Genomic DNA, 81,844 nt, shown 5'->3' with positions numbered 1-81,844 from the left:
GCATCGCGCACAGCCAAAAGCCTGATCGCCAGCTCCTGGATGACCACATCGGCGTCCTCGGTCAGGTGGCAAACGCGCCCAGCAAAGTTGCCGCGGCTGATGGGTCCGACTTTCAAACCGAAGCCGCGCAGCATGCCGCGGATCTCGTTCTCAGTGTCCACAAGCTTGCGGACGATGAGCTTTCGGACACCAAGGATGGAGCGCATGTGCTGCGCTTCGGCGCTCTTGACGTGCACGACCTTGAACCAGCCAAGGCGCATGAGTTGTGCAATCCCACGTGCATCGTTGCGATCGGTCTTGTTGCGCATAGTCGAAAGCGAGACGTGCGTGTGATGCGTCTCGATGACAACAATTTCAAAGCCCAGCTTCGTCAGCTCGGCCTGTAGCCAACCGCCGATCGCGCAAGCCTCAACCCCGAGCAGCCGAAGCTGCGGACGGAACGGCAAGAGCGCTGCAGCAATCGCGTCGGGCTCGCTGGCGGCCTTCTGTTCGCGTATCACCTGACCATCCTGATCAACAACGCAGATGGCGGTCTCGTTAAGCGACGCATCCAAACCTACATAGAGAGTCATGGCCGTGCTCCAAAAAGCATCAGTGGATACCCAGTAGACGCCTCGGGACAGGCAGACGCCACTGGATGCCTGGCAGGCCCGAAACAGTCCGAGCCTTTCGCCTTTGCTTCTGCCGCTGCCCTGCACCTCTGTCGATCCGGCGTTGCCAGGCGGCTGCCGGCGCGCAGCGATGCGATCCCCGGGATCGCTTCTGATGCGGGTTTGTGGCCGCAGCCACTCTGCACATGAGCCGGTGCCGCAATGCGTTGCCGCGTGCATCGGGCGAACACGTCACGTGCGACCGGGGCGTGCGCATGGGTGGTGTTCATTGGTCGCGGCCTGTCGTGCATGCGCGCGATGCGATCACTGCGCCTGTAGCCACAGCGGATGCGCCACGCCGATGACGGCCGAGACATCGACCGGCCCGAAATAGCGGCTGTCGAATGAAGCCGGATTGGCTGCACCGAGCAGGAACAACTCACCTGGTCGCAGGCGGCGACATTGTCGCCAGGCCTGCAGTGGCCGCCCCGCCCGGTCGGCGTCCAGCACCGTCGCCACCACCGCGCCATCGATGCGCACGGCCGGACCATCCATGCACACCTGCTGTGGCCAGCGTGCCGCCACCGGCTTGAGCAGCGGGACACGCGTGGGCAGATAGCCGCGTTGCCCGGCAAGCACTGCCGCAGCTGCCGGCATCCTGACCAGCACGATGCTGCCAACCGGCAACGCCGTTTGCAGGAGCTGAGCTGGATGTTCGAGCCTGTCCACGCGATACCAGCCGACCGCCACGCTGTTGGTCCGGTTGTAAGTCAGGCGCGGAAGCGGAGTCACAAACGATGCCCATGCCATTGCAGCAAGACCGAGCACCGTCGCGCAGGCAAGCCGGATGCGACCTCGCAATACCAACGTTGCAATGCGGGCAAGGTCATCGCGCATCCAACGCGCTCCTGGCCAACCAGGCTACATGTCGTTCGGGTGTGTACTCGGGCAAGGCCAGATTGCACTGGAGCCTGTTGCCCAGCACGCGCCAGTACGTCGGACTGACTGCTGGTGCGGCGATGGCACTGCCCTCGATCGCATCGATCTGGCCCAGGACCGATTTCACCGCCCTGGCACCCTCGGCACGCAGCAACAGGCGCGCACCAGGGCGCACGCCTTCGATGCGCTGGGCTGCATCCAGCGGCGTGCAGGCCTGCAGCACCAGCAGCTGCCAGCGCTCGGTGCCGTAGTCGTTGGCCTGCCAGTGGATCCGGCAGAAGACCTCACCGGGAACGAACACCGCAACGCGCCGCCAGCGATCCAGCCGGATCACCTTCAGTGCATTGCCAAAGCGCAGATAGCGATCCAATCGCGCAGGCACATGCCGCAGCCATGCGCGCGTTAGCTGCGAAGGCGCACTGCAGCCGGGCACGCTCGCCAGCGGCCGCGGCTGGAGCTCGGCAGTGGCGATGGGCCGGCGCGTGGCCGGCGCACTCATGGTGCACGTTCCGGGAACTGGTGCTCCAGCAGGTCGCGCAGGAGTTCGGCCACGGTCACGCCGGCAGTAAAGGCGATGACCTTGATCCGTGCGCGCATGGCCGGGCTGACATCCAGGGTCAGTCGCGCGGTGTAGAGCTCGCCTTTCCGGAGCGCTTGTGCATCGCCCTGGCAGACCCAGGCCTGGGCATGCGGATCAGCCGGTGGACGCACGCCAATGCCTGGGCGCCTGGTGCGCATGCCGGTCATGGCGACCACGCCAGCAGTTCATCGGCCAGTGCACGTATCTCGGCAGCGGCGACGCTGCCCGGGGCGCTCTCGCACGCAAGCCGTCCGGCGGCGACGCTGTCGGCGAACACCACCCGCTGGTGCAGCTCACAACGCAACGCTGGCAACGATTGCCCTGCAAGTGCCTCGCGCGCTTCGCGCCCGATGATGGTGCCGGTGATGCGCCGGTTGATCACAAAGGCCGCGCGCAGCGCAGGCCTGAAGGTGCGCGCTTCTTGGATCAGCGACACCATTTCCGCGCTGGCCCACAGGTCGTACGGACTTGGCTGGACCGGGACCAGCACCAGGTCTGCCGCCAGCAGCGCAGAGCGCGCCAGGGCAGCGATGCGCGGCGGCCCGTCGATGATCACGTGGTCCGCGCGGCGAGCCAGTTCCGGCGCCTCTTGGTGCAACGTCTCGCGTGCGAGTCCAACCGCACCGAACAGTCGTGGCAGCCCGAGCTGGCTCCGGCGCTGGGTCCAGTCCAGTGAGGAGCCCTGCGGATCGGCATCGAGCAGGAGGACGGTCTGGTCGCGACGGGAGAGCTCTCCGGCAATGTGGGTGGCCAGGGTGGTCTTGCCCACCCCACCCTTCTGGTTGAGCACGGCCACGATCATGCTGCGGCCCTTCCTGCCTGCCTGGCGCTGTAGTCGGACAACGCATCAGTTCCGGCGCAGTCATGCACCTGCCGGTGATCTGCCGTTGTCCACCGCAACAAAGCTCCAACAATGGTTAGGGCTTCTGGGTTAGGAGCGTTAGGCGATGGCCAAACCCGCGCCGTTACTGGCGCTGCGGCACACGCGTACTCCTGATGGCACGAGTGGGATGCGCCTGATGGCACGAGCCTGGTTGCGCCTGATAGCACGAGGCCGCTCACAGTCATCCACCGGCTTATCCCCGTGCCGTAGGCGGCACAGGCCAGAACGCCAGCCGTTCGGCGCCAGGGCCGATCCGCACCACAGCAAGCCGGTAACCCGGCAGCGATTGCCGTGCGACCAGGCCACGCAGGTCGAAAGCGAAGTCGGAGAACCTGGCGGTGCTTCCCGATTTGCGGTGCAGGTGGCGGAAATCGAACTGCCAGCCGCCGCGCTGCCTGCCGCCATGCTTGCGCACCAGCCTGTAGAGCCAGCGTTCGATCCCGCCGCTCAGCCGGAAATACGCCGGGTCGATGGTCAGCACCAGCGCCGCATCGAGCACCCCGGCAAAGAACCAGTCCGGCAGGATCAGCTCGATCCCCAGCGGCGTCCCGCGCGCATCGGCCAGCTCCTTCCATTCGTTGATCCACGAGAAGCGGTGCAGGCGCCTCCCGGTGGTTTCGCGGATCGAGGTGGCCACGGTGGTGGACTGCAACCGGTCCAGCGCAGCCTTGAGGCGCTGGTAATCGCGCAGCGATACCCCGCGCCCGATGAACCGCAGGATCTCGTAGGGCGTCGCATGCATCAGTCGCGAAGGATGTAGACCTTCGTCGCGGGCCTGGACGATCTGGCTGGCGGCCCAGATCAGCACGTCGGCATCCCAGATGGTGGCCATGCCGTGTTCGCGTGTGCCCTCCACCCGGATGGTGACGCTGGCGGTCCGAAAATCGATCGGCAGCGTCCTGCGTGACTTGGCCAGCGAGAAGAACGGAAAGGCCATCAGGTCCTGGCTGTCGCGTGGCGCCATGTTCCCAGGCAGCGCCTGGAACGGCTGCAACTGCTCGCGATCCGGCTGCGGATCGGGCATGGCATGCCTCAGCGCGCACGGCTGTCTGCCGCGTGCTGCTCGGCATACTCAGGATCGGAGGTTGCCTCGAAGCTGTGCAGGTCGGCCCACGCGTCCAGGTCGGCCACCGCGTACATGACGCGTCGTCCGAACTTGCGGAAGCGCGGGCCGCCTCCGATCACGCGCTGTTTCTCCAGCGTGCGCGGAGAAAGACGAAGATGCTGGGCTGCCTCATCGTTGTTGAGGTAGCGCTGCGGCTGCGGCGTTTTCGCGCTAGGCGCAGTGGCAGCGGGACGTAAGGGTGCAGGTCGCATAGGATCAACCTCCGTCGTGGATCGGCGCCTGCAGCACGGTTGCTGCCGGTCAGGTCCAGCCTCAGGACGGCAATTCGGACGAGAAAGGGATGTCTTGCACTTTCCTCCCAAGCGTCCCTGGCCTGCTTATTCTGTTCGCGCCAGTCGCCTGTAACCGCCGTCCATCAGTTCCCGACCGCGGCGCACCAGGCGGCGCACTCGTGCACGCAGATCGCTGTCGGCATGCCAACCGTCTGCAACGACCTGGCGACCAAAAAGCCCGATGGCGATCTCGCGCTGGGATGCGCCGGCAAGTACTGCATCGAGCGTTTGCAGAGTGAGCATCTCCAACAGCGCTGGCGCCGTCGGCCGGGGGCTGGCCAGCACCTGACGCACGTGCACGTTCACCGCATCGGGATCGGCCAGAGCCCGCGCGTGGCGAAGCAACAGAGAAACTGGCGCGTCCGCGTGCACGGCCAGAAGGTAAGCCGATCCATCGTTCAACTGCATGTCCAATTCCAATCGCCGGTGGCCGCCAGGCCAACGCGTGGTCAACTGCAGGCGCCTACCGTCGTGGAACAACTGCCTACGTCCAGGGATATCCCAAAACGAAAAGACCGCAGACTTTGATGCCGGGTCGTCATCGGCGAGGAGCCGCACGATGCCGACCTGACCGGGCAACCAGCTTGGCTGCGCCTCGCGCGCGTCCAGTGATGGGTCTTCCATCAATCTCAGGCCCCAGTCACCACCTGCTTCATGTAGGAAGCTGCGCTGTGCCCATGCACGGCGATACCCGGGATGCCGGCGAAGGTACTCCCAAGCAAGCGCTGGGCCATCCAGGTGCAGCATATACAGGTAGGCAGCAACCGGGTACCAGGCCTTGGGCTTGGGATCGGACATGAGATGAACCCGCTCGGACGGGAAGACTCGAAGGCGTTAGAGAGAGCAAGCAAGGCAAACGCGCTGCCCACAGGCTGGCGCTGTTCCGATAGGCAATCATGTGCATAACGATCAGACACGCGCTGACTTGCGTGACACCGCCGACCAAGACCGAACCGGTCTTCAGTTATCCCCAACAGTGTCCGTGCTGCGACAAGGCGCAATCAGCCAAGTCTTCTGATGTTGGGAGGCTCTACGGGAAGTGCTTTCTCCCAGATCCGTCGATCTGTAGAACCTCATTTGAACCTAAGCGTATTTGCACAAATCAGCAAATCTTCAGAACCGGATCCAAGAAAATTCGCAATCGTGCCTTTCAGGTTCAGTGCAATTGAACGTTTGCGAATCTGTGCATTTGCATATTTTTGCGCGTGTGCATTTGTGCAGATGCGCAAATCCGGCCAGCAGGACCCGGGGAAGGAACGCTACGATTACCTTGCCGATGCGCTATGTCCCAGACCTACAAGGGGCGTTGAAATGCTCTGGGCACCTGGCTCCAGCCGGAGAGCTCGGCTGCGGCTCTTGAATTTAGTATCCGGACGGCGCGCGGATCGCTTTCATCCTGCAGCTCGATGAAGCTTTGCGGGCCCAGGTTCTCCGGAAAAAAAGCCGCCAGAAAGTAACCAAGCGGATTCTTGGTGGACTTGTACTTGATAGCCTAGATACCAGCTTTGCCTAGGGCGCTGTTTGAAGCTGCACTTTGGAAGCCATCGCGCTGCGAATGGATTTGCGCAGTTTCTCATGTCGTCCCAGTCGCACCATGTCCCTGGGCGAGACGTCCCCCAACATCGGATTGGACGCACGGAACCACAAGGCCGTCTTTCCGACATCTCCATTAAAGACCTGGGCAACCAGATTGGCGATGCTGCCAATCTCTTCCAACCGGTCGCGAACAGCCCTAGGGATATGGTCGTCGTAACGCACCGACGCCGGGGCCACAGCCGAGATCCGAGAGACCTCCTTCTTGTCCAACTCCATCCATTCGGCAACTTTTCGCGCGTTAAAGGACGGGCCATAGCCGAATTCCAAGGCATCCATTTCGGGCACCGTGCTGAAAGGAGAAGGTTTCATAGACCACCAATGGGCGGGGATTCGGAATCTAGACCAAACATGCTAGATGCAAGTTAAAACCACAATGAAACCACGCTTTAACCAACGACGACTTGCCCCCCAGCAAACACATGATCTTTGTTTCAGCCGCTTCCTCGCGAAGCTACCGCAGGGGTGAACACCCCATATAAATCAATTACTTGTTTACTTTCACTTATTAACTGATCGTTTCAAACATCGTTTCAGCCATGGCTCGTCAACCCGACATTCTGGTCCTGATCAATGCCCTCCGCTTGAGCGGACCTATGGCTGCCAGGGCCCTCCTGACCAAGCTGCGAGTCAGCCGACCCGCCCTCTCGCGCTTAGTCTCGGCTGCCGGCGAGGCCGTGCTGCGCGCCGGCAAGGCCAGGTACACCCGTTACGCAGCCACTGGCGATGTGCGAGGCGAGCGATCCTGGCCCCTTTACCGGATCGACGGCGATGCCCGGGTCATCCCCATGGGCGAGATCCTCGCCCTGCACGGCGACCATTTCTTCGTGGCATTGGGCAAGCCCAATGAGGTCCTGCAGCATCGGCCGTTCGAGGACGGCATCTTCCCGGCATTGCCCTGGTATCTGGACGACCAGCGCCCGCAGGGCTTCCAGGGACGCAACCTGGCCCATCGCATTGCCGGTCCTTCAAAGCTTCCTTCGGACATCAAGTTCTGGTCGCCCAAGGACGCCATGGTGGCCCTGCTTTCCGAAGGTCACGACCAGCTCGGTGACCTGGTCATCGGTGAGGTCGCCCTACGTCGTGCCCTCGACTCCATTGGCGCGCCCCAGGCAGTCGAACCTGCCGGTCGCGGCCATGCGTACTTGGAGCGCGCCGAAGCGGCCCTGCGCGGTGAGCCGGTGGGCTCTTCGGCGGCAGGCGAGCAACCCAAGTTCACCGCGATCCTTCGCGAAGGAAAGTGCTTCCGCTCTGTGATCGTCAAGTTCAGCGACTCCATCTCGCAGGCTGCCGGCGCACGCTGGGCACAGATGCTGCGCATGGAGCAGCACGCGGCCGCTGTGCTCGCCCAGGCCGGCATCCCGGCTGCGCGCGCGGAAATCATCGAGGCAGGTGGAAGGGTCTTCCTTGAGTCCACACGCTTTGACCGGACCTCGTGCCTGGGACGCCGGGGCTTTGTCTCCCTGGCACCCCTGGCCCATGCGATGTACGGCCACGCCGACATCACCTGGCGCGACTTTGCCGTCGAGCTGGAGCGTGACGGATGGATCGACCAGGAAACTGCCAGCCGGATGCAGATCATCAGCTGGTTCGGCAACCAGATCGGCAATACGGACATGCACCTGGGCAACCTCGCCCTCAGCCTCGGCGACACCCTGCCGCTCAGCCTGGCACCGGTCTACGACATGCTCCCGATGGTCATGCGCCCTGGCTCCAATGGCGCGGTCATCCACCGCGATGTCGAATTCGCCATGCCCCGCCCCGGACAGTTCGAGCAATGGCGTCTGGCTGCGCCACTGGCGCTCAGTTTCTGGGAGCACGTGCTTGGCGATGAAGCGATTGACGACCAGGTAAGAGTGATCGCAACCAATGCGCACGACACGCTCACCACGCTCGTTGCCAGGATCGGCTGAGCAATTGCGCAAGGCTGGACGTGAAGCTTTTGCTGGGTTTACGGCTGCGTTGATCTGAAAGCATCAAAAATGCGCGCATCTGCGTGGTGAGCGCAATTTAATTCTCGGCGCCTTCATCGTCGTGCCCCTAGCCTGATTGCTGCAACGCAACATCCATCAGCTATCCCACCCTCGCAACTTACGTCAGCTCGCAAACAGCGGGCCAGCGTGACTGCGCGCGCTCAGCAGAGATCCAGGATCGATGTCAGTTACTGCAATCCCTTCAAAATCCCTCACCTCCACGCCAGAGAGCCGGTTCGTTCGACTGATCGCGAGCATTGCCACGCTCGGCGCGCTTGCGTTCGGCTATGACACCGGCGTGATCTCAGGCGCGCTTCCCTTCATGAGCATGGCGCCTGATCAAGGCGGTCTTGGTCTGACGCCATTGACCGAGGGACTGGTTGCAGCCTCCCTGATCTTCGGTGCTGCAGTGGGCTCGTTTTTCAGTGGTCACTTGGCTGAAGTCCGTGGCCGGCGAAGCGCGCTGAGGATTGTTGCCACGATTTTCATCATCGGCGCGTTGGGAACGGCTTACTCGCCCAATGTGCCGGCCATGGTGGCCATGCGCTTCGTGCTTGGCATGGCAGTGGGTGGCGCATCTGCAGTCGTTCCGATGTTCATTGCCGAAATGGCAGGGCCTGGCCGCCGCGCGCGGCTGGTCAGCCAGAACGAGCTCATGATCGTGTCGGGTCAGTGCATTGCCTACATCTCCAACGCTGTATTGGCGCACTACTCAGACGACAGCGGCATCTGGCGAACGATGCTCGCCATCGCCGCCGCGCCTGCAGCATTGCTGTGGCTGGGCCTGCTTTTCGTACCAGCCTCGCCGCGCTGGCTGGCCAGGAAGAACCGCCTGGAAGAAGCGCGCGAAGTCCTGCTCAAGATTCGCCACTCGGAAAGCCAGGTGGACAAGGAGCTTGAAGAAATGAGCACCGAGGCAGAGGCCAGCAGTCACCAGGCCCGCTGGAGCGACATCGCGAAAGAGCGATGGGTGCGCGTGGTCCTGATGATCGGCGTCGGACTGGGCTTTGTGGCCCAGTTCACAGGCGTCAATGCCTTCATGTACTTCACCCCGGCCATCCTTCGCTCGACCGGCCTGGGTACCAACGCTGCGCTGACCGCGACGATCGGCAACGGCGTGGTTGCGGTCATTGCCACCTTGATCGGCATCTGGCTGATCGGCCGGCACGGCCGGCGCAGGATGCTCACTACCGGCTTGATCGCCGTGGTCGCCTCGCAGCTGGCACTTGGCGCGGTCATGACATGGATGCCCCATTCAGCCCTGCAGAGCTATCTGGCCCTGGCATGCATCCTGTCGTTCCTTCTGTTCATGCAGATGCTGATTGCACCGGTCTACTGGCTGATGATGTCCGAGATGTTCCCGACCCGGGTCCGCGGACTGGTGACCGGCCTGGCCGTCGCCTGCCAGTGGGTCTTCAATGGCGTGGTCTCTTTCCTGTTTCCGATGCTGCTGGATCACTTTGGCGGCGCGACCTTCTTTGTCGCCGCAGCCATCAATGTCGGCTCGCTGCTCTTTGTCATGCGCATCGTCCCCGAGACGCGTGGCAAGTCGCTGGAAGAAATTGAAGCGCACTTGCGCGAGCGGTACAGCGACAGGGCGATGGCGTAACCGTCAGGCACTTGAACCTGACGCTGGTGGTCGCTTGAGCTAGTGCAGCTTTGAGAAGAGCGCCCCGCCTTGCGGCGGGGCGCCAGGGCGATCAGCCCACCTGCGGCCTGTTGCGCGTCCAGATCAGGTCATGCCAGCCGTCCTCGCCTTCGAGCAGACGGGCGTAGATCGTCGTCGGGAAGGAAGGATCGTCCAGCGAGACCGAGAGGTAATCCCGCCCTGCCTCGCTGGTCTTCTTCCACGCCGCGCCGATATCGTTCCCGGCCGCCTCCAGGCGGTAGTCGGGTGCGTTGTCGTTGCCGCCCTTGTCATTGGGAACCAGCTTGACCTTGGTGTTGAGGGTCAGGGTGCGGATGGTGCCGGTGAAGCCGTCTTTTTCTGCGGTGAAGGTGCCGATGTTGGCCATGGTCATTTTCCTTTCGGGTTGAACAAGGTCGCGCCATTGCGTCCTTGTTGTGGGCGGACCAGCCAAGGATGGGCCGGCCGCATCGCGCGGCGATCGCAGCAACGCGGAGAACCTGGAAGCGCAAAGAATTTGTCGGGCGAGGAAGCCGCAGCGCGGCGGGGAAATTGTTTTCGCTGCAGGGTTGCGGCCATCAGGCCCAAGGCAATGCCGAGCCCTGGCAAGCCATCACAACAAGGCAAGGACGCACTGGCCACCTGTCCCGGAAGCGCCACCTGGTCGATTAGGCATTCGCAGCGGATCGCGTCACCCGCATGTCCCCTGCCCCGTCCAAGGCCACAGCCACAATGCAGGGCAACGATCAGTGCCAGAGCCTGCGGCGTAGCGTCGGGAATATCGGCGGGAAGTCTCATGCGCGGGGCCCTGCGGAATGTGTTCGAGCCGACGCGCGGCAGCAGATGCAGACAGCGCCTAGCCTCGAAGGCCTGACGCCGCGGCACAACCTGCTGCAGCAGGCCCAGGCGTAGACCTGGCGCCCCGCCACAGGCGGGGTGCTTCAGCAGCGGGACACAGTGCCAGGACGCGCTCCGAACATGTGCTGTTCGCTGATCAGACCTGCAGCGCGCCGCAGGTGATCGCGCAGCTCCATCGGGAAGAAAAACATCCGCACTCATACCGGTACGAGGAGAAGCAAAAGGGGGCCGAAGCCCCCTTGCTCAGATCAGTCCCCGCTCGGCAAACGAAGTCGTGGAATGTCCACCGACCACGATGTGGTCAAGGGTGCGCACGTCCACCAGCTCCAGTGCATCCTTCAGTCGTCGCGTGATGGCCTTGTCCGCCGCGCTCGGCTCGGGATTTCCGCTTGGCTGGTTGTGCGCAAGGATCACCGCAGCCGCATTGACCCGCAGCGCTTCCTTGACCACCTCGCGCGGATAGACCGAGGCGCTGTCGATGGTGCCGCGGAACATCTCGGCGTAGGCGATCAACCGGTGCATGGTATCCAGGAAGATCACCGCGAATACCTCATGCTCGAAGCCTGAGAGTTTGACCTGCAGGAAGTCCCTGACCACCTGCGGCGAACGAAAGGCGGTGCCACGCTGCATCCTGTGGTCGATGGCATCACGCGCAGCGGCCAGGATCCGGTCGATAGAGGCCAGACGATAGGTGCCGGTGGTATCGCGCACATGCAGTAGCGCGTCAAAGGAAGTGAACGAAAGTTGCGACATGATCCAGGCTCCGGTTGCTCGGGCGGCATTGCCCGGAAACCGGCTCCTCACGGCGCAAGCGCAGGCTGTCACAGGGTCCTTTGACGGCCAGCGGCCGCAAGCGTGCAGGCACGCGCAGCCCTTGACGGCGAGAACGCCGTGATACGGTGACCGGACACAGCAAGCCGCCCTCTCCCCAGCTCCAAAAGGCTTCAGGGCAAGCGGAGCGCGCAGGCACGGTTCAATGCCGGGCCGCAAGGTCAGCAGGGATCAAAGCCGACTGGCCATGACTGGCAAGGCGTGGGGCGCAGCCCAAGAGCCCGACCGCATCAATGCGGTGCAGGAACGACGCCGAGTCGTTTTCCTCGGCCCCAAAAAAAAGGCCGGGGGTGAGCCGGCCGAAGGATATGGAACGCCCCCATGATCCACACATCCGGTCGCAGCAGCTGAGACAGCGAGCCGATTTTTCGTCTGGCACGGCGGCAAGTCCATGCAACCGTTTCCCGTAAGAACTAGTGGCTATCGCACTGCTCAAGCCCAAGAGGGCCGAGTTGCAATACAAAGGCGCTCCCCAGACTCGCGCGTTTAATGCTTACGAAAGCGAAACAATTTTGCCGCGGGAAAACAGCGGCATCGTTGACCCCGCAGGGGAACTCCGTGTGGAAAGCTGCCATGGCTTATTTCATGTTCCGCACGAAGGGGATTTCGCATGGGCGCTCGCTCATCGAGCGCGTCCTGACCGTCATGGCCGGGTTGGAGATCGAAGGCGCCGGCGTGCAGCTGCAGACCTCGGGCATGCGGAGCACATACGACGGCGATGGTGATCTGATCATTGCCAGCGTCACTGGCCCAACAGGCTGGCATTTCCACGCTCATCGCCAGTTGGATCAGAACGATCTACGTTGCTCGATCTACCCAGCTTCGGCATCCCCGAAACAAACATTGCAGGTCGAGGAGTTCCGCGAGCCCTCCTGCGGCAGCCAAGGGCAGCCGCCCCGCAGGCTCGCGACATGCACGATCAAGTTCAGATCAACGAATCGATCATCCCGTGTAGGGCAAGCGGTTCTTTCCCTGATGTTCGAGGAACGCCAAGGTCCCGTTGCCTGGGCTAACCATCAACACCGGTGACGCAGCGCGGTGCTGCCATTGCGTCGAGGGTATGGCCAAGCAGAAGGTGGCGCCTGCTTGGCCCTCCCGATGTACAGAATTTCAAACCTAGTTCTTCGAGCCCGAAGCGCTTGCCATCGCCTGGCGGGCTCCCGGCTCATTCTGTGTACCATCAAGAGAGCTCCGGACCGCCCCAGCCAAGTCCCGGCGGGTAAAGGGCTTTGAGAGGATGGTCACGTCCCTCATCTGCGCACCGCTGGTCTCGATGTCGCGTGGATAGCCGGAGGTGAACAGTATCGGAAGCGCGGGACGTAAGCGGCGTGCCTCCTGGGCAAGTTCCCACCCCGTCATCCGTGGCATGACAATGTCCGAGAACAACAGGTCCACATGCACATCGGGACGTTCGAGCAGGCGCATGGCCGAAAGCCCGTCATGGGCCTCAAGCACGCGATAACCCAGATGGCGGAGAACCTCCACGCTGTAGGCGCGCACATCCTCGTTGTCTTCGGCCACCAGGATGGTCGCCGATTTCTCCGGCAGCTCGGCCTGGCCAAGTTCCTCGCTCGCCTGGGCAAGCGGAGTGGAAGAAATGGGCAGCACGATGGAAAAGACCGTGCCCACGCCGACCTTCGAGTCAATCAGGATGTGGCCGCCCGATTGCTGCACAAAGCCGTAGACCATCGACAATCCCAGTCCCGTGCCCTTGCCTACTTCCTTGGTGGTGAAGAAGGGTTCGAACACGCGCGCGATGGTCTCCTGGGACATGCCGACCCCGTTGTCCTGCACCCGGAGCATGGCATACCGGCCCGGAGCGATCGTGGAGTTCTGCGCCGCCAGCTCGACGTCCATCTGCATGTCGCTGAGCTCGATCAGCAGCTTGCCTCCGCCGGGCATGGCATCCCTGGCGTTGACAGCCAGGTTGATCAGGGCCGCCTCAAGCTGGCCGGCATCGATTTCAACGGGCAACTGGCCTGATGAACCGACCACTTCCAGTTCGACCAGTTCGCCCAACGCGCGCGCCAGCATTTCCTGCAGGCCAACTACGTGGCTATCCAGGTCCATTACCACGGCCTGCACCGGCTTCTTGCGCGCGAGCGTGAGCAGGCGGTTGGTCAGCGCCGAGGCGCTCATGACGCCCTTCATGGCGCTTTCCAGGGCCCGCTTGGTCTTGTCGGTCGAACCAGGCATCTCGACCAGCATGCTGGCGTAGTCGACGTTGCCGGAAATCACGGTCAGGATGTTATTGAAGTCGTGTGCGATGCCACCGGTGAGCTGGCCCACCGCCTCGATCTTCTGCGCCTGCTGCAGGGCATTCTCCGCGCGGCGTCGCTCGGTGGTCTCGATCGCCTCGCATAGGACCGAGACCACATGGTGGTCGTGGTCGATGATCGGGCGAAATGAATAGTCGAAACTCCGCAGGCCCGTCGGCAGGTTGAGCTCGAGCTCATGGCGTGACTCATCGCCAGAGGCAGCCTTAGCAAGCGCTGCTGCGACCAGACCAGGCGCCCCTTCAGTTTCGCTAAACCAGGCAGCGGTGCTGAACGCGATGCCGACGACCTGGTCTTTCTCGCACAGGATGGCGGCCAGCGACGTCTTGTTCGCGTCCAGGATCAAGCCATCCAGCGACACAAGAATCTGCTGCTGCACACTCGACTCGAAGATCGACTGCATCCGGCTGCGACTACTCCGCAATTCGCGCTCGCCGACTTCGACACGAAGCTCGAGACTTTCCTTCTGTGCCAGCAAGGCTTGCTCAGCGCGCTTGTGCCCACTGACGTCACGTGCCATCAGGTAGTAGCCGGCATACGCGCCGGATTCCCCCACGCGCGGAACGCAGTCGACCTGCGCGGGCCGGTGGATGCCCTGCTGGTCAACCAGATCCAATTCCAGCGCCAATGGCTGACCGGCCATCAACGGTTCGAGCTGCGGGGCGAGCACCTGGAAGGCTGGCTGGCCTATCACGGCGCCCAGATCCTCCCCCACCAGTGCCGATGGGGACAGCCCGTACCAGTGGTTGAACGCCTCATTGGCAAGCAACAGGCGGTGCTGGGCATCTACTCGCGCAATGAGCGGCGGCAAAGAATTGGTATAGGTTTCAAGCTGTTCCTGACTAGCCTTGAGCTCTGCCCGCGCCTGCCGCAGGCTCGCCTTCTCATCGTTCTCACGCAGCGCACGCACGATCGCTTCGGGAAGGCGCTGCAGGCGTTGCTTGACCACATAATCCCGGGCGCCGTGCCGTAGCGCGCGAACCGCCAACTCCTCGGTCAGGGTTCCGGACACGAAGATGAAGGGCACTTCTGGCGCCAGCTCACGTGCCAGCCGCAGCGCCGTATCACCATCGAAATTCGGCAACACATGGTCGGCCAGGATCACATCGTGGTTGTGGCTCGACAACGCCCCCACAAAACTCTCTCTGGTCCACACCCGATCCATCGTGACCTCGAGCTTGGCAAAGCCGAGCTGGGCCATGATCAGCTCCCCATCCAGCGCGCTGTCCTCCAGCATCAAGACACGGATGGGTGCCGTTGGAGCGTCAGCCTTCACTTGCCGCCGCCCTCCCCCGGTTGGATCGCGAACGGCGGTGGCGGCAGGTTGGTAATGCCCCAGAACATGCCCAGCCCCTGGATGGCTTCAAAGAATTCCTTGAAGTCCACAGGCTTGACCACGAAGGCATTGACCCCGAGCTTGTAGCTCTTGACCAGGTCCTGCTCCTCGCGTGACGAGGTCAGCATGACGATTGGGGTGCTACTGAGATTCGGATCGGAACGGACCTGCTCGAGCACCTCGAGCCCATCGACCTTCGGCAATTTCAGGTCAAGCAGTACTACCACGGGACCACCATGGTTCTGGCCGGCGTACTTGCCCTGGCTGCGCAGGTAGTGCAAAGCCTCTTCGCCATCACGCACATGGGTGACCTCGTTAAGCAGCTGGCAGCGTGCCAGGGCAGCTTTAGTCAACTCCGCATCCTTGGGGTTGTCTTCAACAAGCAAGATAGGACGCAAATCCCTCACGAATCGGCTCCAGATTTAAGGGGGATGGAGAATGAGATAACGGCACCTTCGCCGAGCTTGCCTTTGGCCCAGGCACGACCACCGTGCCGACCCACAATACGACCGACGTTGGCTAGGCCAATGCCGGTGCCTTCGTACTCTTCGACGTGATGAAGCCGCTGGAAAACACCAAAGAGCTTGCCCACGTAGTTCATGTCGAAACCGCAGCCATTGTCCTGGACGAAGAACACCTTCTCAGCGCCTTCCAGATAGGTCCCGACATGGATCCGCGCAGGCTTGCTATCGCGGGTGAACTTCACCGCGTTTGAGAGCAGGTTCTGCCAGACCAGCCTCAGCATCATCGGGTCGGCCTCCACCTCGCCCAGACTGTCGATTTCCCATTCAACCTCACGCTCGCGATATTCCATCTCAAGCTTGAGCCGCACATCCTCGACCAGTGCGTTCATCTTGATGGTCATCAGGCTCAGGGTTGAGCGGCCCATCTGGGAAAAGCTCAGCAGGTCGTCTACCAGTTCGCCGGCTGACTTTGCCGAGTCCACGATCGTGTCCAGGAAACGGCGCTCGTTGTCGTCAAGTCGTTCGCCTGCGGACATTGAAAGCAGTTCGCTATAGCCAACGATATGGCGGAAAGGCGCACGCAAATCATGGCTGACCGAGTAAGAGAATGCTTCGAGCTCCTTATTGCTCTTGAGCAACTGCTCGTTCAAGGCTGCCATTTCCTCTGCCTTGCGAAGGACGATATCCACGATCGCGCTGCGCAGCTCCAGGGCCGCATCCCGATCCACATCGTCCCAGGGCAGCGATCGCTGCCTGACGATTTCCTTCCATGACTCAAAGGATTTACGCGGCGAGAGGACTTCGGGCTTGCCCAGCTTGTGGCTTGGATCACCGCCCCAGCGCACCGTTCTTTCAACCTCTGGCCTAAACCAGATCAGCACGCTTTCGTGCAGCTGTGAAATGGAGATGGACAGGATGCCGCTTGCGATGCTACTCAGCTGCTGCGCCGGCGCCCACACCTCGGGCAAGTTGTCGGTGGCGAAGAAGTCATCGCTTCCCTGCCGCTGGGAGAGCCAGTGGACCAGCGCCATGACATGCTTTTTGTCAGGGCACTCCCCCACAAGCCGGCACTGCCCGGCATGGACGATCGCAGCGCCGCTGGATTGGGTCAGCTCAAGCAGCCCGGCGTGGTGATCTTCCAAGGCCTGGATAAAGTCTTCCTCGCCGGCCATGCGGCCGAGCAACCTGACCTGCGTGGCCCTGCGCGCCATGCGCTCCTCGACATCACGCGCGCTTTCGCGAAGCGAGATCTGGAGGGACAGGATCTGGCCGATGAATTCGCAGGCAGTACGGACGTGGTAAGGCACCCGACGCGGCTCTGCGTTGTGGCATGAAACCAGGCCCCATAGCTTGTCCCCCTGCAGCAGCGACACCGACATCGAGGCGCCAGTTCCCATATTGCGCATGTACTGCAGGTGCACCGGCGAGACACTGCGCAACGTCGACAGGCTCAGATCGGTCGGCGCCTCTGCGCGCGCATCGGCACTGCGCAACAAGGGCGTGGCGGTATAGGTTGAATTCGGGATCAGCCTCACCGTATTGCGTCGGTACAGCTCGCGCGCCTGAGCTGGAATATCCGATTCCGGGAATCGCAGGTCCATGTACGAAGGCAGCACCTGGTTGCGCTCTTCCGCGACGACGGCGCCATTCCATTGCGGATCAAACCGATAGACCAATGTGCGATCGAACCCGGTCAATTGCCTGACATGCTCGGACGCCAGTGCGCAGACCTCATCCACCGAAGCGGCGGTTCCAACCTTGCCCATGAACGCGCGAATCGTTGGGTAAAGCTCCTCGAAGGTGCCCGGCTCGCCCTCCAGCGGCTCCTCCAGTTCCAACACGATCGCGTCGCCGGAGCGATGCGCCAATGCGTGGTGCATGCCTGCCGGACCGATGGCGAACCGGCCCAGGTAGCTGACAGAGGCCTCCTCGAGTTGCGCCAACGCCTGCACGCAAGCAGCGATGGCGCCATCGAATACATCGACCAATGGCTGACCCAAGGGATCGGCGTAAGTGTTGGTCACCTCGCCGCTGGAGATGGCCCGCTCGATGACGATCAATGAACGCGAATCAACAACCAGCAGTACGCCGTAGGGCTGGATCGCGCCAGGTGTATGGATTGGCTCTTTCGCGCAATCCGTGAGGTCCAATTGCGCGGGATCTGCTATCAAAGTCATCTGGTTCCAGTGAGACCTGCCTTGCCCAGAATGCCTCGCGAAGGCAATTGAGGCAGTGAAATCAAGCGGTATAGCGCTATGTTGCACGATATCTGCAAAGCCGGACAGGCCGATTCATCGCGAGAACATCACGCAGAATTAACCACGCGCGAAGGTATGCCGACTCGCTTGCAATCCGAAACCGATCTTCACAGATTGATCAATTCCCGGATCCGTGTTGCCAGGTCATCCAGCGAGAATGGCTTGGTCAGCACATGCATGCCTTGGTCGAGATGCCCATGGCTGAGCACGGCGTTCTCGGCATAGCCGGTAATGAATAGCACCTTCAAGTCCGGACGCGTCATTCGCCCGGCATCTGCCATCTGCCGTCCGTTCATGCCACCTGGCAAGCCGACATCACTGACAAGCAGGTCGATTCTGGCATCTGAGTTCAATATCTTGAGGCCGCTCGCACCGTCTTCAGCCTCAAGAATCGAGTAGCCCAGGTCCCCCAGCACATCGCTGATCAGCGCCCGGATCGCAGGCTCATCGTCGACCACCAGAACCGTCTCCCCTTGCAGGCTACGCGGCGCCTCTTCCAGCTGCAGGCTATCCTCGAACTGTTCGACATCGCCGACGTGGCGAGGCAGATAGATGCAGACCATCGTGCCCTTGTCGAGTTCGGAGTAAATACTGACCGCACCGCCAGACTGGCGTGCAAATCCGTAGATCATCGACAGCCCGAGACCGGTGCCCATTCCGATCGGCTTGGTGGTGAAGAAGGGATCGAAGGCCTTGGCGATGACGTCGGCCGTCATGCCGGTTCCGCTGTCGGAGACGCACAAGGAAATGTACTGCCCTGGCGCAATCCCACGCTGGGATGCAGTGCGTTGGTCGATCCAGCGATTGCCGGTCTCGATGGTAATCTTGCCCCCATTGGGCATCGCGTCTCGCGCATTGATGCACAGGTTGAGGATCGCGTTTTCGAGCTGGCTCGGATCGATCATCGAAGGCCACAGCCCTGCGGCATTGACCGTCTCCAAGGCGATCTCGGGACCCACCGTGCGCTGGATGAGCTCGGCAATGCCACTGACAAGCTGCTTGACGTCGGTCGGCTTGGGCGAAAGCGTCTGCCGACGCGAAAAAGCCAGCAACCGGTGGGTCAGGCTCGCTGCCCGGCTGGCCGCATTGGTGGCGACATTGATGTAACGGTCCAGGTCCTGGGTACGTCCCTGTGCAAGGCGCATCTTCAGCAGTTCCAGCCCACCGGTAATGGCGGTGAGCAGGTTGTTGAAGTCATGTGCGATTCCGCCCGTCAGCTGCCCGACTGCCTCCATCTTCTGCGCCTGGCGCAGCGCCTCCTCGGCCTGGAGCAGCTCGTGCGTGCGCTGCTCGACGCGCTGCTCCAGGGTCTCGTTGGCTTCTCGCAGCGCCGCCTCACCATGCAGTCTTTGTTCGGCCGTGCGGATGCGCGCAACGAACTCCTGGGCCATGGCCACCTCCTGGTCTTCCCAGGCGCGCGGCTGCGAGGTGTTGACGTATAGCACGGCGACCAGCCTGCCGTGCTCGAGGATCGGAACATTGATTAGCGCGCCGACGTCCCAGCCCTCGAGCAGCTCCACCACCTCTGCCGTGAGCTCGTCATGGCGGATATCTCCTACCACGACAACCTGCCCCTGCTCCAGGGCGGCGCGGATCGCGCGGTAGGGGCGAAGGTCCAGAACGCGCCCCAGGCGCTGTGCGCCTGTATCGCCCCACTCGCTGGTGATCACCAGCGCGCTGTCATCGTGCACGGTATGGGCGTACCCGACTCTTGAAGCTTCCAGCGACTTGCCCAGGATGATGGAAGCGAGCTGGCCGAGCTGACCAGGATCGCTCGCGTCGCGAATCGCATCGGTGAGCGCCACCAGCGCCTCCCGGGTGACTTCCGATCGAGCCCGCTGGGTGACGTCCACCCCCTCGATGAAGATGCCGCTGACCCGCCCGAGCTCGTCCTTGATCGGCTGGAACACGAAGTCCACCACGCGCCGGACGCTTGGACCGCCGGAATGGGTCTGCATCACATAGGGAGCCCCTCGCGCCGAGTAGGCCTCGCCGTCGGCGAACACCTTGTCCAGCAGGGCCAGATACTGGTCCGCCACGTCAGGCAGTACCTCACCCACGGTGTGGCCGATGACATCGCGATTGCCAACCACACGCCGGTAGGCGGGATTGGCCAGTTCAAAACGGTGCTCAGGGCCGCGCACCACCGCCATGAAGGAAGGCGCCTGCTCGAACAGCTGGGCCAGGCGCTCGCGTTCGGCGGCATTGGCCCGCTGGGCCAGGACCCGCTCGGTGGTCTCCACCACGATGGCGAAGACGCCAATCGGCGTCCCGGACTCATCCAGGACCGGGGAGTAGTCCAGGTCCATCCACAGGGTCTTGAACTGCCCGTCGCGATTGAGGGCCAGCTCCATGTCCTTATAGGACAGCGGCTGGTTGCCCAGCAGCACGTGGCTGACCACGTTGTCGTTGAAGCTGGCAATCTCGCCCCAGCCTTCGCGGACGTTGGATCCCAGTAGGGAAGGATGCCGCTCGCCAGCAAACTCGGAATAGGCGTCGTTGTAGATCATCACCCCGTCTCGCCCCCACAGGGTCACGATCGGCACGGGGGACTGCAGCATCAGGGCAATGGTGGTGCGTAGCGCAGGTGGCCAAGCGTCGATAGGCCCAAGACTTGTCGCGGCCCAGTCGTAGCGCTCGATCAGTTCTGCCAGTCGCCCGCCGCCAATCAAAAACGAATGCTTCAACTTCACGTCCCCGGCAGTCCTGCAATCGGCTTTGACGCCGGTCCGACGGAAGGTCGGGAGCCTATTCTGGGGAAGTTGTCCGTGAAGCAACAATCACCCGGTGCCGTGGGCGCGCCCGCTCTCCTTCACCCCAAACGACCGGCACACCGCGGAGATCGACCTGCCCGGAGCCCGGTGGAGAGGGTTCGCTCCATACCTGGAGGCATCGAGGACAAAGAAGGTGTACAAATGTACACCTCTCGTACACCCCGCCTATCCGCCCGGGATTGGTCCCGAAGGACATGGGCCGGGCGCGGCGTCATCAGGAAAGCTCCCATGGGACCGGAAAGCGGAAATCATCAGCGCGGAGAGGGCTTCAAGGGCCCGCAGATCGAGCCCCGCTACAACTGGCAGGCGTCCAGGGGAGGTTGGGCGCTGTTCTGGAAGGGATCGATGGTTGCCGGCGTCGAGCCCGATGGCGTCCATTGGGTGACCTGGCGCGGCATCCGCCACAGTGGCCACATTCGCTCGGTCAAGCTGGCACGCCGATGCATTGATCGCTGGCTGGCAGCAAGACCACCGCTGCCACCGGTGCTGAAGAAGGATCTACCACCGTCTGCCCTGTCCAGCCTGGAGTCATTCCTGCGCGAATACGACGAGTCCAACTTCTGAGCGCGCGCAGGCGCGCATGGCGTCCGCACCCAGAGCAAAACTCAAGGCCATACCTGGACTCCGCTCAGTTCAGCGCCGTGGGCTGCTCGTAGGGCAAGGCACGCACACCAGAACCGATCACCGCCGCGTCGGCTTGTTCGAGCAGTACAGGCTCGGCATCGACAACGACCAGTACCCGGCCCGCCTCGATTTCTTCTTCGAACGTTCGCCGTACCGGATCGGACACCGAAGACCCCACAAGCGCGGCCGACCAGGTGCCAACCGCGGCACCGGCCAGTGCCAGCGCGCCAGCACCCGCCAGGGTCAGTCCCAGCGGTGGCACGGCCACACCGATCAGCCCCGCCACCAAGCCAGCAGCGCCGCCGCCTACGGCCCCACGCAGGGCGCCCTGCTTGAAGTCGGTTTCCGCCTCCTTCAACGAATCGGGCACGGCCTCCATTTCGATCTCGCCCTTGGCGATCAACGAAACATCGTCATGGGCCACCCCGGCATCAAGCGCGGCCTGGATGGCGGTATGCGCCGCCGCGAGGTTCTCGGCTGCATACACGTGTCGGGTCTTCATGGCGCGCTCCGGTCCAGGGGATGTGCCAGCCTTAGGCGGTGGTGGTTATGCAGGGGTGACCAGGCAGCTCGGGGATGGGGACCAATCCCCAACATGTCCTGCACCAGTGAGACGCCCGCTACCAGTTCGTATTGGGTTCGATCTCGATGGCCGCCCAAAGGAAGGCCATGACAGCCGCACCGCGCCCCTGACGGACCAGGTCAGCGGCCGTCTCATCGCCAAGGGGTCGGATCGGTACGCCGTAGTACCAGTCCATCACCGCCTGAGGGCTGGATTCAAGCAACCCTGCAACGGTCAAGATGTCCTGGTCGATCACCGTGTCCACCCAAGCGAGGCTAGCGCTCATGCCGTGTCCTCGCCTGTTCTCATTGCCACGAAGAAGCAAGCGCCCTCACCGGCGGACACATCGGCCAGGCCGACACGCCAGCCGTGCGCGGCGCAAATTTCCTGGCAGATCGCCAGGCCCAGGCCGGCGCCACTGCCATCGCGCTGCGACCGCCAGAACCGCTGGAACAGGTGGGCACGATCGGCCGGCGCAACGCCTGGACCTTCGTCCTGCACGCAGAACCCGTCGGCGCCCAGCCTGACCCGGACGACGCTGCCGGCCGGGGCGTGGTTGAGCGCGTTGTCCAGCAGGTTCTTGGCCAGCACGAACAGCGCCGCGGCATCCCCCTCGACATGGCCAAGCGCCCCAGGCTCACGCACAAATTCCAGATGCACGCTGCGCTGGTGTGCGAAGCGCTCGAAGTAGTCCACCGCCTCTTCCAGCACGCTGCCGGGATCGATCGGGGCGAATGCATAGTTGTGCCCCTCACTGACCTCGGCCAGGTGCAGCAGCTGGTGCACCTGACGCGCCATCAGCGCGGTGTCGCGAAGCAGCAGCTCGGTATTGGCAGCGCCACCCAGCTCGATCTCGGCCTGGAGCAGCGCCAGCGGCGTCTTGAGCTCGTGCGCGGCGGCGGCCAGGAACTCCTGCTGTACCCGGTAGCCGCGTTCCAGGCGCTCCAGCGCGGTATTGAAGCCCTGCACCAGGGGCGCGATTTCCAGCGGTACGCGCGCCACGTCCAGGCGCGTGGTCAGGTTGCGCGGCCCGATGCCTGCGGCCACCTGCGAGACCCGGTGAAGCGGCAGGATCATCCGGCGCACGGTCACAAAGACCACCGCGCCGAAGGTCACCAGCGCGAGCAGTGCCGTTGCCAGCCCGGCACGCACGTACAGCTTGTCGGCGTAGTCGCGCAGGGTCAGCACCAGCCGGTCGCTGCGCGCCACCCGCACGGTGAATGCCTGGTCGCCGTGCCGGATCGAACGCTGGATCAATCGCAGTTGCCCATCACCATTGCCGACGGAAACGGCCAGCGCGTCAGGCCCGGGCGACATGCCAGCCAACGCCTGCAACGCCGCCCCTTGTGGACTGTGGGCCACGGCCCGGCCGGAGGCGTCGTAGACCAGGTAGGCCGCGTCCCTGGGCATGGCGTCGTACACCCGCGCATTGCTTTGCTTGAGCTCTACATGCGCCTTGCCAGCGGCATCGATCCGCAGCCCCGACTGGATATCGGCGACCTCTTCCTCCAGTTCCGCGTGCAGCAACCGGTCCGGTGAGCGAAGGTCGGCCCCTATCCAGATCAGCACGCAGGCCACGACCGTCGCCGCGGCCAGGCCGGCCACCGCCGCCAGCATCAGGCGGGCGGTCAGGCTACGCGGAAGCATCGGCCGCCCTGAGTGCAAAGCCCTGCTGGCGTACGTTGACCAGGCCCACCGCCGCCTCGATCGCGACCAGCTTCTTGCGCAAACGGTGGATGGCCACGTCCAGCGCATTGGGGGTCACTGCCCCGCCCACGCCCCATGCCGCGTTCTCCAGCGCGCTCCGCCTGACGGTCTGGCCCTGCGCTCGCAGCAGGGCCAGCATCAGCTGCAACTCTGCAGGCGCCAGGCTGATGCGTTCCTGCCCGGCCAGCATCGAGCCGCTTTCCGGCTCCACGCTCAACCCCAGGAAGCTCGGCGCCACGCTGCGCAGCGCCGTCGGGCGCCGCATCAGGGCACGCACGCGGGCTGCCAGCTCGTCCAGGGCGAACGGCTTGGGCAGGTAGTCATCGGCGCCTGCGTCCAGCCCATCGACGCGGTCGCGCAACGCATCGCGCGAGGTGAGCATCAGGCAGGGCGTGCGCACATCGGCGCGCCGCAACCGGCGCACCAGGTCCAGGCCGTCGCCATCGGGCATGCCGCGGTCGACGATGGCCACCGCATAGCCCTGCCCACTCAAGCCATGCCAGGCAGATTCCAGCGTCTGGAAGACATCGACCGCGATCCCGGCGCTGGCCAGCCCACGCTCGATCAACCCTGCCAGCCTGGGGTGGTCCTCGATCAGGGCCACGCGGGTGGCGATGGCTGGCGCTGTGTCGGTCATCAGGTTTCCCGCCAGAGACAGGGCGGCTACCTTCTCAGAACGACCAGCCAATGCCAACGCGCACACCCATCGCGCCGCTGACGTCCGGATCCATCAGCGGGCTGTCGGTGATCTCGCTGGGGAGGAACTTGTAATTGACCGAGCCGGTGACCTTCCAGTGCTCGCCCAGGGGACGCGAGAACCCAACCCCCACCTGCGGTACCACCGCCGAACCCGGCTGGTAGCGCACCACGCCTCGGGCAACTTCCTCGTCCAGGGTCCCGTAGTAGTAGTCAACAAGATCACTTGACATCCAGCGCACGCCCACACTGGGCACCAGCGTGGTACGCCCCCAATGGAGTGCATAGCCATAGTCAGCGGCGAACTCGTAGCCGCCACTGGAATCGGTAACGTCGGCCAGCGCCGAGAGCTTCAGTTCGCCCGCGGCGCCTCGCCAGGACGCTGACAGGCCCGCATCCAGGCCATCGTCGCGGTCTTCAAGCAGATCGGCGTTCAAGCCATTGGCAGCCAGTTCCTTTCTTCCCAGGTCGTCAATGTCGAAGCCATCGAACCGCCCGGCAAGCACGGCATCCAGCGTGAAAGCCTCACCTTTGATCACATGAACACCGCCAGTGAGGCCACGCCAGAACACACGCTCACCTTCGTAACCGATCAGCGGGAAAGGACGGACGCGGGTGCCCTCGCCTGCATAGCCATCGTCCTTGACCGAAGCGCCGACCCCGATGGTCCAGCGATCATCTTCCTGCTTGGCCAGCAAGTCACTTGTGCTGGACGGGGACTGTGCCAGCGCGATGGAAGGGAACAGGCAGAACAGGCTTGCAGCGGCTTTCAGGGTCATGACGTCGGGGGAGTAGCGAACGGGACGTCAGTCTTTCTCCGCCAGACTTACAGGCAACTTACGGCCCTGGCACATTCGCCATGCCCGTCCGCGCCACCAGGCATTCAGTGCGCCTCTCATGACCAGCAACGAATATCGGCTGCTGCCGGCTAGGGCGAGCCATCGCATCTCAAAACCTACGAATGGGACGACGCCTCAATTCGGGGTAAAACCGAGCGCCTTTACCAGATCAGCCGCCTCTGCCTGCATGCCGGCTTCGGTGGCCGAGGGCTCTCCATCGACGATGGCGCGGATCGCCAGTTCTTTGCGCACCGCCTCGCGCGCTCCTTCGTCCAGGTGTCTCAACAGGCCGCGCAGCGCGGCGCGGTGGGCTTCCAGCCGCCCCTGGAGCTCTTCAAATTCCTCGCGGATCACCCAGCTCGGTTCCATCTCATTCCTCAGCCATGCGCGTTGCGCTGCCTGAAAAGGACAGTCCTCCAGGGCAGGTGAACACCGCGTCGCCGGCGTGCCGTGTCACCGGCCGGTCAAGCGCCGGATTCGGCCACGCCCCCGACCCGGGCTAAGCGCGAGCGCGCCGCATTGTCCATGACCAGCTGATGGATGTAGGCCAGCTTGGCCTTGAGCGGGGTGTTGATCACGAAGGGATAGAGGTCGTTCTGGCCCATTGCGCGGTTGAGGCTGTTGACCGCGTAGGTCAGAGGCAGCCAGGCATCAATGATCTTCTGGAAATCGCGCACGCGGTGCGGATCAAAATCGATTCGAGATCCCATGAACTGGGTATCTGGCACGTCAGGCTCCACCCGGATGCCGAAGGCACCTGCCATCTCCAGCGTATCGACGATATGAAAATAGTGCGCCCAGGTCTCGGCCCAGTCCTCCCACGGGTGGACCGTGGCATAGGGGCTGACAAAGCGCTCCTGCCAATCGTCCGGCGCTCCGAAGCTGTAGTAATCGGCCAGCGACTTGGCGTAGTCGCGCCGCTCGTCCCCGAACAACTCCCTGAACCTTGAGCGCTCGTCTGGGCCTGTGTCGCGAACGAGCCTGTCCCAGTAGTAGTGGCCCACCTCATGCCGGAAGTGTCCGAGCAGGGTGCGGTAGAGCTCGCCCAGGCGGACCCGCGATCGTTCACGCTCGGCATCATCTGCCTCGCTCAGTGAGATCGTGACCAGTCCATTCTCATGCCCGGTCATGACCTGCGGCATGGCCGGCTGATCGGCCAGGAAATTGAACACCAGCGGCTCGTGGTCGTCCTCCCCCGGTGCAGGGGCAGGCAAATGCAGCCGCAGGATCGTGTAGTACAGGCGGCGCTTGGCGACCTCGATGCGCCGCCAGGCCTCGATCCGATTGTCGCAGCTCAGGTCCGGGATCGTCCGGTTGTGCCGGCAAGCCCGGCAGTACGCAGACACATCGGTACTCTCGATCAGCCAGTTGCACGCCCCATAGGCCGCGTTGGAGCACAGCCTCCAGCGCCTGGCCTGGTCAGCCACGTGTACCCACAACGTACCTTCAGCGACCACTGCCACCATGGCCGTCTGCCCAGGGTCGAAGGCCAGGCGCGCACCGCACCGCAGGCATTGGGAATTTTCGAAGTAGACGACGTGGCTGCACACGTCACAGGTGAAGAGCTTCATGGCCTAGGCGAACTGCGCCTGCTCGGCCTGGGTCCAGACGTTGACCGACACGGTCCTGAGCGACCCATAGCTCATGAGGAAGGCTACGTCAGCTGCATCGCGTCCGTAGCCGATCACCGCACGCCCAGCCCTGCGCTCGGCCTGGGTCGCGTCGAAGGTGTACCAGGCATCGCCCACGTAGGCCTCGAACCACGCGTGCATGTCCATCGGCTCAAGGCCATGCAACCAACCGACCACCATGCGTGCAGGGATATCCAATGCCCGGCACAGCGCAATGCCAACGTGTGCAAAATCACGGCACACCCCTTCCCGCTGCTCGATGGTGTCGCGCGCGCAACTGTGCGCGTTGCTTACGCCGTAGCGATACTCGATGTTCTGCCTGATCCAGGCACGGATCGCTTCCACCTGCGCGTACCCAGGCGCAAAGCCTTTGACGATCTTCGTCGCCAGTGCGTTGAGCTCAGGACGGTCCGATGCGCAGTACCGGCTCGGCAGGGTGAACTGAAGCGTTTGCGCGGGCAGCGCAAATGGCGTGACCAGCCCCGCCGATTCATCGAATGCAAGTTCGTCATCGGCTTCCAGCGTGGCCTCAATGCGCACCCGCATCTGACCTTCAGGCACCCAGAAGCGCTGGCAGAAGTTGCCGAAGGTATCCAGATACTCCTCGAAAGCATGCCGCGGCTGGAAGCCAGGGCGCCCGTCGACCCGCCAGATGCATTGCGCATCACGGGGCCGCAGCATGGAGACCACCGGGCTTGGCGCTTCTGCCTCCAAGAGCAGTTCGCAGCCGGCAAGCATCTTCATGGGGGCACTCCTGTGGTGGGCGCGCAGTCTGAGTGCAGGTTTGTGCAGCAGATGTATAGGCCTGCCGCTATCGCCGGGACGCGTGTGGAAGCCGGAGGCTTGGCCCAGCGTGGGCGCCGGAAAGTGCGTCATCGTCGCGGCTGGCTTTCACACCGCGTGTGAAGCCCTTTTGTTGACAATCGCGCCCTGGCGGGGATGCCGCGGCTCGACTTTGGGGACACCTGGAAGATGTTTTGGATCATTGCAGGCGCTGTGGTGGCGACCCTGGTCGCGGTGTTGTTCGCACTGAATTTCACCACGCCCGAAAAGAAGCTTGAACATGTCCCGGCGCACGAATACGAGGTCAACGACCCGATGTTCAAGCGCCAGATGTCTGCGCTGCTGGGGCCGACCATCCTGCCGGGCAACCGGATCGAAGTACTCAACAATGGCGCGGAGATCTTCCCGGCCATGCTCGAGGCCATGCGCTCGGCCCAGCAGAACATCACCTTCGAGACTTACATCTACTGGTCTGGCGACATCGGCCGCGAGTTCAGCGACGTGCTATGCGAGCGCTCCCGTGCTGGCGTTTCAGTCCGTACGACGATCGACTGGGGCGGCAGCCTCAAGATGGACAACGCTCTGATCCAGAAGATGGAACAGGCCGGCGTGGAAGTGCACCGCTACCGGCCGCTGGCCTGGTACAACCTCCATCGCGTCAACAATCGCACCCACCGCAAGTTGCTGGTGGTCGATGGGAAGATCGGCTTCACCGGCGGCGTCGGCGTTGCCGACCAGTGGATGGGCAACGCGCAGGACCCGGACCACTGGCGGGATACGCACTACCGGATCGAGGGCCCTGTCGTGGCCCAGGTGCAGGCTGCGTTCAACGACAACTGGATCAAAAGCACCGGCCGCGTCCTGCATTACCGCGAGTTCTATCCGGAACTTCCGCCCGCCGGCGATACCGACGCACAGCTGTTCCTCGCCTCCCCTGCAGGCGGCAGCGAGAGCATGCACCTCATGTACCTGCTTTCCATCGCAGCCTCGGCGACAAGCATCGATCTGGCAGCAGCCTACTTCGTCCCTGACGACCTGATTACCAAGGCCCTGCTTGCTGCCGCCGAACGCGGCGTCAATATCCGGGTCATGCTGCCTGGCCCGCATATCGACTCGAGCTCCGTGCGCCTGGCCTCCAAGGCAAGCTGGGGACCGCTGCTGCAGGCAGGGATCGAATTCCATGAGTTCCAGCCCACGATGCTGCACACCAAGCTGCTGATCATCGACAAGCTGCTGGTCTCGGTCGGCTCGACCAATTTCGACATCCGCTCCTTCAGGCTCAACGACGAAGCCAGCCTCAACATGTATGACCCGGTCATGGCCGAGCGCCTGAGTGCGGTCTTCGAGCGCGACCTGGAACGGTCCAAGCGTTACACCCTCCAGCAGTGGCAGCAAAGGCCGCTTTCGGAGCGGTTGTTCGAGACCCTGGTGCTGCCCTTCAAGTCGCAGCTTTGAGCGTGCACCTGAACAGATCTGCGACGCACTAAAGCAATTAAATTGAAATGCCCGCGAAGGACGCAATTGAAGGTGTGCGCCCGCGGTTGGGCGCTCTACGGAGAAATGCATGCCGCACCATGAAAAGATCACCTTGAATGGCGTGATCGAAAATGTCTTCGTCCATCGCTTCACTGTGCTATCCAATGGGCAGATCCACCTTGCCGACCTGGGGCCGAAAGGCGCTGAAGTTTTCCCGCTTGCGGAAGGCTTGAAAGTCACCCTGGAAGGCGAGCAAAGGCCTTCAGAGATCAAGGTTCTTTGGATCAGCAAGAAAGGCGGGCGTCCGGTAGACGTCGAACACAAAAAACCCCGCCACAGCCCCAAGCACCACCATGCCGACGTTGCGGCCGATCCGAAGCTGGTCCTGAAGGCCGTCGGCAAAGCCGGCTGGACGGTCGAAGGGACACCCGAGCGCAAACCCAAGCACTTCGAGGTCCTGGCCTATCAGGGCGGAGGAGATTGGACCGAACTCCATGTCGATTTCGCCGGCGTGATCTACAAGGAAAAGCCAGCCGACGCTCACAAGTGGGGCATCGAGGCTTAAACGCTCACCAGGAGCCTCGGTCGATCCGGGGCTCCTTTACGTTCACTCAGCCAGAAGCGGCCAAGACCCAACCCTCAGGAGTCGGCGTGCGAGGCGAACATCTGGATGAGATCGGGAATGGCGGCAGCCGAATGAAACGCCTTGGTCTGGTCCATCGTGACCGTGGTGGCCTCTGCCGTTCGCAAGCGCATCGATTCTTCGAAGCTGCTGATGGCCCAACGGATGTCCTGGAATCGGTCATCGGCCAGGCATTGGGCAAGCTCGAGCGCATCGAGCATGGCCATGTTCACGCCCTCACCAGCATACGGCGGCATGACATGGGCAGCGTCGCCAATCATGGTGAGGTCGGCCGCCGCCTCCCAGCGCTGGTCAGTCGGAAAGTAGTTCTGGGGACGAGGCACAAACGGAGGCTGGGCGTGCTCGAACAGGCCATGCCACATCGGGCTCCATTGAACGAACTCAGCCTTGAACCACGCCAGGACCGCCGACTTATCGCTGAAGTCGATCCCCGAGGTATATCCCCAGTCATTGGGGGCCTTGTGCCCTGTGTAGAACGATGCACTACCGTCACCTTTGGAGATCACGAACAGCGATTTTTCATCACCCAGCGCACAGATCTTTCCGTCGTCCATCATTCGATGAATCTGCGGAACCGACGCTGCCGAATCACGGATGTTTCCCTCGAGCACCATGATTCCCGAATAGATCGGACGAATGGGCGTCAGGTAAGGACGCAAGATCGAGTTGGCGCCATCTGCTGCCACCACCAGGTCAGCGATCGATCGAGTGCCGTCGGCAAACCACAGCTCCACTGATCTGCCCGATCGACGCAATGAGACGAACCTGGCGCCCCATTTCACAGTGCCTTGCTTCAAGGAATTCAGCAACAGATCCCTGAGCGGGCCACGATCGATTTCGGGCCTGGCCACGCCATGCTCACTGCTGACGAACGCGTCAAGGAACGAGGTTCCGTCGCGATCAACCACGGTGATCTTGTCCGCACCGGGCCGGTAGCTTGCTTCGAAGGAATCCATCAGATTGGCTGCACGAAGCGCCTTGAGCCCAGCGTCGTCGTGTAGATCCAGGGTTGCGCCTTGTGGCCGTGCCGACGCGCTTAGATCGCGCTCATACACCGTCACATCCGCGCCCTGCATTTGCAAAAGCCTTGCGAGGGTCAGGCCTGCAGGCCCTGCCCCCACGACGGCAACGCGCTTGTTCCTGATATCAACCATGGTGGTGCCCTTCAGTGAGTGGCATAAGGCCGCAGCGCGGCCAGCGCGGCTAGCGAGCGCTTTTCTTCGAGACAGGCGGCGCCGCGATCAATCCGGCGATGAGCAGATCCAGGTTCCAATCAAGGCGCCCTTCCCCGCCAGAGAGCAGTTCTTCGCTTAGGCGGGAAATATTGGGATGGGTCTTTGGATCGGCCGATCGGATCTTGGACTTCATGCCTTGGACATCTTCGGCAGCCCGCGGGGAAGCTTTCCAGGCGCTGTGCTCGGCGGCATTGGCCGTTGCGAACAGCAACAGCAGGTCCACGCCCCATGCTGCACTTCGATCTTCCACGCCACCGGCCTTGAGCAAGGCCAGGATCATTTCCACGATGCGAAAGTAGTTTGTGCCGTTGGCGGGAGTCGAAATTGCCATGCGGGCAAGTTCGGGGTTTGCAAAAAGCACGTCCATGTAATTGCCGAGCAGTGCCTTCAGCCGTTTCTGCCAGCTGCCTCTTGTAGTGATCTCGGTGACAGGGGCCAGCAACGCGTCGAGCACCTGGGCGTGCAGGTCCTCGGTATCGCGAACATAGACGTACAACGATGCCGCACCGGTATCGAGCTGCGCAGCGATCCGGCGCATCGTCACCTTGCCCAAGCCCTCGGTACGCATGATCGCGAGCGCCGCCTCAGTGATGACCTGCCTGGAGAGCGGCGCCTTGGCGGGTCGATCTCGCCGGCTGCGCGGCTCGGGTTTTTCAATCGTCATGCGCTTGATACCAACAGTTGTCCCTGTGTGTGCCTTTTGTAGCATAGTACGAACATGTTCGTCCAGTACATGTTCGTAATTCACGCAAGCACGCCCGAGGAAAAGCGCAATGACACCCGACACGTCCAAGCTGGATCTCCAAGTGATGGTCCCGCTGTTCTGCATTGTTTCGATCGACGCCATCGGCATGGGCGTCATCCTCCCATTGCTGCCTTTTTACGCTGCCCATTACGGCGCCACTGCGTTGGTCATCGGCCTGCTGACCGCCTCTTTTTCGCTGGCGCAGGCTGTCGCTGCCCCGTGGCTTGGCAGGCTCTCAGATCGCATCGGTCGCAAGAAGGTGCTGCTGGCCAGCCAGGCTGGTACTGCATTGAGCCTGGTAATGCTGGCACTGTCCGGAGGAATGGTGCTGGTTTTCATCGCCCGCATCCTTGACGGGCTGACCTCAGGCAACATGTCGGTGGCCACGGCCTATGCGGTCGATCGCAGCCAGGCAGGAACGCGAAAGCAGGCGATTGGGGTCATCAGCGCCGCGGCGGGAATCGGGCTGATCGTCGGCCCGTCGCTCTCGGGCATGCTCGCTTCGATATCACTTGCCGCCCCTGTATGGCTTGCGGCCCTGCTTTCCGGCGCCAGCCTGATCACCACGATGGTCCTGTTACCTGCCGACCAGCTCGTCCAAGACAGAAAGAAGCCCATCCCTGCTTCGCCTCACCGGCGCTTGAGCATCCTGGCAACGAGCAGTCCAGCAACCTTGGCCACACTCTCCATCCTCACGGCCTTCTTCCTGGCATTTTCGATGTACATCTCCCAGCTCGCCCTGTTCGTCAATGCACGCTTCGAATGGGCCGGAGCGGCTATGGAGGCACGCGAGGTTGGCTATCTCTTCACCGTTGCAGGCGCAATCAACATCTTCGTACAACTCTTCTTGATGAAACGCATTGGACGGGCGATCTCCGATAGCGGGTTAGCCATTGCATGTCTGGCAAGCATGGCCGCAGGGTTTGTTCTTCTGGCGGTGTCCCCTGGCTTGATCGGCCTGTTTGGATCGGTCGCCATCGTCAGCTTTGCCTCCTCGCTCGCGCGTCCGACATTGACTGCTGCACTCACCTTTACAGCTGCGCCAAACCAGCAAGGCAGTCTGATGGGCATTAGCACTTCGGCCATGGCCGTCTCCAGCATCGTTGGACCGATCATCGCCGGGGCACTGATAAGCGCCGGTTACTACGTCGGGTGGTCATTGGTCATAGCAGCCGTCTTCGCTATGTCGGCCATCGCCATCGGGATTTTCACCGCCAAGCATGTATGGCCGTTACCCGATCATCCCGAAAATTAATCAAATGCGCAGAAGCGCCACTGGCAAAAGAAAAAGGGGGCCGTAGCCCCCTGATCACCGAAGCACAAGTCAGTGCTCAATCTGACCACGGTATTTCTTCTCGGCCGCTTCCACCGCGAGCCGCGCAACCTGGCCAGCCCTACTCGCTGGCATGATCAAGCGAGGTGTGCATCTCTTGCTTTCGAAAGAAGCTGCGGAAGTGCACCTATTGATCAGCAGGCACAACGTTTTGGCGAAACGTTGATCTAGATGGTGACCTTCACCCAGGTCGGCGCGTGGTCGCTGGCGTGGGGTTCAAGCCGGACCCAACGATCAACACCAGCTTCCTTCAGCCCACCCGCTAGCTTGCGGTTGAGCAGCAGGTGGTCGATACGCAGTCCGCGATCGCGCTCGGCGTGATGCCGGAAGTAATCCCAGAAGGTGTAAACACGCTCCTGCCCGAACACATCACGCAGTGCATCGGTCCATCCCTGTTGCAGCAGTTCCGAGAAGGCCTTTCGTGTCTCGGGCTGGATTAGCGCGTCTTTCTTCCAGGACTTCGGATCATAGACATCGTCATCGGTGGGGATCACATTGAAGTCGCCCATGAGCACGACCGGATGGGGCAACTCCACAAGCGAGCGCGAGTGCCTGTTCAACCGCTGCATCCAGCCGAGCTTGTAGTCGAACTTCGGGCCGGGTTGGGGATTGCCATTGGGCAGATACAGGCTTGCGACCACCACTCCATGAATGGCGGCCTCCAGGTAGCGACTTTGGGTATCGGCCGGATCCCAAGGCAACCCTCGCCTGCTTTCGACAGGCTCGGTATCCCGGCCAAGCAATGCAACACCGTTCCATGACTGCTGCCCCTGCCAAATCGCACCGTATCCGGCCGCTTCTATTTCGGCACGAGGAAACGCGGTGTCGGTGGCCTTGAGCTCCTGGAGCGCAACCACGTCAGGCTGCTCAACTTCCAGCCATCGCAGCAGATTCTGCAAACGGGTGTTGATGCCGTTGACGTTGAAAGTCGCGAGCTTGAGTGTCTTCTTAGGCACAAAAAGAAATCCCGCCTGGGTCGGTCAAGATGGCGTTTTTCAAGTCGTTCTCTCTAAAGCTCGGGTTCGGCTAGTCATGCTCCACATCAGCTCAGGTTTGACTGGGCTTAGCAGGATGATCACGCTGCTGTGCAGCACTGTTTCAGGCCAACGTGCGCCCCGCGGTCTTGATCGCACCCTTGACCTTCGCGGCGCCGACGCTCGCGACCCCGGCGGCTGAACCCTTCCACTGCTCGTATTGCTCATCGAACTCTGAAAGCTCCGCGGCACTGAACAGCTCTCGTGCCAGTTTGAAAACCGTGCTCTCCTCTTCACTCGCATGATGGCCGATCTGTTCGCCGAACACCTTCGCCGCACCGGCAAATTCTGGAGTACCGGGCTCTGAAGCCTTGACTTCGGGCATTACGATAGATTCGACCGCATGGTGCTCCAGATATGCCTCTGCAATGGCCTTCTTGCCATCGCGATCAGCCCGGTCCCGTATGGCCGGGTAGAAAACATCCTCTTCCCATTTTGCATGAGGAAGCAGCCCGGACTCCACCTTGGCCAGCAATTCTTCGCGGGTCTTTATCGCGCGATCGGTGGTGCTGTTGATCTGCTTAAACAGCGTGCGGAGTTCGTCGTGCTCTCCGCGCAGGGTCTTGAGGATGTCGCGCTTCTTGTCCGTTGCCATGTCGATCTCCGACGGGTAGTTGGAGATCTCAGCCTGTTCGCAAGTCTGTTACGACCCTGCACGCTGAGGCTAGTTTGAAGCGAAGACGGAATTAACGTTTGACACAGATGCGCCGTGGATTCTTCATTGCGTGCATGGTTGCCGCTACGTTGTCGTATAGCACCGGCCCGTCTGTCATGTTTCGTATTCGTGTCAGTGCCCAGCCTTGAATGGCGCTCCTTTAAGCGAGCACCGCCGATGTCGCATGCGGATTTGCAGTCCGATCAACCGGAGCGAACGGAGCCATCAGCCCAAGCCTGTAGCCGAAGCCAACGATCGTGTGAAGGAGGGGCTGATCGAAAGGCTTATCGATGATCTTGCGCAGGGTGTAGAGGTGGCTACGCAGCGTGTCGGTGTCGGGCATCTCCCCGCCCCAGACGATTTTTTCGATCTCGCTGCGGCTGACGATCCCAGGCGACGCCTTCATCAGCACAGTCAGCAGCTGGAACTGGATCGGCGACAGCGAAAGCAGTCTTCCAGCGCGGCGAACTACGTGCTGTTGGGTATCAAGCGTTAGGTCGGCCACAGTCATGGTCGACGAAACGACCCGACGCGCCTGGCGGTTCACCAGCGCCTTCAGTCGCGCCTGCAATTCCAGCGGCGAAAACGGCTTGACCAGGTAGTCATCCGCACCAGCCTGCAATCCGGCAACACGATCGTTGACCTGGTCGCGGCCTGACAAGAAAAGGATGGGCGTGGTCTTGCGAAGACTCTCCCGAATCGCTCGGCAAAGATCCAGTCCATCCATGCGTGGCAGCTGCCCGTCGACCACGATCACCTCGTAATGCAGGCACCCAGCAAGCTTGAGACCTTCGTGACCGTCAGCCGCAAGGTCGACCATATATCCATGGGACACTAGATAGTCCGTCAACATGGCGGCCGTGGTCGCATCGTCTTCCACCAACAAAAGATGCTTCTCTTCGAAGGTTTGCTCCACAGCGGCTGCTCCTGATTTCATCCTCCGAAGCATGAAGGGAGGTGTTGAGATGAACAGGTGAAGAAAGCACAGACTGCGCGCAGCGTATCGGAATGACCAAGCGCTCTTGGGGGCTCTGTACCGCCACGGCGATGACCGGCAGGGCCAGCTCTGCCTGCATGCAGATCAGTCCTTTCCGCTGCGGTACTGACGCCTCCTGCACGTGCCGGGATCGATGCTCGGACCGCTCGCGTTGCAATGGTGCAACCGACTCCAGAGCCCCTCTCATGCGCGCCCCTTCCAAGACCCGATACGTCACCCCCTCCCGCGTGCGCGAGGGACGCCCATTCCCACGTGGTGCGACGTTCGATGGGCAAGGCACGAACTTCGCGCTGTTCAGCGCAAATGCCACCAAGGTGGAACTCTGCCTGTTCGACGAACACGACCAGGAACACCGCATCGAGCTGCCCGAGTACACCAACGAGATCTGGCATGGCTATCTGCCCGACGTGAAACCCGGACAGCGCTACGGCTACCGCGTCCACGGTCCTTACGCGCCAGCCGAGGGGCATCGGTTCAACCACAACAAGCTGCTGCTGGATCCCTATGCGCGCGAGATCGACGGCGACCTGGTATGGGCCGACGAGCTGTATGGCTACACCATCGGCCATCCCGACGGTGACCTGAGCTTCGATGAACGCGACAGCGCGCCCTTCATGCCCAAGGCCGTCGTGGTCCAGGATGACTACGACTGGGAGGGCGATGAGCGCCTGCTTCGCCCGTGGAGCGAAACGGTCATCTACGAAACCCATGTCCGCGGCTACACCAAGCGCCATCCCGACGTGCCCGAACAGCTCGGGGGCACCTTCGCCGGGCTCTCGCAGGCACCGGTCCTGTCCTACATCAAGTCCCTCGGCGTCACGGCTGTGGAGCTGCTGCCGGTCCACGCCTACCTGGACGACCAGTACCTGCAGGATAAGGATCTGCGCAATTACTGGGGCTACAACACCCTGGGCTTCTTTGCCCTCAAATCGCGCTACCTGGCCTCGGGCCACCGCGACGAGTTCCGGGACATGGTCAAGGCCATGCACCGGGAGGGGCTGGAGGTCATCCTCGACGTGGTCTATAACCACACTGCCGAGGGCAACGAGCTTGGGCCGACCCTGTCATTCAAGGGAATCGACAATGCCAGCTATTACCGCCTGGCCGATGACAAGCGTTACTACATCAACGACACCGGGACCGGGAACACCTTCAACCTGAGCAACTTCAGGGCAGTGCAGTTCGTCAACGACTCGCTGCGCTACTGGGCGCAGGAGATGCACGTCGACGGCTTCCGGTTCGACCTGGCCACCATCCTGGGGCGCGAGCCCAGCGGCTTCGACCAGCGCGGCGGATTCCTCGATGCCGCGGGCCAGGACCCTGTGCTGTCCCAGGTCAAACTCATCGCCGAGCCCTGGGACTGCGGCCCAGGCGGCTACCAGGTCGGGCACTTCCCGCCCGGCTGGGCCGAGTGGAACGACAAGTACCGCGACAACGCACGCAGCTTCTGGAAGGGCGACGAGGGCAAGCTCGCTGAGTTCGCCACCCGCTTCACCGGCTCGGCCGACCTGTTTGATCGACGAGGCCGGCGCCCCTGGTCGTCGGTGAATTTCATCACCGCCCACGACGGCTTCACCCTGCGCGACCTGGTCAGCTACAACGACAAGCACAACGACGCCAACGGCGAAGGCAACCGCGACGGATCCGACAACGACGCCTCGTGCAACTACGGCGCCGAGGGTGAGACCGAAGACGCCGGGATCAATGCGCTGCGCGAGCGCCAGTCACGCAACCTGCTGGCGACCCTGCTGCTTGCGCAAGGCACGCCGATGATGCTGGCCGGTGACGAGCGTGGCCAGACTCAGGGCGGCAACAACAACACCTACTGCCAGGACAACGAGATCACCTGGATCAACTGGGAACACGACCCCAGCGAAGGCAGGCTCGCAGAGTTCGTCCGCCAGCTCACCTCGCTACGCAAGCGCTATCCGATCCTGACTCGGGGACGCTTTCTCAACGGCCAGTACAACGAAGACGCCGGGATGAAGGATCTGACCTGGCTCAATCCGGGCGGTGATGAGATGCAGCCTGATCACTGGGGTGACCCCGGTGCACGCTCGATCGGGCTCGTACTGGAGGGCAAGGCGCAGGTCTCAGGCGTGCGTGAGTACGCCAATGACGCCACCCTGCTCATCCTGATCAATGCCTACCACGAAGGGGTGAGCTTCAAGTTGCCCGATGACGCTGACCAGGCGCTCCATTGGCAGCTCAAGCTTTCCACCGACCTTGAACTGGATATCGATGCGCTTCCCGGAGGATCCACCGACTTCCTGGCGCCACCGAGGAGCGTCACCGTCTTCGAGTGCAAGCCGAACGCCCAGTAGCTTGCGTTGCCCGACCGGGTGCATGCCCTGCATCCGGTCTCGGCCCGAAGATCCAAGTTGATCGCCCCTTCATTTTTAGGAAGCGCGACGCCCGTCCAGCGCTTCCAAGCGCTGCATGACGGCCGGCCCGACTGGCCCGCCCTACAGGGCCATCACTGTTCGATTTGATTGCGCGTGCTGCCACGCCGGGGAATACCTTTCCACCGGTCTGGCAGCATCGCGAACCGTGTTGGCTCAGTAACGGGCCGACGCCAGGGCCTGTGCCTTTTCCAGCTGCGCAGCAATCTCGCTGCGAGACTGCGTCAGGTAGGCCTTCAGATCTCCCTGCGCCGCAGGCACGAGTTCGGCGTCCAGCTGCTTCAGGGCGTCTTCTTCATCGCGCACAACCTCTGCGATGTAGGAATTCATCAGCTCCTTCTGATCCTCGATTTTCCGCAGCGACTCAATCGATGCCTTGCCCTTGCCCGCCTGCACCTGCACATGCTCGCCTGCCTTGCTGGCGCCCAGCGCAGAAAGCTTCTCGGTCATGGCGCGATGCACTCGCTGCTGCTCAACTGCAAAATCCGCCAAAGGCCCTTCGATCTTGCGATCGATGATCAGCTGGGCCAGGTCGATCTGAGACTGGCTGATGGTCGTGGCCACGCCGGCGATCTGGCTCTGATCGGTCGTCGGTTCCAGTAGCTGGCCCGGCACCGTGGCCGTGGTGGGGGTGGGTGCAGTGGCAGGCGCGGTCCGCGAGGCCTTGTCGCCGGGATCACTGCAGGCAGCAAGCGCCAGGGTCGCCAGAAGTAGTGTGGCAAAAGCTCGCAAACGCATCGGTTTTTCTCTTGATTTGTGGGGAAGACCGATCTTGCGAGACGCCGGGCGAAGTCAACGTGATCGGTCACCGCAGCCCGTCGTGAAATGTGCACGCGCAGCTCATCAACACCGCGCGCGAGGCAAGTCAGCCATGCGAGTGGTGAAACGTCCGGACAGCGACTCCTGCCGCGAATGCCAGCATGCAGATCGCTGCCAGCCGCTGGCCCCCAGGCCAGCCACGTTCCTGCCGAACCTGCGATTGATGGCGTCCAAGGTCTCCATGAGCACATCGTTGCCAGCGCGGGCAGGCGCGAACAAGTCGTCCTGGAGCTGATCAGGCCTTGCCAGGTCAGCCAGGAACACGCCCGCCTTCTTGTAGCGATATCCGGCGCGCATGAGCGAGGTTCCCAGACGGCGTACTGCGCCAAGCACTAACCGGCTGTCGGACGTGGCCGAGGTCAGCTGCGCGGTCCGACTGGGGTTGTGCTGGGGCATTCCCAGCCTGAACGGATCAGTCTCGGCGAAGATGCCCACCACCCCGGCCGTCAGGCCTTGCGCCCGGAGTTTCTCGGTCGCGCGCATGGCGAAAGTCGCCAACGCCTCGCTCATCTGCTGAGGATCGCCGATCCACTCGCCGAACGAGCGACTGACCAGGATCTGCTTGCGGTCAGGCTCCACCTCGGCCAGTTCAAGGCATGAGTGCCCCTGGAGCTCGCGCTGCGTCCTGGCCATCACCACGCCGAACTCGGACAGGAGATCTTCGCTGGGCGCATCCCGCAAATCAGCAGCCGTTGCGATGCCACGACTCTGGAGCCGCGCAGCCCAGCGACGGCCAATCCCCCATACATCACCGACTTCCGTGGCGCGCAGGACCGCATCGAGCTGCCTGGGCGACAGCTCCGCCAAATCGCAGACTCGCGCAAGATCGGCCGGATAGCTGCCCGGCTTGCGCGCGGCATCCTTGGCGACATGGTTGGCCAGCTTGGCCAGGGTCTTGGTCGGGGCGATGCCCACGCAGTTGGGGATTCCCGTCCAACGCTGCACCCGCTCGTGAAGTTCAGTGGCCAACGCTTTGCGTTGGGCAATTCCGGCGAGGTCCAGGAAAGATTCGTCGATGGAGTACACCTCCACCCGCGGCACCGCCTGACGCAGGATCGCGCCGATGCGCGAACTGATGTCGCCATAAAGGCCGAAATTGGCCGAACGGATCGCAAGCTGTCGCCGCACGCGTGGCTCGACCTTGTGGATCGGGTGGCCCATGGTGATGCCAAGTGCCTTGGCCTCTTCCGAGCGCGCGATCGCGCAACCGTCGTTGTTGCTCAGTACCACCAGCGGCCGGCCACGCAACTCGGGCTGGAAGATCCGCTCGCAGCTGGCGTAGAAGTTGTTGCCATCGATCAGGGCAAACATCAGAACAGGCCGCGTCCCCCGCCCCGCCGCATCTGGCGGGCCACGCCAACGACCGCGAACACCTCGACCTCGGTACCGGGCGACAGGACGATCGGCTGGAAATGGGGATTGCGGCTATGCAGCTCGATATGGTCCACGGCCACCCTGAGCACCTTGCAGGCAGGCTGGTTGCCATCCCAGCTGGCCACGACGATATCGCCGTCGTGCGCGGTCACTGACCGGTCCACCAACAGAATGTCGCCGTCGCAGATCCCTTCGTGCAGCATGCTCCAGCCCTCTGCCTTGTACATGTAGGTTGCCGCCGGATTGCGGACCAGCACGCGATTCAGGTCTATCTCGTCGTCCTGGAAATCCTCGGCCGGCGAAGGAAAGCCCAGCTGGATGCGCACGGCGCTGATGGGACGCGACAAGGGAGCCGGATCCTGAGCGGCCGGTCCCAGGTAGCGGGCACGGGTTTCGATGAGAAGGTTTTGCAGCATGGAGCGAACTCTCGCTTGAGCCTGTCTCACCGCTGGAGACGGGTTGAGCTGGAGGGGCTTATTGCCCGATCCCTCGCGCAACGATCCCATCAGGCTTGCGCGAACCAGCACCACCCACATGGCCGTCAACCGAACGCCCACTTCGACGGGACGAAGCTGGTGCTCACGAGCTTTGCGGTCCCATCATCTACAAGGGCCACACTAGCCCTCGCCCATGGGCGGCACTGCACTCGAGGATCCAACATGACACCCCTGGATAAGCCGGTTCGCCGAGAAGTGACCATCAACGAGCTTGCCTACACGCTCACCATTGATGCCAATGGCATGAAACTCGTGCCCAAGGGCAAGCGCAAGGGATTGGAGCTGTCATGGACCGATTTGGTCAGCGGTGATGCTGCGCTGGCAGCGGCGCTGCAGGCCTCAGTTGCCTGAGAGCCACGACCAGTGACGATCGCTGCCCCCTGGTGCAGAAGCCAGGATTAGATCAATCCGACCGACGCCTCGGTCGTCCGCGCTAGCCGCAGCCAGCGCATGGCTTGGGAACGCCTAGCCAAGCGTTGCGGGATTGAGCTGCCAGACCGCGTAATTCAGCGCAGTGGCGAAGGTCACCCAGAGCAGGTAAGGCAGCAGCAGCATCCCGGCCAGCGGCCTGGCCCGCCAAAACAGGGCGATGGTCGCCACGATCAGCAGCCAGAGCGTGATGATGTCGAAGAACGCATAGCCGCCCAGGTGCCAGGCGAAGAACAGCCAGCTCCATAACGCGTTGAGCGCGAGCTGGGCAAGGAACACGCATAGAGCCCGGCGCTGTATTTTCCAGCCGCCTACCCGCCAGACCAGCCAGGCTGCGAGCGCCATCATCAGGTAGAGGATGCTCCAGACCGGGCCAAACACCGAGGCCGGCGGCGCCCACGTCGGCTGGGCCAGCTGTCCATAGAATGCGGCAGCCTGAACTGAGGCCATGGCGCCAAGCCCACCGGCCACCGACGTCACGGCGAGCCAGCCGACCAGTCCAATCCACTGGGAATTTCTCGATGCAGTGCTCATCGCGCGCCATGTCTATACAGGTGGACGGAGGCTACCGGGGCACGGGCGAACGGCATGTCATGGAAGGACGGGACCTCGGCTCATCGCGTTGAAGCGCAGTGCGCTGCCCTGCCAACCACCACCGTCGGATTGCGACCTGTTTCCTGCGGGATTGGTGCCATCGAAGAGGTTTTGAAAGGCCGCATTTGGCGATGAGAATCGTTGCCGCCTGTGGCCTATCCATCCGATGCGATCCCGCCAACCGCGGGGGGGCTGCGGGCGATAAGGGGATCATCCTTGGACATGTTTTTGATCTAGGAACGCGTGACATGTGCTGCCTTGGAACTGATTTGCACCGAACAGTCCGGCCATGACCTGGCCGCCCGAGCGGACTTGTTACTGAGCAAGGCCGCACGCGGCCCGCCAAATGAGGAACGCGCAATCGTCGCGCAGGGCATCCAGGCGCTGCTTGATCGTCTTTGATCCGGCGTCCCTGCTCTGCCTCTCAGAGCAATGACCTGCGTCGAGGGCGTGCGCGCAGAGTGCGGCTGCGCGCCCCTCGACGTAGGTCAAATCCCACGCACTAGAACTTGTGTCACAAGACCTGGGCTATAGTCGGCCCAGGTCCCGGCTTGTCCGGACCCAGGGAGGGGAAAGATGGATCTGACGCCGGTGCGGCCGGCGGAGATCATGGACCCAGGCCCTTCGACTCAGGGCGCCAAGCCAGATGGCTGTGCCATCCCAACCAGCTTGGGACCAATGCGCTTTCCCGTTGCATCGCGCTCTCCATCCTGCCGATGGCACTGGCCCGCATCGGCATCGCCACCGGCTATATCCAACCGCACGGTGCCCCTCGAACCAAGCTCAGACGGTCGGTGCTGGATCCAGCGCGCCCTCACGCTCGACCTCAAAGCCTGCCTGGCGCCACGCACTGAGCCCGCCTCCCAAAGGAAAGACCTGGTTGAATCCCATGCTGCGCAGCTTGCGGAACGCGATGACGGCAGAGACCTCGGACGGGCAGTCGCAATACACCACGACCGGGGAGTTGCGATAAGCACTCATCGAGGGTGCGTCCCAGTCGATGCTCTCAAAGGCCGACGCGCCGAGGATGCGCTCCTGCTCCCAAAGCTTTTTCTGGCGAACATCCAGCAGGAGCACGCCCTGCCCGCTCTCCATCATGGCGCTGAGCTCCTGCACGGACAGACGCACCACCGCGCGGTCGTTTCGACTGGCGAATCGATCCCACGCCTTTCTGGCAAGGTAGAGGGCAAGCACCCCTGCTAGCAGCAGCATGCCCCAGTGCCCGAGGCTGGCCAGGGTGTCGAGGACCAGGTCGACCGCCCCCGAGAAGATCCAACCGGTTGCGAGCCCCGCCGCCACCCATAGCAGTGCCCCCAAGGCGTCGTAGGCGACAAAAGCGCGTCGAGGGATCTTCGTCGCACCGGCCATGGCGGTGGCGACCGTCGAAAAGCCAGGAATGAACTTGGCCACGATCAGGGAGCGAGCACCCCAGCGATCAAACGCCGACTCGGTCTGGGCGACACAGCCATCCGGTGTCAATGAAAGGCCGCACATCACCCTGAGCACGCGCGCACCGTAGCGCGCGCCGGCGTAGTACCAAGCCATGTCCGAGATCACACAGGCCAGGACCGCGGCCGCGCCGAGCATGGCAAGGGACTGCTCGCCGGAAGCAGCGAGGGAGCCTGCGACCACCAGCACCGGGAAAGCGGGAATCGGCAAGCCAGCCTGCTCGATCAAGACCCAGGCGAACACCAGCAGCACGCCGTACTGGTTGATGAGCTCGATGAGGTAGTGCATCTGTGTTCCAGCTTCAGGAGTTGGCCTCGAAAGCACGCCGCGACTCGAAGCTGCCTGCGTTGGGCGGCAGCAGAAAGCCTACACCCGCTTGGCAAGCCCGGCGATGCAGTTTCGTCCATGCTCCGTCTCAGCAACTGCCCTTGGGTGCGCGCGGCCAAGGTATGGCGCGAGTGAATTGAACCGGAAAGACCGCGGCGCCGCCTCTTCCGCACGCACAGCAAAGCTGTGCTAAGCAGCCGCCCCCGCCTTTGAGCGGACCATTCTGCCTAGAACCTCATCTAAGGGTTCGGCGAGCCAGCAGCGAAGTACGCAGCTGCTCCTGATCGTTGCAATGGTTGGGGCTCAGCTGCTCAACCCCGAGTCGGCAAAGGCGCCAGACAACGCCCGCAAACGTTTCAGGGTTAACAAGCTTGGGCCTGATGCCGGAGCTAACCGATGTCGCTCGATCGCTGCTGTCGCCGGCCCGCCTTGACTGCCGGTCAAGCCCTCACCCATTCCGCGCGCCGATCAGGACCTTTTCGGCAATCGCGCCCAGCGCCACACCCGCCGCATAGGCCACCAGATCCTGCAGGTGGAATCCGGAGCCGAGCACCAGGTGACCGAGCGTCGTGCTGCGCACGTCCATGAGCCATGCCGGCTGGTACAGCTGACCGAACTCAACTACGAACGAGACTCCAAGAGCGAGCAACGCCAGCCAGGTCGTGGATCCGCGCCGAAACAGAGCACCCAGGATCAGGAAAACGATCAGCGCCCAGAGGGCATCGCCGGGATACTTTCCGAGCCAGTTAGGCATCAAGGCTGCATATCGCCTGGACGCCAGGCCCAGTGCGATCACCAGGGCCACAAGCGCGAAATAAAGCCAACGATCGCGGCACTTGGTTAAGGCCGTCATGGCTGCTGCAGCGCCCAAGCGCGTCCCAAGGCGCGCTCCAGGCGCGAACGAACCCCGACCGAAAATCCGAACGCAATCGGATACCCGATCCAGCGCATGGGATGGAGGTACTGGACCCAGGCTGGATGCTTCCTCCACGCCTGCATCCGCCTGCGAAGGTACGGCTCTGCATAGCCCCAATCCGGCATGATCATCCAGAGCATGCACGGGAAGATCAGGACCGAGTCCAGCGCAAAGGCGCCGCAGACGTCCCGACGCGCAACGCTCCGTAGATCCTTCAGGGTCACGCCTTGCTCAACCAGCTTGAGCGCGATCGGGTCGTACTCAGCCGGATCCAGCCCGATCTCGGTCCAGGCCATCGAGACCGCATCCCAGATGAGGAAGGCGCCTTCTTCAGTCATGGCCCAACGGTAGCAGGCCTGGGTTGGTAGCGCGCCCTGGCGAAAAGGAGGCTTTGCCGCTCGCACTCTTCCCTGCAGCCAGGATCATTTTCGTGCAAAGAAACAAACAAGGAGGTGCGATGCGCCTCCTTGTTTGCAGATCCGATCTGGGCTTAGTGGTCGAACTTCTTTTCGACGCCGAAACGAACTGATTGGTTGTTCCCCGTGCTGGACTCCAGCTGCACTTGATACTCGGCAATGAAATTCCAACCTCCCAGGGTCTGCAGCCCAACGCCACCGCCGAGCAGCGCGTGATCGCGGGACTGCTGGAGCAGGTTGGCCCGGTACACGTTGCCACCGACCAGGTCGGCATACGACATCAAGGCAGCACTGGAGCCCTCGAGTTCGCGCCCATACTCGGCGCGCAACTGGGGCGCCCACACGCCGTAATCACGCTTGACCGAGAACTGCGCCAATACACCGGCACTGGCGGTACTGGTCTTTATCGTCTGCGCCTGGTAATTCAACGCATAGATACTGTCGCCGCGCTCAGTGAAGCCATCCAGCGATGCCTGCGCAGCCTCGAACCGGCCGTACGGTGTCACCTGGATGTCTTTGGACCGCAGGATGTAGCCCATCGACAGCGAGCCGAACCATTGCTTGCCATCCCGGCTGCCCACCACACGCCCGTCGGTGTCAGACACAGTGCGAACGGTGTCCATCGTCAGCCACTGGTAACCGATCAAGGAATCAATGAAGAACGCGTCTGTGGGGCGGTAGCTGGCGTAGACCGCAGCAGAGTAGCTCTCCACTTTGGAGTTGCTCTCCTCTGTTCCCACGTCCGTGTCGTCATGGCCATAGCCGACGCCGGCGCCGATGATCAGACCGTTGGCCACCACCTTGTCTGCACCCATGCTCAGGCCGGAGGTCGTGAAGTCGGTGCTGCTGTCACCCCTGGTCGAGCCAGCCTTGCCAAAATTGACTGCGCCGCCGGTCCATACCGAAGCGCCGCCTGGCAGCAGGCCTGCGGTCCCACCGGCAGGCGCCATTGCGCTCTGGTCGGCCGAGACGTTGCTGCTTGTGACGTTGAGATCATCAGCTGCGCTCGGACCAAACGTGCGCTCGCCGCGGCGATCGGCCATGGTCGTTGCGGCGATCGCGCTCGCCGAGGTCAGGGTGATTCCGTTGGAAAAGCCCGCTGCAGGCTGTCCGTTATGCAGCTGTTCCAGGCGTCGCTGAAAGTTGCTGATCTGGCCAGTGGCCATGCGCCGCGTTGCATCGGCCTGGGCGCTGAGCACGCCCACCACCTGCGCGTCCTTGGACGGGTCGCTGCGCCCTTGCACGGCAAAGCTCACCACACCGACGGCCGAAGTCGCGAACGCGTTGGACAGGGTGTAGGAGACGCTTGCAGTGCCGCTAAAAAGCTCGTTTGCCACGAAGGTCAGCGCGTAGCCGCCCGCGGTTTGCGTCATCGTGGCGGTTCCTGCGCTGGCCGGCTGCAGCGACACGACGGCCGCCGCGGTGAACGGGCCTCCGCTTGCGCCGGCCGTGACATCGATGGTGCTGGCTCTGCCCGCCACGGCTGACTGCACGATGGAGGGAGCCACCGGCGTCGGGTTGACCTGCAGCGCGATGCGCCCCGGTGCCGAAACACCGAAGGCATTGGACAGGGTGTAGCCGAAAGTCACATTGCCTGATGCAGTGTCGGGCGCGGTGTAGGTCAGGCTGGTGCCCTGAACCGCCACGGTGCCAGTGCTGGGCTGGTCAACGATGGCAAGGTTGGTGAACGGTCCGTTGCTTGCACCCTCGGCCGCATCGATGGTGATTGATTTTCCGGCTTGCAGCGTGACCGTCTTGTCCGCCACAGCCGGCAGCGCGCCTGCAGTGACGGTGATGTTGACCGAGGCCGCCTGGGAAGTACCGCCAGGACCGGTGGCGGTATAGGCCAGGGTGTCGGATCCGAAGTAGTCCTTCGCCGGCGTGTAGACGATCTCCAGGCCGTCGACCGCAGCCGACCCATGCGTTGGCGATTGGGCGATGGTAATGCTCGACACCGAGCCGGCGTCGTTGGCAGTCACCGGGATGGAAACCGTCGCGTTTGCGCCGGTGGTCGCCGTGTCAGCGGTCAGGACCGGGGCGTTTTCAGTCAGGACCAGGGCAAAGGCTTGCGTCGCGGAGTAGCCCTGGCGGTCTGTCGCGGAGATCTGCACATTGAATCTGCCACTGACCGATGGCGTGCCGTTCAACACGCCCGCGTCAGAGAGGGACAGACCCGCCGGCAACGCACCGAAGGTAACGGCGAACTGATACGGCGCCGTGCCGCCAGCAGCGGTGAGGCTCTGGTTGTACACCTCACCCTGCTTGCCAGACGGCAGGCTGCTAGGCGTAATGGAGATGGCCGGCTTGTCGATGATCAGCTGAACGCGCGCTTCATCCGTTTGACCGGCCGCGTCGGTCACGCGTACCTGGATGCTGAAAGTGCCATCGGTGTTCGCCGAACCGCTCAGCACACCGGACTCGCTCAGAACGATGCCTGCTGGCATGCCGTCAATCAGCGACCAGGTGTATGGCGCGACCCCACCCGTCGCGGTCAGCGCGGCCTGGTAGTCCTTGCCCGCTGTGGCATTGGGGATCGTGCTGGTCGTCACCGCTACGGCGCCACCGGGGACCACGATCGCGAACGACTGTGTGACCGGCGCGGCGGCCAGATACGCCTGGTTGCCGGCCTGGCTCGCGGTGACCGAGCAGGTGCCCGGCGCCTTGGCGAAGACCTGATTGTTGCCGTAGATCGTGCAGACGCTCGGCGTGGTCGAGGTAAACAGTATCTCAAGCCCCGAGGTCACCGAAGCCGACAGCACCGTGGTCGTTCCGAAGTCCCGACTCCCGGGATTGGGGAAGCTCAAAGTCTGCTCCCCTCTGGGAACCACGCTTGCGCTGGGAGCTGAGCTGGCGCCAGGCCCCGCACTGTTGCTCGCCGCGACAGTGAAGGTGTAGGCCGTCCCGTTGGTCAGGCCTGTCACCGTGATGGGGGATGCGCTGCCGGTAGCGCTCAACCCGCCCGGGCTCGCGGTGACCTTGTAGCTGGAGACAGCCTCGCCACCGGTATAGCTGGGCGCTGTGAAGTTCACCACGACCGACTGATCACCCGCAGTGGCCGAACCAATGGTTGGCGCACCTGGCGCAAGCGCATTGATCGGGAAGGACTGGGTGACAGGCGTAGCTGGCAGATAGGCCGCATTGCCCTCCTGCCCTGCAGTGATGATGCAGGTTCCAGGCTTGACGCCAAAAACCTGGTTGTTGCCGTAGATCGTGCAGACCTCGGCGGTCTGGGAGGTGAACTGGATCTCCAGGCCCGATGTCACCGAAGCGGAAAGGACCGATGTGGTGCCGTAGTTGCGTGCGCCCGGGTTAGGAAAACTGATGGTCTGCTCAGACCTGGGCGTGACTGCATTGCTGGCCGAAGAAGCGCCACTGGCTCCAGCGGCGTTGCTGGCAGTCACAGTGAAGGTGTAGGCGGTCCCGTTGGTCAGCCCCGTCACCAGGATCGGCGAGGCGCTGCCGGTCGCCGTGATCGCACCTGGCGATGACGTCACGATGTAGGCGTTGACGGTGGCGCCGCCATCGGAGGCAGGTGCGGTGAACGTCACGGTTGCCTGCTTGTCCTGCGCGGTCGCCGAGACGCCCTGCGGCGCTGACGGCACGGCACTGCCGACCGTCAGGCTGTAGCTGGAGCTGCTCGAGTTCGGGGTACTGGCCGAATCAGTGGCCTTGATCGAGAAGCTGTACTGCCCAGCCCGGGTCGGCGCGCCGCTCAGCTGACCGTTCGAAGACAGCGACAGTCCCTGCGGCAATACGCCAGTCAGGGCGAAGGTGTATGGAGCTGTGCCACCGGTGGCGCTGAAGGTTTGCGAGTAGCTCGTCCCGTAGGAGGCGGCCGGCAATGACCCGGACGCTGGCGACACGATAATCGACACCTGGGCCGTGTTGCCGCAGGTGATCGTGAAGTTGCTGAAGGAAGCACCGGTGCGAAGAAGGAGTACCAATCCGCCGCCAGTCAAAAAAGCCGAGTCGAAGTTCTTGGCGTAATGAGCAGCAGGACCGTCCGAACCATAGTGATTCCAGAAGTTCCTGTAGATGGTGTCATAAGTCACGACCTTGTCAGCGTCCGGAGCTGCCGTCCCGACTTGGGAACCGTCGTCATCAAAGCTCAGGCTGACAGTGTCACCTGCGACAAACTGATTGGGCTCGAAGGTGTAGCGAACATCCGCCCTGGTCCCGGGCCCGATGCTGTTGATCGCGGTGCAAGCCGCCGAAGCTGCTGCTGCGCTGTCGATTGCCACGCTGAACTGCATCAGCAGCAGGCACGCAAGGCCAACCAGGCCTCGCCCCATATTCCCCATTCCGATATGCCGCACAAACTTCCCCGATCCGTTGGATGCCTTGGCGCGTTGCACGCCAAGCGAATGGATCGTTAAACACGTTTCATGCCAACGTAAAACATTGGCGCCCACCAAAGCCTGGCGTCGAGATGGGGCAAAAAGTGACGCCACGGAGCACCGCACTCGCGATCAGGCTGGCACCGTTGCCCTGCATGTTTGAGCATTCATTGAAGGCCTGTGAGCTTCGCACTTACAGCGAACAAAGTGCCCCGATGTACAAGCGACCCACTCAGCGCTTATCGCACGCTTCAGCCGCCGCCCTCAGGATCTCATCACCCAGTTGGGGCGCTTGTTTGTCTGCTGGAAAGCGCAGCGCGATGTGCTTTGGCCCTCTATCCGCAGCAGGCTGGACGTACCAGGCAGAGGCTGGATCCAGCTCCTGGCCCCTCACCACTTTTTCGAAGAGGTACTGCCCCCAATAGATGGCCAGCGGCTCTTCCACAGCATTCAGCGGATTTCGCAGGCCACCGGCCTGCGGACACCAGGCCAGAAACCGCCTCGCCAAATCCTGTTTTTTCTCCTGGCTCTGTCTGGAAGAAAAATAATGGGCGAGCTCATGCATGACGATCGGCGTCCAGTCCATCGCCGCTGCGCCCGATGCGCCGTCTCCTGGCGAAAAAAGAAGGATGTGGCTACCGCGCACTTTGGCCTGGGTACTCTCCGGATCCGGCCACCATACAAAGTTCGCCCTAAAGGCCGGTGGTGGCGTGACGCCAAAGAAGCCGCGCATCCCCTGCACAAGCTCACCCGTCTTTGGATCAGCAAGCTCGCTCTTCACTGCAGAAGTCTGCGACACGAAGCGGGCCCTGACTTTTACCAGTGCCTGGGCGCGAGGGAGGAATCGCGCGTAGTAGTCGCGCAGGAGAGCCTGGTCACCCGGCGACTGATTCTGGAGTGCGCGCTCCAATGCGCCATCGAAGGTCGATGAGGTCGCAAAGTACCCGCTGAGTGGATCGGCGGAGGGATCAAAAGACACGGCGAAGATCCGATCGTCCAGCTTGGCAGGATCGCTATCCGCCAGGCGCGTGGTGCGGACCCGGAATGCGGCATATCCAGCCAGCGCCTTCAGGTCATCCTGGCCCAGCCCGAACTGTTGCTCCCAGAACGTCTTGTAGACGGGTGAGGTGTAGCCAGGCAACCAGTCAGCCAGGTTGTCCAGGAAATTGAAGAGATCGACCGCTTCGCTGTACTCAACCACGACCGCCGCTGAGGTCTCCACTGACTTTGGCGACGCAGCAGCTGACTGCGACAGGCACAAGGCAAGCGCGCAACGCATCAATGTGCCCGGCCAACGTCGCGATCGCCGCCCTTCCCTGCTCATGGATGCACCGCCGCTGCCTCTTTCGCCGGATTCAACCATGGCCTCAGAGACACCAGCAATGTGCCGTATGGCACGGACCAGTTACTGGCCACCGTCCAAGCCCCACTAGAATCCCCGGCCACGCTCCCTGCCAACGGCACGGCCATAAATCCATGACCACACAGCTCAGCTTGTCGGATCTACGGTGCTGCCAAGGCCTGCTCCTTCAATGGCATGAGGAGGCCAGTGTCGATATCGCGGAGCTGTTGGCTGGCGGAACCGGCCTGAGCCTCAAGGGCCAGTGGCGGGCGCTGGCGCCACACTTGGAAACGCCGATTGTGCTGACACCTGCGCAATGGGCATTGCTGACGGCGCTGACCACAGGAAGCGAGCCTCCGCTAATTCAGATGCAGGCATTGGAGCAGGCCCTGCAAGAACTTCTTGCCAGCGCCCTGGTGACCTATTCCAAGCCCATGACGCAGGACCACGCGGACCTTGGGCCAGAGCAGTGGTGGTGGCCGCTTGCGGCGGTGATGCATCGCATGAGCCGCTGGCACGGCGTAGACAGCGCCCACGCTGCCGCGCAGTCCCAGACTCTGGACATGGTTGCCATGGCGGGCCGGTACGGGCCTGCGCCCTCTCCAGCCCCGCATGTTGATGCAGCGCTGGTGTTCCTGCCCAAGCCCCCGCCGGACAGTTTCGACCTGCTGCTCGCGCAACGCACCACATGCCGCAATTTCGATACAGACAAAGCTCTACCCGCGCTTCTCTTCGGACAGATGTTGCAGAGAACCTTCGCAGCGCATGGCCATGTCCAGGTCACCAACGGGCCGACCCTGCTCAAGCGCAACGCACCTTCCGGGGGCGGGCTACACCCGATCGACGCCTATTTGCTGGTACGCAACGTGGACGGGATCGAGCCGGGGCTATACCGCTACGCACCGCTTGGACACGCGCTGCAGCCCCTGCCCGCACCACCTGAGGGCTTAGATGAATTCGCGATGCGCGCCGTATCGCAACAACACTGGTTCGCGCAGGCACATGTCCTGGTCATGCTGGTGGCGAACTTCCCTAGGAGCTTCTGGAAGTACCGGCGCCATGCCAAGGCCTATCGGGTCGCAGTGCTCGATGCAGGGCATCTCTCGCAGTTGCTATACCTGGCAGCCACCCAGGCAGGACTGGGCGCGTTCGTGACGGCGGCGATCAACGAGGTCGACATCGAGCAGAGTTTGGATCTGCAGCCGCTCTCGGACAGCCCGCTCGCGGTCTGCGGGTTCGGCTGGCGCTCTGGCCTGATGACCACGACGGAGTTCGATCCGACCGGCTCGCTTTGGCGGGCTCCGGCATCGCCCCCTCCAGCTCAAGACCGTATTGACTGACACACGCCCCGTGCCAGCATTGGCATGGGGCGAGACCGCCCTATCCCGCCACCAATCGACCGCGAACCCATGACTGCTGATACGCCCAAACTGACGCAAGAACAAGCAATCGAACTGTTGGACCTGCTCTCCAGCGATGACGGGTTCCGTGAGCAGTTTGCAACCGATCCCGCTGCTGCCCTGCTCGCCCTGGGCGTCGACTGTGGTGGAACGCCGCCGCCGTGCGGGTGCGTGGATGTGCTGGCATCAAAGGAAGAGCTTGCAGCGGCACGCGAGCAGTTCCTGCGCTACTTCGCAGCACCGATCCACATGCAGGGAACGGTGGTCTTCGAATCCGGCACCGTCCAGGCAGCACTGGCCCAGTACTGAGCGAGCCTCAGCGCTCCGGGTGCTCCCGGCGCATCTCCATGACATCGGCCACGTTGAGCGGCTGTAGCGCAAAGGAGCCTGCCACCTCGGCATAGGCCAGGGGCAGGTCTGCAGCAAGTTTGCGCTCGACTGCCAGTGCATCGTCAGAACGCCCTGCCGCCAGATAAGCGGCGCGGCGCACCACCTCGGCCTGGAGCAAGCTCGGCTGGTTGCCCCACCGATCAAGCAGCGCCAGGGCTTCATCGGGTCGCTGCTCGATCAACTTCTGCTTTGCCTTGACAAGGTTGGCCAGCGCCGACACGGTCATACTGCGCGAGTGCGTGGACAGGCCAACAATTTGAGCCTGCAGTGCATCAGTAGCCTGCTGCGGGTGCGATCGTTGCAGCAGGTAATAGGCAGCAAGGAGCAAGTAGACGTTGTCCTCGCGATCGCCGGACAAGCCATCGGTCACTTCACGACGGGTCTGGTCGATGTACTTCAGCAGGTCCGCGGCATTGGGCTGACCGCCGATCGACTCACGCACCGATAGCGCCATGAAGCGGTAGAGCCGTGGCATGAAGCTGTCCGGATCCTGCGTGTAATCAACCAGCCGCTCCTGGATGATGTCCTGCGCACACTGCGCGCAACCGCGCTGTACCGCCAGGTCGATCATGGCAACTGCCTCGGAGCTGGTCATCTTGCGACCGGCTGCAGCCTTGGTCAGCTCCTCCACGGCGCGCAAATCGTCGCCACGGGCGGCAGTTGCGAGCACGCTCTGGCTACCCGCACCACTGCCCCGCAGGCGTTCGGACTCCTGAAAGGACTTGAGTGCAGCTTCGGGCTTACCGAGTGCCAACTGCGCACGGCCAAGGTAGTAGAGGATGTCGCCCCGCTCCGGGTTGCGCTCGGTCAAGGAGCGCTGCGCGACCTGTTCGGCGGCCGCATAGTCCGCTTGCGCCAGACTGAGCCATACGTACTGGCTCACCGCCTCAAAGTCGTCCGGATACAGGTTGACCATGACACCCAGGCGCTCGGTGGCCGCATGTGAGTCGCCATCGAGCCGGCTCTTCCAGACCTGCACGTACAACTGCTCACGCTTGGGCAGGTGGTCCAGGTACTGCATGGCCGCATCCAATTCGGCCTGCGCATGGGGCGTGTCGACCATGATCTCGTAGCAGAACGCCATGCCAACGTGCGCCAGGGCGAAGGTCGGATCGAACTCCACAGCCTGCTGGTAGTACGCCAAGGCGGGTCCGCACTGGCGTAGCGCCCTGGCTTTTTGCCCCAGCGCATAGGCCTTGAGCGCCTCCAGGCTGGCGGTGGTGACCTGTGGCAGCGGCTTGGAGTCGCGATTGATCGACTCCAGCGTTTCGCCCAGGCCATCGCGCAGCTCCGCGACGACCTGGCCGACTGTTCCCAGAACCGATCCGATCCCAACGCCATCTTTGGAAACCGTCAGCAAGGTCTCGCCACTGGCCGGATCGACTACATCGACTGCAATCTGTACACGGTCGCCGATCTCCGACACGCTCGGCGCCAACACCACCTGCGCTCCCTGGCGCACGGCGATCTCGCCGGCCAGCTTGCGGTCGATCTGGCTGGCCGCATCGAGCTTCATCCGCTGCACGACCTCGTGGACCCGCAAGGAGGACACCACGTTGACGTAGCGGGACTGCTGCAGACCGATCAGGAAGGCCTGCGCCAACGAGTCATCCAACAGTGCATCGCCGGTCCGGTTCTGCAGGTCGGCCACCACCACCCAATCGCGCTCGGCAAAGGCAAGGGCCGGCCGCGTCATCAGCCTGGCGGTCAGCACGACCAGCAGTACCAATACCCCGGCTGCCGCCAACCACGCCGGCCGACGCCAGAACGGCAAAAGCCTGCGGGCCTTGGCATTGCCCTGCGGCCTGCGCGAGGGCATCAGATCGGGCTCGCCGACCTCAAAGACCTCCTGGGCCTCGGCCACGCCCTTGAAGTACCAAAGACCGTGGGACCTCCAGCGCAACTGCTTTCCCAGCCCGCGCGAGGCGCGTCGGGTCAACGATTCGGCCACCGCCGACAGCAGGATCTGACCAGGAAGCGCCAACGCCATCAGACGCGCTGCGACCGGCTTGGCCAACCCTTCAACTTCCAGAGGCTTGGCCCCGACGCTGACCGCGTCCTGTTCATTGCGCCAGGTCAGCACCTCGCCCACGTGCAAGCCAACGCGGGCCTTGAGGTCGATGCCACGCGCCTGGGACAGCTCCTGCAGACCACGGGTGAAATCCAGGGCGAACCCCAACCCGTCCAAGGGCCGCTCGAATAGCAGCAACAGGCCGTCGGACCGATCAATCAGCTGCCCGTTCCAGCGCCGCTGCAGACCCAGCACCAGACGATCATGCTCACGCAGCACCTCTGCGGCAGCCTCATCGCCAAGCCGCTCCACCAAGGCGGTGTAGCCGGACAGGTCGGTCAGGAGCAACGCACGCAGTCGTGGAGGTTCGAGCTGCCGCGGGTTCGCATCACTCATGACTGAAGGTATCCGCCAGCCATTCAGGCCGAAGCGGACGGGAACACGGCACCGCCGTACAGACGATCGCCGCCCAGACGCTTGGCTTCATAGAGCGCATGGTCAGCGCGCACGTACCAGTCGCTCCAGCCCGAATCGGCCTCAATCAGGCTGATTCCGATGCTGACCGGGCAGATGTGCGGGACCTCGCCAGCCTGGGCCAAATCAACCCTCACCGCCTCCAAAAGCGCCTGGGCAAACCCGAACAGCTTCTCGGCGCTGTCGGCCTGAACCAGGACACAGAACTCGTCACCACCAAGCCTGCAGGCAAAGTCGGCCTCGCGCGTCTGCGTGCGTATCGCCTTGGCCACGTTCTGCAGCACGTGATCGCCCACGACATGGCCGAAGCGGTCGTTGACCCGCTTGAACTTGTCGCAGTCGATCAGGAGCAGCCCCAGTCCTGGGCGCTCGCCATTGTTCTGGCACGCCCGCAGATACGAGGTCAGACCGCGACGGTTGTGCAGGCCGGTCAATTCGTCCGTACCGGCCAGCGCTTCGGACTGGTCGAGCAGGCGCGAGGTCGCGTCCAGGCTCTCCAGCGCCAGTTCCATTTCATGGTTGCGACGACGCAGTTGGTGGATCAGCGATCGCTCGCTGTGGACCACGCGCACGATGGCACCGCGCAGGAAGTGCGCGGTGACCACCGGATCATGGCTGACCAGGCGCTCAAAGTCTTCGTGGGCCAACTCAATCAGCTTGCAGGCCTTCGCCGCCCTGGCGTCGGCGCTGCGGGCATGACCGCCAATCAGCAGTCCCAGTTCACCGAAGAACTCACCTGGCCCGATGCGCTTGACGATCAGGTCGCCGCCGAAATCCAGGTCGACCTCGCCTTCCAGGCACACGTACATCTGGGTCTGCACCTGGCCTCGTTCGAACACGAGCTCGCCCGGCCCGAACGTCCGCTCGCGGCCGAACGCCGAAAACAAAGCCAGTTCTCCAGCCGACAGCACAGCGTGCTCCAGCCTGCGCGAGCCGCCGGCGGTGGCGTCAGAGGACTCCGGCATCGTCAGATCGTAGGACATACCCCAAACCTCATAACCCCTTGCTCCCCAACCCGGCTTGGAGCCAGTGTGTGAAAGCATAGCAACAACCGCAGCCGCCCCAGCGGGGAACAGCAACGCCGTACTGGGTTTAGGGGTTGTGCCTCGGCCTATGGGACAGGATCCGGCTCGCACTGACTATCGAAGGAGCGATCGAGGCGATCCAGACAACAAGGAAACCAAGCAACGCAGGTCGCGTAAGGGCACTCGGCCCGGCGAGGATCAGGGCAACTGGGGGCAACAACGCCATCAACATGACGCTGACAACCACCAAGGCTTCGTCCTGGAGATCAAATCCTCTGACCGAGCGGCGCGCACGAGCCAACGTCGATCCAAGCCAAGTCCATAGCAATAAGGCAAGACCAGCGTAAGCGACAGATCCGAGTCCCCATGCATACAGGACAGTGAGACGCGAAGACTTGGGCCTCGCGCTGCGCGCGGCTTCGGCCTGTTTCCAGTTGATCCGGATATGTCCGTCAGCCTGGTCCAAGTCTGCGTGTGCCTTTTCCATCTGCGCGGCTAGTTGTTTCTCTAGCCTCTGAACGCCCCGCTCCACCTGTTTGCAAGTTTTTGCCTTGACCCGCTCTGTGGCGTCGGCCACGCTTTTGGCATAGCGTCGGTAGATCGTGACGTGTTGTTCTTCGTGCGTCTGAACACGCCGATGCAAATCCGCCCAGAACTTGCGGGTATCAAGCGATGCATCAGGAGGAGCTTCCCACGCGGGTGTGTAGACACTGATTCCCACGCGAACGGTCGCACTGGTGACGGCGCAGGATTCGCTTGTTCTATGAGCCTGGTAAGACATCTGCATCTGCGCACGGGTAAGGCCGGCGAGTGTTTCTTCGCTGGCACTCTTGTCGCCGATTTGCTCGCGTGCCTGTCGACTCCAGCGTTCCATGGACGCGAGAATCTCGCGACCATTCCGTCCGGTCACGGTATAGGTCGAGTCCTTGCGATTCTCACTCACCGTCCCTGCGCGTGCCATCGGCAACACAAGCAACGCAATCAGCAACGACAGCCCCATGCACATGACGCCAGGTGCAATCCATTTGACCCACATCGCAGCCATCCCCTGGCGAAGCGCATCCAGCGCCCAAGCTGCGACATTGCATCAAGCAAAACTTTCCGGCAAGCAGGCGCAGTGGGTGCCATGGCCGAAAATCTCGCGGACAAGTGCGCGGGGCTGTCATCAAACTTCAAGAAGCCCGGACCACAATGCACTCGCCTGGCCGCCGGTGCAGATAAAGCGACCAGGACGGATCAGCCGGGAGCGCCGCGTGCAGAAAAACCCCGGCAGCCGGTGAGTGGTGTCGTCCGCGTTGCGGAGGCCGAGAGGTCCCCTATCACTGCTTGAACCGGCCCCCAAGGCCAGACAAGCCTGGGGTTTTCCCTGCAGGCCGATACGAGCCGCTTGGATCCCACTCCGGAATGTCCGCCTTGGCGCTCCGCTTCCAGTTGAAACCGCGCTCCTATTGAATGCCGGGCGCAGTCAGCATGCTTTAGTCAGGCAGCGTCGTGGTCCATGCCGGCGCTTCCGTCGAATCTCTTAGGGACTGACCGTTTGCCGCTCCGCAGAACTGACCCGTCCAGATGTGCGACGCACCCAAGCATGGTGCGTGCAGAACGCTCGGGCGATCCTGTTGCGCGCCCATCGCAAGGTCGGCAACTCATAGAGCAAATGATAGGCAACGCCCACGACAATCGAGAGCCCTACGCCGACGAGCATGCTTACGTAATAGGTGGCAAAGGGTCCGCTCTCTCCAACGATGCGGGAGGTCACCGACAGGAGTGGGAAGTGCACCAGATAGATCGCATAAGACGCGTTCCCCAGCAGCATCAAGATCGCCCCCACCTTCAGGTGGCCGCGCCACTCGGCACGGATCATCGGCACTAGCGCAAAGGCCAATGCCAGACCGAATACCGGTGAGTAGACCCGTTCAAACCCCAGGGCGGCCGAACCAGCCAGGCATATGGCAGCAGCCGTCAGCAGCAGGGCGTTGTGGCCCCGACCGCTCAGCGCCAGCTGGGCGGCGAACATCCCGAACACGAACTCCAGGTTGATCGGATTGAGCAGGATCGACTCGGGAGACAGATCAAACGGCATCTCAAAGGCCGGCTCTGTCAGCTGCCTGACCACGATCAGCAATGCCCAGAGCGCTGCGCACAGCAATGGCCTGCCAGAGCGCAGGAACAAAAGCGCCAAAGCGTAGAAGCACAGTTCGAAGGACAGGCTCCAGGCTACGCCGAGCGTGGAGTGCGGGCCATTTGGAACCAGGGTCAGCGTAGCCCACCAAGACCAGGGCACACCGGCGTTGCCCATGCCAGGTGCCAGGACGTAGAAAAGTCCCAGGGCAACGGCGATGGGCAGGTAAGGCAGGTAGATCCGAGTGACCCGGCTTTCCACGTATGTTCCGAGCCAGCCTTGTTTCCCGATGAAGTGCCGGTTGATGTAGAAGATGATGAAGCCGGACAGCACAAAGAAAAAATCCACGCCCAGATAACCCTTCGAGACGATCGCCTGAATAGGCTCAGGCACCTGCTCGACGAAGGTCTGTGTGGCCGGAAGCGTGTGGCTGAATACGACAGCAAGCGCCGCAATGGCGCGCCCGGCCTGGAGCACGCCGATCGTGGAACGAGACGGAGCCACGGCAGAAGCTGCGCGTGGACGCGAGGACAGATTCATGGCTTGGGTTCCTTACAGACACGGCAACTCCCGGCTTTGCCGGGGCTCTGCACGATCGCAATTGCTATCAGGGTGGCGTGGCCAGGCCCATGTGCTCGTCCTGTAAGTGATCGCCCAGACCAATACATCTATCTGGAGACTTGTCCTGCTACCAACGGCGCGACGATGCAGAACCGGCCGTTCGGACAACCCTCTTGGACTTGCTGGACTTAGCTCGTGCAGGTTGATGCAACGCCTGGCAATAGCCAGCATCTAGCCACGATCCACACTCATGGAAGCACGATGGCGACCACCATTCAGCACAAGTGCACAGCGCAGGTCCCCGGGACCTTGCCGCTGCCCGGTTCAAGCCAGTATCACGAGATGCCACAGTTCCCGCAGAACGCTTCGCTGCCGTTCCGGCGCACGATCCGGCGTCACGAGTTGCACCAGATCGTTCCCTTGGCACAAAGCACGGTCTACCACCTGGAGCGCCGCGGCGAGTTTCCGCAACGCTTCAACCTCACCTCGCGCTGCGTGGTGTGGGACCTGGAAGAAGTCCAGGCCTGGGTCGAAGCACGCAAGCAGCTACCGCGCGCCAAACCCCATATGCCCGACGTCAATCTGCGTAAAGCACGTCCCGTGCATGCAACTCGACTAAAAGACTGATGCCCAAGGCCCATGGCAAGAGACCTGGCCGGGGATGACGCCCCAGACCAGGTCTCCAAACAACGCCGATCAGGCCTGCACGTCCAGCATCTGCAACTGACTTCTCTGTAGCTGCGATGCCGGCAGCGCGCCTCATCCAACCAAGGCGTGGAAGCTCTTGGAAGCAGAGCGAGGCAAACGCTTACCTTCTTTCGCCACGTTCACCTGCAGCGCTACCCGCGCCACATCCAGCACCTCTTCTGCCAGCAAATAGCCGCTCCTGGCCCGCAACCACGTCAACACGTCGGCCAGATGCCAAATCGAGGCACTGCCCTCATGCACCGGCGCGGGAAAGCTACCCGGATGTGCAAGCATGAGCTTGCGCATGTTCTGCCGGGACACACCCACGATGTCGGCCACGTCGGTCAGCCCGACCAGATCAGGTGCCACTTCGATCAGCTTGGCCGACGGTATGGCACTGCGTACGGCCGTCAACGCACTACGCACGGCGGCCTCTGCGTCGGCCGCCTCGCGGGTGAACTCCAGCGCCAGCCGCCCAGGCTGACCGATGCCGACCAGGGCATCGTCGCAGCCGGCTTCGCCCAATCGCTCAACCAGCATGTCCGGGTCGCGGTCGTCGTCGCCAAGTTGGTACTTCAAGGTGAAGGTGTATTCCATCGCGCTACTCCTTGGCATCGCCGCCAGCCTTTCGCTACTTTGGACGCGTGGTGCAGCTATCCGGGCCACGCCGCAATGCGCGAGCGTGCCGGGGAACTGGCCAGGTTGTCAAGTGACAACCCATCAACGCTTTCAGGCTGTCGCGCTCAACTTCGGCACGACGACGTTCTCCGGCATCAGCTTCGGCACGTGCAGTTTCCCACTGACCCAGGCATCGATCATGTCAGCCCACTCTTGCAGCATGTGTCGCCGTTGCTCGGCGTACTCGGCCTTGTTGTAGACCGACCTGGAAGAGCGCCCATCCTCGTGCGCCAGGCATTTCTCGATCCAGTCCCGATTGAACCCAGCCTCATTCAACAGGGTCGAGCCTGTCCTGCGCAGGTCATGCACGGTGAATGACTCCAGGGGCAGCTTTTCGGCCTTGGCACGCTCCGTGACCAGCAAGGTGATCCGGTTCAAGGTTGCAGAGGAAATGCAGCTGTCGGCGTTGTAGCGGGAAGGAAGCAAGTATTTTGAGCCTGCCGCGTAGGTGTGCAGGGTCACCAGGATGTCCATCGCCTGGCGCGAGAGATAGATCACATGCGCATTGCGTCCCTTCATACGCTCCTTGGGGACCGTCCAGGTCGCGGCCTGGAAATCGACCTCTGCCCATGTCGCCTGGGTCAGCTCGCTCTTGCGCACCAGCGTCAGCAGGATCAGGCGTAGCGCAAGCCGGATCGTTGCGTAGGTCGGCACCTCATCCAGCTTAATTACCATCAGCCGGATCTCCTCAGGGGACAGCGCGCGGTCCTTGGGCACGAAGGTGGCGATCGATGACGAGGCCACATCGTCTGCGGGGTTGTCCACCTTCTCGCCATGCAGCCTGGCGAAGATGAAGATCTGTTTGACGATGTCCCGGATGTGCACAGCCGTGGCTGGCGCCCCGCGGTCCTTGACCTGCATGCACAGCGCGCGCAGGTCATCCGAGGTGACCTCATGGAGTAGACGGTTCTTGAAGACCGGCAGGATGTCCCGATCGATGACGTGCTTTCGCATGGCCTTGGTGCTGTCGGCCATCCTGGCCTTGGACAGCCAGTTTTCGGTCAGCTGCCCGAAGGTCAATGTGACGCACAGACGGCGTTTTTCGCGCTGCTTTTCCAGCGCCGGTGATCGTCCCTGGGCGACGGTCTTTCGGGCTTCCATCAGTTTTTCGCGCGCCTCCAACAGCGAAATACCGTCGGCCCCATATCTTCCGATGGTGACGGTCTCGCGGCGCCCGTGGAGGCGGTAGTCGTACCGGAAGGTGACGGTGCCCTGCGGCGAGACCGTCACGTACATTCCGTCCCGGTCAAAGGCCTTGTAGCTCTTGGACTTGGGCTTGATCTTGCGTAGAGCGGTGTCAGTCAGCATGCGCGGCTTTCTCCTGGTGATGACGGTATTTCTTACCGTCAGGGCTCAGAAGACCTGCAGATGCCAGAAAAGCCCTAATAAAAAGCTTTTCCTATGAGTGGTTTACCGTCAAAGACCGGCTCGGTCTCAATAGTAAATTCTTGGATCACAGCCAGAACGAAAAAACACACCGCCAAATTTAACGTCAAAAGATTTTGCTTGGCGCGAATAGCTGCCGATAAAAAAGGCAACGAATTTTCTTCAAAATCAATTCGTTGCCTCGCTTTCTCAACAGCCTCGAATCGTCCTGAAAAGAGCCAAATTCACTCCCACTCGATCGTGGCCGGTGGCTTGCCGCTGATGTCGTAGACCACGCGCGAGACGCCGCGGAGTTCATTGATGATGCGGTTGCTCACCGTGCCGAGGAAGTCGTACGGCAGGTGCGCCCAGTGCGCGGTCATGAAGTCGATGGTCTCCACCGCGCGCAGCGCGATCACCCACTCGTACGCACGCGCGTCGCCGACCACGCCGACCGATTTGACCGGCAGGAACACCGCGAAGGCCTGGCTGGTCTTGTCGTACAGATCGGCCTTGCGCAGCTCGTCGATGAAGATCGCATCGGCCTTGGCCAGCAGTTCGGCGTACTCACGCTTCACTTCGCCCAGGATGCGCACGCCCAGGCCCGGGCCTGGGAACGGATGGCGGTAGACCATGCTGCGCGGCAGGCCGAGTTCGACGCCGAGGCGACGCACTTCGTCCTTGAACAGCTCGCGCAGCGGCTCCACCAGGCCGAGCTTCATGTGCTCGGGCAGGCCACCGACATTGTGGTGGCTCTTGATGACGTGCGCCTTGCCGGTCTTGCTGCCGGCCGACTCGATCACGTCGGGATAGATCGTGCCCTGCGCCAGCCACTTGGCATTGGACAGTTTGTTGGACTCCTCATCGAAGATGTCCACGAACAGGTTACCGATGATCTTGCGCTTGGCTTCCGGATCGCTGACGCCTTCCAGCTTGGCGAAGTAGCGATCGGCCGCATTCACACGGATCACCTTGACGCCCATGTGCTCGGCGAACATCGCCATCACCTGGTCGCCTTCCTGCCAGCGCAGCAGGCCGGTATCGACGAAGACGCAGGTCAGCTTGTCGCCGATCGCCTTGTGCAGCAGCGCCGCAACCACCGACGAATCGACGCCGCCGGACAGGCCGAGGATCACTTCGTCATCGCCCACCTGCTCGCGCACGCGCGCGATCTGGTCGTCGATGATGTTGGCGGCGGTCCACAGCGTCTGGCAGCCGCACACATCGACCACGAAGCGGCGCAGCAGGGTCTGACCCTGCAGGGTATGAGTGACTTCCGGATGGAACTGCACGCCGTACCAACGCTTTTCCTCATTGGCCATCGCAGCCACGGGAATGCGGTCGGTCGTCGCGGTGATGGTGAAGCCGGGCGGCGCCTTGGAGACGTGATCGCCGTGGCTCATCCACACATTCAACTTCGGTGCGCCGCCGTGGTCGGACAGACCGGCGAACAGCGCATCGGGGGCGATCACGTCGACTTCGGCATGGCCGAACTCGCGCTGGTCGGCCGCTTCGGTTGCGCCACCGAGCTGCGCGGCCAGAGTCTGCATGCCGTAGCAGATGCCGAACACCGGCAGGCCGCTGTCGAACACTTCCTGCGGCGCGGCAGGCGCGCCCGGCAGCGTGGTCGATTCCGGGCCACCGGACAGAATGATGCCCTTGGCGCCGAAGGCCGCGATCTCGCTCGGGTCGTGGTCCCACGCCCAGATTTCGCAATAGACGCCAATCTCGCGGATGCGTCGGGCGATCAGCTGCGTGTACTGCGCGCCGAAGTCGAGGATCAGGATCTTGTCGTTATGGATGTTGGTCATCGGACTTCAGGCGCCTGTGAGCTTTCGGATAAGACAACGCGCGCCACCTTGAAGATGCACGCGCGCCATTTCGATTCCATCTTGGCCGCCATCCTGGCGAGACATTCCGTGCTTTGGAACGTCCGGCCCGGCCGTCCTTGGCCGGGTGTTCGCAACGCGCGAGGCAGGCCTCGCAAGCGTGCCGGCTTACCCCGCCCGATAGTTCGGCGGTTCCTTGGTGATCTGCACGTCGTGGACGTGGCTCTCGCGCTGGCCGGCGCCGGTGATCTTCACGAACTGCGGCTTGTTGCGCATGTCCTCGACCGTGGCGCAGCCCACGTAGCCCATCGTGGCGCGCAAGCCGCCAACCAGCTGGTGGATGATGCCGCCGACCGAACCGCGATACGGCACGCGGCCTTCGATGCCTTCCGGGACCAGCTTGTCGGCGTCGGAGGCGTCCTGGAAGTAGCGGTCCTTGGAGCCCTTCTCCATCGCCGCCAGCGAACCCATGCCGCGGTAGCTCTTGTAGCTGCGGCCCTGGAACAGCTCGACCTCGCCCGGGGCTTCCTCGGTGCCGGCCAGCAGGCCGCCGATCATCACCGTGGACGCACCGGCGGCCAGTGCCTTGCCGATATCGCCCGAATAGCGGATGCCACCGTCGGCGATCAGCGGGATGCGGTCCTGCAGCGCCTCGGCCACCATGTTGACGGCGGTGATCTGCGGTACGCCCACGCCAGCGACTACGCGCGTGGTGCAGATCGAGCCCGGGCCCACGCCAACCTTGACCGCATCGGCACCGGCATCCATCAGCGCCAGTGCGGCGTCGCCGGTGACGATGTTGCCGCCGATCACCTGGATCTGCGGATAGGTCTTTTTGACCCAATTGACCCGGTCCAGCACGCCCTGCGAATGGCCATGGGCGGTGTCGACGATGATCACGTCCACACCGGCGGCAGCCAGCGCTTCGACGCGCTGCTCGGTGTCGCCACCGACGCCGACCGCGGCACCGGCCAGCAGGCGGCTGGTGGCGTCCTTGGCGGCGTTGGGGCTGTCGGACTTCTTCTGGATGTCCTTGACCGTAATCAGGCCGCGCAGGTGGAAGCTGTCGTTGACCACCAGGATCTTTTCAATGCGGTGCTTGTGCAGCAGCTCCAGCACTTCCTCGTCGCTGGCGCCTTCGCGCACGGTCACCAGGCGATCCTTCTTGGTCATGATGTGGCTGACCGGATCGTCGAGCTTCTTCTCGAAACGCATGTCGCGACTGGTGACGATGCCGACCAGCTGGCCGCCATCCACCACCGGCACGCCGGAGATGTTGCGGGCGCGGGTGAGCTTGAGGACTTCGGCGATCGTGGTGTCCGGGCCCACGGTGAACGGCTCGGTGATTACGCCGGATTCGAACTTCTTGACCCGGGCGACTTCGGCGGCCTGTTCGGCCACGGTCAGGTTCTTGTGGATGATGCCGATGCCGCCGAGCTGGGCCATGGTCACGGCCAGGCGGTGCTCGGTGACGGTATCCATGGCGGCCGAGAGGATCGGCAGTTTCAGGCGCAGGTCGCGGGTCAGCCGGGTTTCCAGGCTGACGTCCTTGGGCAGGACGATCGAGTGGGCGGGGACGAGGGAAACGTCGTCGTACGTCAGTGCTTCAGCCAGGATGCGGAGCATCGGCCACCTAACCGGTTCTGAGGAAGCGCGACATTCTACCGCACTGCGGCGGGCTTTTCCTCAGCACGGAACTGGAATGCAGCGTTGGATGCGGCCGAAGGTGACCGCTTCGGCCCGCCAGGCGGGCCCCTGTTCAGCCGGCGTCGCTGGCGTCGGCCGCTTCCAGCGTGTTCTGCATCAGGGTGGCCACGGTCATCGGGCCCACGCCGCCGGGGACCGGGGTGATCCAACTGGCCCGCTCGGCGGCAGCTTCGAAGCCCACGTCGCCGGTCAGGCGGCCGTCTTCCAGGCGGTTGATGCCCACGTCGATCACCACCGCGCCAGGTTTGACCCATTCGCCGGGAATCAGGTGCGGGCGGCCGACGGCCACCACCAGGATGTCGGCGTCGCGCACGCGCGCTTCCAGCACGTCGGCCGGGGTGAACTTGTGGCAGCTGGTCACCGTACAACCGGCGATCAGCAGTTCCAGCGCCATCGGCCGGCCGACATGGTTGGACACGCCGACAATCGTGGCGTTGCGGCCACGCACCGGCTGGTCGGTATGACCCAGCAGGGTCACGATGCCGCGCGGCGTGCACGGGCGCAGGCCGAATTCGCGCAGGGCCAGGTGGCCGACGTTTTCCGGGTGGAAACCGTCCACGTCCTTGCGCGGATCGATCCGGTGGATCAGCCGGCGCGCGTCCGGGATCCCCGGCAGCGGCAGCTGGACCAGGATGCCGTGGACCTTGGGATCGGCGTTGAGCTGGTCGATCAGGTCCAGCAGCTGGGCCTCGGTGGTGCCGGCCGGCATGTCGTAGTCGAACGCCTCGATGCCCACCTTCTCGGCCGCGCGACGCTTGTTGCGCACGTACACGGTGCTGGCGGGGTCACCGCCGACCAGCACCACCGCCAGTCCCGGGCGCGCCTTGCCGGCGTCCACGCGCGCATCGACCCGCTGCTTGAGCTGGTCCAGGAGATCCTCGGCGATGCGGCGGCCATCAAGGATGCGGGCGGGGGCGGAAGCGGTCATCGAGGCGCGGTGTAGAGTTCGTGGCTCCGTATTGTCCCTGATTGCCACGATGACCGACACCACGCCGTTCGAAGCCGCCGCCTTCCGCCGCCTGCTACAGCACCTCAATGTCGAGCGACGCGACGTGCAGAACATCGACCTGATGATCCTGGCTGGCTTTTGCCGCAACTGCCTGTCGGACTGGTACCGCGAAGCAGCCGAAGCCGCCGGCACACCGATGACCAAGGACCAGGCGCGCGAAACGGTTTACGGCATGCCCTTCGCCGAATGGAAGGCCAAGCACCAGGCCGAGGCCACGCCCGAACAGCTGGCCGCCTTTGCCGCCGCGCAGAAGCTGCACGGCTGAGCCACCCGCCGATGCGGTTGCTGTTGGTGACCTTCGCGCTGATCGTGCTGGGCTATGGCGCGCTGTGCGCGCTGGTGTTTTTCAAACAGCGCAGCCTGATCTTCTACCCGCAGTTCACCACGGTGACACCGCGCAGCGACGACCTGCAGCTGGTGAGCGAGGGCGTGACTTTGCGCGGACGCGTGCTCAATCCGGGCCAATCGCGCGCCCTGCTCTACTTCGGCGGCAATGCCGAGCGGGTGCAGGATTCAGCCGATGCACTGGCGCGCGCGTTCCCGCGGCACACGATCTACCTGCTGGCCTATCGCGGCTATGGCGCCAGTGGCGGCACGCCCTCGCAAGACGCGCTGTTCGGTGATGCCTTGGCTCTCTACGACCACGTGCGCCAGCAACAGCCTGACGCGGTCGTGGATGTAATCGGCCGCAGCCTCGGCAGTGGCGTGGCCGCGTATGTCGCCGGCCAGCGCGCCGTGCCGCACCTGGTGCTGGTGACGCCGTTCGATTCGCTGGTGCACGTCGGCCAGCTACATTACCCGTGGCTGCCGGCACGCTGGCTCATGCGTGAGCGCTTCGATTCGGCCAGAAATCTTGCAAGCCACCGCGGCCTGACGCTGGTACTGCGCGCCGGCCGCGATACGGTGGTGCCGGCGGCGGCCACCGCTGCCTTGGTGGCGAGCCTGCCCGCCGCGCGGCGCGAGGTGGTCGACTTCGCGCAGGACGACCACATCAGTCTCTCGGCCGCGTCGAGTTACTGGCCGACGATGGCGACCTTCATCGACCGACCCACGCCGACGTTTTGAGCGATCAGCCGGCCTCGCGCAGCGCCGCGTCGTCGGTTGCATGCCCACGCCCTGCCCGCGCCTGCTGCGACAGCAGGCGTGCGGCCAGCGTGCGCGCGGCGGTACGCAGTTCGGGCACCGCGGTGATCTCCCAGAGCTGACCGCGCAGCAGCGGCCCCAGGCAGTACAGGCCGGTGACCGGCGTGCCGAAGGGATCGCGCAGCTGCAGGTGGTGATCGGCATCCACGCCCAAGCCCAGCGGGTCTGCGCCGAGCAGGCCCGAATCGCGCAGCGTCGCCACCAGCGGATGGCTGGTGCGCTCGATGTCGGTATCCAGCCCGGTGGCGCGGATCACCACGTCGAAGTGGCCGAGCCAGGTGCTTTCGCCGCCGCGCGGGCGGATCAACGCCTCCACGTCGTGCACGCCCAAACGCGCACGCAGCAGGCGCCCCGAAAGCACGCGCAGCTGGCCCGAGGCCTGCATCGCCTGGACCTGTTTGGACACTGCCGGCGCGACGCGGTGCCGCATCGCCTCCCAGTGCGAACGCAGATGGCGCAGGAAGCGCGCGCGTGCCGCCTGATCCAACCCGCGCCAGAACGGCTGCAGGTGCGGGCGCAGCGCATCGACCACGCGGCGCCAGTCATCGACAACGGTGGAGAGCTGGCGCAGCGTGCGCACCAGGGTGCGCAAGTCGTGATCGCGCAGCGCCTGCAGCACGCCGGGTGGCAGTTCCAGCGGTGCGCCCGGCACCTCCAGATGCGCTTGCGGCAGGAAGCCGTGCCGCGACAGCGCAGTGATCGGACCACGGTGATCGCGCTGGCGCAGCGTGACCGCGACATCGGCCATGGTCAGGCCGGCGCCGACGATCAGCAGTCGCGCGCCGGGCGGAATCCTGTCGATCGCCCCGTCCTGCCACGGCCAGCCGATGTAGCGCGGATCCACCGCCAGGCGCGGACCAACGCCCGCCAGGCGCTGCGGCGGCAGCGCGCCGACGGTCAGCACCACCACGTCGCTGAAGAAATCCTCGCCGTTGGCCAGCAGCACGCGGAAGCCGCCCGGCACGCGATCCACGCCGATGGCCTCCTCCTCGATCCGGGCAAAGCCGCTGGCGCTTTCGGTGGCCTGCTGCAGATGCGACTGCAGGTATTCGCCATACGCCAGGCGCGGCAGGAACGCCATGCGCCCGCGTTCCCCCAGTGCCAGCGTATCGGCGAACCCGGTCGGTGCCTGCGCATCGGCACCCAGGTCTTTGGCACGCACGTTGAGCACATGTTCCGGTCGCGCCGCGCCGTAGGCAACGCCGCGGCCAAAGGTCTCGGGCTGCCCGACCAGGGTGACGCGCGTGTCCGGGCCACCTTGGCGCAGCAGTTCGACGGCCAGCGTGCTGCCGCAGAAGCCGGCGCCGATCAGGGTGATCTGCATAGGAACGTTTCCTCTCTCCAGGGGAGGAGCGAGTTCACCCTGCCCGCGCGCGCCGTGCGTAAAGGACTGGTTAGGCGCCGCAGATCGGATCGCTACGGCGCGCCATGACCTCATGCCGCACGGTCATGACCTGGCGTGACCCGCCGCACGTTGCCGGCCGCAGGCTCAGGCGCCGCGGGTTTCGGCCGGCGCTTCTTCCAGGTTGATCGGGCTGGAAGGATTGAGCACCTGGCTCTCGCGGCGCGGCACGGTGAACGGCGTCGGCGTGGCTGGCGGGGTGTTGCCGATGATTAGTGGGCGGCCCGCCCGTATGTCGCCCGCAGCCACTTCCAAGTCGAAGCGCTCGCCGTCCAGGCGCCGTACTTCATCGGCACTGCGTGCGGCTTCGTCTTCGTCCACGCCCAGCTCGACCAGCGCGGCCTGGCCGAACAGCACCGCCGATTCGAAGGTCTCGCGGATCTGGTAATCCACGCCCGCCTTGACCAAAGACAGCGAATGCTCGCGGTCGAACGAGCGCGCCAGCACCTTGGCCTGCGGGAATTCGCTCTGCACCAGCTCGACGATCTGGCTGGTCACCGCGCGATTGTCCGTGCAGATCGCGATCGCCCGCGCCGTGGCCGCGCCGGAGGCATGCAGCACGTCCAGCCGGGTGCCGTCGCCGAAGAAGATCTTGAAGCCGAATTCGCCGGCGCTCTGGATCATGTCGATGTCGTTGTCGATGATGGTCACATCGATATCGCGCGCCAGCAGCGACTGGCTCATGACCTGGCCGAAGCGGCCGAAGCCGATGATCAACACGCTGCCGCTCTGGTCGTGGACTTCCTCGACGCCTTCCATCGAGGCGCTGGTCTTGGGCATGACGCGCCGCGCGCCGATCACCACCAGCGGCGTCAGCGCCATCGACAGCACCACGATGGCGGTCATGTTGGCGCTGACCGTCGCATCGATCAGGCCCGCAGTCGCCGCAGCGGCATAGAGCACGAAGGCGAACTCGCCGCCCTGCGCCATCAGCACGGCGCGGTCCAGCGCTTCGCCATGTGAGCTGCGGGTCAGGCGTGCGATGGCGTAGATGCACAGCGCCTTGGTGATCATCATCGCGATGACCATGGCGAACACCAGCTTCCAGTTGTTGGCGACCACGGCCAGGTCCAGCGACATACCCACGCTGAGGAAGAACAGGCCCAGCAGGATGCCGCGGAACGGCTCGATGTCCGCTTCGATCTGGTGGCGGAAGGTGGACTCGGACAGCAGCACGCCGGCCAGGAACGCGCCCATCGCCATCGACAGCCCGCCCAGCTGCATCACCAGCGCCGCGCCCAGCACCACCAGCAGCGCGGCGGCGGTCATGACCTCGCGCGCCTTGGCCCGCGCCAGCAGGCGGAACAGCGGATTGAGCAACCAGATGCCGGCAGCGATCAGGCCGGCCAAGCTGGCGATGCCCACGCCGATCGATGCCCAGCGCGAATGTTCACCGCCTTCGGCCGGCAGTGGCGACAGGAACGCGATCAAGGCCAGCAGCGGCACGATCAGCAGGTCTTCGAACAACAGCACCGACACGATTTTCTGCCCGCGCGGCAGGGCGATGTCGCCGCGTTCGCCCAGCAGCTGCATGACGATGGCGGTGGAGGTCAGCACGAAGCCCGCTGCACCGACGAACGCCACCGCACCGTGCAATCCGAAAGCCAGGCCCACGCCGGTCAACGCCGCCGTACAGAGTGCGATCTGCAGCGTGCCCAGGCCGAAGATCTGGCGGCGCAGGCTCCAGAGATGCGAAGGCCGCATCTCCAGCCCAATCAGAAACAGGAACAGCACCACGCCCAGCTCGGCGGTGTGCAGGATCGATTGCGGATCGGTAAACCACTTCAGCCCGAACGGGCCGATCGCCAGACCACCGGCCAAGTAGCCGAGCACCGAGCCCAGGCCCAGCCGGCGAAACAACGGGACGGCGACCACCGCGGCGCCCAGCAGGGCGACGACGCTGATCAATTCACTCGATTGGGAGACGGCACTCATGGCAGGGAGTGTAGCCACGCGCTGTGCATCGTGGACCATCGCGCGACGGAAATGCATCGCGCGTATCGCTGTGTTTCGCCCAGATCAGCATCACGCGAACATCAACCGCTATGCGAACGAGGCTTGACCGCACAGATGTGCAAGACATCGACACGCCAGCGGACGAAGGCGCGCCATCAACGTTGTTGCAAACCTCGGAGATGTCGCGTCAGCGGCGCCCCACGCGTGTCAGCGCCCATGCCGCCGCCACGGGCACCACGTAGAGCAGCAGCTGGATCGGCGCTTCTTCCTGCAACGAATAGCCATGTGCCAGCCCGGTACGCAGATTCCACAGCACCGCCAGCAACCACACCCCGGTGAAGGCCCAAGCACCCTTGCTGCGATGCTTCGGCGGCAGACGGAAAACAGCGCCGGTGGCGATCAGCAGGCCGGCGAGGATCAGGATCAGGGTGCGCATGGAGTTTCCGCCAGCCGGGCAATGGGCAGGTGCATATAAATTAACGCACAGGCCGACGCGCAGGATTGCACGGTTGGTGTTGTGGGCAGCTCAAGCAGTGGTCCCGAAGGCCAATTCACTCAGGCTTACGGCACCAGTAGCCAGAGCGTGCAGAGAAAAATCAGGCCAACCAGGCTCCCCGCAGCGAGCGGAAGTAGCGATGACCTGACCGATCTAGACAAAAACCAAGCGAGAGCCGACATCGCAGCAGCCATGACAATGAGCACGGCAGATACTGATCCCACGGCGTCTCCCTCGACGCTGTCCAGGGAGATAAACACCACGCCAAGCATGGAGCACACCATCGCGAGGAGCCGCGCGCCTTCTATGGCGTCTCTTCGATTGAAGAACTTGTGCATCCGGTCGGGAATCAGTTGTCAGATGGGGGCGGCGGCTCGCCTCACCCCTTTGGATGTGCGTTGCAAATGGGACATTCGGGATCAACCGCTAACCGCAGTTCGTGGAAGCGCATCGACAAGGCATCGAAGTTCAGCAGCCGTCCCGCCAGCGACTCGCCGATGCCCAGCAGCAGCTTGATCGCCTCGGTGGCCTGCAGCAGGCCGATCACGCCGGGCAGCACGCCGAGCACGCCGGCCTCGGCGCAGTTCTGGGCCAGGCCGGCAGGCGGCGGCGAAGGGAACAGGCAGCGATAGCAAGGTGCCTGCCCGCGACGACGACCCGCATCGAACACGCTGACCTGGCCTTCGAACTGTTGGACCGCACCGTAGACCAGCGGCTTGTCCAGGCGCACGCATGCATCGTTGAGCAGATAGCGCGTGGCGAAGTTGTCGGCGCCATCGATGACCACATCCACGCCGTCGAGCAGCGCGTCGACGTTGTCGGCCGTGACGCGCCGGGCGATGGGCTCGACCACGACACCGGGATTGAGCGCGGCCAGCGCCAGCGCGGCTGAGTTCACTTTCGGCGTGCCGATGCGGGCCTCGCTGTGCAGGATCTGGCGCTGCAGGTTGCTGCGTTCGACCACATCGTCATCGGTGATGCGCAGCGTGCCGACGCCGGCGGCGGCCAGGTAATACGCGGCCGGCGACCCCAGCCCGCCGGCGCCGACCAGCAGCACGCGCGCCGCGCGCAGGCGTTGCTGCCCTGCTTCGCCGACCTGCGGCAGGCGCAGCTGGCGCGAATAGCGTTCGACATAGTCGGTGCGCGACGCATCCAGCGTGGGCCTGAGCACCGGCAGGCCGTCGTCAATCCAGCGGGCCGTGCCGCCTTCAACCGAAGCCACATGCCGATAGCCGGCTTCGACCAGCGCCTGGGCCACCGCCAGCGAGCGCCCGCCGACCTGGCAGATCAAAACAACCTCACGCGCAGGATCTGGCAGCTGCGCGGCCGGGTTGGATTCCAGCGCGGCGCGGGCGATGCCCAGCGCGCCTTCGGCCTGGCCGTCGGCGCGCTCGTACTCCTCGCGCACGTCGATCAACAGTGCGCCGGCACGTTGCCGTGCGCGCGCCTGGGCCGGAGTGAGAAGTTCAACGCTCATGCGCTCAAGTATCGCGCCGACGGCGTGCTCAGTACGGCAACACCGTGACCGGCGTACCCGCCGCGTAGGCGCGTTCACCGGCGTCGAGCACGATCAGCGCATCGCTGTCGGCCGCGCCACGCAGTTGATGCGAAGCCTCGGCCGGGTTCGGCTCGACCAGCAGCACGCCGTCTTCGCTGCTGCGCAGGCGGCCGCGCAGGAATTCCAGCCGCTCATGCGGCTTGTTCCAGTCGCTGGCCAGGCGCGCAGTAAAGCGTGGTCGCGGCTCCGCCCTACCCTGCAGCGCGTCCAGCAGCGGCCGGCCCAGCGCCAGGAAGGTCGCCAGCACCGAGACGGGATTGCCCGGCAGGCCCAGCATCAGCGCCTGGTCGAGCGCGCCGAACAGCACCGGCATGCCGGGCTTCATCCGCACCTTCCAGAAATGCACTTCACCGTGGGCCTGCAGCAGGCCGGGCAGCAGGTCCTTTTCGCCCGCCGAGACCCCGCCGGCGGTGATCACCACATCAAACGCACCGGCGGCATCGCGCAGCGCGGTTTCCACGCGCTGCGGATCGTCGGGCAGGCGCGGCCAGGCGACCGGCTCCAGGCCGAGCTGGCGCAGCAGACCCATCAGCAGATCGCGATTGCTGTCGTAGATCTGGCCCGGTTGCAGCGGCATGCCCGGCTCGGCCAGCTCGTCACCGGTGGAGAACACCGCCACGGTCGGCTTCGGAGAAATGGCGAGATCGGCCTGGCCCAAGGCAGCGGCCAGCGAGATCCGCGCCGGCGTCAGCACCTGGCCAGCGTCCAGCACCTGCGTGCCGGCCTGCACGTCCTCGCCCGCGCGGCGGATGTCATGACCGGCGCGAATGCCGGCCGGCACGGTAACCAGGTCACCGTCGCGCGCAGCGTTTTCCTTCATCACCACGGCATCGGCGCCCGCAGGCAACGGCGCGCCGGTGGTGATGCGCGCGCACTGGCCTGGCTGCAGCACCAAGCCGACGTCCAGGCCTGCGAACTGCTCGCCGACCAGCGTCAGTGTGGTCGGCGCATCGGCCGACAAGTCGGCGCTGCGGACGGCAAAGCCATCCATGCGGCTGTTATCGAACGGCGGCAGCGGGAACTCGGCCGTCACCGCCTGCGCCAGCACGCGGCCATCGACGCGCTGGATCGCCAGTCTCTGCGATGACGGGCGGCGCGCCGCACCGACCCGCGTGATGATCTCCAGCGCCTGGGCGTAATCGATCCGGGTCGGGAAGTCGGACACGCGGAATCAGCGTCCCTTGACGTGCTTGATCAGGCGCTTCTTCTTGGCGATCTGGCGCTCGGTCAAGACGTTCTTCTTGCCTTCATATGGGTTGGAGCCTTCGCGGAACAGGAACCGCACCGGCGTGCCGACCAGCTTGAAGCGCTTGCGGAAGAAGTTTTCCAGGTAACGCTTGTACGACTCCGGCAGTACCTTCAGGCGCGTGCCGTGGACGATGAAGGTCGGCGGGTTCTCGCCGCCCGGATGCACGTAGCGCAGCTTGGAGACGTGGCCGCGGATGCTCGGCGGCGGGTTGGTCTCGTAGGCGATCTCCAGCGCGGTATTGACCTCACTGGTGCTGAATACCTTGGTCGCCGAGGCGTGCGCGCGATGCACGGCCTTGAATAGCTCGCGCATGCCCGAACCGTGCTTGGCCGAGATACGCACGTTTTCGGCCCACTCGACGAAGTTGAGCTTGCGCACCAGCAGCGCTTCGGCCTGCTGGCGCTGGTATTCGGTCAGGCCATCCCACTTGTTGACGGCCACGACCAGCGCACGGCCTGCGTCCAGGATCGCGCCCAGCACGTTGGCGTCCTGGTCGGTCACACCTTCAGTCGCGTCCAGCAGCAGCACCGCGACCTGGCATTGCTCGATGGCCTGCAGCGTCTTGATGATGGAGAACTTTTCGACCACGTCGTCGACGCGGCCCTTGCGGCGCACGCCGGCCGTATCGACCAGGCGGTAGAGCTTGCCGTCGCGCTCCATGTCCACGGCGACCGAGTCACGCGTGGTGCCCGGCACTTCGGAGGCGATCATGCGTTCTTCGCCCAGCAGGCGATTGACCAGGGTCGACTTGCCGACGTTGGGGCGGCCGACGAAGGCGATGCGGACGCGATTGGGATCGTTGTCCAGCAGTTCGCCGGCGCCCTGCTCGGGCTTGCGCTCCTGCACCAGCTCCAGCAAGTCATCCAGACCCTGGCGATGCGAGGCCGACAGCGTCAGCACATCGGAAAAGCCGTAGCGCGAGAATTCGGCCCGCGCGTTGTCCTCATCGACGCCATCGATCTTGTTGAGCACCAGCACGGTCGGCCGGGCCGCCTTGCGCAGCCAGCCGAGGATGTCGTCGTCCAGTGCCGAGGCGCCCTCGCGCGCGTCGACGATGAACAGCACCAGGTCCGCTTCGGAAGCGGCTGCACGGGACTGGCGCGCGGTGGCGCCGGACAGGCCTTCCTCGTCGCCGGCGATACCGCCGGTATCGACGAGCATGAAGGGGTTTTCCGGATCCAGGCGGCACACGCCGTAGTTGCGATCACGGGTCACGCCGGGCTCGTCGTGCACCAGCGCATCGCGGGTGCGCGTGAGCGCATTGAACAGCGTGGACTTGCCCACGTTGGGGCGGCCCACCAGGGCGACGAGAGGGAGCATGTGAACCAGGACCGAGAAGACGTGAAACGACAAGGGCGCCAGTGTCTATGCCCTTCGGAAAAACCGGTTCGGGGCGTCAACAGGCGCGTCGGAGCGGCACAGGATACGAAAACGGGGAGCCGGACGCATGTTCCGGCTCCCCGTGGGTTCGCAGACCTGACTTACTTGATGCGGAAAGCGGTCAGCTTGCCGTCGGTGTTCTGCACGACCAGCACGCCATCGGCGACGATCGGCTGGGCGCGGATCGGGTCGCCGCCAGCGCGTTCACGCGCGACGATCTCGCCGTTGTCCATCCGCAGCCAGTGGAGGTAGCCGTCGAAATCGCCGACCACGGCGTAGTCGCCCTGCACCACCGGGGCGGTCAGCGAGCGACGCAGCAGCTTCTGGTTGGACCACAGCGAACCACCGCTGCTCTTGTCCAGCGACCACACCGCACCGTTCTTGTCCGACAGCACCAGGCTGGACGGACCCATGCCCAGGCCAGCGACGCCGCCGTTGTCGCGGTTCCACAGCGGACGACCGCTGGGGCCGTCGATGGCGATGGTGGCGTTCTTGTAGCTGGAGGCGTACAGCGTGGTGCCGTCCAAAACCGGGGCGCCGTCGACGTCGGCCATGCGTTCCAGTTCGGTACGACCTTCCGGCTGGCCGACGGTCTGATCCCACAGGTCGTGGCCGTCGTTGAGCGCCAGGGCGCTCATCGTGCCGTCGTCGTTGCCGACGAAGACCATGCCCGGACCCAGGGTGACCGGACCATTGCCGCGCACGATCAGCGCCGGCTGCTCGCGATTCCAGAACCAGCGGCGGACGCCGTCGGTGACCTGGTAGCACAGCACCTGGCCGTCGTTAGCGTGCACCAGCACGTTGCCCTGGCCGATGACCGGCGGGGCGATGACTTCGTTGCTGGCCTTGGCGGTCCACTTCTCGTCGCCGGTAGCCGGATCGAGCGCAATGACCTTGCCGTTGAGCGTGCCGACCACGACCAGGCCTTCGCCTGCGCCGACGGCCGAGACACGGTCTTCCTTCATCTTCTTGTGCCACAGCTCCTTGCCGGTCTGCAGGTCCAGCGCCTTGACGCCGCCCTCGATCGCCGCCGCGTAGACGTGGCCATCCATCACCGCCGGACCCTGGTGCGTGCCGAGCAGCTGCTCGCCGTCGCCGGCACTGGCCGACCACAGCTTGTCGATCTCGACGCTATTCTTGAGCTTGTCCAGCGGCAGCGGCTCGGTGGCGGCCTTCTCGGCGGCCTTCTTGTCGTCGGTGAACCAGCCCTTGACCGTCGTGCAGCCGGACAGCACGGCGACCAGCGCAACCACCACGGCGGCGCGCTTCATGTTGACAACCACATTCATCAGTTCGACTCCGCGAGCCCGGGCACTGTTCCGCCGGCATTGGTAAGTTTGACTTCCACCAGGCGGCGCTGCGGCGAGGCAACGTCCAGGCTGGTCAGAGCCTTGAGATAGGTGTCGCGTGCTTCATCGCGCTTGCCGGTCAGGGCCAGTGCGTCGCCACGGGCTTCCAGGGCCGAGGAGCTGTCATAGCTGGCCAGCAGCTTGATCGCCTCGTCGGGCTTGCCGGTCGCATTGAGCAGGCGTGCGGCGTGCAGATCGGCATACGGCTTCATCGCCGAACCGGCCGGCAGCGACTTCAACGTCGCCAGGGCTGCATCGTTCTGATTGGCCTTGACCTGCGCCTGGGCCAGCTGCAGCGCGGCCAGCTGGGCATAGACCGAATCCCCATCTTTCTGCAGCGCGGTGACCTTGGACTGGGCGTCCTTCAGGTCGGTGCCGCTGATGGATTTCACGGCCGCCGCGTAGGCGCCGTAGCCGGCCTGGGCCTGCTGGTCCTGATGCTGGCCCCACCACTTCCATCCAAAAATCAGCGCCAGTCCGAGCGCGATACCGCCGATCAGGCCGGCGCCGTTGTTCTTCAGCCAGTTGCGGACGCGCTCACTCTGTTCGTGCTCGTCCAGCAGGTCATCGATTGCCATGCGTACTCTCGCCCCACATGGATGCGGGGTCATCTAATTGCGACAGGTGGACCCTCGCGGGTCAGTCCTGAACCGGCGCGAGTGATCCGTCGGAGGATACCGCAAAGCGTGCCACGTTGGCCCGCTGATACGGCGTCAGGTCCACCGTACTCCCGCCTTGCTGAACCTGAACCGCGGTCGCATTGCCCAGTTTGATGCGGGCCACTTGACCTGCCTGGAAGCTACGTTCCTGGCCGGCCTTGAGCAGCCCGCGCTCGATACTCTGGCCTTGCGGACCTTCGATATCGACCCAGCTTTCGCCGGTGAAGGCGAGCTTGAGCACGGCGGCAGGTTCGGCCGCAGCGACTGGCTCACGGGTCAGGCGCGGCGCCATTGATGCGGTAATGGGCGCGTTGTCGGGTTCGGGCGGCGTCTGCACCGGCATGGTGGTCACGGCCGCAGGCGCGGCGCCATCCGACGAGGCCGGCGCCGGGGCTGCCTTGGGCAGCACATCCAGCGACGCAGTCTTGAGGACGCGCTGACCCTCTCCGTTGGACAGCACCAGCCAGGCCGGGATGCCAAAGAAGCACAAGGTGATCACCACGTACACGGCACGACGCGAGACGCTTTCGAACAGGCGCTGGTAACGCGGCGTGTGGGTGTGGCTGACCAGTTCGACCGGCCGCACGGCCTGCAGCGTGGACTGTTCCAGGTAATCATCCACGCTGACATTGAGCAGCTTGGCGTAGCTGCGCAGGTGGCCGCGCACGAACACCGGTGCGCCCAGCTGTTGCCAGTGCCCGGACTCGATCGCCTCGACCACGCGGGTAGGCACCTTGAGCCGGCTGGCGGCCTGCTGCAGCGTCATTCCCTGCTGCTCGCGGGCCTGGCGCAGAACCGCGCCGGTTTCCGTCTGCTGCCCGCTTTCGGGCGCGGAGTGGGTCATGTTCCGATCCATCATGGCCTTGCACTATCCCCGGGACTTGCCGCAGTGGCATTCGGGAACTCCGCCCGCTGCCGCTGTCGATATTTCTCGGCGGCTGCCATGTCGCCGAGCTTGGTTTCAATGTCAACTGCAAGTTGTAACACGCCTGCATCCACAGGTGCAGCCGTCAACCTGCGCTCGATGAAGGCCCGCGCGTCCATGTAGTGGCCGAGCCGGTACTCGTTGCGCGCCATCGACACCAGCGCATACGCGTTCTTGGGATCCAGGGCCAGCGCCTTGCGCAGGTCCGACTCGACCCGCTCGTACTGTCCGGTCTGCAGCGCGCAACCGCCGGCGTTGGCCAGCGCAGCCGTCGGATTGTTGTACCCCGGTGCAGCAATAGCGCGGTCGAACCAGACCAGTGCCTCGGCCGGAAAGCCGTTCGCGCACAGCCACGCACCATAGTTGTTCAGCATTCCGCCGTCCTGCGGCGACAGCTCGGCGGCCTTGCGATAATCATCGCCTGCAGCCTTGGCCTGGCCACGACGGTCGGCCACGATCGCCAGCAGCGTGTAGGCCGCTGCGGAAGATGGATTGAGCTTGAGCGCCTTGGATGCCTCGCGCTCGGCCGTCTCCAGATCGCCGACGCGCAGGCGCTGCTCGGCCAGCCCCAGACTGTTGCGCTCTTCCAAGCGCTCCTGGGTGGCCTTGCTGTCGCGGACATCATATTCGGTGCGCGGTACATCGATCGCTTTCATGCCGCCCTTCGGACGGATGAAGGTCAGCCGCGAGCACGCCGTTCCCAGCATGATCACCGCCAGCAGGACCAGCGTGACCTTATGCGGCCGCATCACCGAGCCCCTGCTCCCGCAGCTGCCGGTTGAACTCGGCCTGGCGCCGGGTTCGGTCCATGACTTGGCCCTTGAGCTGGCCGCAGGCCGCGTCGATGTCGTCGCCGCGCGTGCGGCGGACCATCGTCAGCACCTGCTGGTCCAGCAGGATCTTCTGGAAGGCGCGGATGTCCGCATCCTCCGAGCGCTCATAGCGCGTGCCTGGGAACGGATTGAAGGGGATCAGGTTGACCTTGCCGGCCTCGCGCGACTGCATCTGGTTGCCGAACTGGCGCATCAAGCGCGCCAGCGAACGTGCGTGTTGCGGCTGGTCGTTGACGCCCTTCATCAACGTGTATTCGAACGTGATCGAATCGCGCTTCGGGCTGGCCTTGAGATAGCGCGCGCAGGCGTCCATCAGCTGCGCGACCGGATACTTCTTGTTGAGCGGCACCAGCTCGGTCCGGAGCGCGTCGTCTGCTGCGTGCAACGAGACCGCCAGCGACACATCGCTCTCGGTGGACAGGCGATCGATCATCGGCACCATGCCGGCGGTCGACAGCGTCACGCGCTTGCTGGCCAGGCCGTAACCCAGGTCGTCGCGCATCACGCTCATGGCACGCACGACGTTGTCGAAATTGGCCAGCGGCTCGCCCATGCCCATCATCACCACGTTGGTGAGACGACGGATCTGTGCCGGTACGTTGCCCAGATGGCGTGCGGCCACCCAGACCTGGCCGATGATTTCGGCCGTCGAAAGATTGCGGTTGAACCCCTGCGTGGCGGTCGAGCAGAACTGGCAGTTCAGCGCGCAACCGACCTGCGAGGACACGCACAGCGTGCCGCGGGTTTTATCCGGGATATAGACCGTTTCGATGGCGTTCTTGCCATCGGCACCCATCGACAGCAGCCACTTGTGGGTGCCGTCGGTGGACGGTTTGTCGAACACGATGTTCGGGACGATGACCTCGGCATGCTGCTGCAGCTTGGCGCGCAGGGCCTTGCCGAGGTCCGTCATATCGTCGAAGTCGGTGACGTAGCGGTGGTGGATCCACTTCATCACCTGATGGGCGCGGTAGCGCTTCTCGCCGAGAGTGTCCTCGAAGAAACGCTCCAGCCCGCCGCGATCGAGATCGAGCAGGTTCTGCTTGCGCACCGGTGCCACGGCGATCGGATCGCCTGGGTTGGTGACGCTTGGAATCGACACGATCTCGTTCACGGCAGTGTGACCTCAGCGCGAAACCACTTCAGTGGCAGCGAACCAGTACGCCACTTCGATCGCCGCATTCTCCAGCGAGTCCGAGCCGTGGGCGGCATTGGCATCGATCGAGTCGGCGAAGTCGGCGCGGATGGTGCCGGGCGCGGCGTCCTTCGGATTGGTGGCGCCCAGCAGGTCGCGGTGGGCCAGCACGGCGTTCTCGCCTTCCAGCGCCTGGATCATCACCGGGCCGGAGATCATGAAATCGACCAGCGCGTTGAAGAACGGACGCTCGGCGTGCACGGCGTAGAAGCCTTCGGCTTCGCGGCGCGAGAGCTGCTTGTACTTGGCCGCAACGACCTTCAGGCCGGCCTTTTCGAAGCGGGCGTAGATCTCACCGATGACGTTCTTGGCGACGGCGTCGGGCTTGATGATGGACAGGGTGCGCTCCAGCGCCATGGGGTCTTCTCCGAAGGGCGGGCCACTGATGGACCCGAGGTTACATGAAAAAACCCGCGTGGGGACGCGGGCTTAGGTTTGATTGCTGCGTAAATTCTAACGTATCACCCGAAGCGATGCAGCCCCCGGCCGCACTCGGTTTTGCGGCGATGCAGCATGACTTGGGTGTTGCGCGAGCGCAGACTCAATCAAGCGTTTGATTTATCCGATTTGAGACCATGGCCAACGGCACCCAGTTCTCCACCAAGGACCGCATCCTCGGCGCTGCCGAAGAGCTGTTTGCCCTGCACGGGTTCGCCGGCACCTCGCTGCGGCGGGTCACCACGCGCGCCGACGTCAACATCGCCGCGGTCAACTACCACTTCGGTTCCAAGGAAAACCTGGTCAACGAGGTGTTCCGCCGGCGCATGGACGTCATGACCACCGCCCGCCTCGGCCAGCTGGAGACCGCGTTGCGCGAGCATCCGGGCCAACTGGAACAGGTCCTCGCGGCATTCGTGGAACCCGCACTGGCGCTGGCGCAGGACGGTCAAGGCGGCGGCGCCTTCGTGCGCGTGATCGCGCGGGCCTACGCGGAGAAGAACGACAACCTGCGCAAGTTCCTTTCCGACCATTACGGGCATGTGCTGCGCGACTTCGGCAAGGCCATTGCCGAGTGCCTGCCCGCATTGAGCAAGGAAGAGCTGTACTGGCGTCTGGACTTCCTGGCCGGCGCGCTGACCTACGCCATGGCCGACTTCGGCCTGATCAAGCGTCCCGCCGGTGTCACCGAGGCGGCGCATCGTGAGCGCGCCGCACGCGAACTCATCCGTTTTGCCGAGGCCGGCCTGCGCGCCGGCTCGGTCGACTCCTGATTTCAACCAAAACAAAGGGTTGCAAGTTATGTCTGAGAAATTACTTGTGCGGCGCGCCGCAGTACTTGGTGCAGGCGTCATGGGCGCGCAGATCGCCGCGCACCTGACCAATGCCGGCGTGGACACGGTGCTGTTCGACCTGCCCGCCAAAGAGGGCACCGCCGACGGCATCGTGCTCAAGGCGATCGCCAACCTGGGCAAGCTCTCGCCCGCCCCGCTCGCCGGCAAGGGCCTGGCCGAGGCCATTACCCCGGCCAACTATGAGTCCGGCCTGGACCAGCTGCGCGATTGCGACCTGATCATCGAGGCCATCGCCGAACGGATGGACTGGAAGCAGGACCTCTACAAGAAGATCGCCCCGTTCGTGGCCGAGCATGCCGTGCTGGCTTCCAACACCTCGGGCCTGGGCATCAACAAGCTGGCCGACGTGCTGCCCGAGCAGCTGCGCCACCGCTTCTGCGGCGTGCACTTCTTCAATCCACCGCGCTACATGCACCTGGCCGAACTGATTCCGGCCAAGACCACCGACAAGGCCGTGCTGGATGGCCTGGAAACCTTCCTGGTCACCACCCTGGGCAAGGGCGTGGTGTACGCCAAGGACACGCCGAACTTCATCGGCAACCGCATCGGCGTGTTTTCGATCCTGTCCACGATCCACCACACGGCCGAATCTGGCCTGGGGTTTGACGAAGTCGATGCACTGACCGGCCCGCTGGTCGGCCGCCCGAAGTCGGCGACCTATCGCACCTCCGACGTGGTTGGCCTGGACACCATGGCCCACGTCATCAAGACCATGGGCGACACCCTGCCCGACGACCCGTGGCACCAGTACTTCAAGTCGCCCAAGTGGCTGGATGCGCTGATCGCCAAGGGCGCGCTGGGCCAGAAGGTCGGCGCCGGCATCTTCCGCAAGGTCGGCAAGGACATCGTGGTCCTGGACCTGGAGAAGCAGGACTACCGTCCCGCAGACCGCGCCGCCGCACCGGAAGTC

Annotated in this window: 74 protein-coding genes and 1 pseudogene (1 of these 75 cut by a window edge); 16 read left to right on the top strand and 59 right to left on the bottom strand. The window is 63.6% G+C overall.

Annotated elements, in window-relative coordinates; all coding sequences use genetic code 11:
• The 9 genes from BMZ17_RS14875 to BMZ17_RS14835 form a co-directional block, all read right to left on the bottom strand.
• Window positions 1-572: IS110 family transposase (locus tag BMZ17_RS14875; protein WP_175485604.1), on the bottom strand; the 572-nt coding region annotated here is incomplete at its 3' end.
• A 342-nt stretch (window positions 573-914) separates the two neighbouring features.
• Window positions 915-1,487, bottom strand: coding sequence for a S26 family signal peptidase (locus tag BMZ17_RS14870; protein ID WP_093139476.1), 573 nt, complete (start codon window positions 1,485-1,487; stop codon window positions 915-917).
• Window positions 1,477-2,028: a DUF2840 domain-containing protein gene (locus BMZ17_RS14865; RefSeq protein ID WP_093139473.1), complete on the bottom strand. Its 552-nt coding sequence runs from the start codon at window positions 2,026-2,028 to the stop codon at window positions 1,477-1,479. The genes BMZ17_RS14870 and BMZ17_RS14865 overlap by 11 nt, the downstream gene beginning before the upstream one ends.
• Window positions 2,025-2,276, bottom strand: a complete 252-nt coding sequence (locus BMZ17_RS14860) for a chromosome partitioning protein ParB (protein ID WP_093139470.1) — start codon at window positions 2,274-2,276, stop codon at window positions 2,025-2,027. Before BMZ17_RS14860 ends, BMZ17_RS14865 begins: the two co-directional genes overlap by 4 nt.
• Entirely contained in the window at window positions 2,273-2,911 is a 639-nt protein-coding gene (parA, locus tag BMZ17_RS14855) for a ParA family partition ATPase (RefSeq protein WP_093139467.1), read from the bottom strand. Before parA ends, BMZ17_RS14860 begins: the two co-directional genes overlap by 4 nt.
• A 274-nt stretch (window positions 2,912-3,185) precedes the next feature.
• Window positions 3,186-4,016 (bottom strand): replication initiator protein A, encoded by an 831-nt coding sequence (locus tag BMZ17_RS14850; RefSeq protein WP_093139464.1) that lies wholly within the window; start codon window positions 4,014-4,016, stop codon window positions 3,186-3,188.
• A gap of 8 nt (window positions 4,017-4,024) precedes the next feature.
• On the bottom strand, window positions 4,025-4,309 hold the full coding sequence (locus BMZ17_RS14845; RefSeq protein ID WP_093139462.1) for a helix-turn-helix transcriptional regulator: 285 nt from the start codon (window positions 4,307-4,309) through the stop codon (window positions 4,025-4,027).
• Window positions 4,310-4,435: 126 nt separating this feature from the next.
• Window positions 4,436-5,188, bottom strand: coding sequence for a DUF7011 domain-containing protein (locus tag BMZ17_RS14840; protein WP_093139459.1), 753 nt, complete (start codon window positions 5,186-5,188; stop codon window positions 4,436-4,438).
• 711 nt (window positions 5,189-5,899) lie between these two features.
• The gene (locus BMZ17_RS14835; protein WP_093139456.1) at window positions 5,900-6,295 is read right to left on the bottom strand and encodes a hypothetical protein; all 396 of its coding nucleotides are present in this window, start codon (window positions 6,293-6,295) and stop codon (window positions 5,900-5,902) included.
• 227 nt (window positions 6,296-6,522) lie between these two features.
• Between BMZ17_RS14835 and yjjJ the strand changes: the two genes are divergently transcribed.
• Both yjjJ and BMZ17_RS14825 read left to right on the top strand, forming a co-directional pair.
• Window positions 6,523-7,896 (top strand): type II toxin-antitoxin system HipA family toxin YjjJ, encoded by a 1,374-nt coding sequence (yjjJ, locus tag BMZ17_RS14830; protein ID WP_175485603.1) that lies wholly within the window; start codon window positions 6,523-6,525, stop codon window positions 7,894-7,896.
• A gap of 241 nt (window positions 7,897-8,137) precedes the next feature.
• Window positions 8,138-9,565, top strand: coding sequence for a sugar porter family MFS transporter (locus BMZ17_RS14825; protein ID WP_093139453.1), 1,428 nt, complete (start codon window positions 8,138-8,140; stop codon window positions 9,563-9,565).
• A 91-nt stretch (window positions 9,566-9,656) separates the two neighbouring features.
• On the opposite strand, the gene BMZ17_RS14820 is transcribed toward BMZ17_RS14825, so the two are convergent.
• Window positions 9,657-9,971, bottom strand: a complete 315-nt coding sequence (locus BMZ17_RS14820; protein WP_093139914.1) for a DUF736 domain-containing protein — start codon at window positions 9,969-9,971, stop codon at window positions 9,657-9,659.
• Window positions 9,972-10,684: 713 nt separating this feature from the next.
• Complete coding sequence (gene radC, locus BMZ17_RS14810; RefSeq protein ID WP_093139448.1) at window positions 10,685-11,194, bottom strand: RadC family protein; 510 nt, start codon at window positions 11,192-11,194, stop codon at window positions 10,685-10,687.
• A 651-nt stretch (window positions 11,195-11,845) separates the two neighbouring features.
• On the opposite strand from radC, the gene BMZ17_RS14805 reads away from it, so the two are divergent.
• Window positions 11,846-12,301 carry a hypothetical protein gene (locus tag BMZ17_RS14805; protein WP_093139445.1) on the top strand — a complete coding sequence of 152 codons (456 nt, stop codon included), beginning with the start codon at window positions 11,846-11,848 and terminating at the stop codon, window positions 12,299-12,301.
• Window positions 12,302-12,388: 87 nt separating this feature from the next.
• Here the strand turns inward: BMZ17_RS14805 and BMZ17_RS14800 are convergent, their stop codons facing one another.
• From BMZ17_RS14800 to BMZ17_RS14785, 4 genes are all read right to left on the bottom strand, one after another.
• On the bottom strand, window positions 12,389-14,785 hold the full coding sequence (locus BMZ17_RS14800; protein WP_093139910.1) for a response regulator: 2,397 nt from the start codon (window positions 14,783-14,785) through the stop codon (window positions 12,389-12,391).
• A gap of 35 nt (window positions 14,786-14,820) precedes the next feature.
• The gene (locus BMZ17_RS14795; protein ID WP_093139442.1) at window positions 14,821-15,291 is read right to left on the bottom strand and encodes a response regulator; all 471 of its coding nucleotides are present in this window, start codon (window positions 15,289-15,291) and stop codon (window positions 14,821-14,823) included.
• Window positions 15,288-17,525 (bottom strand): ATP-binding protein, encoded by a 2,238-nt coding sequence (locus BMZ17_RS14790; RefSeq protein ID WP_093139439.1) that lies wholly within the window; start codon window positions 17,523-17,525, stop codon window positions 15,288-15,290. The genes BMZ17_RS14795 and BMZ17_RS14790 overlap by 4 nt, the downstream gene beginning before the upstream one ends.
• Window positions 17,526-17,713: 188 nt before the next feature.
• Complete coding sequence (locus BMZ17_RS14785; protein WP_254775312.1) at window positions 17,714-20,299, bottom strand: PAS domain-containing hybrid sensor histidine kinase/response regulator; 2,586 nt, start codon at window positions 20,297-20,299, stop codon at window positions 17,714-17,716.
• A 309-nt stretch (window positions 20,300-20,608) separates the two neighbouring features.
• On the opposite strand from BMZ17_RS14785, the gene BMZ17_RS14780 reads away from it, so the two are divergent.
• Entirely contained in the window at window positions 20,609-20,944 is a 336-nt protein-coding gene (locus tag BMZ17_RS14780; protein WP_139202935.1) for a hypothetical protein, read from the top strand.
• A gap of 64 nt (window positions 20,945-21,008) precedes the next feature.
• Here BMZ17_RS14780 and BMZ17_RS14775 read toward each other — a convergent pair whose 3' ends face one another.
• From BMZ17_RS14775 to BMZ17_RS14740, 8 genes are all read right to left on the bottom strand, one after another.
• The gene (locus tag BMZ17_RS14775) at window positions 21,009-21,506 is read right to left on the bottom strand and encodes a hypothetical protein (protein WP_093139430.1); all 498 of its coding nucleotides are present in this window, start codon (window positions 21,504-21,506) and stop codon (window positions 21,009-21,011) included.
• A gap of 118 nt (window positions 21,507-21,624) precedes the next feature.
• Entirely contained in the window at window positions 21,625-21,852 is a 228-nt protein-coding gene (locus BMZ17_RS14770; RefSeq protein ID WP_093139427.1) for a hypothetical protein, read from the bottom strand.
• A complete protein-coding gene (locus tag BMZ17_RS14765) occupies window positions 21,849-23,213 on the bottom strand; it encodes a sensor histidine kinase (protein WP_175485602.1) in 1,365 nt (454 codons plus the stop codon). Before BMZ17_RS14765 ends, BMZ17_RS14770 begins: the two co-directional genes overlap by 4 nt.
• A complete protein-coding gene (locus BMZ17_RS14760) occupies window positions 23,200-23,910 on the bottom strand; it encodes a response regulator transcription factor (RefSeq protein ID WP_093139421.1) in 711 nt (236 codons plus the stop codon). The genes BMZ17_RS14765 and BMZ17_RS14760 overlap by 14 nt, the downstream gene beginning before the upstream one ends.
• 34 nt (window positions 23,911-23,944) lie before the next feature.
• Window positions 23,945-24,748: a MipA/OmpV family protein gene (locus BMZ17_RS14755; RefSeq protein WP_093139418.1), complete on the bottom strand. Its 804-nt coding sequence runs from the start codon at window positions 24,746-24,748 to the stop codon at window positions 23,945-23,947.
• Window positions 24,749-24,943: 195 nt separating this feature from the next.
• Window positions 24,944-25,177 carry a hypothetical protein gene (locus BMZ17_RS14750; protein WP_093139415.1) on the bottom strand — a complete coding sequence of 78 codons (234 nt, stop codon included), beginning with the start codon at window positions 25,175-25,177 and terminating at the stop codon, window positions 24,944-24,946.
• 95 nt (window positions 25,178-25,272) lie between these two features.
• Entirely contained in the window at window positions 25,273-26,379 is a 1,107-nt protein-coding gene (locus tag BMZ17_RS14745) for a zinc-binding metallopeptidase family protein (RefSeq protein ID WP_093139412.1), read from the bottom strand.
• A 3-nt stretch (window positions 26,380-26,382) separates the two neighbouring features.
• A complete protein-coding gene (locus BMZ17_RS14740) occupies window positions 26,383-27,183 on the bottom strand; it encodes a transglutaminase domain-containing protein (RefSeq protein WP_093139410.1) in 801 nt (266 codons plus the stop codon).
• 228 nt (window positions 27,184-27,411) lie between these two features.
• Here BMZ17_RS14740 and BMZ17_RS14735 point away from each other — a divergent pair, with 228 nt between their 5' ends.
• Both BMZ17_RS14735 and BMZ17_RS14730 read left to right on the top strand, forming a co-directional pair.
• Window positions 27,412-28,677: a phospholipase D-like domain-containing protein gene (locus tag BMZ17_RS14735; RefSeq protein WP_175485601.1), complete on the top strand. Its 1,266-nt coding sequence runs from the start codon at window positions 27,412-27,414 to the stop codon at window positions 28,675-28,677.
• A 109-nt stretch (window positions 28,678-28,786) separates the two neighbouring features.
• Entirely contained in the window at window positions 28,787-29,263 is a 477-nt protein-coding gene (locus tag BMZ17_RS14730; RefSeq protein WP_093139407.1) for a hypothetical protein, read from the top strand.
• Between the two features lie 74 nt (window positions 29,264-29,337).
• On the opposite strand, the gene BMZ17_RS14725 is transcribed toward BMZ17_RS14730, so the two are convergent.
• Window positions 29,338-30,495 carry an FAD-dependent oxidoreductase gene (locus tag BMZ17_RS14725; protein WP_093139405.1) on the bottom strand — a complete coding sequence of 386 codons (1,158 nt, stop codon included), beginning with the start codon at window positions 30,493-30,495 and terminating at the stop codon, window positions 29,338-29,340.
• Between the two features lie 49 nt (window positions 30,496-30,544).
• Window positions 30,545-31,324 carry a TetR/AcrR family transcriptional regulator gene (locus BMZ17_RS14720; protein WP_217645802.1) on the bottom strand — a complete coding sequence of 260 codons (780 nt, stop codon included), beginning with the start codon at window positions 31,322-31,324 and terminating at the stop codon, window positions 30,545-30,547.
• A 25-nt stretch (window positions 31,325-31,349) separates the two neighbouring features.
• Between BMZ17_RS14720 and BMZ17_RS14715 the strand changes: the two genes are divergently transcribed.
• Window positions 31,350-32,576, top strand: a complete 1,227-nt coding sequence (locus BMZ17_RS14715) for an MFS transporter (protein ID WP_093139400.1) — start codon at window positions 31,350-31,352, stop codon at window positions 32,574-32,576.
• A 248-nt stretch (window positions 32,577-32,824) separates the two neighbouring features.
• Here BMZ17_RS14715 and BMZ17_RS14710 read toward each other — a convergent pair.
• The 3 genes and pseudogenes from BMZ17_RS14710 to BMZ17_RS14700 form a co-directional block, all read right to left on the bottom strand.
• Window positions 32,825-33,610, bottom strand: a pseudogene (locus BMZ17_RS14710) (exodeoxyribonuclease III); the annotation flags it as partial.
• Between the two features lie 142 nt (window positions 33,611-33,752).
• Entirely contained in the window at window positions 33,753-34,283 is a 531-nt protein-coding gene (locus BMZ17_RS14705; protein WP_093139396.1) for a hemerythrin domain-containing protein, read from the bottom strand.
• 220 nt (window positions 34,284-34,503) lie between these two features.
• Window positions 34,504-35,259: a response regulator transcription factor gene (locus BMZ17_RS14700; protein ID WP_256371057.1), complete on the bottom strand. Its 756-nt coding sequence runs from the start codon at window positions 35,257-35,259 to the stop codon at window positions 34,504-34,506.
• 266 nt (window positions 35,260-35,525) lie between these two features.
• Between BMZ17_RS14700 and glgX the strand changes: the two genes are divergently transcribed.
• Window positions 35,526-37,664, top strand: coding sequence for a glycogen debranching protein GlgX (gene glgX, locus BMZ17_RS14695; protein WP_093139393.1), 2,139 nt, complete (start codon window positions 35,526-35,528; stop codon window positions 37,662-37,664).
• Window positions 37,665-37,898: 234 nt separating this feature from the next.
• Here glgX and BMZ17_RS14690 read toward each other — a convergent pair whose 3' ends face one another.
• The 3 genes from BMZ17_RS14690 to BMZ17_RS14680 form a co-directional block, all read right to left on the bottom strand.
• Window positions 37,899-38,480 carry a DUF4142 domain-containing protein gene (locus BMZ17_RS14690; protein WP_093139390.1) on the bottom strand — a complete coding sequence of 194 codons (582 nt, stop codon included), beginning with the start codon at window positions 38,478-38,480 and terminating at the stop codon, window positions 37,899-37,901.
• 105 nt (window positions 38,481-38,585) lie between these two features.
• Window positions 38,586-39,872: a Y-family DNA polymerase gene (locus tag BMZ17_RS14685; RefSeq protein ID WP_093139388.1), complete on the bottom strand. Its 1,287-nt coding sequence runs from the start codon at window positions 39,870-39,872 to the stop codon at window positions 38,586-38,588.
• Window positions 39,872-40,471: a LexA family protein gene (locus BMZ17_RS14680; RefSeq protein ID WP_254775311.1), complete on the bottom strand. Its 600-nt coding sequence runs from the start codon at window positions 40,469-40,471 to the stop codon at window positions 39,872-39,874. Before BMZ17_RS14680 ends, BMZ17_RS14685 begins: the two co-directional genes overlap by 1 nt.
• Window positions 40,472-40,594: 123 nt before the next feature.
• Between BMZ17_RS14680 and BMZ17_RS14675 the strand changes: the two genes are divergently transcribed.
• Window positions 40,595-40,783 carry a hypothetical protein gene (locus BMZ17_RS14675; protein ID WP_093139383.1) on the top strand — a complete coding sequence of 63 codons (189 nt, stop codon included), beginning with the start codon at window positions 40,595-40,597 and terminating at the stop codon, window positions 40,781-40,783.
• Window positions 40,784-40,897: 114 nt separating this feature from the next.
• On the opposite strand, the gene BMZ17_RS14670 is transcribed toward BMZ17_RS14675, so the two are convergent.
• From BMZ17_RS14670 to BMZ17_RS14645, 6 genes are all read right to left on the bottom strand, one after another.
• On the bottom strand, window positions 40,898-41,395 hold the full coding sequence (locus BMZ17_RS14670) for a TspO/MBR family protein (RefSeq protein ID WP_093139380.1): 498 nt from the start codon (window positions 41,393-41,395) through the stop codon (window positions 40,898-40,900).
• 843 nt (window positions 41,396-42,238) lie between these two features.
• Window positions 42,239-43,192, bottom strand: coding sequence for a rhodanese-like domain-containing protein (locus tag BMZ17_RS14665; RefSeq protein ID WP_093139378.1), 954 nt, complete (start codon window positions 43,190-43,192; stop codon window positions 42,239-42,241).
• A gap of 487 nt (window positions 43,193-43,679) precedes the next feature.
• On the bottom strand, window positions 43,680-44,084 hold the full coding sequence (locus BMZ17_RS14660) for a ribosomal maturation YjgA family protein (protein WP_093139375.1): 405 nt from the start codon (window positions 44,082-44,084) through the stop codon (window positions 43,680-43,682).
• A complete protein-coding gene (locus BMZ17_RS14655; protein ID WP_093139373.1) occupies window positions 44,081-44,485 on the bottom strand; it encodes a hypothetical protein in 405 nt (134 codons plus the stop codon). The genes BMZ17_RS14660 and BMZ17_RS14655 overlap by 4 nt, the downstream gene beginning before the upstream one ends.
• Window positions 44,486-44,637: 152 nt before the next feature.
• Window positions 44,638-48,855, bottom strand: a complete 4,218-nt coding sequence (locus BMZ17_RS14650) for an autotransporter domain-containing protein (protein WP_175485600.1) — start codon at window positions 48,853-48,855, stop codon at window positions 44,638-44,640.
• Window positions 48,856-49,132: 277 nt separating this feature from the next.
• Window positions 49,133-50,263 carry a hypothetical protein gene (locus BMZ17_RS14645; protein WP_254775310.1) on the bottom strand — a complete coding sequence of 377 codons (1,131 nt, stop codon included), beginning with the start codon at window positions 50,261-50,263 and terminating at the stop codon, window positions 49,133-49,135.
• 113 nt (window positions 50,264-50,376) lie between these two features.
• On the opposite strand from BMZ17_RS14645, the gene BMZ17_RS14640 reads away from it, so the two are divergent.
• Window positions 50,377-51,582 (top strand): putative peptide maturation dehydrogenase, encoded by a 1,206-nt coding sequence (locus tag BMZ17_RS14640; RefSeq protein ID WP_175485599.1) that lies wholly within the window; start codon window positions 50,377-50,379, stop codon window positions 51,580-51,582.
• A 69-nt stretch (window positions 51,583-51,651) separates the two neighbouring features.
• Window positions 51,652-51,951 carry an NHLP-related RiPP peptide gene (locus BMZ17_RS14635; RefSeq protein WP_093139362.1) on the top strand — a complete coding sequence of 100 codons (300 nt, stop codon included), beginning with the start codon at window positions 51,652-51,654 and terminating at the stop codon, window positions 51,949-51,951.
• 7 nt (window positions 51,952-51,958) lie between these two features.
• Here the strand turns inward: BMZ17_RS14635 and BMZ17_RS14630 are convergent, their stop codons facing one another.
• The 4 genes from BMZ17_RS14630 to BMZ17_RS14615 form a co-directional block, all read right to left on the bottom strand.
• On the bottom strand, window positions 51,959-54,439 hold the full coding sequence (locus BMZ17_RS14630; RefSeq protein ID WP_093139359.1) for a putative peptide modification system cyclase: 2,481 nt from the start codon (window positions 54,437-54,439) through the stop codon (window positions 51,959-51,961).
• Window positions 54,440-54,462: 23 nt separating this feature from the next.
• Window positions 54,463-55,500, bottom strand: a complete 1,038-nt coding sequence (locus BMZ17_RS14625; protein WP_254775309.1) for a GGDEF domain-containing protein — start codon at window positions 55,498-55,500, stop codon at window positions 54,463-54,465.
• Between the two features lie 109 nt (window positions 55,501-55,609).
• A complete protein-coding gene (locus BMZ17_RS14620) occupies window positions 55,610-56,578 on the bottom strand; it encodes a DUF922 domain-containing protein (RefSeq protein ID WP_175485598.1) in 969 nt (322 codons plus the stop codon).
• Window positions 56,579-57,064: 486 nt separating this feature from the next.
• Window positions 57,065-58,201 (bottom strand): acyltransferase family protein, encoded by a 1,137-nt coding sequence (locus BMZ17_RS14615; RefSeq protein WP_093139353.1) that lies wholly within the window; start codon window positions 58,199-58,201, stop codon window positions 57,065-57,067.
• Window positions 58,202-58,483: 282 nt separating this feature from the next.
• Between BMZ17_RS14615 and BMZ17_RS14610 the strand changes: the two genes are divergently transcribed.
• Complete coding sequence (locus BMZ17_RS14610; RefSeq protein ID WP_093139350.1) at window positions 58,484-58,849, top strand: helix-turn-helix transcriptional regulator; 366 nt, start codon at window positions 58,484-58,486, stop codon at window positions 58,847-58,849.
• Between the two features lie 132 nt (window positions 58,850-58,981).
• On the opposite strand, the gene BMZ17_RS14605 is transcribed toward BMZ17_RS14610, so the two are convergent.
• From BMZ17_RS14605 to folD, 5 genes are all read right to left on the bottom strand, one after another.
• The gene (locus BMZ17_RS14605; protein WP_093139348.1) at window positions 58,982-59,506 is read right to left on the bottom strand and encodes a helix-turn-helix transcriptional regulator; all 525 of its coding nucleotides are present in this window, start codon (window positions 59,504-59,506) and stop codon (window positions 58,982-58,984) included.
• A gap of 132 nt (window positions 59,507-59,638) precedes the next feature.
• A complete protein-coding gene (locus BMZ17_RS14600; RefSeq protein WP_093139345.1) occupies window positions 59,639-60,895 on the bottom strand; it encodes a tyrosine-type recombinase/integrase in 1,257 nt (418 codons plus the stop codon).
• Between the two features lie 302 nt (window positions 60,896-61,197).
• Window positions 61,198-62,763, bottom strand: a complete 1,566-nt coding sequence (gene guaA, locus BMZ17_RS14595; protein ID WP_093139342.1) for a glutamine-hydrolyzing GMP synthase — start codon at window positions 62,761-62,763, stop codon at window positions 61,198-61,200.
• A 186-nt stretch (window positions 62,764-62,949) separates the two neighbouring features.
• Window positions 62,950-64,407, bottom strand: coding sequence for an IMP dehydrogenase (gene guaB / locus BMZ17_RS14590; RefSeq protein WP_093139339.1), 1,458 nt, complete (start codon window positions 64,405-64,407; stop codon window positions 62,950-62,952).
• 133 nt (window positions 64,408-64,540) lie between these two features.
• Window positions 64,541-65,416, bottom strand: coding sequence for a bifunctional methylenetetrahydrofolate dehydrogenase/methenyltetrahydrofolate cyclohydrolase FolD (gene folD / locus BMZ17_RS14585; protein WP_093139337.1), 876 nt, complete (start codon window positions 65,414-65,416; stop codon window positions 64,541-64,543).
• Window positions 65,417-65,465: 49 nt separating this feature from the next.
• On the opposite strand from folD, the gene BMZ17_RS14580 reads away from it, so the two are divergent.
• Window positions 65,466-65,762 (top strand): DUF1244 domain-containing protein, encoded by a 297-nt coding sequence (locus BMZ17_RS14580; RefSeq protein ID WP_093139891.1) that lies wholly within the window; start codon window positions 65,466-65,468, stop codon window positions 65,760-65,762.
• 11 nt (window positions 65,763-65,773) lie between these two features.
• Complete coding sequence (locus BMZ17_RS14575; RefSeq protein WP_175485597.1) at window positions 65,774-66,562, top strand: alpha/beta hydrolase; 789 nt, start codon at window positions 65,774-65,776, stop codon at window positions 66,560-66,562.
• A 4-nt stretch (window positions 66,563-66,566) separates the two neighbouring features.
• Here the strand turns inward: BMZ17_RS14575 and BMZ17_RS14570 are convergent, their stop codons facing one another.
• The 13 genes from BMZ17_RS14570 to ndk form a co-directional block, all read right to left on the bottom strand.
• Window positions 66,567-67,964, bottom strand: coding sequence for an FAD/NAD(P)-binding protein (locus BMZ17_RS14570; RefSeq protein WP_093139334.1), 1,398 nt, complete (start codon window positions 67,962-67,964; stop codon window positions 66,567-66,569).
• Between the two features lie 165 nt (window positions 67,965-68,129).
• The gene (locus BMZ17_RS14565) at window positions 68,130-69,977 is read right to left on the bottom strand and encodes a monovalent cation:proton antiporter-2 (CPA2) family protein (protein ID WP_093139332.1); all 1,848 of its coding nucleotides are present in this window, start codon (window positions 69,975-69,977) and stop codon (window positions 68,130-68,132) included.
• A gap of 208 nt (window positions 69,978-70,185) precedes the next feature.
• The gene (locus BMZ17_RS14560) at window positions 70,186-70,434 is read right to left on the bottom strand and encodes a hypothetical protein (protein WP_093139329.1); all 249 of its coding nucleotides are present in this window, start codon (window positions 70,432-70,434) and stop codon (window positions 70,186-70,188) included.
• A gap of 125 nt (window positions 70,435-70,559) precedes the next feature.
• Window positions 70,560-70,832, bottom strand: a complete 273-nt coding sequence (locus tag BMZ17_RS14555) for a hypothetical protein (protein ID WP_093139327.1) — start codon at window positions 70,830-70,832, stop codon at window positions 70,560-70,562.
• A 41-nt stretch (window positions 70,833-70,873) separates the two neighbouring features.
• Window positions 70,874-71,971 carry a molybdopterin-synthase adenylyltransferase MoeB gene (gene moeB, locus BMZ17_RS14550; protein ID WP_093139325.1) on the bottom strand — a complete coding sequence of 366 codons (1,098 nt, stop codon included), beginning with the start codon at window positions 71,969-71,971 and terminating at the stop codon, window positions 70,874-70,876.
• Between the two features lie 28 nt (window positions 71,972-71,999).
• Complete coding sequence (glp, locus tag BMZ17_RS14545; RefSeq protein WP_093139323.1) at window positions 72,000-73,217, bottom strand: molybdopterin molybdotransferase MoeA; 1,218 nt, start codon at window positions 73,215-73,217, stop codon at window positions 72,000-72,002.
• Between the two features lie 6 nt (window positions 73,218-73,223).
• The gene (der, locus tag BMZ17_RS14540) at window positions 73,224-74,621 is read right to left on the bottom strand and encodes a ribosome biogenesis GTPase Der (protein ID WP_093139320.1); all 1,398 of its coding nucleotides are present in this window, start codon (window positions 74,619-74,621) and stop codon (window positions 73,224-73,226) included.
• A gap of 161 nt (window positions 74,622-74,782) precedes the next feature.
• Entirely contained in the window at window positions 74,783-75,970 is a 1,188-nt protein-coding gene (bamB, locus tag BMZ17_RS14535) for an outer membrane protein assembly factor BamB (RefSeq protein ID WP_093139318.1), read from the bottom strand.
• On the bottom strand, window positions 75,970-76,608 hold the full coding sequence (locus BMZ17_RS14530) for a YfgM family protein (RefSeq protein WP_093139316.1): 639 nt from the start codon (window positions 76,606-76,608) through the stop codon (window positions 75,970-75,972). The genes bamB and BMZ17_RS14530 overlap by 1 nt, the downstream gene beginning before the upstream one ends.
• A 61-nt stretch (window positions 76,609-76,669) precedes the next feature.
• Complete coding sequence (locus tag BMZ17_RS14525; protein WP_254775308.1) at window positions 76,670-77,533, bottom strand: RodZ domain-containing protein; 864 nt, start codon at window positions 77,531-77,533, stop codon at window positions 76,670-76,672.
• 11 nt (window positions 77,534-77,544) lie between these two features.
• Window positions 77,545-78,363, bottom strand: coding sequence for a type IV pilus biogenesis/stability protein PilW (gene pilW / locus BMZ17_RS14520; RefSeq protein ID WP_093139311.1), 819 nt, complete (start codon window positions 78,361-78,363; stop codon window positions 77,545-77,547).
• Window positions 78,350-79,552 carry a dual-specificity RNA methyltransferase RlmN gene (gene rlmN, locus BMZ17_RS14515; RefSeq protein ID WP_254775344.1) on the bottom strand — a complete coding sequence of 401 codons (1,203 nt, stop codon included), beginning with the start codon at window positions 79,550-79,552 and terminating at the stop codon, window positions 78,350-78,352. The genes pilW and rlmN overlap by 14 nt, the downstream gene beginning before the upstream one ends.
• A gap of 21 nt (window positions 79,553-79,573) precedes the next feature.
• On the bottom strand, window positions 79,574-79,999 hold the full coding sequence (gene ndk / locus BMZ17_RS14510) for a nucleoside-diphosphate kinase (protein WP_093139306.1): 426 nt from the start codon (window positions 79,997-79,999) through the stop codon (window positions 79,574-79,576).
• A gap of 218 nt (window positions 80,000-80,217) precedes the next feature.
• On the opposite strand from ndk, the gene BMZ17_RS14505 reads away from it, so the two are divergent.
• Both BMZ17_RS14505 and BMZ17_RS14500 read left to right on the top strand, forming a co-directional pair.
• Window positions 80,218-80,853 (top strand): TetR/AcrR family transcriptional regulator, encoded by a 636-nt coding sequence (locus BMZ17_RS14505; RefSeq protein WP_093139303.1) that lies wholly within the window; start codon window positions 80,218-80,220, stop codon window positions 80,851-80,853.
• 28 nt (window positions 80,854-80,881) lie between these two features.
• Window positions 80,882-81,844, top strand: partial view of a 3-hydroxyacyl-CoA dehydrogenase/enoyl-CoA hydratase family protein gene (locus BMZ17_RS14500; RefSeq protein WP_093139300.1) — the 5' end (the start) only. It continues 1,410 nt past the right edge of the window; the window shows 963 of its 2,373 coding nt (coding positions 1-963); it begins with the start codon at window positions 80,882-80,884; the stop codon falls past the right edge of the window.

It is taken from the genome of Pseudoxanthomonas sp. GM95 (assembly GCF_900109775.1).
Classification (GTDB): Bacteria; Pseudomonadota; Gammaproteobacteria; order Xanthomonadales; family Xanthomonadaceae; genus Pseudoxanthomonas_A.
The sequence above is the reverse complement of the archived record's forward strand: the minus strand, read 5'-3'. Positions and strand labels throughout refer to the sequence as shown.

Bases quoted from the DNA above. Each gene is read 5' to 3' on its own strand.
- BMZ17_RS14870 (WP_093139476.1), bottom strand. From the start codon at position 1,487: ATGCGCGATGACCTTGCCCGCATTGCAACGTTGGTATTGCGAGGTCGC.
- BMZ17_RS14865 (WP_093139473.1), bottom strand. From the start codon at position 2,028: ATGAGTGCGCCGGCCACGCGCCGGCCCATCGCCACTGCCGAGCTCCAG.
- BMZ17_RS14860 (WP_093139470.1), bottom strand. From the start codon at position 2,276: ATGACCGGCATGCGCACCAGGCGCCCAGGCATTGGCGTGCGTCCACCG.
- parA (WP_093139467.1), bottom strand. From the start codon at position 2,911: ATGATCGTGGCCGTGCTCAACCAGAAGGGTGGGGTGGGCAAGACCACC.
- BMZ17_RS14850 (WP_093139464.1), bottom strand. From the start codon at position 4,016: ATGCCCGATCCGCAGCCGGATCGCGAGCAGTTGCAGCCGTTCCAGGCG.
- BMZ17_RS14845 (WP_093139462.1), bottom strand. From the start codon at position 4,309: ATGCGACCTGCACCCTTACGTCCCGCTGCCACTGCGCCTAGCGCGAAA.
- BMZ17_RS14840 (WP_093139459.1), bottom strand. From the start codon at position 5,188: ATGTCCGATCCCAAGCCCAAGGCCTGGTACCCGGTTGCTGCCTACCTG.
- BMZ17_RS14835 (WP_093139456.1), bottom strand. From the start codon at position 6,295: ATGAAACCTTCTCCTTTCAGCACGGTGCCCGAAATGGATGCCTTGGAA.
- yjjJ (WP_175485603.1), top strand. From the start codon at position 6,523: ATGGCTCGTCAACCCGACATTCTGGTCCTGATCAATGCCCTCCGCTTG.
- BMZ17_RS14825 (WP_093139453.1), top strand. From the start codon at position 8,138: ATGTCAGTTACTGCAATCCCTTCAAAATCCCTCACCTCCACGCCAGAG.
- BMZ17_RS14820 (WP_093139914.1), bottom strand. From the start codon at position 9,971: ATGGCCAACATCGGCACCTTCACCGCAGAAAAAGACGGCTTCACCGGC.
- radC (WP_093139448.1), bottom strand. From the start codon at position 11,194: ATGTCGCAACTTTCGTTCACTTCCTTTGACGCGCTACTGCATGTGCGC.
- BMZ17_RS14805 (WP_093139445.1), top strand. From the start codon at position 11,846: ATGGCTTATTTCATGTTCCGCACGAAGGGGATTTCGCATGGGCGCTCG.
- BMZ17_RS14800 (WP_093139910.1), bottom strand. From the start codon at position 14,785: ATGCTGGAGGACAGCGCGCTGGATGGGGAGCTGATCATGGCCCAGCTC.
- BMZ17_RS14790 (WP_093139439.1), bottom strand. From the start codon at position 17,525: ATGACTTTGATAGCAGATCCCGCGCAATTGGACCTCACGGATTGCGCG.
- BMZ17_RS14780 (WP_139202935.1), top strand. From the start codon at position 20,609: ATGGGACCGGAAAGCGGAAATCATCAGCGCGGAGAGGGCTTCAAGGGC.
- BMZ17_RS14775 (WP_093139430.1), bottom strand. From the start codon at position 21,506: ATGAAGACCCGACACGTGTATGCAGCCGAGAACCTCGCGGCGGCGCAT.
- BMZ17_RS14770 (WP_093139427.1), bottom strand. From the start codon at position 21,852: ATGAGCGCTAGCCTCGCTTGGGTGGACACGGTGATCGACCAGGACATC.
- BMZ17_RS14765 (WP_175485602.1), bottom strand. From the start codon at position 23,213: ATGCTTCCGCGTAGCCTGACCGCCCGCCTGATGCTGGCGGCGGTGGCC.
- BMZ17_RS14760 (WP_093139421.1), bottom strand. From the start codon at position 23,910: ATGACCGACACAGCGCCAGCCATCGCCACCCGCGTGGCCCTGATCGAG.
- BMZ17_RS14755 (WP_093139418.1), bottom strand. From the start codon at position 24,748: ATGACCCTGAAAGCCGCTGCAAGCCTGTTCTGCCTGTTCCCTTCCATC.
- BMZ17_RS14750 (WP_093139415.1), bottom strand. From the start codon at position 25,177: ATGGAACCGAGCTGGGTGATCCGCGAGGAATTTGAAGAGCTCCAGGGG.
- BMZ17_RS14745 (WP_093139412.1), bottom strand. From the start codon at position 26,379: ATGAAGCTCTTCACCTGTGACGTGTGCAGCCACGTCGTCTACTTCGAA.
- BMZ17_RS14740 (WP_093139410.1), bottom strand. From the start codon at position 27,183: ATGAAGATGCTTGCCGGCTGCGAACTGCTCTTGGAGGCAGAAGCGCCA.
- BMZ17_RS14735 (WP_175485601.1), top strand. From the start codon at position 27,412: ATGTTTTGGATCATTGCAGGCGCTGTGGTGGCGACCCTGGTCGCGGTG.
- BMZ17_RS14730 (WP_093139407.1), top strand. From the start codon at position 28,787: ATGCCGCACCATGAAAAGATCACCTTGAATGGCGTGATCGAAAATGTC.
- BMZ17_RS14725 (WP_093139405.1), bottom strand. From the start codon at position 30,495: ATGGTTGATATCAGGAACAAGCGCGTTGCCGTCGTGGGGGCAGGGCCT.
- BMZ17_RS14715 (WP_093139400.1), top strand. From the start codon at position 31,350: ATGACACCCGACACGTCCAAGCTGGATCTCCAAGTGATGGTCCCGCTG.
- BMZ17_RS14705 (WP_093139396.1), bottom strand. From the start codon at position 34,283: ATGGCAACGGACAAGAAGCGCGACATCCTCAAGACCCTGCGCGGAGAG.
- glgX (WP_093139393.1), top strand. From the start codon at position 35,526: ATGCGCGCCCCTTCCAAGACCCGATACGTCACCCCCTCCCGCGTGCGC.
- BMZ17_RS14690 (WP_093139390.1), bottom strand. From the start codon at position 38,480: ATGCGTTTGCGAGCTTTTGCCACACTACTTCTGGCGACCCTGGCGCTT.
- BMZ17_RS14685 (WP_093139388.1), bottom strand. From the start codon at position 39,872: ATGTTTGCCCTGATCGATGGCAACAACTTCTACGCCAGCTGCGAGCGG.
- BMZ17_RS14680 (WP_254775311.1), bottom strand. From the start codon at position 40,471: ATGTGGGTGGTGCTGGTTCGCGCAAGCCTGATGGGATCGTTGCGCGAG.
- BMZ17_RS14675 (WP_093139383.1), top strand. From the start codon at position 40,595: ATGACACCCCTGGATAAGCCGGTTCGCCGAGAAGTGACCATCAACGAG.
- BMZ17_RS14670 (WP_093139380.1), bottom strand. From the start codon at position 41,395: ATGAGCACTGCATCGAGAAATTCCCAGTGGATTGGACTGGTCGGCTGG.
- BMZ17_RS14665 (WP_093139378.1), bottom strand. From the start codon at position 43,192: ATGCACTACCTCATCGAGCTCATCAACCAGTACGGCGTGCTGCTGGTG.
- BMZ17_RS14660 (WP_093139375.1), bottom strand. From the start codon at position 44,084: ATGACGGCCTTAACCAAGTGCCGCGATCGTTGGCTTTATTTCGCGCTT.
- BMZ17_RS14655 (WP_093139373.1), bottom strand. From the start codon at position 44,485: ATGACTGAAGAAGGCGCCTTCCTCATCTGGGATGCGGTCTCGATGGCC.
- BMZ17_RS14650 (WP_175485600.1), bottom strand. From the start codon at position 48,855: ATGGGGCGAGGCCTGGTTGGCCTTGCGTGCCTGCTGCTGATGCAGTTC.
- BMZ17_RS14645 (WP_254775310.1), bottom strand. From the start codon at position 50,263: ATGGTTGAATCCGGCGAAAGAGGCAGCGGCGGTGCATCCATGAGCAGG.
- BMZ17_RS14640 (WP_175485599.1), top strand. From the start codon at position 50,377: ATGACCACACAGCTCAGCTTGTCGGATCTACGGTGCTGCCAAGGCCTG.
- BMZ17_RS14635 (WP_093139362.1), top strand. From the start codon at position 51,652: ATGACTGCTGATACGCCCAAACTGACGCAAGAACAAGCAATCGAACTG.
- BMZ17_RS14630 (WP_093139359.1), bottom strand. From the start codon at position 54,439: ATGAGTGATGCGAACCCGCGGCAGCTCGAACCTCCACGACTGCGTGCG.
- BMZ17_RS14625 (WP_254775309.1), bottom strand. From the start codon at position 55,500: ATGTCCTACGATCTGACGATGCCGGAGTCCTCTGACGCCACCGCCGGC.
- BMZ17_RS14620 (WP_175485598.1), bottom strand. From the start codon at position 56,578: ATGTGGGTCAAATGGATTGCACCTGGCGTCATGTGCATGGGGCTGTCG.
- BMZ17_RS14615 (WP_093139353.1), bottom strand. From the start codon at position 58,201: ATGAATCTGTCCTCGCGTCCACGCGCAGCTTCTGCCGTGGCTCCGTCT.
- BMZ17_RS14610 (WP_093139350.1), top strand. From the start codon at position 58,484: ATGGCGACCACCATTCAGCACAAGTGCACAGCGCAGGTCCCCGGGACC.
- BMZ17_RS14605 (WP_093139348.1), bottom strand. From the start codon at position 59,506: ATGGAATACACCTTCACCTTGAAGTACCAACTTGGCGACGACGACCGC.
- BMZ17_RS14600 (WP_093139345.1), bottom strand. From the start codon at position 60,895: ATGCTGACTGACACCGCTCTACGCAAGATCAAGCCCAAGTCCAAGAGC.
- guaA (WP_093139342.1), bottom strand. From the start codon at position 62,763: ATGACCAACATCCATAACGACAAGATCCTGATCCTCGACTTCGGCGCG.
- guaB (WP_093139339.1), bottom strand. From the start codon at position 64,407: ATGCTCCGCATCCTGGCTGAAGCACTGACGTACGACGACGTTTCCCTC.
- folD (WP_093139337.1), bottom strand. From the start codon at position 65,416: ATGACCGCTTCCGCCCCCGCCCGCATCCTTGATGGCCGCCGCATCGCC.
- BMZ17_RS14580 (WP_093139891.1), top strand. From the start codon at position 65,466: ATGACCGACACCACGCCGTTCGAAGCCGCCGCCTTCCGCCGCCTGCTA.
- BMZ17_RS14575 (WP_175485597.1), top strand. From the start codon at position 65,774: ATGCGGTTGCTGTTGGTGACCTTCGCGCTGATCGTGCTGGGCTATGGC.
- BMZ17_RS14570 (WP_093139334.1), bottom strand. From the start codon at position 67,964: ATGCAGATCACCCTGATCGGCGCCGGCTTCTGCGGCAGCACGCTGGCC.
- BMZ17_RS14565 (WP_093139332.1), bottom strand. From the start codon at position 69,977: ATGAGTGCCGTCTCCCAATCGAGTGAATTGATCAGCGTCGTCGCCCTG.
- BMZ17_RS14560 (WP_093139329.1), bottom strand. From the start codon at position 70,434: ATGCGCACCCTGATCCTGATCCTCGCCGGCCTGCTGATCGCCACCGGC.
- BMZ17_RS14555 (WP_093139327.1), bottom strand. From the start codon at position 70,832: ATGCACAAGTTCTTCAATCGAAGAGACGCCATAGAAGGCGCGCGGCTC.
- moeB (WP_093139325.1), bottom strand. From the start codon at position 71,971: ATGAGCGTTGAACTTCTCACTCCGGCCCAGGCGCGCGCACGGCAACGT.
- der (WP_093139320.1), bottom strand. From the start codon at position 74,621: ATGCTCCCTCTCGTCGCCCTGGTGGGCCGCCCCAACGTGGGCAAGTCC.
- bamB (WP_093139318.1), bottom strand. From the start codon at position 75,970: ATGAATGTGGTTGTCAACATGAAGCGCGCCGCCGTGGTGGTTGCGCTG.
- BMZ17_RS14530 (WP_093139316.1), bottom strand. From the start codon at position 76,608: ATGGCAATCGATGACCTGCTGGACGAGCACGAACAGAGTGAGCGCGTC.
- BMZ17_RS14525 (WP_254775308.1), bottom strand. From the start codon at position 77,533: ATGACCCACTCCGCGCCCGAAAGCGGGCAGCAGACGGAAACCGGCGCG.
- pilW (WP_093139311.1), bottom strand. From the start codon at position 78,363: ATGCGGCCGCATAAGGTCACGCTGGTCCTGCTGGCGGTGATCATGCTG.
- ndk (WP_093139306.1), bottom strand. From the start codon at position 79,999: ATGGCGCTGGAGCGCACCCTGTCCATCATCAAGCCCGACGCCGTCGCC.
- BMZ17_RS14505 (WP_093139303.1), top strand. From the start codon at position 80,218: ATGGCCAACGGCACCCAGTTCTCCACCAAGGACCGCATCCTCGGCGCT.